The sequence below is a fragment of the Gemmatimonadaceae bacterium genome (genome assembly GCA_035606695.1).
Taxonomy (GTDB): Bacteria; Gemmatimonadota; Gemmatimonadetes; order Gemmatimonadales; family Gemmatimonadaceae; genus JAQBQB01.
Window position 1 is genome coordinate 1 of sequence record DATNEW010000035.1, and the last position, 115,343, is coordinate 115,343.

103 protein-coding genes, 1 tRNA gene and 2 rRNA genes (1 of these 106 running past the window's edge) are annotated in these 115,343 nt (G+C 65.0%); 48 read left to right on the forward strand and 58 right to left on the reverse strand.

Going from position 1 to position 115,343, the window contains the following annotated elements; genetic code table 11:
* Together VN706_18915 and rrf are read left to right on the forward strand one after the other, a co-directional pair.
* A 23S ribosomal RNA gene (locus tag VN706_18915) occupies positions 1 to 335 on the forward strand; the annotation flags it as partial.
* Positions 336 to 472: 137 nt separating this feature from the next.
* Positions 473 to 589, forward strand: a 5S ribosomal RNA gene (gene rrf / locus VN706_18920).
* A gap of 174 nt (positions 590 to 763) precedes the next feature.
* On the opposite strand, the gene VN706_18925 is transcribed toward rrf, so the two are convergent.
* Both VN706_18925 and VN706_18930 read right to left on the reverse strand, forming a co-directional pair.
* On the reverse strand, positions 764 to 2,116 hold the full coding sequence (locus VN706_18925; protein ID HXT17718.1) for a hypothetical protein: 1,353 nt from the start codon (positions 2,114 to 2,116) through the stop codon (positions 764 to 766).
* 150 nt (positions 2,117 to 2,266) lie between these two features.
* Positions 2,267 to 5,368 carry a SusC/RagA family TonB-linked outer membrane protein gene (locus VN706_18930; protein HXT17719.1) on the reverse strand — a complete coding sequence of 1,034 codons (3,102 nt, stop codon included), beginning with the start codon at positions 5,366 to 5,368 and terminating at the stop codon, positions 2,267 to 2,269.
* A gap of 137 nt (positions 5,369 to 5,505) precedes the next feature.
* Between VN706_18930 and era the strand changes: the two genes are divergently transcribed.
* The 39 genes from era to VN706_19125 all read left to right on the forward strand — a co-directional run bounded on the left by era (position 5,506) and on the right by VN706_19125 (position 48,148).
* Entirely contained in the window at positions 5,506 to 6,387 is an 882-nt protein-coding gene (gene era, locus VN706_18935; GenBank protein HXT17720.1) for a GTPase Era, read from the forward strand.
* Positions 6,384 to 6,578, forward strand: a complete 195-nt coding sequence (locus tag VN706_18940) for a Trm112 family protein (GenBank protein HXT17721.1) — start codon at positions 6,384 to 6,386, stop codon at positions 6,576 to 6,578. Before era ends, VN706_18940 begins: the two co-directional genes overlap by 4 nt.
* Before the next feature lies 1 nt (position 6,579).
* Complete coding sequence (locus VN706_18945) at positions 6,580 to 7,557, forward strand: PorV/PorQ family protein (GenBank protein HXT17722.1); 978 nt, start codon at positions 6,580 to 6,582, stop codon at positions 7,555 to 7,557.
* Entirely contained in the window at positions 7,557 to 8,303 is a 747-nt protein-coding gene (locus tag VN706_18950; GenBank protein ID HXT17723.1) for a hypothetical protein, read from the forward strand. The genes VN706_18945 and VN706_18950 overlap by 1 nt, the downstream gene beginning before the upstream one ends.
* 116 nt (positions 8,304 to 8,419) lie before the next feature.
* Complete coding sequence (locus tag VN706_18955) at positions 8,420 to 9,430, forward strand: diguanylate cyclase (protein HXT17724.1); 1,011 nt, start codon at positions 8,420 to 8,422, stop codon at positions 9,428 to 9,430.
* A gap of 494 nt (positions 9,431 to 9,924) precedes the next feature.
* A complete protein-coding gene (locus VN706_18960; protein ID HXT17725.1) occupies positions 9,925 to 10,386 on the forward strand; it encodes a hypothetical protein in 462 nt (153 codons plus the stop codon).
* Between the two features lie 107 nt (positions 10,387 to 10,493).
* Positions 10,494 to 11,616 (forward strand): peptide chain release factor 2 gene (prfB, locus tag VN706_18965; GenBank protein HXT17726.1). Its coding sequence is split into 2 segments (ribosomal slippage): positions 10,494 to 10,550 and positions 10,552 to 11,616, totalling 1,122 coding nucleotides; the frame shifts between segments, so codons are not numbered across the junction.
* Positions 11,613 to 13,172: a lysine--tRNA ligase gene (gene lysS, locus VN706_18970; protein ID HXT17727.1), complete on the forward strand. Its 1,560-nt coding sequence runs from the start codon at positions 11,613 to 11,615 to the stop codon at positions 13,170 to 13,172. Before prfB ends, lysS begins: the two co-directional genes overlap by 4 nt.
* Before the next feature lie 53 nt (positions 13,173 to 13,225).
* The gene (locus tag VN706_18975) at positions 13,226 to 14,482 is read left to right on the forward strand and encodes an FtsX-like permease family protein (protein HXT17728.1); all 1,257 of its coding nucleotides are present in this window, start codon (positions 13,226 to 13,228) and stop codon (positions 14,480 to 14,482) included.
* Between the two features lie 7 nt (positions 14,483 to 14,489).
* A complete protein-coding gene (locus tag VN706_18980) occupies positions 14,490 to 15,188 on the forward strand; it encodes an ABC transporter ATP-binding protein (GenBank protein ID HXT17729.1) in 699 nt (232 codons plus the stop codon).
* 15 nt (positions 15,189 to 15,203) lie between these two features.
* A complete protein-coding gene (locus VN706_18985; GenBank protein ID HXT17730.1) occupies positions 15,204 to 15,728 on the forward strand; it encodes a UvrB/UvrC motif-containing protein in 525 nt (174 codons plus the stop codon).
* Entirely contained in the window at positions 15,725 to 16,810 is a 1,086-nt protein-coding gene (locus VN706_18990; GenBank protein HXT17731.1) for a protein arginine kinase, read from the forward strand. Before VN706_18985 ends, VN706_18990 begins: the two co-directional genes overlap by 4 nt.
* A gap of 26 nt (positions 16,811 to 16,836) precedes the next feature.
* Positions 16,837 to 19,341 (forward strand): ATP-dependent Clp protease ATP-binding subunit, encoded by a 2,505-nt coding sequence (locus VN706_18995; protein ID HXT17732.1) that lies wholly within the window; start codon positions 16,837 to 16,839, stop codon positions 19,339 to 19,341.
* Between the two features lie 221 nt (positions 19,342 to 19,562).
* Positions 19,563 to 21,974: an outer membrane protein assembly factor BamA gene (gene bamA / locus VN706_19000; GenBank protein HXT17733.1), complete on the forward strand. Its 2,412-nt coding sequence runs from the start codon at positions 19,563 to 19,565 to the stop codon at positions 21,972 to 21,974.
* A gap of 20 nt (positions 21,975 to 21,994) precedes the next feature.
* Positions 21,995 to 22,615, forward strand: a complete 621-nt coding sequence (locus VN706_19005) for an OmpH family outer membrane protein (protein ID HXT17734.1) — start codon at positions 21,995 to 21,997, stop codon at positions 22,613 to 22,615.
* Positions 22,612 to 23,703, forward strand: a complete 1,092-nt coding sequence (gene lpxD, locus VN706_19010) for a UDP-3-O-(3-hydroxymyristoyl)glucosamine N-acyltransferase (GenBank protein HXT17735.1) — start codon at positions 22,612 to 22,614, stop codon at positions 23,701 to 23,703. The genes VN706_19005 and lpxD overlap by 4 nt, the downstream gene beginning before the upstream one ends.
* A complete protein-coding gene (gene lpxC, locus VN706_19015) occupies positions 23,700 to 24,968 on the forward strand; it encodes a UDP-3-O-acyl-N-acetylglucosamine deacetylase (GenBank protein HXT17736.1) in 1,269 nt (422 codons plus the stop codon). The genes lpxD and lpxC overlap by 4 nt, the downstream gene beginning before the upstream one ends.
* 67 nt (positions 24,969 to 25,035) lie before the next feature.
* Positions 25,036 to 25,812, forward strand: a complete 777-nt coding sequence (gene lpxA, locus VN706_19020) for an acyl-ACP--UDP-N-acetylglucosamine O-acyltransferase (protein ID HXT17737.1) — start codon at positions 25,036 to 25,038, stop codon at positions 25,810 to 25,812.
* A complete protein-coding gene (locus VN706_19025) occupies positions 25,812 to 26,864 on the forward strand; it encodes a Gfo/Idh/MocA family oxidoreductase (GenBank protein HXT17738.1) in 1,053 nt (350 codons plus the stop codon). The genes lpxA and VN706_19025 overlap by 1 nt, the downstream gene beginning before the upstream one ends.
* Positions 26,857 to 27,990 (forward strand): lipid-A-disaccharide synthase, encoded by a 1,134-nt coding sequence (gene lpxB / locus VN706_19030; protein HXT17739.1) that lies wholly within the window; start codon positions 26,857 to 26,859, stop codon positions 27,988 to 27,990. The genes VN706_19025 and lpxB overlap by 8 nt, the downstream gene beginning before the upstream one ends.
* Complete coding sequence (locus VN706_19035; GenBank protein HXT17740.1) at positions 27,980 to 28,636, forward strand: lysophospholipid acyltransferase family protein; 657 nt, start codon at positions 27,980 to 27,982, stop codon at positions 28,634 to 28,636. Before lpxB ends, VN706_19035 begins: the two co-directional genes overlap by 11 nt.
* A complete protein-coding gene (locus VN706_19040; protein HXT17741.1) occupies positions 28,629 to 29,681 on the forward strand; it encodes a tetraacyldisaccharide 4'-kinase in 1,053 nt (350 codons plus the stop codon). The genes VN706_19035 and VN706_19040 overlap by 8 nt, the downstream gene beginning before the upstream one ends.
* Positions 29,682 to 29,702: 21 nt before the next feature.
* Positions 29,703 to 31,010: a Glu/Leu/Phe/Val dehydrogenase gene (locus VN706_19045; protein ID HXT17742.1), complete on the forward strand. Its 1,308-nt coding sequence runs from the start codon at positions 29,703 to 29,705 to the stop codon at positions 31,008 to 31,010.
* Positions 31,011 to 31,084: 74 nt separating this feature from the next.
* Positions 31,085 to 31,549, forward strand: coding sequence for a 23S rRNA (pseudouridine(1915)-N(3))-methyltransferase RlmH (locus tag VN706_19050; protein ID HXT17743.1), 465 nt, complete (start codon positions 31,085 to 31,087; stop codon positions 31,547 to 31,549).
* A gap of 40 nt (positions 31,550 to 31,589) precedes the next feature.
* Positions 31,590 to 33,170, forward strand: a complete 1,581-nt coding sequence (gene bshC / locus VN706_19055) for a bacillithiol biosynthesis BshC (protein ID HXT17744.1) — start codon at positions 31,590 to 31,592, stop codon at positions 33,168 to 33,170.
* 2 nt (positions 33,171 to 33,172) lie between these two features.
* Complete coding sequence (gene murJ / locus VN706_19060) at positions 33,173 to 34,783, forward strand: murein biosynthesis integral membrane protein MurJ (protein ID HXT17745.1); 1,611 nt, start codon at positions 33,173 to 33,175, stop codon at positions 34,781 to 34,783.
* A gap of 44 nt (positions 34,784 to 34,827) precedes the next feature.
* The gene (gene uvrC / locus VN706_19065) at positions 34,828 to 36,759 is read left to right on the forward strand and encodes an excinuclease ABC subunit UvrC (GenBank protein ID HXT17746.1); all 1,932 of its coding nucleotides are present in this window, start codon (positions 34,828 to 34,830) and stop codon (positions 36,757 to 36,759) included.
* Positions 36,756 to 37,901, forward strand: coding sequence for a threonine synthase (locus VN706_19070; GenBank protein HXT17747.1), 1,146 nt, complete (start codon positions 36,756 to 36,758; stop codon positions 37,899 to 37,901). The genes uvrC and VN706_19070 overlap by 4 nt, the downstream gene beginning before the upstream one ends.
* A 107-nt stretch (positions 37,902 to 38,008) precedes the next feature.
* Entirely contained in the window at positions 38,009 to 39,205 is a 1,197-nt protein-coding gene (gene larC / locus VN706_19075) for a nickel pincer cofactor biosynthesis protein LarC (GenBank protein HXT17748.1), read from the forward strand.
* Between the two features lie 78 nt (positions 39,206 to 39,283).
* A complete protein-coding gene (locus tag VN706_19080; GenBank protein ID HXT17749.1) occupies positions 39,284 to 40,900 on the forward strand; it encodes a hypothetical protein in 1,617 nt (538 codons plus the stop codon).
* Between the two features lie 294 nt (positions 40,901 to 41,194).
* Positions 41,195 to 42,538 carry a DUF512 domain-containing protein gene (locus VN706_19085; GenBank protein HXT17750.1) on the forward strand — a complete coding sequence of 448 codons (1,344 nt, stop codon included), beginning with the start codon at positions 41,195 to 41,197 and terminating at the stop codon, positions 42,536 to 42,538.
* Positions 42,535 to 43,848, forward strand: a complete 1,314-nt coding sequence (der, locus tag VN706_19090; GenBank protein HXT17751.1) for a ribosome biogenesis GTPase Der — start codon at positions 42,535 to 42,537, stop codon at positions 43,846 to 43,848. The genes VN706_19085 and der overlap by 4 nt, the downstream gene beginning before the upstream one ends.
* On the forward strand, positions 43,845 to 44,552 hold the full coding sequence (gene plsY, locus VN706_19095) for a glycerol-3-phosphate 1-O-acyltransferase PlsY (GenBank protein ID HXT17752.1): 708 nt from the start codon (positions 43,845 to 43,847) through the stop codon (positions 44,550 to 44,552). Before der ends, plsY begins: the two co-directional genes overlap by 4 nt.
* Positions 44,549 to 45,541: an NAD(P)H-dependent glycerol-3-phosphate dehydrogenase gene (locus tag VN706_19100; GenBank protein ID HXT17753.1), complete on the forward strand. Its 993-nt coding sequence runs from the start codon at positions 44,549 to 44,551 to the stop codon at positions 45,539 to 45,541. Before plsY ends, VN706_19100 begins: the two co-directional genes overlap by 4 nt.
* Positions 45,538 to 45,915 carry a MerR family transcriptional regulator gene (locus VN706_19105; protein HXT17754.1) on the forward strand — a complete coding sequence of 126 codons (378 nt, stop codon included), beginning with the start codon at positions 45,538 to 45,540 and terminating at the stop codon, positions 45,913 to 45,915. Before VN706_19100 ends, VN706_19105 begins: the two co-directional genes overlap by 4 nt.
* Entirely contained in the window at positions 45,916 to 46,677 is a 762-nt protein-coding gene (gene surE / locus VN706_19110; GenBank protein ID HXT17755.1) for a 5'/3'-nucleotidase SurE, read from the forward strand.
* Positions 46,662 to 47,327 carry a protein-L-isoaspartate(D-aspartate) O-methyltransferase gene (locus VN706_19115; protein ID HXT17756.1) on the forward strand — a complete coding sequence of 222 codons (666 nt, stop codon included), beginning with the start codon at positions 46,662 to 46,664 and terminating at the stop codon, positions 47,325 to 47,327. Before surE ends, VN706_19115 begins: the two co-directional genes overlap by 16 nt.
* Entirely contained in the window at positions 47,327 to 47,596 is a 270-nt protein-coding gene (locus tag VN706_19120; GenBank protein HXT17757.1) for an acylphosphatase, read from the forward strand. The genes VN706_19115 and VN706_19120 overlap by 1 nt, the downstream gene beginning before the upstream one ends.
* A 6-nt stretch (positions 47,597 to 47,602) precedes the next feature.
* Entirely contained in the window at positions 47,603 to 48,148 is a 546-nt protein-coding gene (locus VN706_19125) for an adenine phosphoribosyltransferase (GenBank protein HXT17758.1), read from the forward strand.
* Between the two features lie 51 nt (positions 48,149 to 48,199).
* On the opposite strand, the gene VN706_19130 is transcribed toward VN706_19125, so the two are convergent.
* From VN706_19130 to VN706_19150, 5 genes are all read right to left on the reverse strand, one after another.
* A complete protein-coding gene (locus tag VN706_19130) occupies positions 48,200 to 48,538 on the reverse strand; it encodes a hypothetical protein (protein HXT17759.1) in 339 nt (112 codons plus the stop codon).
* 94 nt (positions 48,539 to 48,632) lie between these two features.
* On the reverse strand, positions 48,633 to 49,754 hold the full coding sequence (locus VN706_19135) for a hypothetical protein (protein HXT17760.1): 1,122 nt from the start codon (positions 49,752 to 49,754) through the stop codon (positions 48,633 to 48,635).
* A complete protein-coding gene (locus VN706_19140; protein HXT17761.1) occupies positions 49,748 to 50,914 on the reverse strand; it encodes a hypothetical protein in 1,167 nt (388 codons plus the stop codon). The genes VN706_19135 and VN706_19140 overlap by 7 nt, the downstream gene beginning before the upstream one ends.
* Positions 50,915 to 51,033: 119 nt before the next feature.
* On the reverse strand, positions 51,034 to 51,831 hold the full coding sequence (locus VN706_19145; protein ID HXT17762.1) for a LytTR family DNA-binding domain-containing protein: 798 nt from the start codon (positions 51,829 to 51,831) through the stop codon (positions 51,034 to 51,036).
* The gene (locus VN706_19150) at positions 51,828 to 52,982 is read right to left on the reverse strand and encodes a histidine kinase (GenBank protein HXT17763.1); all 1,155 of its coding nucleotides are present in this window, start codon (positions 52,980 to 52,982) and stop codon (positions 51,828 to 51,830) included. The genes VN706_19145 and VN706_19150 overlap by 4 nt, the downstream gene beginning before the upstream one ends.
* A 23-nt stretch (positions 52,983 to 53,005) precedes the next feature.
* Here VN706_19150 and VN706_19155 point away from each other — a divergent pair, with 23 nt between their 5' ends.
* The 6 genes from VN706_19155 to VN706_19180 all read left to right on the forward strand — a co-directional run bounded on the left by VN706_19155 (position 53,006) and on the right by VN706_19180 (position 58,997).
* A complete protein-coding gene (locus VN706_19155; GenBank protein HXT17764.1) occupies positions 53,006 to 54,382 on the forward strand; it encodes an efflux RND transporter periplasmic adaptor subunit in 1,377 nt (458 codons plus the stop codon).
* Between the two features lie 13 nt (positions 54,383 to 54,395).
* Entirely contained in the window at positions 54,396 to 55,199 is an 804-nt protein-coding gene (locus VN706_19160) for an ABC transporter ATP-binding protein (protein ID HXT17765.1), read from the forward strand.
* Positions 55,196 to 56,413: an ABC transporter permease gene (locus tag VN706_19165; GenBank protein HXT17766.1), complete on the forward strand. Its 1,218-nt coding sequence runs from the start codon at positions 55,196 to 55,198 to the stop codon at positions 56,411 to 56,413. Before VN706_19160 ends, VN706_19165 begins: the two co-directional genes overlap by 4 nt.
* Positions 56,414 to 56,625: 212 nt before the next feature.
* Positions 56,626 to 57,978, forward strand: a complete 1,353-nt coding sequence (locus VN706_19170) for a TolC family protein (GenBank protein HXT17767.1) — start codon at positions 56,626 to 56,628, stop codon at positions 57,976 to 57,978.
* A gap of 157 nt (positions 57,979 to 58,135) precedes the next feature.
* Positions 58,136 to 58,209, forward strand: a tRNA-Arg gene (locus VN706_19175).
* A gap of 101 nt (positions 58,210 to 58,310) precedes the next feature.
* Positions 58,311 to 58,997: a tetratricopeptide repeat protein gene (locus VN706_19180; protein ID HXT17768.1), complete on the forward strand. Its 687-nt coding sequence runs from the start codon at positions 58,311 to 58,313 to the stop codon at positions 58,995 to 58,997.
* A 239-nt stretch (positions 58,998 to 59,236) separates the two neighbouring features.
* Here the strand turns inward: VN706_19180 and dapF are convergent, their stop codons facing one another.
* The 18 genes from dapF to VN706_19270 form a co-directional block, all read right to left on the reverse strand.
* Positions 59,237 to 60,070 (reverse strand): diaminopimelate epimerase, encoded by an 834-nt coding sequence (gene dapF, locus VN706_19185; GenBank protein HXT17769.1) that lies wholly within the window; start codon positions 60,068 to 60,070, stop codon positions 59,237 to 59,239.
* Positions 60,071 to 60,095: 25 nt separating this feature from the next.
* A complete protein-coding gene (locus VN706_19190; protein HXT17770.1) occupies positions 60,096 to 60,872 on the reverse strand; it encodes a polyprenol monophosphomannose synthase in 777 nt (258 codons plus the stop codon).
* Positions 60,873 to 62,807, reverse strand: a complete 1,935-nt coding sequence (locus VN706_19195; GenBank protein ID HXT17771.1) for an Ig-like domain-containing protein — start codon at positions 62,805 to 62,807, stop codon at positions 60,873 to 60,875.
* Between the two features lie 69 nt (positions 62,808 to 62,876).
* The gene (locus VN706_19200; GenBank protein ID HXT17772.1) at positions 62,877 to 65,360 is read right to left on the reverse strand and encodes a hypothetical protein; all 2,484 of its coding nucleotides are present in this window, start codon (positions 65,358 to 65,360) and stop codon (positions 62,877 to 62,879) included.
* Positions 65,338 to 66,339, reverse strand: coding sequence for a lysylphosphatidylglycerol synthase transmembrane domain-containing protein (locus VN706_19205; GenBank protein HXT17773.1), 1,002 nt, complete (start codon positions 66,337 to 66,339; stop codon positions 65,338 to 65,340). The genes VN706_19200 and VN706_19205 overlap by 23 nt, the downstream gene beginning before the upstream one ends.
* Entirely contained in the window at positions 66,284 to 67,453 is a 1,170-nt protein-coding gene (locus tag VN706_19210) for a glycosyltransferase (protein HXT17774.1), read from the reverse strand. The genes VN706_19205 and VN706_19210 overlap by 56 nt, the downstream gene beginning before the upstream one ends.
* A gap of 2 nt (positions 67,454 to 67,455) precedes the next feature.
* Entirely contained in the window at positions 67,456 to 68,496 is a 1,041-nt protein-coding gene (locus tag VN706_19215; protein ID HXT17775.1) for a glycosyltransferase, read from the reverse strand.
* A gap of 46 nt (positions 68,497 to 68,542) precedes the next feature.
* Positions 68,543 to 70,018: an RNA polymerase factor sigma-54 gene (rpoN, locus tag VN706_19220; GenBank protein HXT17776.1), complete on the reverse strand. Its 1,476-nt coding sequence runs from the start codon at positions 70,016 to 70,018 to the stop codon at positions 68,543 to 68,545.
* Positions 70,015 to 71,211, reverse strand: a complete 1,197-nt coding sequence (gene lptB, locus VN706_19225; protein ID HXT17777.1) for an LPS export ABC transporter ATP-binding protein — start codon at positions 71,209 to 71,211, stop codon at positions 70,015 to 70,017. The genes rpoN and lptB overlap by 4 nt, the downstream gene beginning before the upstream one ends.
* Before the next feature lie 98 nt (positions 71,212 to 71,309).
* Positions 71,310 to 72,725 (reverse strand): hypothetical protein, encoded by a 1,416-nt coding sequence (locus tag VN706_19230; protein HXT17778.1) that lies wholly within the window; start codon positions 72,723 to 72,725, stop codon positions 71,310 to 71,312.
* Positions 72,722 to 73,285: an LPS export ABC transporter periplasmic protein LptC gene (gene lptC, locus VN706_19235; protein HXT17779.1), complete on the reverse strand. Its 564-nt coding sequence runs from the start codon at positions 73,283 to 73,285 to the stop codon at positions 72,722 to 72,724. Before lptC ends, VN706_19230 begins: the two co-directional genes overlap by 4 nt.
* Positions 73,285 to 74,250 carry a KpsF/GutQ family sugar-phosphate isomerase gene (locus VN706_19240; protein ID HXT17780.1) on the reverse strand — a complete coding sequence of 322 codons (966 nt, stop codon included), beginning with the start codon at positions 74,248 to 74,250 and terminating at the stop codon, positions 73,285 to 73,287. The genes lptC and VN706_19240 overlap by 1 nt, the downstream gene beginning before the upstream one ends.
* Entirely contained in the window at positions 74,247 to 74,816 is a 570-nt protein-coding gene (locus VN706_19245; GenBank protein ID HXT17781.1) for an HAD hydrolase family protein, read from the reverse strand. The genes VN706_19240 and VN706_19245 overlap by 4 nt, the downstream gene beginning before the upstream one ends.
* Positions 74,813 to 75,625 (reverse strand): 3-deoxy-8-phosphooctulonate synthase, encoded by an 813-nt coding sequence (kdsA, locus tag VN706_19250; GenBank protein HXT17782.1) that lies wholly within the window; start codon positions 75,623 to 75,625, stop codon positions 74,813 to 74,815. Before kdsA ends, VN706_19245 begins: the two co-directional genes overlap by 4 nt.
* Position 75,626: 1 nt before the next feature.
* Entirely contained in the window at positions 75,627 to 77,285 is a 1,659-nt protein-coding gene (locus VN706_19255) for a CTP synthase (GenBank protein HXT17783.1), read from the reverse strand.
* Between the two features lie 4 nt (positions 77,286 to 77,289).
* Positions 77,290 to 78,042, reverse strand: coding sequence for a 3-deoxy-manno-octulosonate cytidylyltransferase (kdsB, locus tag VN706_19260; GenBank protein ID HXT17784.1), 753 nt, complete (start codon positions 78,040 to 78,042; stop codon positions 77,290 to 77,292).
* 116 nt (positions 78,043 to 78,158) lie between these two features.
* Positions 78,159 to 79,664 carry a hypothetical protein gene (locus VN706_19265; protein ID HXT17785.1) on the reverse strand — a complete coding sequence of 502 codons (1,506 nt, stop codon included), beginning with the start codon at positions 79,662 to 79,664 and terminating at the stop codon, positions 78,159 to 78,161.
* Positions 79,661 to 80,236: an aminodeoxychorismate/anthranilate synthase component II gene (locus VN706_19270; GenBank protein HXT17786.1), complete on the reverse strand. Its 576-nt coding sequence runs from the start codon at positions 80,234 to 80,236 to the stop codon at positions 79,661 to 79,663. The genes VN706_19265 and VN706_19270 overlap by 4 nt, the downstream gene beginning before the upstream one ends.
* A 130-nt stretch (positions 80,237 to 80,366) precedes the next feature.
* Here VN706_19270 and VN706_19275 point away from each other — a divergent pair, with 130 nt between their 5' ends.
* Positions 80,367 to 80,924, forward strand: a complete 558-nt coding sequence (locus VN706_19275) for a Uma2 family endonuclease (GenBank protein ID HXT17787.1) — start codon at positions 80,367 to 80,369, stop codon at positions 80,922 to 80,924.
* A gap of 20 nt (positions 80,925 to 80,944) precedes the next feature.
* Here the strand turns inward: VN706_19275 and xerD are convergent, their stop codons facing one another.
* The 33 genes from xerD to VN706_19440 form a co-directional block, all read right to left on the reverse strand.
* A complete protein-coding gene (gene xerD / locus VN706_19280; protein HXT17788.1) occupies positions 80,945 to 81,853 on the reverse strand; it encodes a site-specific tyrosine recombinase XerD in 909 nt (302 codons plus the stop codon).
* Positions 81,854 to 81,870: 17 nt separating this feature from the next.
* On the reverse strand, positions 81,871 to 82,422 hold the full coding sequence (ispF, locus tag VN706_19285; GenBank protein ID HXT17789.1) for a 2-C-methyl-D-erythritol 2,4-cyclodiphosphate synthase: 552 nt from the start codon (positions 82,420 to 82,422) through the stop codon (positions 81,871 to 81,873).
* A complete protein-coding gene (mqnC, locus tag VN706_19290) occupies positions 82,419 to 83,477 on the reverse strand; it encodes a cyclic dehypoxanthinyl futalosine synthase (protein HXT17790.1) in 1,059 nt (352 codons plus the stop codon). Before mqnC ends, ispF begins: the two co-directional genes overlap by 4 nt.
* A gap of 103 nt (positions 83,478 to 83,580) precedes the next feature.
* Entirely contained in the window at positions 83,581 to 84,444 is an 864-nt protein-coding gene (locus tag VN706_19295; GenBank protein HXT17791.1) for a menaquinone biosynthesis protein, read from the reverse strand.
* The gene (gene mqnE / locus VN706_19300) at positions 84,441 to 85,634 is read right to left on the reverse strand and encodes an aminofutalosine synthase MqnE (GenBank protein ID HXT17792.1); all 1,194 of its coding nucleotides are present in this window, start codon (positions 85,632 to 85,634) and stop codon (positions 84,441 to 84,443) included. The genes VN706_19295 and mqnE overlap by 4 nt, the downstream gene beginning before the upstream one ends.
* A 4-nt stretch (positions 85,635 to 85,638) precedes the next feature.
* Entirely contained in the window at positions 85,639 to 86,883 is a 1,245-nt protein-coding gene (gene fabF, locus VN706_19305; protein ID HXT17793.1) for a beta-ketoacyl-ACP synthase II, read from the reverse strand.
* Between the two features lie 115 nt (positions 86,884 to 86,998).
* Positions 86,999 to 87,244, reverse strand: coding sequence for an acyl carrier protein (locus tag VN706_19310; GenBank protein ID HXT17794.1), 246 nt, complete (start codon positions 87,242 to 87,244; stop codon positions 86,999 to 87,001).
* A gap of 150 nt (positions 87,245 to 87,394) precedes the next feature.
* Entirely contained in the window at positions 87,395 to 88,132 is a 738-nt protein-coding gene (gene fabG / locus VN706_19315) for a 3-oxoacyl-[acyl-carrier-protein] reductase (GenBank protein HXT17795.1), read from the reverse strand.
* Positions 88,133 to 88,137: 5 nt separating this feature from the next.
* Positions 88,138 to 89,088 (reverse strand): ACP S-malonyltransferase, encoded by a 951-nt coding sequence (gene fabD / locus VN706_19320; protein ID HXT17796.1) that lies wholly within the window; start codon positions 89,086 to 89,088, stop codon positions 88,138 to 88,140.
* An 11-nt stretch (positions 89,089 to 89,099) separates the two neighbouring features.
* Positions 89,100 to 90,086 (reverse strand): beta-ketoacyl-ACP synthase III, encoded by a 987-nt coding sequence (locus VN706_19325; GenBank protein HXT17797.1) that lies wholly within the window; start codon positions 90,084 to 90,086, stop codon positions 89,100 to 89,102.
* Positions 90,083 to 91,189, reverse strand: a complete 1,107-nt coding sequence (gene plsX / locus VN706_19330; GenBank protein ID HXT17798.1) for a phosphate acyltransferase PlsX — start codon at positions 91,187 to 91,189, stop codon at positions 90,083 to 90,085. The genes VN706_19325 and plsX overlap by 4 nt, the downstream gene beginning before the upstream one ends.
* On the reverse strand, positions 91,104 to 91,286 hold the full coding sequence (rpmF, locus tag VN706_19335; GenBank protein HXT17799.1) for a 50S ribosomal protein L32: 183 nt from the start codon (positions 91,284 to 91,286) through the stop codon (positions 91,104 to 91,106). Before rpmF ends, plsX begins: the two co-directional genes overlap by 86 nt.
* 48 nt (positions 91,287 to 91,334) lie before the next feature.
* The gene (locus VN706_19340) at positions 91,335 to 91,865 is read right to left on the reverse strand and encodes a DUF177 domain-containing protein (protein ID HXT17800.1); all 531 of its coding nucleotides are present in this window, start codon (positions 91,863 to 91,865) and stop codon (positions 91,335 to 91,337) included.
* 297 nt (positions 91,866 to 92,162) lie between these two features.
* Entirely contained in the window at positions 92,163 to 92,591 is a 429-nt protein-coding gene (gene ndk / locus VN706_19345; GenBank protein HXT17801.1) for a nucleoside-diphosphate kinase, read from the reverse strand.
* Between the two features lie 13 nt (positions 92,592 to 92,604).
* Positions 92,605 to 93,498, reverse strand: coding sequence for a CBS domain-containing protein (locus tag VN706_19350; protein HXT17802.1), 894 nt, complete (start codon positions 93,496 to 93,498; stop codon positions 92,605 to 92,607).
* Between the two features lie 6 nt (positions 93,499 to 93,504).
* Complete coding sequence (locus tag VN706_19355; protein HXT17803.1) at positions 93,505 to 94,740, reverse strand: glycosyltransferase family 87 protein; 1,236 nt, start codon at positions 94,738 to 94,740, stop codon at positions 93,505 to 93,507.
* A 21-nt stretch (positions 94,741 to 94,761) separates the two neighbouring features.
* On the reverse strand, positions 94,762 to 95,634 hold the full coding sequence (gene sucD, locus VN706_19360) for a succinate--CoA ligase subunit alpha (GenBank protein ID HXT17804.1): 873 nt from the start codon (positions 95,632 to 95,634) through the stop codon (positions 94,762 to 94,764).
* Positions 95,631 to 96,776 (reverse strand): ADP-forming succinate--CoA ligase subunit beta, encoded by a 1,146-nt coding sequence (gene sucC / locus VN706_19365; protein HXT17805.1) that lies wholly within the window; start codon positions 96,774 to 96,776, stop codon positions 95,631 to 95,633. Before sucC ends, sucD begins: the two co-directional genes overlap by 4 nt.
* On the reverse strand, positions 96,773 to 97,756 hold the full coding sequence (locus tag VN706_19370; protein ID HXT17806.1) for a carbamate kinase: 984 nt from the start codon (positions 97,754 to 97,756) through the stop codon (positions 96,773 to 96,775). Before VN706_19370 ends, sucC begins: the two co-directional genes overlap by 4 nt.
* The gene (locus VN706_19375; protein ID HXT17807.1) at positions 97,753 to 100,251 is read right to left on the reverse strand and encodes a UPF0182 family protein; all 2,499 of its coding nucleotides are present in this window, start codon (positions 100,249 to 100,251) and stop codon (positions 97,753 to 97,755) included. Before VN706_19375 ends, VN706_19370 begins: the two co-directional genes overlap by 4 nt.
* A gap of 1 nt (position 100,252) precedes the next feature.
* Positions 100,253 to 101,632 carry a phosphomannomutase/phosphoglucomutase gene (locus VN706_19380; GenBank protein HXT17808.1) on the reverse strand — a complete coding sequence of 460 codons (1,380 nt, stop codon included), beginning with the start codon at positions 101,630 to 101,632 and terminating at the stop codon, positions 100,253 to 100,255.
* A gap of 55 nt (positions 101,633 to 101,687) precedes the next feature.
* Positions 101,688 to 103,274 carry an NADH-quinone oxidoreductase subunit N gene (locus VN706_19385; GenBank protein HXT17809.1) on the reverse strand — a complete coding sequence of 529 codons (1,587 nt, stop codon included), beginning with the start codon at positions 103,272 to 103,274 and terminating at the stop codon, positions 101,688 to 101,690.
* Entirely contained in the window at positions 103,271 to 104,908 is a 1,638-nt protein-coding gene (locus tag VN706_19390) for an NADH-quinone oxidoreductase subunit M (GenBank protein ID HXT17810.1), read from the reverse strand. Before VN706_19390 ends, VN706_19385 begins: the two co-directional genes overlap by 4 nt.
* A 70-nt stretch (positions 104,909 to 104,978) precedes the next feature.
* On the reverse strand, positions 104,979 to 107,255 hold the full coding sequence (nuoL, locus tag VN706_19395) for an NADH-quinone oxidoreductase subunit L (protein HXT17811.1): 2,277 nt from the start codon (positions 107,253 to 107,255) through the stop codon (positions 104,979 to 104,981).
* Positions 107,256 to 107,265: 10 nt separating this feature from the next.
* The gene (nuoK, locus tag VN706_19400) at positions 107,266 to 107,559 is read right to left on the reverse strand and encodes an NADH-quinone oxidoreductase subunit NuoK (GenBank protein ID HXT17812.1); all 294 of its coding nucleotides are present in this window, start codon (positions 107,557 to 107,559) and stop codon (positions 107,266 to 107,268) included.
* A complete protein-coding gene (locus VN706_19405) occupies positions 107,549 to 108,196 on the reverse strand; it encodes an NADH-quinone oxidoreductase subunit J (protein HXT17813.1) in 648 nt (215 codons plus the stop codon). Before VN706_19405 ends, nuoK begins: the two co-directional genes overlap by 11 nt.
* Positions 108,196 to 108,696, reverse strand: coding sequence for an NADH-quinone oxidoreductase subunit I (locus VN706_19410; GenBank protein ID HXT17814.1), 501 nt, complete (start codon positions 108,694 to 108,696; stop codon positions 108,196 to 108,198). Before VN706_19410 ends, VN706_19405 begins: the two co-directional genes overlap by 1 nt.
* A gap of 55 nt (positions 108,697 to 108,751) precedes the next feature.
* Positions 108,752 to 110,083, reverse strand: coding sequence for an NADH-quinone oxidoreductase subunit NuoH (gene nuoH / locus VN706_19415; GenBank protein HXT17815.1), 1,332 nt, complete (start codon positions 110,081 to 110,083; stop codon positions 108,752 to 108,754).
* Positions 110,080 to 111,642, reverse strand: coding sequence for a molybdopterin-dependent oxidoreductase (locus VN706_19420; protein ID HXT17816.1), 1,563 nt, complete (start codon positions 111,640 to 111,642; stop codon positions 110,080 to 110,082). Before VN706_19420 ends, nuoH begins: the two co-directional genes overlap by 4 nt.
* On the reverse strand, positions 111,643 to 112,956 hold the full coding sequence (gene nuoF, locus VN706_19425; protein ID HXT17817.1) for an NADH-quinone oxidoreductase subunit NuoF: 1,314 nt from the start codon (positions 112,954 to 112,956) through the stop codon (positions 111,643 to 111,645).
* Positions 112,957 to 113,019: 63 nt separating this feature from the next.
* A complete protein-coding gene (locus tag VN706_19430) occupies positions 113,020 to 113,595 on the reverse strand; it encodes an NAD(P)H-dependent oxidoreductase subunit E (GenBank protein ID HXT17818.1) in 576 nt (191 codons plus the stop codon).
* Complete coding sequence (gene nuoD, locus VN706_19435; GenBank protein HXT17819.1) at positions 113,592 to 114,905, reverse strand: NADH dehydrogenase (quinone) subunit D; 1,314 nt, start codon at positions 114,903 to 114,905, stop codon at positions 113,592 to 113,594. Before nuoD ends, VN706_19430 begins: the two co-directional genes overlap by 4 nt.
* A gap of 3 nt (positions 114,906 to 114,908) precedes the next feature.
* Positions 114,909 to 115,343: the 3' portion of an NADH-quinone oxidoreductase subunit C gene (locus tag VN706_19440; protein HXT17820.1), read on the reverse strand. 270 nt of this gene lie beyond the right edge of the window; 435 of the gene's 705 nt are visible here — the last part of the coding sequence; its start codon lies off the right edge, out of view; its stop codon occupies positions 114,909 to 114,911.

A 115,343-nucleotide genomic window follows, 5' to 3' on the forward strand; every position in this document is an offset into this window, starting at 1 on the left:
TACATGAGCTGGGTTCAGAACGTCGTGAGACAGTTCGGTCTGTATCCGTCGTGGGCGTTGGAGAGTTGAGGGGAGCGGACTCTAGTACGAGAGGACCGAGTCGGACGACCCGCTCGTGTCCCGGTTGTCCTGCCAAGGGCACCGCCGGGTAGCGATGGTCGGCTGTGATAACCGCTGAAAGCATCTAAGTGGGAAGCACGCCCCAAGATGAACTCTCCCAGTCCCTTGAGGACTCTAAAGGGCCGGGGCAGACCACCCCGTCGATAGGCCGCCCGTGGACGTCTCGCAAGAGATTCCAAGCGCAGCGGTCCTAATCGCCCGTGTGGCTTGACTACTCCCAATTGGACTTCCATTGGGAAGTCAACTGCAAGCAACGCTGAATGATCCTCTATACGAATTCTTTGAATTCCGATCTACCAAACACTTCATTGTCGCTTCCTCGCCTCGCGAAGAAGCAAAAATTGACCGAATCGCTGGCGACTAGAGCGTAGGGGCCACACTCGTTCCCATTCCGAACACGATCGTTAAGCCCTACAGCGCCGATGGTACTCCGCTCGCGAGAGCGCGGGAGAGTAGGCCGTCGCCGGCACCTCTAACACAACCGCCCCGAATCCAGTATGGATTCGGGGCGGTTGTGTTTTTTTGGCACGACGACACCGTCCGACCACCTCCGACCAGATCCGAGCACCACAGATCTGGTCAGACGTAGGCAAACCCTCTCGTTGTACACCGGTGCTCGCCGAGACACGACCAGCTGACCAGCTCACGCATTCCGATCAATACACCCCGTAAAGTTCGGATTCGTCTTCTCATTGTCCGTCACCGGAAGATTCACATCCGTCCCATACGGCGGACCACCATTCTTGTGGAACGTCCCCGTCGGAAACACCGTGTCCGCCGTCCGGCCATACTGACGCACCAACCGCCGCTCATCACCCAACCGCAGGCCGCGGCCAAACTGCCAGAACGCCTTCTCCCGGAAAAAGAGATCCGTCGCCGCCGTCGCATTCGCCGGCGTGGGTAACGCCGCCATCACCGGCACCACGAAGTTGCCCAGCGTCTGCGACGCCGTCCTCAGCGCATTCAACTTCGTCATCATCCCTGCGATATCCCCGGCCTTGAGCGCCGCCTCAGCCTCGATCAGTCGGGCGTCGAGCCCACTCACCACCGGAATCGGATCGCTCCGGTTCACCCAGATCTGTTGCGCGACGAGCGGCGTCACACCGTCGATCGACTTCGTGCCCGTGCCGACCGCTGACCCGGTCACCGGCACACGCGGATCCTTCGCCGACGCGAAGGGCAACGCATTTTTGATCCGCCCCGTGAAGTCGAAGCTGTCCCCGACGACGAACCGCGCGCGCGTCGACACCTGGCCGGCCAGATTCCAGATGTTGTTGTCGTTCGTGGTCTGCGAGAACGTGACGGTGTATTGAAAGTTCGTCGGCACGCCCCCCACCGCCGCCGCCGCTTCCGGGAACTTCGCCATGTCGATCAGCGTGCGGCCGCGCGTCACCGCGATCGCATTGCGAATGGAAACGGCAAAGGCATCGCTGCCCGTGGCCAGAGTCGCCGCCGAATCCAGATGCCCGATCGCGCGCGCGAAGACTTCCTGATTCGTCAGCGGGTTGGTGTAGGAGTACACCCCGTCCACCGTCTCACTCATCGGAATGCCGTTGCAGAACAACTCGGCCATGAGCATTTCTGTATAACCCATCGCCCAGAACTGCTCCGCCTGTTCGGCGGGCTTGTCGGCGACGAACTGCTTGAGCGCGTTGATCGCATCGCGGTATGACCCGCGCGCCTGCTGCATGCTGCTGTAGGCGCTCGAGAGCACCGAGTTGTTCGTCTGAATGACGCGCTGGTCGGTCTCGTTGTGCTGCGAGAACGTATCGCCAGACTTCCACACGTCCGTCAACACGTCGCCGAGCATGGCGGCGGTGGACTGATTGCCGTTGCCACCGCCCGGCGTGATCTGCTGCAAACGCCCCAGCGCGCCCACGCGCAGCGCTTCGGCGCCCGCGGCGCCGGCGCTCCCGATGTCGCCCGGGAGAATCGTTCCGGGCTGCTGCGGCGACAACAGATTGTCACGCACGCTGCACGCTGCCAGCGGGAGCATGGCGGCACTCAAGGCCAGCGAGACGCCCCTACGACTCCAGCCGCTCCAACGAGGGCGCTGGAACACTGATGGTTCCTCGCGTCGGCGATCCGCACCTTCGCTCGGAATTCCACACGTCCGGCTATTCCGCATTTGTGGTCGCCTCGTCGGTTAGTAGTGGAGGTTGAGCCGCACGGTGTAGTACCGGCGCGGTGCCGAGCTCGCGAACGTGCTCTGGGTGTCGCCGGTGCTGAAGTTTTCTTCGGGATCGGCGCCCTTGTACTTGGTCCACACCTTGAGATTGCGCGCGCCGAACACGAGCGTCGCGTCACCCGCGCGCGCGAGCTGCACCGCACGCGTCGGGATGCGCCACGTGGCCGACAGCTCACGGAAGCGCCAGAACTGGCCGTTCTCGAGGTAGCCCCACGCGGTGCTCGGATTCTTGGCGGTCGTCGCGATCGCCGCGGCCTGGTCCTCGAGCGAGGCCGTCGGATCGGACCGGCCCGGACAGGCCGGATTTTGCTGGCACTGGAAATTCTTCGTGCTGTTGAAGATCAGGTAGCCGCCCTTGTAGTCGAACAGGCCGTTGATGCGCACCGTGCGATTCAAGAGGTCGATGCCGTTCGTTACCGAAAAGATGTCGCGCGGCACCGCATAGCCGACGTAGCGGAACGTCGGATCGACCGTGACCTCGTTGGCCGTGATCAAGCCGTCGTGGTTCGAGTCCGCGTAGGTGTAGACGCGATAGAACTGTCCGTGCACCGGGAGTCCGACGGAGTCACGCGTCGACCCGGTGCCGTTCGTGGGATTCGGCTTGCCCGCCGCATCGAGGCCGAGCGACAACACCTTGTTGCTGTTGTGCGACGCCGCGATGCTCACGTCCCAACCGAAGCGCCGGAGATCGAGAATCGTCGTGTTGATCGCGGCTTCGATGCCGGTGTTCTGCACCGAACCGAGGTTGCGCAGCACGCTCAGCGCGGACGGCGCGACGGACGGCGCGATGTTCTGGCTGTACAACGCGTCCTTCGTTTTCTTCTGGTAGAGCGTGAGCTCGAGGTTGGCTCGATTGCCCAACACCCGCGCATCGAATCCACCTTCGATCTCGGTCGACGTTTCGGGCTTGAGATCGGCGTTGCCCAGTGAGTTCGCGCGCAATCCCGGCGTGTCCGTGGCGTTGACGCTGACCACGGGCGCGTTGAACGTCACGAATGCCGACGTCGAGCCGGGCTGCACGCCCGACGCGCCATAGGCGACGCGGAGGCGGAACTGATTCAACCACGAGTACTGCGGGAAGAACGGCTCGTCGGACGCGATCCACGACGCGCTCGCCTTGGGATACGTGATCGACTGGAAGTTCGTGCCGAAGGCGCTGTTCTGGTCCTGGCGCATGGCGACGGTGAGGAACAGACGATCGCGCAGCGTCGCTTGCTCCTGCACGTACGCGCCGTACGTCTTGTCGGCGGACGGCAGCGTGCCGCCGCCCTGCGTGACCGCGCCGGCACCGACGGTCTGTGCGCCCGGCGGCAGGTTGGTTGCCGAGGCCGTCGTCGACTCGTTTTCCTGATTCGTGTAGTCGGCGCCGGCGGTCGTCTTGAACACGAGCCACGTCCGGGCTTGCCACGACGCATTCGAGGTGAACTTCGCGGAGAAATTACGATTCTCTAAATGTCCGTCGCCGACGGCGCCAAGGCGCCAGCTGCTGAAATCCGGGCATTCGTTGTAGCGGCAGAGTCCATAACTGTCGCGCGCCGCGAAGTCGACGCCGACCGTGCCGTCGTTCTGCATCCACGACAACGGGCGCCAGCTCGCCTGCATGGTGCCGAGCATGCGCTGCACGTCTTCGCGCGCGAAACGCTGGAAGATGTCGCCGTACGTGAATTGCGTGTTGCCGTACAACTCCTGCCCGCGCGAATCCTTGTCGGTGTAGCCCAAGCCCGGATGCGCGAAGCCCGGCGCCATCATCGCCTGATAGAACACGCTGTTGAAGTTGTTGTCCGTCTGGCCGAGGCGCTGATTCGTCTTCGTGAATCCGGCGGTAACGGTCAGGTCGAACTGCGGCGACAGCGCGGCGCTGAGATTCGTGCGGAGCGAGGTGTTCTGCAGGAATTCGGGACGGAGCCATTCGTCGCGCACCCCGATGTTCTGCGCGTCGAATCGCGCGACGTCGAGGCCCGGCATCTTGAGCGGGCCGGTCTCGTTCTCCATGTCGCCGCTCACGAAGTAGCGAATCACATCGGAGCCGCCGTTGACCTGCAGCCCGTACTGATTGCGGTTGCCGGTGGAAATCGGCGTGTAGCGCGAGTCGGAAATGATGTTGAGGAACGTCACGCTGTCCTTGATGCACGCGCCCGTGGAGAGCGTGCTGTCGAAGCAGCGAATCTGGTTGTTGGGCGACGTCGCCGAATGGCCCCAAATCGCCCACGTGTCGGGGTAGTGCGACTTGTCCTCGAGCTTTCCGCCCTCGCCGAACCAGTTCCACTTGGTGTTGCCGGCTTTGCCCTTCTTCGTGGTGACGACGATGACGCCGTTCGAGGCGTCGGTGCCGTACAACGTCGCGGCCGAGGGGCCTTTCACGATCTCGATGTCCTCGATGTCCTCGGGATTGAGCGCGTTGAGGTACGTCGAGGAAACCATCGAGCCGCCGGCGCCGCGCACGCTGTATGCGCCGGCGTTGAAGCGCACGCCGTCGACGACCCAGATCGGCGCGTTGCTCAGCGACAGCGAGCTCACGCCGCGAATGCGAATCGAGCCGGCGGTGCCCGTCATGTTGCCGGGCAGCACGGAGACGCCCGGTGCTTTCGCGACGAGCAAATCGTACGCGTTGGTGATCGGCGTCTCTTCGACTTTTTTGCCGACGTCCCCGATGGTGGCGACGGTATTTCCGATCTCGACGCGGCGCTGTTGCCCGGTTGCCGTCGTCACGATCTCCTGCAGCTGCACGATCGCCTGCTGCATCGAGAAATCGAGCGTGACCGTGGCGCCCGCGGTCACTGAGACGGACTTCTTCTGCTCCTGGTAACCGACGCGGATCACTCGCACGTTGACGGTGCCGAGGGGAGCGCCGCGAATCGTGTAGCGGCCGTCCGCGGTGGTGCCGACGTTCAACGCCGATCCCACGACGTACACGCGCGCCTCGGACAAGGGTTCGGCCGAGCCTTGCGCGGTGACGCGGCCGGTGATGGTGGCTTGTTGCGCCGCGAGGTGCGGCGGTGCGACGAGGAAGAGTGCGGCCATGAACATCGCGGCCGACACCACGGAACCGTGGGCTTTCATCGATTCATCCTTGCCAGGGTGGGGGGGCACCACCTGCTGACACATCGTCGTGTCTGGTTTGCAGCGACGATACCGCTTCGGGCATCACTGTCAAGGCGAGGCGGCCGTCGTGGTGAGCGTGACGGTTACTTTTCTGGATGCCTCGTGCTGGAATATTGACCGTCGTCGGCAAACCGAATGCAGGAAAGTCGACGCTGCTGAATCGGATCGTCGGCGAGAAGCTGAGCATTGTCAGCCCGAAGCCGCAGTCGACGCGCGATCGCATCGTCGGAATTCACACCGCCGGCGACGTGCAGATCGTCATCCTCGACACACCCGGGTTGCTCAACCCCAGGTACGCCCTCCAGAAAGCCATGCGTGCGACGGCGCTCTCGGCGCTTGGCGATGCCGACGTCATCCTGTATCTGGTGGACGCGACGGAGGGTGACCCGGCGCCGCTGGCCGAAGTTGCGCAGCTCGACGAGTCGCCGCGCGCGCCGGTTATTGTCGGATTCAACAAGACCGACCTCATCGACGCAGCGCGGCAGGAGGCATTGGCGGCGCGTCATCCCGAGGCGGTGTCGATGTCGGCGGCCACAGGCGCGGGAGTCGAGGCGCTGCTCGAGCGGATTGGTGGGATGTTGCCGGCGAGTGAACTGCTCTATCCCGAAGACGACATCAGCACGCAGACGGTGCGGTTCTTCGTGAGTGAGCTCGTTCGCGAGACGGCGCTGGAACAGCTACAGGACGAACTTCCTTATAGCATCGCGTGTGAGATCGAAGAGTTTCGGGAGGCACAGTCGCCCATTTACATTCGAGCGGTGCTGCACGTCGAGCGAGACAGTCAGAAGAGAATTCTGATTGGCGCGGGCGGGCAGCGCGTTCGCGCCATCGGCAAAGCGGCGCGGGCCAAGATCGAAGCGCTCGTCGGAGGTCCGGTGTATCTGGATCTCTGGGTGAAGGTGCTTCACAACTGGCGGCGCAACGCGCACGCGTTGAGTCGCTTTGGTTACAAACTCCCCGAGGAACAGTCCCCATGAGTGGTACCGGAGGTACGGCGAGCACTCCAGTCTCGCCGCAGTTGCTGGCCATCCTCGTTTGTCCCAAGTGCAAGGGGGAGCTCGAGTATCGCGAAGCCGAGTCGGCGCTCCTGTGCCACGCGTGCAAGCTGCGGTATCCCATTCGGGACGGGATTCCGATCATGCTCATCGATGAGGCGACGCCGCTTTAGCGTGCGCCAGTTTCTTCGGCACGTCATCATTGGCGCGGCGTTTTCGCTGGCCGCGGCCGCGACACTCGGCGCGCAAACAGGGACCGAGAATGAGTCGGCATTCGAGTTCATCTTCCCGTACGGTGCGCGTGCGGTCGCCATGGGCATGACCGGCGTCGCCATGGCGTCGCCGTCGGATGCAGTGTGGCTCAATCCCGCCCTTGTTGCCCGGGCGCATCGCGAGGCTTCGCTCCAGGAACAGAGCAAGTTGAGCGCATTGATTTCCACGGACATCGGCGGATCGGTCGTGTGGACCTTCGCGCCGGTGGGAACCGTGGCGCTGAGCGCCCGGTACATGGACGAGGGCACGGACATCGCAACGAATGATTTGAATGAGCAAACTGGTACGTTCGTTCCGAAACACGAGGTCGTGGCCGCGACGTTCGCGACGACCTTCGGCAGTCGGGCGACCGCCGGATTTACTGTCAAACGGCTCGTGCGAACGGCTCCGTGCAGCGGCGAATGCGGCCCAAACCTTCCGGCGAGCAGCTCGGTGAACGCGCTGGACTTCGGTGCCCAGTTCTACGTGTCGCATGATTCGGTGCTGTCGGTCGGCCTTGCGGCGCGCAACATCGGGCCGAAGCTGCAGCAGAAAGATGCGCCGCAGGCCGACGAGCTTCCGACGCGCATCGAGGCAGGGATCGCGATCATGCCCACGCTCAAGGACGCCAAGGACGTTCGGGTCATCGGCGCCGCGGATATCGTCGCGCGGGTCGGCCCGGGAGCGCCCGGTTTCCGGTTCGGTGGAGAGGTCGGATATCAAAATCGCTACTTCGGGCGCGCCGGGTATGTCGTGTATGGCCCCGGTGAAGTCAGCGGTGCGACGTTTGGAGTCGGGGTCCAGACGGGCAAACTCGCGATCGATTTATCACAGATGGCGACCGACCCCGGGACCTCCGGACTTCGCCCGACGCTCGTCTCGCTTCGCTACATATTCTGATGCGCTGGCTGGGACTTGTTGTCGTTGGCGCGGTATGTACCGCAGCTCACGCGAGCATCGGTACCGCGCAGGAGTCGCACGCGTTGAGCTCCGGCGTTGTGCCGCACGTGTCCGTGCCGCACCTCCCGCGGTCGGCGAGCCCGTTGGCGTCGCTGGTGGCGCCTGGCTCCGGGCAGTTCATGCTCGAGCAGCAGCGGTGGGTGGGATACGTGGCCGTCGAAGGCATTCTGTGGTGGGTTTATGGCAAGCAGGTGCGCGAGCGATCGCAGCAGGAGGCGGCGTTTCGCGACATCGCTCGCCGTGTCGCGCGGGCGCACCTGTCGCCGAACGGACCGGACGGGCCCTGGGTCTACTACGAGACGATGCGCGACTGGAACGAGAGCGGCGTGTTCAGCAAGAGCGTTAAGGCCCTGATTCCGGAGACGGATCCCAGCACCTGGAACGGCCACACATGGGCGTTGGCCAAGGGACTCGCCCCTGACAGCGTCTCGGCGCTGTCGTTTTACCGGGCCCACGCGATTCCGTCGAACATGGCCTGGTCGTGGCAGAACGCGGGCTTTCAGCTCGACCAGTTCACCCAGGCAACGAACAAGCGGAACGACGCCAACAATCAGGCGAACACGCAGCTCGTCTTGATTGCGGTGAATCACCTTCTGAGCATGGTGGATGCGTTCGCTACTTTCCGTCTTCAGGTTCGTCCTGTTGGAGATGGACGAACGGCGCTGAGCGCGTCCGTAAGCTGGTGAAGCAATTGTGACCTGAGTCACGCCAAGCCAACAGCGCGCAAGTCGTGTTGCCGTCATAGTTTGACTTCATTCTGACGCCTTCCTATCTTGGCGTCTTACCGCTGATATGGCAGAGCGTGGCAACAACTAGCGCGATCCTTTTTTCGCCCGACGATCAGGGTCCACCCGAAGTCGTGCAGCAATGGTTGACGGAGCTGGGACTTCCGATCGTGCGAATCCGGGATACGGAGACGCTGATGGGAGTTGCGCTGCGCAGCCGGCCGCGCGTCGTCGTGTTCGACACGCGCCGCAACTCCGGGGTGGCGCTCGACGCACTGCGCCACCTCAAGTCCGACTCGTACACCGGCGTGGTGCCTTCGGTCGTGGTATCGAACGATGACTTCGAGTCGTTCGACGCCGGTTTTCGCGCGGGCGCGGACGAGGTCGTGCGCGAGCAGCAGGCCGCCGCGGAGCTTCGCATTCGCCTCGATGCCATGCTGCGCCGCTCCGATCGCGACCTCTACGTCCACCCGTCGACGCGATTGCCCGGCGCGGTCGAGATCGAAGCCGAGATCGGGCGCCGCCTGTCGATCGACGCGCCGTTCGCGACGTGCTATGCAGACCTCGATCACTTCAAGGAATTCAACGATCGCTATTCGTACTACGAGGGCGATCGCGTCATTCGCATTCTCGCGCAGATTCTCCACGACGTGGTGAAGGGCTGCTGTCACGAGGAGGGATTCGTCGGCCACATCGGCGGCGACGATTTCATCTTCGTCATTCCGACCGCGGCGGTTCCCGAGGTCTGCTCGGAGATCGTGTCGATCTTCGATACGTTGATCCCGTTTCAGTATTCGGAGCAGGACCGGCGAGCGGGCTATTTCTTCGGCAAGGATCGCCGAGGCCAGTTGCACCGAGTACCATTGATGACGGTGTCGATCGGCGTCGTCACGAACGAGCGGCGGTTCTTCACGCATGCGGCGCAGGTGAGCGCGCTCGCGACGGAGATGAAGAGCTACGCCAAGACGCTTCCCGGCTCCGTGTTCTCGATCGATCGGCGCACCGACGCGCCGATGATCGACGAGATGGTTGCACCGACGCCGCGCGGGGCGGCGGCCGTGACTGCGGCGGACGGAGGGAGTACGTGAACGTTTCGTGTCCGGAGTGTCGCTCGGTTTTTCGCGTTGACCCGGTGAAGATTCCGGCGTCCGGCGTGCGCGCCCGCTGCTCGGTGTGCGGCGGTGTGATCACGATCGGAGCGGGCAACTCGATCGAGGAGGAGTTCGGGCAGGCGGCCCCGGCTCTGACTGCGGCTCCGGCCGCGACGAACGTTGCTCCGCGGCCTACGATCGCCGCGGCGGCTTCGCCACCGCCGCCAGCCCCCTTGGCCCCCGCGCCCGCCGTGCCCGCGACATCGGCGCCGCCGCAGCCTCGGCGGCCGATGTTCACGCCACCCGTTCCGTCGGCACCTGCCGCACCAGCTCCGCCGGCGGTTCGCTCGCCCATGCCGACCCCGCCCATCGGCGGTCCGGCGATCTCTCCGAGCGTTGCACCCCCGCGGGGACCGAGCTTCGCTTCTCGGCCGATGACGCCTCCCGTGCCACGCATGCCGTCGGCTCCGGTAGCGCCGCCAGCGCCGCCGATGCCACGTCCGGGCGGCATGCCTCCGTCGCCCGCGATGGCACCGGCGGCGCCGACGCCAGCGAGACCGGTGGCGCCGCCAACCCCCTGCGTTGGGCCGCCGCCGGCACCTGCCCCAGCCGTTGCCTCGGCACCGGCCGCGCCGGCCGCGCCGGCAGCGCCGACGGCGCGCCCATCGACCGCGACGCCCGCGCGTGCGCCGATCAATCCGTTTCTCGCGAATGATCCCAACGCGAAGGCGCGCCGCCTCGCGCGGGCGCTCATCTCCGATCTCGTGACGTACTTCCCGCAGCGACGCGATGAAGGGTTGCGCGACGGCACGCTTCGCGAGTTGTTCCGCGAAGAGATCAAGAAGAGCTACGAGGAATATGTCGAGCAGGTGGGGAAGGAGTTCGCCGACTCGACGCCGCACTTTCAAGAAGCGCTGAACGACATCCTCGCGAACGGGCAGAAGCTGTTCTAGCGATGGGCGTTGGGTGATGGGCGGCGGGTGCCTATCTTTCCAATTACAGAGCCGTCTCCCTTCCGGTGACGGCTCTCGTCTTACCTGCACATCGGAGCACACGCACCATGGCGGACAGCGAGCGCGCGAAGCAGCTCAAGCAACAGGCGGACGTGCTCGCCGAGCTGCGGAGGTACCTTTGACCTGGATGCCAAGCGCGAGACGCTGAGGCAGCTCGAGGAGCGCATGTCCGCTCCGGGATTCTGGGACAACCAGCAATCCGCGCAGAGCGTGGTGCAGCAGGTGAAAGCCGTGAAAGTATGGATCGAGCCGTTCGACTCGGTGAGCGCGCGGGTCGAGAGCGCACGTGAGCTCGAGGAGATGCTCCAGGCCGAACCGGACGACGAGCTCGCCGCCGAAGTCCAGCGCGAAGCGACGACGCTCGAGGCCGAGATCGAACAACTGCGGCTCAAGTCACTGCTATCGGGGCCGGATGATTTTCGCGACGTGCAGCTCGAGATCAGCGCCGGCGCGGGCGGGACCGAAGCGCAAGACTGGGCCGCGATGCTCATGCGCATGTACACGCGCTGGGCCGAGCGCAAAGGCTACGCGATCGAGATTCTCGATCTGAGCGAGGGAGAGGAAGCCGGCATCAAGGGCGCGGTGCTCGAGATCAAGGGCGTGTACGCGTACGGGTTCCTCAAAGCGGAAGCGGGCGTGCATCGGCTGGTGCGCATCTCGCCGTTCGACGCGCAGGCGCGGCGGCACACGAGTTTCGCGTCGGTGTTCGCGTATCCGGTGGTCAATGAGGAAATCAACATCGAGATCCGCGACGAGGACATCAAGATGGACGTGTTCCGCGCGTCGGGCGCCGGCGGCCAGCACGTCAACAAGACCAGCTCCGCGGTGCGATTGACGCACATTCCGAGCGGCATCGTCGTGGCGTCGCAGCAGGAACGGTCGCAGCACAAGAACAAGGGTACCGCCATGAAGATGCTGAAGAACCGCCTCTATCAGCTCGAGGCGGACAAGCTCGCGAAGAAAAAAGCCGAGATGGATGCGAACAAATCGGACGTGAGCTTCGGCAACCAGATCCGGAGCTATGTCTTCCAACCGTATACGATGGTGAACGACCACCGCACCGAATTAAAGATTCCTGATGTGCAGAAAGTGATGGACGGCGACATCGATCCGTTCATCGAGGCGTACCTGCAGCAGCTCAACGGGCAGTCCGGGAGCGCCGCCGCGTGAGCGACGATCTCACGGACCGGCAGGACGCGGGCGATCTCAACTTCGTTCAGAAGGCGCGGCGGGAGAAACTAGACGCGCTGATCGAGCGCGGCATGGCGCCGTTCGCGTACAGCTTCGACCGCTCGCACAGGGCGGCCGAGGCGGTCGGATTGCACCCGGCTGGTGCGGAGGACGAGGGTGAACACGTGCGCGTCGCGGGCCGCATCGTCGCATGGCGCGCGCATGGCAAGACGACGTTCGCGCACATCGCCGACGACTCCGGCCGCATTCAGCTCTACTTCAAGAAGGACGCGTTGGGTGAGACGGCCTACGCCGCACTCGATTTGTTCGACATCGGGGACATCATTGGGGTGAGCGGCCCGCTGTTTCGGACGCGCACCGGTGAAGTGACCGTACGCGTCGTGGACGTGGAACTGCTCTCGAAGTCGCTCCGACCATTGCCGTTCGGCAAGGAAGAAGTCGTGAATGGGGTGACGGTGCGCCACTCGGGCTTCTCCGATCCCGAGCAGCGCTACCGGCAGCGCTACGCGGATCTCGCGGTGCATCCCGAAGTGCGCGCGCTGTTTCGCGCGCGGTCGCGCATGACGTCCGAGATTCGCCGCGTCCTCGAGGAGCTCGACTATCTCGAGGTGGAGACGCCGGTGTTGCAGCCGCTGTATGGTGGCGCGGCGGCGCGGCCGTTCGTTACGCACCACAACGCGCTCGACATGCCGTTGTATCTGCGGATCGCCGACGAGCTCTATCTCAAGCGGCTGGTCGTGGGCGGATTCGATCGCGTGTATGAGATCGGGCACGACTTCCGGAACGAAGGGATCGACCGCACGCACAATCCCGAGTTCACGATGCTCGAATTCTACGAGGCGTTCGCGGACTACACGGTGATGATGTCGCGCGTCGAGAACATCCTCGTGCGCGCCGCGGACGCGGTGCGTACGGTGTGGTCGCCGCCGCAGGTGGGCAGTGCGTCGGGCGCGATCGAGCATGGCTCGGACGGCGTGCCGGTGTTCAGGCCGCCGTTCCCGCGCGTCGAGTGGGTGCCGTCACTCAACAAGGCCCTGGGCGCCGACGCCATGACGATGGACGACGCGACGCTCCGGCAAACGGCCGCCCGCGCCGGCGTGCACAAGGTGGAGGCGCTGAGCCGGCCCAAGCTGCTCGACGAGATGTTCCAGGCGCTGGTCGAGTCGAAGCTGCACGATCCGACGTTCGTGATCGATTATCCGGTGGAGTTGTCGCCCCTGGCGAAACCGAAGCGCGGAACCCCGGGGCTCACGGAGCGATTCGAGTTGTTCGCGCGCGGGAAGGAGATGGCGAACGCGTTCAGCGAGTTGAATGATCCGATCGATCAACGGCGGCGGTTCGAGGCGCAGGCGCGCCTGCGTGCCGCGGGCGACGAGGAGGCGAGCGGCGTGGACGAGGATTATTTGCGCGCGATGGAATACGGGATGCCGCCGATGGGCGGGGTGGGGATTGGGATGGACCGGTTGTTCATGTATCTGACCAACACGCCAAATATTCGCGATGTGATACTATTTCCGACGCTGCGGGCAGAGTGAGCGGGCGTATGGGCGTATGGGCGTATGGGCGTATGGGCGAATGAGGAAACGGAATGAGTAAACTCGAATTATCGATCGCCTGGCGCTATCTGCGCAGCCGGCGCGGATCGAAATTCATGTCGCTGATCTCGCTCATCGCCATTCTCGGCCTGACCGTGGCGGTGAGCGCGCTCATCGTCATCATCGGCGTGATGGACGGGCTGCAGAACGATCTGCGTGAGAAGATTCTCATCGGCAGTCCGGACATCCGCGTCATGATGTACGGCGAAGACATGGTGATGGACGACTGGCAGCCGGTGCTGCGCAAGATTCTCCGCCAAAAGGACGTCGTCGCCGCGGATCCGTTCGTCTTCACGCAGGCGGTCGTACAGTCGGCGCGCCACAAGTACATGGAGGGCGCGTTCGTGCTCGGGCTGCTGCCGGACGGCCCCAACGTGCCGCAGGTGACGACGATTCGCGATCGCGCGGTCGCGGGCGACTTCACGTTTCGGAGCTCGGACGGCAAGCGCCACGGCGCGGTCCTCGGAAAGAAGCTGGCCGAGCGGTTGAACGCGACGCCGGGGATCGATTCGGTGACGTTGTTGACGATCAATCCCAACGAGACGGATCCGATCACCGGGCAGCCGAAGGCGACGATCATGACCTTCGAGGTCACGGGCATTTTCGACACCGGCATGTATGAGTATGATAATTCATATGTCATCATCGCGATCCCCGAGGCGCAACAGCTCGCGCACCTGGGCGCGTCGGTGACCGGCATCGAGGTGAAGACGCCGTCGCGGTGGGATGCGCCGAAGATCGCGCAGCAGCTGCTCGACAGCCTGGGCTCGCCCATGCGCGTGGTGGACTGGCATCAGCAGAACAACACGCTCTTCACCGCGCTCAAGCTCGAGAAGCTCGGCATGACCGTGATTCTCCTCCTCATCGTGCTCGTGGCCGCGTTCAACATCATCAGCACGCTGACCATGGTCGTGACGGACAAGACGAAGGAGATCGGGATTCTGCGCGCGATGGGCATGCCGGCGAAATCCATTCGGCGCGTCTTCTTCGCCCAGGGCCTGGTGATCGGCGTCGTCGGCACCGGCGCGGGGACGATCATCGGCGCGAGCGCGGCCTTGTTGATCGACCACAAGCGGCTCATCTCGCTGGATCCGTCGGTATATTACATCGATCACCTGCCGGTCTCGATGCAACCCCTCGACCTGGTGTTCATCGTGGTGGCGAGTCTGGCGGTGGCGGCGCTGGCGACGATCTATCCGTCGACGGCGGCGTCGCGGCTCGTCCCCGTAGAGGCGATTCGTCACGAATGACGCAGTCATGATGGTGCTGGAAACGATCGACCTGGCGAAAGTCTATCGCGGCGGAGATGGCGGGCTCATCACCGTGCTCGACGGCGTGTCGCTGCACGTCGAGCGCGGCCAGATGGTGGCGATCGTCGGCGCGAGCGGCGCCGGCAAGAGCACGCTCCTCCACCTCCTTGGCGCGCTCGACCAGCCGACGCGGGGCGAGGTGCGCATCTCGGGCCATTCGCTGACCGGCCGGGGCGACGACGAGTTGTCGGCGATTCGGAATCGCTCGATCGGCTTCGTGTTCCAGTTTCATCATCTCCTGCGCGAGTTCACGGCGCTCGAGAACGTGATGATGCCGGCGCGCATCGCGGGCTGGGACGACGCGCGAGCGGCGCGCCGCGCGCAGGAGCTGCTGGAGCGCGTCGGGCTCGGCGGGCGGACGATGCACAAACCGTCGGAGCTGTCCGGCGGCGAGCAGCAGCGCACCGCCGTCGCGCGCGCGCTCGCGCTCGATCCGGCCGTGCTCCTGGCCGACGAGCCGTCGGGCAACCTCGATCACGTGAACAGCGAGCGGCTGCACGATCTCTTCGTCGAGCTCTCGCGCGATCTCGAGATCGCGATGGTGATCGCGACGCACAATCGCGCGTTGGCGGCGCGGGCCGATCGCACCCTCGTGCTCGAGGATGGTCATCTCACCGATCTCGACGTGCGCGAGGTCGTGTCCTAATGCGCGAGCGATAACATGCTCTGCGATAATTGCCACGAGCGTGACGCCGTCGTGCATCTCACGCAGATCGAGAACAACGCCGTGCATCAGCTGCATCTGTGCGAGCGATGCGCCGCGGAGCGCGGTGTCGAGACGACCGTCGCGACGCCGAAGCATCCGCTGGGCGAGTTTCTGCAGGCCGTGCATCAGCAGGTCGCGACGTCGACCGGTGCGAGCGACGGCGCGCGCTGCAGCTTCTGCAACACGACGATGGCGGACTTCCGCGCGACGGGACGCTGGGGCTGCGCGCGCTGCTACACGAACTTCGAGGCGGGCATTCGCGAGCTGCTGCGCCGCGTGCAGGGCAATCATCGCCATGTCGGGCGCGTCTATCAGCCGCCGATGTCGGAAACGATGGAGCGCGCCGCGATCCTCGGCGAGCTCAAAGAGCGGTTGCGTCGTGCGATCGACGCGGAGCAGTTCGAGCTCGCGGCGGATTTGCGCGATCGCATTCGCGTCGCGGAGGCCGGGAACCACGAGTCCGTGGGAGAGCGGCGATGAGCGTCGATCTGTCGCTGCTGCCCGACGGCGGCGTCGGCTGGCTCGATGCATCCGGGAAATACTCCGATATCGTCCTCTCGACACGCATTCGGTTGGCGCGGAACGTCGACGGGTATGCATTTACGGGACGCGCGCGCGACGGCGAACGCCTTCGGGTGCTGGCGCAGGTGCGTGAAGCGGTGGGCTCGGTGTCGGCGCTTCGTGACGCGGTGACGTATCGGCTCGACGAGCTGCCGCCGACGTCGCGCGCGCTGCTGCACGAGCGGCATCTCGTGAGCAAGGAGCTGGCGGGGTTGGACGGCCAGCATCCGCTGCGGAGTGGTGCCGCGGTGATCCTGGCCGACGGTCTGGGTGTGATGGTGAATGAGGAAGACCATTTGCGCCTGCAGTCGTTGCGCTCGGGCTTCGCCCTCGGCGAAGCCTATGCGGCCATCGACAAGCTGGATCGCGAGTTAGGTACGCGGCTTCCGTATTCGTATCACCACGAGTTTGGGTTCCTGACCGCGTGCCCGACCAACGTCGGCACGGGGATGCGGGGCTCGGTCCTGATCCATCTCCCGGGGCTCGTGCTCACCAAGGAGATCGGAAAAGTGCTGGCCAGCCTTCAGCAAATGGGGCTGACCTACCGAGGCTTGTATGGAGAGGGCAGTGAGGTGGTCGGGAATTTCTTTCAGATCTCGAACCAGACGACGCTGGGACGATCCGAGGACGAGTTGCTCGACCAGCTGTTGCGCGTGGTCGGCCACGTCGTCGAACGAGAAGCGGAAGCGCGTCGTGTGCTCTTGCGGGACGCGGGTTATATTATCGAAGACAAGTTGTGGCGCGCGTACGGGACGTTGCGATACGCTCGAAGCCTCACGTTCGACGAGGCGATGAACTACTTGAGCGGTGTGCGCTTAGCCGTCGGCCTGAAACTGATTTCCAGCCTTAGTGTATATACCCTCAACAAGCTCCTGATCTTTTCGCAGGCCGCGCACCTGGCGTATGCAGAGGGCAGGGCGTTGACCGAAAGCGAAACCAACCTGGCGCGCGCACGGTATGTGCGTAAGGCGCTGGAAGAGGAAGCGGGCTCGGTCGGTTGACAATCGTCTCAACCGGATGAGAGGGAATGATGAACGGCTATAACTTCACCGAGCGGGTGAGGAAAGTCCTGGCGATGGCTCGCGAGGAAGCCGCACGACTCCACCATGAGTACGTGGGCACTGAGCACATCCTGCTGGGATTGATCCGCGAGGGCGAAGGCGTCGCAGCGACGGTCCTTCAGAACCTCAGCGTTGAGCTGGACGACATCCAGCAAAAAATCGAAGAAACGGTGAAGAAGGGTAAAGCCGGCCAAACAACCGGACCCGATCTTCCCTATACCTCGCGCGCCAAGAAAGTGCTCGAGCTCGCTATGAGCGAAGCGCGCGAGCTGAACCATTCGTACGTTGGCACTGAACACCTCCTGCTGGGCCTTCTCCGCGAAGAAAAGGGGATTGCGGCGCAGGTACTGACCGACGCGGGCGTCAATTTAGACGCCGCCCGCGCCGAGACATTGCGCATCCTCGGAACGGAGATGCCGCAGGGTGGTGCTCAGGGCGGGGTTGCGGGCCAACCGCAGGGCGGTGCGCCCGCGGCCGCGCCCAAGGGTGAGAAGAAATCCAAGACGCCGGCGCTCGATCACTTCTGCCGCGATCTGACGCAGTTGGCGGCCGAGGGGCAGCTCGATCCCACGATCGGGCGCGCGAAAGAGATCCAGCGCGTCATGGAAGTCCTCACCCGTCGCAAAAAGAACAATCCCGTCCTCATCGGCGAACCCGGCGTGGGCAAGACGGCGATCGTCGAAGGATTGGCGCAGCTCATCGCCAACGGGGAGTGCCCGGAGTCGCTGCGCGACCACCGTGTGCTGTCGCTGGACATGGCGGCGGTCATCGCCGGCACCAAATATCGCGGTCAGTTCGAAGAGCGCCTCAAGGCGGTCATGAACGAGATCGCGCAGAACAAGCAGATCATCCTGTTCATCGACGAGCTGCATACGCTCGTGGGTGCGGGGGCAGCCGAAGGTGCCATCGACGCCTCTAACATGCTCAAGCCCGCCCTCGCGCGTGGCGAGCTGCAATGCGTCGGTGCATCTACGCTGAACGAGTATCGCAAGTACATCGAGAAGGACGGGGCGCTCGAGCGCCGCTTCCAGACGGTGATCGTCGATCCGCCGTCGGTGGAAGAGACGGTCGAGATCCTGAAGGGGCTGCGCAAGAAGTATGAGGATCATCACAAGGTGACGATCCCCGATACGACGCTCGCGCTCGCGTCCAAGCTGTCGGAACGCTACATCACCGACCGATTCCTTCCGGACAAGGCGATCGACGTCATCGACGAGGCGGGCGCGCGGGCGCGCCTTGCCGCCCAGGCGCCGCCGCCGGAAGTGGCCGCGCTCAAGGTCGATCTCGAGAAGGTGAACGCCGAGAAGGAAGCGGCGGTCCGCGATCAGAATTTTGAAAAGGCCGCGTCGCTGCGTGACAAGGAACGCGAGATCCAGGGCAACATCAAGCAGAAGCAGCAGGAGTGGGAGGCGCGGCGCCAGTCGCACCGCCCGGTGCTTGGTGAAGAGGAAATCTCGTTCATCGTCAGCCGCTGGACGGGTATTCCGGTGACGCGTCTTCAGGAAGCGGAGACCTCGCGTCTCCTGCGGATGGAAGACGAGATGCACACGACGGTGATCGGCCAGGACGAGGCGATCAAGGCCATCTCCAAGGCGATTCGCCGCAGCCGCGCGGGTCTCAAGGATCCGCGCCGGCCGATCGGATCGTTCGTCTTCTCGGGCCCGACGGGCGTCGGCAAGACGGAGCTCGCGCGGGGCCTCGCGAAGTTCCTGTTCGCGGACGAGTCGGCGCTGATTCGCGTCGACATGAGCGAGTACATGGAGAAGTTCTCGGTGTCGCGCCTGATCGGTGCGCCGCCGGGATACGTCGGCTACGAGGACTCGGGCACGCTCACCAAGGCCGTGCGGCGCAAGCCATACTCGGTGATCCTGCTCGACGAAATCGAAAAGGCGCATCCGGACGTGTTCAACATCCTCCTGCAAGTGCTCGACGAGGGCCACCTCACCGACAACTACGGCCGGGTGATCGACTTCAAGAACACGGTGGTGATCATGACGTCGAACGTTGGCGCGCGTGATCTCATGAAGACCAAGTCGCTGGGCTTCACGTCGGGCGACGAGAAGGCGAATTGGGAGCGGCGCGCGGACAAGGTGCGCGACGAGCTCAAGAATGTCTTCAATCCCGAGTTCCTGAACCGTCTGGACGACGTCATCGTCTTCCACCCGCTCAATCGCGAGCACATCTCGCAGATCGTCAGCATTCTGCTCAAGGACGTGCGGAAGCGGTTGGCCGAAGAGGAGCTGGTCCTCAAGCTCACCGACGGCGCCACGGACTTCCTCGTCAAGAACGGCTACGACGAGCAGTACGGGGCTCGCCCACTCAAGCGGGCGATTCAAAAGTTCATCGAGGATCCGCTCTCCGAGAAGATTCTCATGGGCGACTTCAGCCGCGGAGACGAGATCGAGGTCGACGTGTCGCCGGAAGGGGATAAGCTCGATTTCCGCGTGCCGACGCCGACGACGCAGGCGTAAGTCGTTCGCACGATGCACACAGAGCCCCGCCCATCAGGCGGGGCTCTGTCTGTTTGCGACGGTCGCACCCAGGCGCTGCGGGCCGGTATCGGCACTATTGCACTCGCTCCGCGGCGCCCGGTGGGACGCCGCGCGGCCGCGGTACCCTCTCGACCAAACGCGCCAACTCTTTATGGATCGTATCGTCGACCCGTTGTGTATATTCCAAGACTATGCGACAAATGCGCTTCCTCGTCGCGGCGCTGAGTCTGCTGGTGGCCGGTTCGGTCGCCCAGGCCCAGGAGTCCGTGACCGGTCGGTGTGCCACCCCGGATAGCATTGCCTTCCGGGGCAATCAGCGAATCAAGGACGCCGAGTTACGGGCGGATATCGGGATTGCTCCCAAGAGCACGATCAACACGCGCGTGCTCCGACGAGCCATCTCGGATCTGTACGCGACCAACCAGTTCGAGGCCGACATCAACACGGCCTGCGACACCACCGGCGGCAAGACCACGCTGGTCTTCAACCTGACCGAGCGCCGCATCCTCAGCGACGTCTCCGTCACCGGTGCCGAGAAGGTGTCCACGAGCTCCGTCAAGGATCGCGTCGACCTGCTGATCGGGAAGCCCATCGACCCCGCGCAAGTCGCGCGAGACGTCGCCCGCATCGATTCGCTGTACCAGAGCGAAGGCTATTACCTCGCGCGCGTGAAGGTCGACACGATCAAGAGCGGCGACGCCACGATGCTCGTGTTCAACGTGAACGAGGGACGCCGCCTCGCGATCTCCGGCGTCGAGATTCGCGGCAACAAGGCATTGAGCGCCAAGACGATCGTCAAAGCCATCAGCACCAAGCCCGAAGGGTTCTTCTGGTGGCGGAACGGCGAGTTCGATCAGGAGAAGTATGCCGAGGATCTCGCCAAGACGATCCCCGAGCTGTACGCCTCGCACGGCTACATCGACGCATCGGTCGTGAAGGACTCGCTGATCATCGATCGCGCGAAGGGCAAGGCGCTCGTGCGCCTGACGGTGAACGAAGGGCCGCAATACAAGATCGGTGATTTCTCGTGGAACGGCGCCAAGCTCTTTTCGAGCGAGCAGATCGAAGGGTTGTATCCCTTCAACAACAAGTCGTCCACGAGCGTCAAGCAGGCCGTGAAGGGCCTGGTCGGCAAAGGCGCGCCCGAAGCGAAGGACGTCTTCAACGAAGGCGCGTGGGAAGACGCGACGCACAAGGTGCAGGAAGCCTACGCGAACGAAGGGTACATCTACGCGAGCGTCAATCCGGTCGTCGAGCGGCGGAAGGTCGGGCCGGACTCCGCGCCGCGCGTGGATCTGCGCTGGGAGATCGACGAGAAGACGCCGGCGATCGTGAATCGCGTCGACATCGTCGGCAACGACGTCACCGTCGAAAGCTGCATTCGCGACCAGTTGTTCATTCTGCCGGGCGACGTGTTCAATCAGGACCGCCTGGTGCAGAGCTATCGCAACATCGCCAACCTCGGCTTCTTCGAGCAGGACATGCCGCCCCCGGACACGCGGCCGGCCAACGAGAAGGGCGACATCGACCTGATCTTCCACGTGAAGGAAAAGCGCACCGGCAACGTGAACTTCGGCGCGTCCGTGGGACAGGGGACCGGACTGGGCGGCTTCATCGGCTTCGATCAGCCCAACCTGTTCGGCGAGTGCAAGCGCGGCTCGCTGCAGTGGCAGTTCGGCCAGTACATCAAGGATTTCAGCCTGTCATATTCAGATCCTCGTATTAAAGGATCGAATACATCGGGGACGATCACGGCGTATCACCAGCAGTCGCGCTTCATCATCCGCGACATCGGCCAGTCGACGACCACCGGCGGCCAGATCCAATTCGGGTTCCGGCTTCCCAACTCGCGCCTGACGAGCTTGTACCTGAGCTACGGCGGCGAGCGCGTGAGCTATGGCGGCGAAGGGCTGGTCGGCACCATCAATTGCAACGGGTGCTTCCGAAGCACGGTCGGCTTGACGCTCGATCACGATTCGCGGTTCGGCATGCCGTTCCCGGTGTCGGGCGTTCACGAGAATCTCGCGCTGCAATTGAACGGCGGCCCGCTGGGCGGCACGGCGCAATACACCCGTCTGACGGGCGAGGTACACGGCTACACCCAGCTCGCGACGTTCGGCAAAGGCCTCGGTCCCGAGCCCATGTCGCTCGTCTTCGGGCTCGGCGCCAAGGCCGGCGCGCTGTTCGGCGATCCGGGTCCGTTCTTCGTGTCGCAGGCGTTTTCGCTGGGCGGCGTGCAGTACGGCGACTATCACCTGCGCGGCTACGAGGAGTTCTCGATCACGCCGCTGGGCTACCTGCCGAACGCCGATCAGTTCCAGGCGCAGCGCAGCTCGTTCGGCAATGCCGTGTACGTTTCAACGGCCGAGCTGGGTCTGCGCGTCAATCAACAGTTGTACATCGACGGCTTCTACGACGCCGGCAACCTGTGGCAGCGGCCGCGCGACTTCGACCCCACGCGGCTTTTCCGTGGTGCCGGATTCGGTGCGTCACTCGTCACTCCGTTGGGCCCGTTGGGCATCGATCTCGGCTACGGTCTGGATCGCGTCGATGCGAATGGCGTCAAGGATCCGAAGTGGCAAGTCCACTTCAAGTTCGGTCAGATCTTCTAGTACTCTAAATCGGAGTGTCAATGCGTTCCACGTTCCGCGCGGCTGCGACCGCGCTCGTTCTTTCCCTCATGGCGGGCGCCGTGCATGCCCAGGCCGCGTCGAGCGGCTCGTTGAAGATCGCGTACGTCAACACGGCCGCGATCATGGAAGCCGCGCCTGGCCGCGATTCCGCCACCGCAATCCTGACGCGGGAAGGCAACACCTTCCAGGCGCAGCTGCAGAAGATGCAGGACTCGCTCAACGGTCTCGCACAGAAGTTTCAGAAGAGCGAGGTGACCATGAGCGCCGCGGCGAAGAAGAAGGCACAAGATGAAATGACCGCGCTGAACACGGAGCTCGAGGGCAAGAACCTTCAATTCCAGCAGCAGTTTCAGGCGCGGACGAACGAAATCATGGCGCCGATTCAGGACGTCGTGCGCAAGGTCATCGAGGACCTGCGCGTCGAGGGCGGCTACGCCATGATCCTCGACCACACCCCGGGGCAGACGCCGATCATCGCCGCGGACAAGAACCTCGACATCACCGATGCCGTCGTGTCGCGCCTGCGCGCGACCTCGCGTCCGGCGCTGCCGACCACCGCGAAGCCGGGTGCGGCGCCCGCGCCCGCGGGCGTGACGCCGAAGAAGCCGCCGACGCAGTGAACTCCAGTTCTTCCGGGCACACCAGTGGCGGTGAGGGCGACTTCGTCCTCACCGCTCTCGCTATTGCGGATCTCGTTCGCGGGCGCCTGGCCGGCGAGGGCGACACCCGCGTGTATCGAATCGCCCCACTCGATCGCGCCGGCCCGGGCGATCTCAGCTTTCTCGGCGCGCCGAAGTACGCGGCCTTATTCGCCGAGACGAAGGCCGACGTGGTCCTGGTGTCGCCGGAGCTCGCAGAGGCGCCTGGCAGCGTCGCCGCGCGCATCGTTGTCGAGAAGCCGCAGGAGGCGCTCCTGTCGCTGCTGCCTCGGTTCCATCGGGCCCCGCGCGTCGCGGCGGGCGTCCACGCGACGGCGATCATCGGCGACGGCGCGCGCATCGGAACCGGTGCGGCGATCGGCCCATACGCGATCGTCGGCGAGGGTGTGCGGTTGGGTGAAGGAACGTCGATCGGCGCGCATTGCGTCATCGGCGCCGACGTCGAGATCGGAGCGCAGTGCCAGCTCTATCCCGCGGTCACGGTGTATTCGGGGTCGCGAATCGGCGACCGAGTGACGATCCACGCCGGCGCGCGGATCGGGTCCGACGGCTTCGGCTACGTCCAGCGCGACGACGGCACGGGCGTGCGGCATTTAAAGATTCCTCATGTCGGCCGTTGCCTGATCGAGGACGACGTGGAGATCGGCGCGAACACGACGATCGACCGCGGCTCGATCGACGACACCGTGGTCGGCGCGGGGACGAAGGTCGACAACCTCGTGCAGATCGCGCACAACGTACGGATCGGCCGGGCGTGCCTGATCATGGCGCAGGTGGGCATCGCGGGCTCCGTCCGGGTGGAAGACGGCGCCATGCTCCTGGGACAGGTCGGCGTCTCCGGCCACCACACGGTGGGGAAAGGGGCGCGACTCGCTGCGCAGGCGGGCGTGTTTGGCGATATTCCGGCCGGTGAAACGTGGTCCGGATACCCCGCGCGACCTCACAAAGAGGCGTTGCGGGCCCAGGCCGCGCTCTTCAAGCTCCCCAGCCTTCTCCGCCGCATAGAGCGATTGCTCGACCAGACAGACAAGAAGCCTTCATCCGAATGAATCGTCGCACTATCGCGCGCCCGGTGACACTCGAGGGAATCGGAGTGCACTACGGCGCGTCGTGCCGGTTGTCCTTTCGTCCCGCCGCCAGCGGGACCGGCGTGGTATTTCGGCGCATCGACTTGCCGGGGCAGCCCGTCATCCCGGCGCTCGTCGACGTCGCCGTCCCCGTGGCCGCGCGCACCCAGCTCGGCGCCGATCCGGTGTCGATTCACACGCCGGAGCACGTGCTCGCGGCGGTGTTCGCCTGCGGCATCGACGATCTCGAGATCGAGCTCGACGCGGTCGAGCCGCCGATCATGGACGGCAGCGCCGCCGCGTTCGTCGACGCGCTCCAACGCGCCGGATTCGCCGAGCAGCCGGGCGACGTGAAATACTTCACGCTCACGCGGCCGGTGTCGATCAACTACGACGGCGCGACGTACGAGGCGCTGCCCGCGCCCAACTTCGAGGTCAGCGTCGCCATCGAGTTCGATCATCCGGCCATCGGGCTGCAGCGCGGATGCTATCGCGTGACGGAAGAGTCGTTCGCCGCCGAGTTGGCGCCGGCGCGGACATTCGGGTTTCGAAAGTGGTTGGCGCCGCTCTTGGAGCAGGGTTTGGCGCGCGGGACGTCGCTCGACAACACGATCGTCCTCGAGGACGACGGCGGCGTGAGCGGCGACTTGCGCTGGCCGGACGAGTTCGTGCGCCACAAGGCGCTCGACTGCATCGGCGATTTTGCGCTGGCCGGCGCGCGCATGCGGGCGCGCATCAACGCGGTGCGGCCAAGTCACCGCGGGAACGTCAAATTGGTGCAGGCGATGAAAGAGGCAATCGCGAAGGAGACGAACGTGCTCGAGATAGAAGAGATCATGAAGGTGCTGCCGCACCGGTATCCGTTCCTGCTCGTGGACCGCATCCTCGAGATCGAGGCCGGCAAGCGGATCGTGGGGCTCAAGAACGTGACGATCAACGAGCCGTTCTTTCAGGGTCATTTTCCGGGGCATCCGATCATGCCCGGCGTGCTGATCATCGAGGCGATGGCGCAGGTCGGCGGCATGCTGTTGATGGGCGCCGTGCCCGATCCCGAAAGCAAGGTCGTGTATTTCACGTCCTTGAACAACGTAAAGTGGCGGCAGCCGGTGAAGCCGGGCGATCAGCTGCGCTTCGAGCTCGAGCTGCTGCAGGTGCGCGGCATGATGTGCAAGATGTCCGGCGTCGCGAAGGTGGACGGGAAGGTGGTGGCCGAGGCGGAGATGGGCGCTGTCGTGAGAGATAAATGAGCTATCTCAGCGGAATTCCGAGCGAAGGTGCGAGCGAAGCGACGCGCCGCGGCGGGGAACAATCTCGATGACGTCGAAGATTCATCCCACCGCCCTCATCGACTCGAGCGCGCAGATCGGCGCCGACGTCGAGATCGGGGCGTTCGCGATCGTCGGCGAGAATTGCGTGGTCGGCGACGGCTCGGTCGTCGCCGCCCGGGCGACGCTCGAGCGCAACGTGACGCTGGGCGCCGGCGTGAAGGTCGGCACCGGAACGGTGCTCGGCGGCGATCCACAGGATCTCAAGTACAAGGGCGAGCACACCGTCGTCGAGATCGGCGACGGCACGACGATTCGAGAATACTCAACGATCAACCGGGGAACCACGCAGTCGTTCAAGACGACCGTCGGCAGCAACTGCTTCCTGATGTCGTACGTGCATCTGGCGCACGACTGCCACATCGGTGACGGCGTGATCATCTCGAACGGCACGCAGCTCGCCGGGCACGTGACGATCGACGAGCGCGCGATCCTGAGCGGACTCGTGGCGGTGCATCAGTTCGCGACGATCGGCCGCTATTGCTTCATCGGCGGCTGCTCGCGCGTCGCCAAGGACGTTCCGCCTTACGTCAAAGCGGTGGGCAATCCGATCAAGCTGTACGGCTTGAACAGCGTCGGCCTGGAGCGCAACGGCTTTCCCGAGGATGTTCGGAAAGAGCTCAAGCGCGCGTACAAGCTGTTCTTCAAATCGGAGCTCAATTTGTCGCAGGCGCGCGAGCGCGCGCTGAACGAGCTTCGCGACTTTCCGGAAGTACAGGAATTCCTGGCGTTCTTCGAGCGCAGCAACCGTGGATCGGTGATGTGATGGCAGGGAACGCAGGTGCCAAGGTCGTGAGAGTCGGAGTGATCGGCGCGGGCGCGCTGGGCTACCATCACACGCGCATTCTGCGCGACGTGCCGGGCGCGCAGCTCGTCGGCTTCCACGACGCGAAGCCCGAGCGTGCCGCGCAGGTGAGCTCCGAGCTGGGCGTGCAGTCATTCGAGTCGCTGGATGCGCTGCTCGATCGCGTCGACGCGGTGAGCGTGGTGGTACCGACACCGTTTCACTACACGGTGGCGGCGCCGGCGCTCGAGCGCGGATTGCACGTGTTGATCGAGAAGCCCATCGCCACGACGCTCGACGAAGCCGACGGCTTGCTGGCGATCGCGCGCCGCACGGGCGCGGTGGTGCAGACCGGTCACGTCGAGCGATTCAATCGTGCCGTGCGCGCGGCGGAGCCGCACTTGAAGGCGCCGCGCTTCATCGTGAGCGAGCGTCTGGCCCCGTTCAATCCGCGCGGCTCCGACGTGGCCGTGGTGCTCGACTTGATGATTCACGACATCGATCTCGTGCGCACCTTCGTCGGCGGCGGCGTGAGCTCGGTCTCGGCGGTCGGCGTCCCGGTGCTGACGCCGTCGGTGGACATCGCGAACGCGCGCATCGCGTTCGAGACGGGCGCGGTGGCGAACATCACGGCGAGCCGCGTGTCGCGCGACCGCATGCGCAAGCTTCGTATCTTCCAGGAGCGCGAGTACATGTCGCTCGATCTCGCCGCCGGCACGGGCGAGCTCTATCGCCTGCGCGACGACGTCGACTTCGCCGCGCTCGTGCGCGATGCGCAGGGCGCGCAGCCGCTCGAGGCATTTCTCGAGCGAGTGAGCCTCGAAGCGCCGGAAGGCGAGCCGCTGCGTCTCGAGCTCGAGGCGTTCATCAAGGCGGCGGCCGGCGAGGGACCCATCGCCGTGACGGGCGACGACGGTCGCCAGGCGCTCGCGGTGGCGCTCACGATCGTCGACGAGATCAAGCGCTCGCTGCCAGAGTTGTCGGGCGCCGTCGCCGCGGCCGCTGCGGCGGCCCAGGCCGCGGTCCGTGCGTGAGATCCTGTTCGTCGCCGGAGAAGCCTCCGGCGACTCGCACGCCGCCGGCGTCGCCCGCGAGCTCGCGGCGCGCGGTGTTCCGCTCGCGCTGACCGGCGTCGGCGGCGACCAGATGCGCGCCGCCGGTGTGACGCTGATCGAGCACGCGGGCAAGCTCGCGGTGATGGGCTTCGTCGAAGTGCTCGAGACCATTCCACGACACTGGTCGCTGCTGCAACGCATCAAGGAGCGTTTGCGCGGCGGCAACGTCGCGGCCGTGGTGCTCGTCGATTATCCCGACTTCAACATGTTCGTGGCGTCGGCGGCGAAGGAGGCCGGTGTGCCCGTGTTGTACTACATCACGCCGCAGGTCTGGGCGTGGCGGGCAGGGCGCCTCGACACGTTGGCGCGCACGATCACGCGCGCCGCCGTCATCCTGCCGTTCGAGGAGCCGCTGCTCCGCAAGCACGGGATCGATGCGACGTTCGTCGGCCACCCGTTGATCGATCGCGCCGGCTCGCTGCCCGATCGCGCGACAGCGCGGCAGACACTGGGCCTTGCCGAGGACGACGTCGTGCTCGCGCTGTTTCCCGGCAGCCGTACGCAGGAAATCGAGCAGCATCTCGACGACTTTGTCGCCGTCGCGCGCGAGCTCGAACGGCGGACGTCCGGTCTCGAGGTCGTCGTCGCCGTTGCGCCGCACGTCACGATCGACACCGCGCGCTGCCCGTATCCGATGATCCGCTCCGCCTCGTTCACCGTGTTGCGCGCCGCGGACGCCGCGTTCTGCAAGAGCGGCACGACGACGCTCGAGGCGGCGGTGGCCGGCTGTCCGCTCGTGGTAGCGTACCGCATGAACCCGGTCAACTACGCCATCGCGAAATGGTTTGTAAAGGTTGCTAATATTGGTTTAGTGAATTTGATCGCCGAACGCCGGTTGGTGCCGGAGTTCGTGCAGGACGAGTTGCAGACGGCGGCCGTCGCCGACGCGCTCGCCCCGCTGCTCGATCACACGACGCCCGAGCGTCGCGCGATGGTCGACGGCCTCGCGAAGGTTCGCGCTTCGCTCGGCGAGCCCGGCGCGGCCTCGCGTGTCGCCACGATGATCGTCGAGATGGCCAACCGGCCCGCGAAACGTGCCGGCTGATTCGTCGGACGGCGCGCGCGACCGTCGCGTTTCGCGACTGGCGTCAGCCGGTGTGTGGCTCGTGCGCACGCTCGGATGGACGTGGCGCTTCACGGCGAGAAATGACGAGGTAGTGCGCCGGTTGCGCGCGGCGAAGCAGCCCATTGTGTTCTCGATCTGGCACGGCGAGATGTTGCCGCTCTTGTACTATCACCGCGATCAAGGCGTGTCGGTATTGATCAGCGAGCATGGCGACGGTGAGTTGATCGCGCGCGTCGCGACGAGCCACGGCTATCGCACCGTGCGCGGATCGACCTCGCGCGGCGCGGCGCGCGCGCTGCTCGGCCTCGTCCGCGAGCTCGAGGCAGGGCACGATCTGGCCATCACGCCCGACGGGCCGCGCGGGCCCGCGAAATCCTTCGCGCCCGGCGCGGTCGTCGTCGCGCAGCGCGGTGCCGCACCGATCGTTCCTGTCGTCGTGCACGCGGATCAGGCGTGGCGGCTCAAGAGCTGGGATCGTTTCATGATTCCCAAGCCGTTCGCGTGCGTGACGGTCGCGTACGGCGATCCGGTGCACATCGAGTCGTCGAGCGAGCGCGAGCTGGACGCGCGCGTCGACGAAGTGCGAGCGCGCATGCTGGCGCTCGAGGAGGTGGCTCGTGCGTGACGCCGGCGCCATCGCGCGCGACATCTGGTATGGCACGGACGCGGTTGCCGGTGTCGCGCGCTTCGTGCTCACGCCGTTCGAGCGCGTGTTCGGCGGCATCGTCGGCGCGCGCGACGTGCTCTACGACGCGGGCTGGCTCGCGTCGCATGACACCGCGATTCCCGCCATCAGTGTCGGCAATTTGACGGTGGGGGGAACGGGGAAGACACCCGTCGCCGCGTGGATTGCCGAGGGGTTGGTGGCGCGCGGCGCGAAGCCGGCCATCGTGCTGCGCGGCTACGGTGACGACGAGCCGCTCGTTCATGAAACTCTAAACCCGTCGGTTCCCGTCGTCATCGGGGCCGATCGCGTCGCGGCGATCGAGGACGCCGCGCGCCGCGGTGCCGACATCGCCGTGCTCGACGACGCCTTTCAACACCGCCGGGCGCAACGCGTGGCCGACATCGTGGTGATCAGTGCCGACCAGTGGACGCCGGTCCTTCGCATGCTGCCGGCGGGTCCGTGGCGGGAGCCGCTCCGTGCGGTGCGCCGCGCGACGCTGGTGATCGTGACGCGAAAGGCGGCACCGGACGCGGTCGTCGAAGAGGTGCATCAACGCGTGGCCGCGGTCGCGCCGAGTGTGCCGCGCGTGTCCGTGGTCCTGGCGCCGGGCGAGCTCGTTGGCGCGACGGGTTCGCACGAGGCGCTGTCGCTCGACGTGCTGCGGGGTCGCGTCGTGCGCGCGATCGTCTCGATCGGCGATCCCGCCGCGTTTGTTCGCCAGCTCGAAGCACTCGGCGCTACCGTGCATGCGCGAGTCTTTCCGGATCATCACACGTTCAGCCAGGCGGAGATCGAGGGATTCGCCAGTGGCTCGAACGCCGACGACTTGGTCGTGTGCACGCTCAAGGACGCGGTGAAGCTTCGTCACGGTTGGCCTCGCCTTGCGCCGCCGTTGTACTATGTTTCTCAGCGGGTGATGGTGGAGCGCGGCGTTGGGGGAATCGAGCGGGTCCTCGACGATCTCGTCCGCACACGCTCGATGACGTCTCCAAACGCCGGCTGACGCCGGCCTGCTTCTTATCCCATGGCCACCGATCTCAGACTCCCCACGGATAGAATCGTACGACCTGACAAAGACACGTTTCTGGACGAAGAGAATCCGTTCGAAGCGATGATGTCGCGGTTCGACCGCGCCGCCGAGCTGCTGGACCTCGAGCCCGGTCTGTACAAGGTGCTTCGTAATCCCGAGAAGCAGATCACCATCTCCATTCCGGTGATGATGGACAACGGTGAAGTCGAAGTGTTCACCGGCCATCGCGTGCTGTACAACACGTCGCGCGGTCCGGCCAAGGGCGGCATTCGCTTCGATCTGAACGTATCGCTCGAGGAAGTGAAGGCGCTCGCCGCCTGGATGACGTGGAAGTGCGCCGTCGTGAACTTGCCGTTCGGCGGCGCCAAGGGCGGCGTCGTGTGCGATCCGCTCAAGATGAGCGCCGGCGAGCTCGAACGACTCACCCGCCGGTACACGGCCGGGATCTTCCACACCCTTGGTCCCGACTCCGACGTGCCGGCGCCCGACGTGAACACGAACGAGCGCGTGATGGCGTGGGTGATGGACACGTACTCCATGCGCGTCGGCCACACGGTCACCGCGGTCGTCACCGGCAAGCCCATCGAGATGGGCGGCTCGCTCGGCCGCCGTGAAGCGACGGGTCGCGGCTGCATGATCGTGACGAAAGAAGCGCTCAAGCACCTGGGGATGCAGGTGCAGGGCACGACCGTGGCGGTGCAGGGCTTCGGCAACGTCGGCTCGGTGGCGGCCGATCTGCTGCAGAAAGAAGGCTGCAAGGTCGTGGCGATCAGCGATCGCACGGGCGGCTACTACAACAAGAATGGCGTCGACATCGCCGGCGCGATCACTCACGTGCGCCAGCATCGCTCGCTCGAAGGCTTCACGGGCGGCGAGCAGATCACGAACGAAGATCTGCTGGTGCTCGACGTCGACGTGCTGGTGCCCGCCGCGTTGGAGAACGTCATCACCAGCAAGAACGCGGGAAAGATTCGCGCGAAAATCATCTGCGAGGGCGCGAACGGTCCGACCACGGCCGGCGCCGATTCGATACTCGACGAGAAAGGCGTTTTCGTGATTCCCGACATTCTCGCGAATGCCGGCGGCGTGACCGTGTCCTACTTCGAGTGGGTGCAGGATCGCGGCGGCTATTTCTGGACGGAAGAGTCGGTGAACGACCGCCTGACCGAGATCATGCGCCGGAGCTTCGGCGACGTGCTCAAGTTGTCGACGCAGCACAAGGTGAACATGCGCACGGCGGCGTACATGGTGTCGATCAGCCGCGTGGCAACGGTGCATCGCCTGCGCGGCATCTATGCGTAGCGCGCTGGGCGCTGGGCGCTGGACGGCACGCGCCGGTTCACGCCCATCGCCCATCGCCCAACGCCCAACGCCCAGTGCAGTTCATCGTAGCCGTCGTCGGCAAGCCGCGCGACGCCAGCCTGGCCGGAGCGATACGCGAGTATGAAGGGCGGGCGGGGCGTTACTGGCCCCTGCATATTTCCGAGGTCCGTGAGGAGCCGGCACGTTCCGGATCCGCGGACCTCGTTCGCGAGCGGGAGGCGGAACGCCTGCTCGCGGTCATCCCAACGGGGGCGCACGTCGTCGCATGCGAGCTGTCGGGCAAGGCAATGAGCTCGGAGGAATTCAGCGCGTGGCTCCAGCAGCTACGGGAGCGCGCACGCGATGTTGCGATCGTGATCGGCGGGGCGTTCGGGTTGGGCAAGGCGGTCCGCGAGCGCGCCGCCGCGACGCTTGCCCTGGCGCCATGGACGCTGCCGCACGAGCTGGCGCGGCTGGTCTTGGCGGAGCAGTTGTATCGCGCGGGGACGATCGTGCGCGGAGAGCCGTATCACAAGTAGACGCTGGGCGCTGGGCGTTGGGCGCTGGGCGGAACGCGCCATGAGCGCCGGACCGGTCGTTCGAACGGAAGCCCTCGGCGGATCGCCATTGTCGCGCGCGGCGCAGGCGGGACAGTTGCCGCGTTGGTATCCGCAGATACCGACGAATGCGGCATCATGGAATGATCATTATAGTTCTATAATATCCTCGACTCCTGCGAATTGGCATCAGCGCCTCGCAGCCGCGTTCTCGGCGCAGGGCGCCGCGGCCGAGCGCCTCGCGCGAAGCGCGGGCGGCAAAGGACTCGTCGTCACGACGGGACAGCAACCCGGCCTCTTCGGCGGGCCGCTCATGACGTTCAACAAAGCCCTTACGGCGCGCGCCCTCGCCGACGCGCTCGAGCGGCAGCTGGGCGTTCCCGTGGCACCGGTCTTCTGGGCGGCCACCGACGACGCCGACTTCGACGAGGCGGCGCGCGTGTCGGTCGCCCTCGCGGACGGCGCGCACGAGCTCGTCCTCGAGAGCACGAGCCCCGGCGGCGTGCCGATGGCCCGCGTGCCGATCGGCCGCGACGTTCGCGCGCTGCTCGAAAGCTTCCACGCCGCGTGCGGATCCGCGCCGCACGCGGCATACGTCGAACGGGTCGATCGTGAATACGTCGAAGGCGCAACGGTCGGCGATGCATACGTGAAGGTGCTGCGCGCCGCACTCGAGCCGCTCGGCATCGCGGTGCTCGACGTATCGCACCCGAGCGTCGGCGCTGCGTCGGCCGAGGTGCTCGCGCAGGCGGCGGCACGCAGTGCCGACGTCGCCGAGGCCGTCGCTGCGCGGAGTGCCGAGTTGCGCACGGCGGGATACGATCCGCAGGTCGAAGAGGTGGGGGGGCTCTCGCTCGTGTTTGTGAATGAGCAGGGCACCAAGCGCCGCCTGCCGATCGGCGAAGCGGCGCGCTTCACGGCGTCGAGCGACCGCTGGCTCTCGAGCACGGTGCTCATGCGGCCGGTTCTGGAACGCGCGATTCTTCCCACGGCGGCGTACATCGGCGGGCCGGGAGAGATCGCCTACTTCGCGCAGGTAAGCGCTGTCGCCGAAGCGCTTCAGCTCGCCAAGCCGCTCGTCGTTCCGCGATGGTCGGCCACGATCGTCGAGCCGCGGGTCCAACACGTGCTTGATGCGCTCGGCGTGACGATCGAATCCTTGCAGGACCCGCACGCCGCGGAAACTCGCCTCGCCCGCGCACGCATGCCGCAGCGGGCGGCGGATGCACTCACGTTGCTGCGCGCTGAGCTCGAGGCGCGGCTGTCCGCGCTTTCGCAGAGCGCGGACAGGCTCGTGCCCGATACGACGATCGACGGTGTGCGCCGCACGTTCGACCATCGGCTCGACCGTCTCGAGCGGCGGTTCGTCGCCGGCGTCAAACATCGCGAAACGGAGCTCATGCGTTCGCTCGCGTTCGTGCGCGGCGCATTGTTTCCGCACGGCGCGCGGCAGGAGCGGAAGCTCGCGTACGCGCCGTTCCTTGCGCGATATGGCTCGAGCCTGATCGACGCGATGCTCGCGGAAGCAAGCAAGCACGCGAACGCGCTGGTGTCGCCCAACGCGCTGCCCTCGTCGGCCGCGCAGACACCCGCGCGCGTTTGACGATGAGCGACGAGCCGATACCGGCAGCCGACGAACCAACGCCAGTCCAGAAGCCAATCAAGCGATCGAGCTCCGGAGCATTCTTCGTTGCCGTCGGCATCATGGCGACGAAGCTGTTCGGCATCGTCCGCAATTCTTTCCTGGCGAAGTACCTCGGCGCCAGCATGGTCGCGGACGCCTTCAATGCCGCCATCCGCATTCCCGGCATGTTGCAGAACTTGTTCGGCGACGGCGCGATGTCAGCCGCGTTCATCCCGGTGTATTCGCGTCTCCTCGCCGAGGGTAATGAGGAAGAAGCCGGGCGTGTCGCCGGCGCCGTGTTCGCGATCCTCACGCTGCTCGTCGCGGTGCTCGTGACGCTGGGCGTGCTGTTTACGCCGCAATTGCTGCCAATCCTGGCCGGCGGATTCAAGGGCGAGAAGCGCGAGCTCACGATCACGTTCGTGCGCATCCTTTTCCCGGCGAGCGGCGCGTTCGTGCTCGCGGCGTGGGCGCTGGGCGTTCTGAACAGTCACCGCAAGTTCTTGCTGTCGTATTCCGCCGGCATTGCGTGGAACCTCGCGATCATCGCCGCGCTGTGGTGGTACGGCGGCAAGGAGCCTCTCCCCGAGCTGGCGCGCATCACGGCGTGGGCGTCGCTCGTTGGCGCGGCCCTTCAGTTTCTCGTGCAACTCCCGCACGTCATCCGGCTGGTGCCGCGCTTGCGCATTCGGTTCGACACCAAGCGCGAGCGCGTGCGCCAGATCATGCGCAACTTCGCGCCGGTCTTCGTGAGCCGCGGTGTCGTGCAGCTCAGCAACTTCATCGACATCGCGATCGCGTCGTTCATGCCGAACGGGTTGGTGTCGCTGCTCTCATACGCGACCACCATCTCGTATGTGCCTGTCAGCATGTTCGGCATGGCGATCTCGGCGGCCGAGCTGCCGGAGCTGTCGAGCGTGATGGGCGCGGAGGAGGAGCGGAACCGCCAGCTTCGCGAGCGTGTCAACGCCGGACTGCGGCAGGTGGCCTTCTTTGTCGTTCCGTCCGCGATGGCCATGGTCGTCGCGGGCGATCTGATGGTTGCCGCACTCTTTCAGCGCGGCGAATTCACATCTCAGGATTCGCGCTATGCGTGGAGCATTCTCGCGGGCTCTGCATTCGGTCTGCTCGCGGGCACGATGGGCCGCCTCTACTCGTCGACGTATTACGCGCTGCACGATACGCGGACGCCGCTCAATTTCGCCGTCGTTCGCGTGATCCTCACCTCCATCCTCGGCTACGCGTTCGCGATCAAGCTGCCCCTCTGGCTGCATTTCGACCCGCACTGGGGCGGCGCGGGCTTGACCGTTTCATTCGGCATCGCGGGCTGGGTGGAGTTCGCGTTGCTTCGCCGGAGCATGAATCGGCGCATCGGTGTCACGGGCGCACCGGCCGCGCTGATGACGAAGTTGTGGACGAGCGCCGTCGTTGCCGGTGCCGCGACCTACGGTCTCAAGCTGGCACTCTCGTCGACGCGACACATCGTCGCCGTAGTGCTCGATCTGGGCTTGTTCGCGATCGTCTACGGCGTCGTTTGCCTTGGACTTCGCGTGCCTGAAGCGCACGCACTCGTTCGCCGCCTCAAGCGCTGATTCGACGCAACGTCCCCTCGACGCGCGGGGTATAATTCGGGACTATGCAGCGGTTGTCCGTTCCCGATTCCATTCTCGAGAAAATCCCGCATCTCCCCGAATCGCCCGGCGTGTATCTCTGGCGCGATGCGGACGGTACCGTCCTGTACGTAGGCAAGGCGAAGCGGTTGCGCTCGCGCGTTCGGAACTACGTCTCCGCTGACATCGCCGACAGCGTCAAGACGTACGCACTCATGCAGGCGGCCGCCGCGCTCGAGACGATCGTGGTGCCGAGCGAAGCGCACGCGCTCATCCTCGAAGCGAACCTGATCAAGGAATACAAGCCGAAATACAACATCGCGCTGCGCGACGACAAGTCGTATCCGTACATCAAAGTCACCGTCGCCGAGCCGTTTCCACGCGTCTGGGTCACTCGGCACCTGCAGGACGACGGCAGCCGCTACTTCGGCCCGTACACCGACGTCGGCGCCATGCGGCGCGCGTTGAACGTGGTGAAGCGCATCTTCACCGTGCGCTCGTGCAACTTCGACATGCCGAAGCAAATGCCCGAGCGTCCGTGTCTCGACTACTACATCAAGCGGTGCAAGGCGCCGTGCATCCTCGCGCAGACGCAGCTGGAGTATCGCGCGATGATCGACGAGGTGCTGACGTTTCTCGACGGACGAACCGCCGAAGTCGCGCGCCGCATTCGCCAGCGCATGCAGCTCGCGGCCGACTCGCTGGACTTCGAGCGCGCGGGCGAGTTGCGCGACGCGCTGAATCATCTCGAGCGCATGGAAGAGCCGCTCGCCGTGATGAGCATCGAAGGCGGCGACCGCGACGTCATCGGGTACGCACGCGACGGCGACGACGCGGCGATCGCGCTCATGCGCATTCGCGGCGGCAAGCTCTTGGCGCGCGAGCATCAGTTCCTCGCGAACGTCGAGGACGAGTCCGACGGTGCCATTCTCGAGGCATACCTCGCCGGCAGCTACCGTCCGCTCGAGGATCGGTCAGCCGAGGTGTTCGTGCCCTTCGAGCCCGACGAGCGCGAACTGGTCGAGGTATCGCTCGAGCGCACGAAGATCCACGTTCCGCAGCGCGGCCCGAAGCGCGAGCTCATCGATCTTGCGACGCAGAACGCGCGGCATTTGCTCGAGGAGCTGCGCCTGACCGGTGAAGAGGCCGACGAGCGCGCGGGCGATCCCGTGTACGAGCTGCAACGGCAACTCGGGCTTCAGAAGGTGCCGCGGTCGCTCGTGTGTTTCGACATCTCGCACGCCCAGGGGACCGACACCGTCGCATCGTGCGTGTGGTTTCAGAACGGTCGCCCGTATCGCGCGGAGTATCGCAAGTTCAAGGTGAAGTCGGTCGAAGGCATCGACGACTTTGCATCGATGAACGAAGTCGTCACGCGCTACTTCACGAGGCGCATGGAAGAGCAGAAGCCGCTGCCCGATCTCACCGTCATCGACGGCGGGAAAGGCCAGCTCAACGCCGCGCACGCGGCCCTGTCGACGCTCGGCCTCGCCGAGATGCCGCTGATCAGCCTCGCCAAACGCGAGGAAGAGATCTTCATGATCGGGCGCGCCGAGTCGCTGCGACTGTCGCGGCGATCGCCGGCGCTTCGCGTGCTGCAGCAGGCGCGCGACGAAGCGCATCGCTTCGCGATCACTTTCCAGCGCAAGCGGCGCACGATGCGCACCGTGACGTCCGAGCTGCTGCGCATTCCCGGCGTCGGCGAATCGAAACGCCGCCAGTTGCTCGAGGCGTTCGGCAGCTTGCAAGGCGTGCGCGACGCGTCCGTCGAGCAGATCGCCGCGCTGCCGGGATTCGGGCGAAAAACCGCCGACAAGGTGATCGAAGGCCTGCGCGCAACTTCACCCACGGGCCCCGCGGTATCATCTTCCACGTCGGCGGCAACCGAGACAACCGATATCACGGTCGCGACGATTCCGAGCGCAGACCATTCCACCGAACCCTCCGAGTCTACGTGAGCCTCTGGCATCTTGAATGTTCGGCGTGCGACACCCGCGAGTCGGGTGACGCGCGCGCCACGGTGTGTCCGAAATGCGGGCAGCCGTTTCTCGTTCGCTACGATTCACCCTGGCCCAAGCCCGGCACCGTGACGCCGCGTTGGGACATGTGGCGCTACGCGCCCGTGATGCCGCTCAAGGATGGGGAGTCGCCCGTCTCGCTCGGCGAAGGGCTCACGCCGATGCACGAGCTGCCGAAGCTCGCGAAGGAGATCGGCGTCGCGCGTCTGTGGGTGAAAGACGAAGGGCTGAATCCGACGGCGTCGTTCAAGGCGCGCGGCATGAGCGCCGCCGTCACGCGCGCGCGCGGATTGAACGTGCCCGGTCTCGTCGTGCCGACCGCGGGCAATGCCGGTGCCGCGCTCACGGCGTACGGCGCCGCGGCCGGGATTCCCGTGCGCGTGTACGCGCCCGAGACGACACCCAAGCCGATTCTCGACACCATTCGCGCCCTCGGCGCCGACCTGCAGCTCGTGCCCGGACACATCGGTGACGCAGGGAAGCAGGCGCGCGCGTTCTCCGGGGAGAGTGGCTACTTCGACGTCTCGACGCTGCGTGAGCCATATCGCATCGAAGGGAAAAAGACGATGGGTATCGAGCTGGCCGAGCAGTTGGGGTGGACGCTGCCGACGCACATCATCTATCCGACGGGCGGCGGCACGGGACTGATCGGCATGTGGAAGGTGTTCGCCGAGCTGCGCGACGCGGGCTGGTTGCCGAAGGACGTAGCGATGCCGCACATGGTCGTCGCGCAGGCCGAAGGATGCGCGCCGATGGTGCGCGCGTTTCAGGCGAAGGCGGATCACGCGACGCCGTGGGAAAATCCGACGACGCATGCGAGCGGGCTGCGTGTGCCGGGTCCACTCGGCGATCGCTTGATTCTTCGCGCGTTGTATGAGAGCAAGGGCGACGCGCACGCGGTGAGCGAAGAGGCGATTCGCGCCGGCACATCGCGATTGTCGCGCATGAGCGGTGTCGACGCGGCGCCCGAGGGCGGCTGTGCGCTCGCGGTGACGGAAGAGCTGGTGAAGGCCGGCCGCATCCCGCGCGATGCCGAGGTGCTGGTGTTCAATACGGGGTCGGGGGCGTCGTATCGATTTTAACATTCAACAATCGTCATTCCGAGGAAGCGTAGCGACCGAGGAATCTTTTGTCCTGACCGTGTGTTCGGACTCTCTATCGTGATGCTAGATCCCTCGCTTCGCTCGGGATGACGAAAATCGCCATCCTCGACCCGTTCAGCGGCATCGCCGGCGACATGGCGCTCGGCGCGCTCATTCATGTCGGGCTCGATCCCGACTGGCTGCGCGCATTGCCCGCGACGCTCGGGCTCGACAACATCGGCGTCGAGATTCGCGAAGTCATCCGCGGCGAGATCGTGTGTCAGAAGGTGGACTTCGAAATTCCGCCGCAGCCGCACGGGCGGCACATCACGGAGATCAAGGCGCTCGTCGCGAAGAGCGGCGCGCCGGAGCGCGTGCGCGAGCTGGCCGACCGCACGTTCGTCGCGATCGCCGCGGCCGAAGGTGAGATCCACGGCATGCCGCCCGAGGAAGTGCATCTCCACGAGGTCGGCGCGGTCGACGCCATCCTCGACGTGGTCGGCACGATCTGGGGACTCGAGAAGCTCGGCATCGAGCGCGTGTACTGCGGGCCGATCGCGCTCGGCGACGGGACGGTGCGCGCGGCGCATGGACTGCTGCCCGTGCCCGCTCCGGCGACGCTGAAGCTGCTCGAGGGGCATCCAGTGCGGCCTGGCCCGGAGAGCTCGGGCGAGCTCGTGACGCCGACCGGCGCCGCGCTCGTTCGCGTGCTCTCGTCCGGACCGCCGCCCCGCGAGTACACGCCGCTGTGCAGCGGGTTCGGCGCGGGCACGAAGGACTTCGTCGGTCGGGCGAATGCGCTCCGGATCATCGTCGCGAACGAAAATGTGAATGCGGATTCACATTCTGATTCCGGCGCGCAGGATTTGATCGAGCTGGCCTGCGACATCGACGACATGAGTCCCGAGTATCTCGCGGCCGTGGCCGATCGCGTACGCGAGGCCGGTGCGCTCGACGTGACGCTGCTCGCGGCGACCATGAAGCGCGGGCGCCCGGGCACGCGCGTGGAAGTGTTGTGTGTCCCCGCGGACGCGCGGCGCCTCGAGGACATGTTGCTGGTCGAGAGCTCCACCATCGGCGTGCGGCAGCGTCTGGTGCGCCGGCGGGCACTGCCGCGCGAAGTGATCGAGATCACCGTGCTCGGCCACGTCGTTGCGGCCAAGGTCGTCAGCTTGCCGAACGGCGGTCGTCGGGCGAAGCCTGAATTCTCGGACGTCCAACGCGTTGCACTGGCGACAGGACGGCCTCTACAGGATATTTCACGTTTGGCCGCCATAGAGGCGGAACGCCATTCCAAGGCTTAGTGTAGGGATTCACGGAGCCACACACCCCGGCTCCGTGAATTGATTTGAATTCGAGCAGAGATCCTCAGGAGAGAACCGATGCCCGTATTGGGTAGAACGCTGGCCCCCGCGCTGTTGCTTGCTGGCCTGTCGGCCGCGGCCGGCGCGCAGCAGAAGGCTTGTGAGATCGATGAAAGTGTACCGTCGCAGGTCACGCGGGCCGTCCTCGACATTCAGCTCGCGCAGCAGTCCATGGCGACCAAGCCGGCCGACGCGACGGCCAAGCTTCGCGACGCCGTCAAGGTGATCAACGAAGGCGACCTGACGAAGAACAAGGTCGGCCGTGCCTATGAGCTCGGGCGCACGCTCGTGTTCTTCTCGCAAGTCGATACCACGCTGGCGCGCGGCACGACGCGCGGCGCGCTCGGCTTCGTCGACAATCCGACGGCGCCCTATGACCTCATCACCGGCATCGACTCGGCCTTCTCGATCGTCGAGGCGAGCAATCCGGACTGCGCGACGCAGACGGCGCCGTGGCGCCAGCAGAAATTGTGGGTCGACAACGTGAACGCCGCCGCGAATGCGACGAACGCCGGCAAGTTCGACTCGGCCGCCGTCTTCGCAAAGCGCGCGCTCCAGCTGTCGCACACTTCACCGTACGGCTACGCCGTGCTGGCCGAGGTGGCGAAGTCGAAGAATGATCCGAAAGAGGTGATCAGCGAGTACAAGCAGGCGATCGCCGTCGCGAAGGACACATCGCTCGCGGACAACCGCCGCCAGTGGCTGTACCAGCTCGGTTCCTATGCGGCGGACATGGCGGAGAGCGACGCGGCCAACAAGGCGATGTATCTCCAGGAAGCCAAGTCGGCGCTCGATGCGCTGGCGAAGGATCCGGGGACCAAGTACGCCGACGCGGCGCGCAGCGGTCAGGCGCGCATTGCCATGCTGAGCGGCGACACCCAGTCGATCAAGTCCAGCTACGCCGATCAGCTCGCGAACCCGGGCGCGTTCTCCTACAACTCGCTCATGATGGCGGCGGTGACGGCGGCCAAGGCAAATCAGAATCAGGATGCGCTCAAGCTGTTCGAGGCCGCGCGCGCGGTGAACCCATATCACCGCGACGTGCTGTACAACGTGGCGCGTCTCTATCTGCTCGACAGCGCGTACACGCCGGGGATCAAGGCGGTGCGCGAGCTGATCGCGGTGGATCCGTCGAACCCGGACAACTATCAGCTGATGGCCATCGCGTACGCGAGCCTGCAAAAGGGCTATCAGATGAAGCAGAAGATGTACGATTCGACCGCCAAGGCGCTCGGCAAGCGCGCGAATACGTCGAAGGTCCCGTCGGTCGTGAAGGCCGCGATCGACTCGTCGGCGCGCGTCAACAAGTACATCACGGCGTACGGCGATTCGGCCAAGGTCGCGGTGGATTCGGCGCTCAAGTACAACGAGATGCAGACGAAGCTGCCCGCCCGGGTGAGCTTCAGCGAGTTCACGGCTGGCGACGCGAAAACGACGCTGGGCGGTACGATCCAGAATCAGACCGACGCGGCGAAGTCGTTCACGATGAAGATCGATTTTCTCGACAAGACAGGGAACGTCGTGAACACGCAGACGGTGACCGTCGGACCGATCGAGGCGCACCGGTCGGCGCCGTTCAAGACCGAGGGTGTCGGGGCGGGAATCGTGGCGTTCCGGTACGCGCCGCTGAGCTGAAACGCGAAGCGCGTTGCTCGGTTGTCATCCCGAGCGAGCGTCGGCGAGACGAGGGACCCCCATCCCGGCGGAGGAGATCTCCGTGGTGAAGGGGGTCCCTCGACTCGCTTCGCTCGCTCGGGATGACTGTTTTCGCTCGACGTTCCAACGCTTGGCTCCGCACAAAGCGACGTCATCCAAGTCTCGCAGTTTTCTTGATTTCCGCCCTTTGATCTCCTACATTGCATGAGCTTTGGTCCAGACTTCCGGGGGGAGATCGATCGCCTGATCTTCCCCTATTGCAATGGTGGGTGAATGGTTCGCGTAAAGGGCGTTCAGAACGACAGCATCGCGGAAGAGTTGGGGATCGCGCCCGGGACCGAAATCCTGTCGGTCAACGGCCGTGAGATCGCCGACTTCCTCGACTGGGAGTTTCTGACGGCCGACGACGAGCTCGTCATCGAGGCCAGGCAGCCGGACGGCGAAGCGATCGTCTACGAGATCGAGCGGCCGGAAGGCGAAACACTGGGCGTCGAGCTCGAGCCGCCCACCGTGCGCCGCTGCGCCAACCGCTGCGAGTTCTGCTTCATCGAAGGGCTGCCCAAAGGCCTTCGCAAGCCGCTCTACGTACGCGACGACGACTACCGCTTGTCGTTCGCCTACGGCAACTTCGCGACGCTCTCGAACGTGAAGGAGCGCGACATCGCGCGTATTCTCGAGTATCGTCTGTCGCCGCTCTATATCTCGGTGCACGCGACGCCATGGGAAGCACGCAAGGTGCTGCTCAACAACCCGCGCGTGCCGAACATCGTTGAGCAGCTCACGCGGCTCGCCGAGGGCGGTATCCAGTTCCACGGGCAGATGGTCGTGGTGCCCGGCTTGAACGACGGCGACGTGTTGGAGCAGTCGCTCGCGGACCTGTATTCGTTCGGCGATGCGTGTCTTTCCGTCGCCATCGTGCCGGTCGGCCTCACGCAGTTCTCGCATCTCTACACCGGCAAGTCGATGGACCGCGATACGTCGGAGACCCTCCTCCGCGTCGTGGATCGCTGGCAGGCGCGCGCGCGCGATGAACGGGGCGACGCCTGGGTCTATGGTTCGGACGAGCTGTATCTCCTGGCCGAGCGCCCGCTGCCCGACGCGGAGTTCTACGGCGAATTTCCGCAGATCGAGAACGGCGTCGGCGCGGTCGCCGCGCTGCGCATGCGAGTCGACGAAGGCCTGTCGTCGCTCCCGCGGCTCGACGGCAAACGCATTGGCGTCGTGACCGGTGCGTCGATGCGCCCGCTGATGCCCGAGCTGCTCGAGAAGCTTGCGCGCACGACGGGCGCGCGCTTCGAGCTCATCTCGGTCGACAACTCGCTGTTCGGGCCGACGACGACCACGGCGGGGCTGCTCGTCGGCGCCGACATTCGTCGCGCGCTCGCCGATCGTCACGATCTCGACATGGCGCTCATCCCGGCGGAGTGCATCAACGACTACGGCGTGTTTCTCGACGACGAGCCGTTCATCGCGCTGCGCGAGCTGATGAGCATGCCCGTCTATCCGTCGTACGACTTCATCGACGTCTTATCGTTCGAGGAGTCTATCTCTCTCGGCGGAATTCCGAGCGAAGGTGCGAAGCGCCGCAACGAGGAACAACCGGGAGAAGCCGCGTGAGCAGCTTGCCCGTCGTTGCGCTCATCGGCCGTCCCAACGTCGGCAAGTCGGCGCTCTTCAACCGCATCGTCGGCGACGACAGCGCGATCGTCTCCGAGGAAGCCGGCACGACGCGCGACCGCCATTTCTCGCAGACGGACTGGAACGGGCGCGCGTACTGGCTCGTCGACACCGGTGGTGTGGCGGATGATCCGCACACGCCGATGGACGTCGAGATTCGCCGCCAGGTGGACGAAGCGATCGGCGAAGCCGACTTGATGCTGTTCGTCGTCGATGCGCGCGTCGGCCTTCATCCCAGCGATGCGCACGTCGCCGAGTTGCTGCGCAACTCGGGCAAGCCGTGGATTCTCGTCGCGAACAAGGTCGACGATCCGCGCGACGCCGACTACTACGAGTTCTACTCGCTCGGGGTCGCCGAAGTGTTTCCAGTATCCGCGATCAACGGCAAGGGCTCGGGCGATCTGCTCGACGAGCTGGTGAAGCGGTTGCCCGAAGGCGCACCCGAGCAGGAAGATGCGCTGCGCGTCGCGGTGATCGGCAAGCCGAACGTCGGCAAGTCGTCGTTCGTGAACCGGCTGCTCGGCGAGAACCGACTCGTCGTGTCGGAAATCGCGGGGACGACGCGCGATTCGATCGACACGCCGATGCGGTATCACGGTCGGCTGTTCGTGTTCGTCGATACGGCGGGTTTGCGCCGGCAGAGCAAGATCGACGACGGGATCGAGTTCTATTCGTCGCTGCGCACGCGCCGCGCGATCGAGCGCGCCGACATCTGCATCCTCATGGTCGACGCGACGGAAGGCGAGATCCAGAATCAGGATCTCAAGATCGCGGCGCTCGCGTGGGAAGCAGGCCGCGCGTTGATCATGGTCGTCAACAAATGGGATCTCGCCGAGAAAGATGACAAGGCCACGGCGAAGTACCAGAAAGAGGCGGGCGAAAAGGCACCGTTCCTCAGGTTCGTTCCGTTTCTGTTCACGTCGGCGGTTACCGGGCAACGCGTCAATCGCGTGCTCGAGGTGATCCTCGAGGTGGAAGCCGAACGGGCCAAGCGCATCTCCACGTCCGAGGTGAACGAGAAGCTCCAGGAGCTGCTCGCGCGCCGTCAGCCGCCGCAAGCCGCCGGGCGCGAGATCAAGTTGAATTACGCCACGCAGGTCGAGACGGATCCGCCGACGATCGCCGTGTTCGGCAACGCTCCCGATCTCGTCGAGGAGCATTACGTGCGCTATCTGCACAACGGCTTCCGCTCCTTCTGGCACTTCACCGGCAATCCGTTGCGCATCGTGCTGCGCCGAAAGGCCGGATGATTCCACTCTACGTCGTCGCGATCGTCGCCTCGTACTTGCTGGGGTCGATCCCGGCGGCGTACATCGCGGGTGCGGCGAACGGCGTCGACCTGCGGAAACATGGCTCCGGCAACCTCGGCGCCACGAACGTCATTCGCGTCCTCGGCAGCAAGATCGGGCTCGCGGTCTTCGCGTTCGACATGGCGAAGGGTGCGGCGCCGGTGTTGTTCTTCCCGCGCTGGTTGTCGCCGAGCGAGGTGCCGTTCCAGAACGAAACGATCTTCGCGATCATCTGCGGCGTCGCGGCGATCATCGGTCACGTGCGGCCGATCTATTTGAAATTTGGAAAGGGCGGTAAGGGGGTCGCGACGGCTGCCGGCGTGTTCCTCGCGCTCGCGCCGATCCAAACGCTGTTGACGCTGATCATTTTTGCCGTGGTGCTGCTGTCCAGCGGATTCGTCTCGCTCGGCTCACTTACCAGCGCCGCGATGCTCCCGATTCTGCTCGGGCTCACCGTCGGTGTGCGCTCACCGCTGTTCGCGATCAGCGTTGCCGTGGCGGCGTTCGTGTTCTGGACGCATCGTGCGAACATCGTACGGTTGCGGAATGGGGACGAGCATCGTTTCGGCAAGAAGGGGGTTCCGTCGAAGCGCCCCGCGGCCACGCTCGCCATCAGCCTTGTGATCGTCCTCGCGATCGTCATCGCGGCGAGGTTCAGTCGGTGAAATGCGCCGTCATCGGCGCCGGGGCGTGGGGAACGGCGCTCGCGGATCTGCTCGCGAGCAACGGCCATGACACCATGATCTGGGCATACGAGCCGGACGTGGCGGAGACGATCGACAAGTGTCACGAGAATCGTTTCCTGAGGGGAGCGAGACTCGCGACGACGCTGCGTGCGTCGACCGATCAGCACGAAGTGCTTCGCGATGCCGCAGTCGTGATTTACGCCGCGCCGTCGCCGCATCTGCGACGCATCGCGAACGCCGGGGCGTCGGCGGTGCGATCCGATGCCGTGCTCGCCGTCGCGACGAAGGGGATCGAGCGCGGCAGTCTCGCGCTCATGACGTCGGTGATCGAGTCTGAGATCGCCGGGCGCGCTGTCGTCGCCGTGTCGGGCCCGAGTTTCGCGGCGGAGGTCGTGGAGCGTCAACCGACGGCTGTCGTTGCGGCGTCGACTCGCGAGGATGCCGCGCTGACCGTTCAAGGCGCGTTGAGCAGCGCGTCGTTCCGCGTTTACACGAACGACGACGTCACCGGCGTCGAATTGGGCGGCGCGTTGAAGAACGTCATGGCGGTCGCGACGGGCATCGTCGAAGGCGTGGGGCTCGGCTTCAATTCGCGCGCGGCGCTGATCACGCGCGGCCTGCACGAGATGACGCGTCTTGGTGTCGCGCTCGGCGCGCGGGCCTCGACGTTCGCCGGGCTCGCTGGCGTTGGCGATCTCGTGCTCACGTGCACGGGCGCGCTGAGCCGCAATCGGGCGATTGGCGTCGCGATCGGGAAGGGCGCCACGCTCGACGAGGCGCTCGCCGGCAAGGAGACGGTGGCCGAGGGCGTGTTCACGACGAGCAGTGCGCTCGAGCTGGCCCGGAAGCATGACGTAGATATGCCCATCGTCGAGATGGCGCATCGCATTCTCTTCGACGGCTATTCCGCGCGCGACGCCGTCCCCGAGTTGATGGCGCGCGAACTTCGCTCGGAGCAAGACCTGTGAGTCCCACGCCTTCGTCGTCCGACCCGATTCAGGAATTCTTCTCGATCGGGGAAGTGTGCGAGCTGACGGGCCTCAAGCCGCACGTCCTGCGCTACTGGGAGAGTCAGTTTCGCTTCCTGAGCCCCGCGAAGAATCGTTCCGGCAATCGCGTCTATCAGCGGCGCGAAGTCGAGCTCATCATGCTCGTGAAGCACCTGTTGTACGACGAGAAGTACACGATCGAAGGCGCGCGGCAGAAAGTGGATGAGCATCGCAAGGGCGGCGACCTGAAAGCCGTCGCGCGCGGCGCGCTCACGGTGCAGGCATTGGAATCGCTGGAGAACGATCTGCGGGATCTCGTCGCGTCGCTCGGATCGAATACTCTTGCCGACTAAATGCGCCTTCTGATCACGAACGACGACGGCATTCTGGCGCACGGCATCGAATGCCTGTGCGCCGCGGCGGCGCCGCTCGGCGAAGTCACGGTGGTCGCGCCCGATCGCGAGCAGAGCGCCACCAGCCATTCGCTGACGCTGCATCATCCATTGCGCCCGGTTCGTCGTGGTGATCGAAAATGGCAGGTGGACGGCACGCCCACGGATTGCGTGATGCTCGCGATCGAAGCGCTGATGCCCGAGCGGCCGGACTTCGTGCTCAGTGGCATCAATCACGGCCAGAACATGGGCGAGGACGTGCTGTATTCAGGCACCGTCGCGGCCGCGATGGAGGGACTGGCGCTCGGCGTTCCGTCGATCGCCGTATCGTTCGCCGGTGGCGACTTGAGAACGGACGTGAGCCGGCTCAAGGAACAGGTGAAGGTCCTCACACCGCTTCTCGCGCATCTGACGTCGCTTCCGAACTTCCCGTCGGAAACGCTGTTCAACGTGAATCTTCCGCCCGTTCCCGCCGGCGCCGTGAAAGGGGTACGTCTGACGCGCCTGGGCCGGCGTGTGTACTCTGAGTCCGTGGCTCCGATGAAGGACCCGTGGGGACGACAGATCTATTGGATCGGCGGCGGCGAGATCACCTGGACGGGCGAGTCCGATTCGGATTTCCGCGCCATCGAGGAAGGCTATATCTCGGTCACGCCGTTGCATCTCGACCTGACGCACTTCGACGTGCTCAAAGGAGCGGAGCGGTGGTGGCGCGACTTGTAGACAACGAATTCCGCGGGGCGCGCCAGCGCTTGGTCGAGACGCTGCAATCCAAGGGGATTCGCGATCTCGCCGTGTTGCGCGCCATCGAGATGACGCCGCGCCATGCATTCGTGCCGACCGGGCTCAAGCATCGCGCGTACGAGGATGCGCCGCTGCCGATCGGCAATGGCCAAACGATCTCGCAGCCGTGGGTGCATGCGCGCTATCTCGAGTTGCTCAAGCTCACGGGCAAGGAGCGCGTCCTCGAGATCGGGACCGGCTCGGGCTACCAGACCGTGCTGCTCGCGCACCTCGCCTCGCAGGTCTTTTCGATCGAACGCATTCCCGCGTTGCTGCAGCAAGCGCGCGAGAACATTCAGCGTGCGGGTGTAAGCAACGTGTCGCTGCTGTTGGGCGACGGCACGATTGGATGGCGCGAGTATGGCCCGTACGACGCGATTCTCGTCGGCGCCGGCGCGCCGTCGATCCCACAACCGTTGCTCGATCAACTCGCGGAAGGCGGCCGGCTGCTCATTCCCATCGGCGATCGCGACGAACAGAAGCTCGTCGTGGCCGATCGCAAGGACGGCCAGATCGAGCTGCACGACGTGGCGCCCGTGCGCTTCGTTCCGCTCGTCGGCCATCACGGCTGGGACAAGCCCGCCGGCTGATGCGATTGCACGTCGTCGTGCGCGGCCGCGTGCAGGGCGTTGGATTTCGCTGGTTCGTGCGCGAGCAGGCGCGGTCGCTGGGGCTCGCGGGGTGGGTGACGAACCGCTCCGACGGCGCGGTCGAGGCCGAGGCGGACGGCAGTGAAGCCGCGTTGTCAGAGTTTCATCAAGCGCTCGCCCAGGGCCCACGGAACGCGCGCGTCGACGAAATTGAAGCGCTCGCACCGACGGCTCGGCAGCTCGGTAATTCCTTCACGATCGAGAGGTAAGCGCGCATGCCCGCGGCGATTGTCACCGGTGACCTGCAAGAACGCGTGAAGCGTTTGATTCGCGACATTCCCGATTATCCCAAGCCGGGAATCGTCTTCAAGGACATCACGCCGCTGCTCGCGTCGCCGGCGGATTTCATCGCGTCGACCGACGCCATGGCCCAGCCATTCGCCGGCGCCGGCGTCACCCACGTGGTCGCGATCGAGAGTCGCGGATTCATACTCGGCGCACCTGTCGCGCAGCGACTTGGCGCGGGATTCATTCCCGTGCGCAAGCCCGGCAAGCTGCCGCACACGACGCGGCGGGAGGAGTACCAGTTGGAGTACGGCACCGACGCGCTCGAGATTCACGCCGACGCGTGCGCGCGCGACTCGCGGGTGCTTGTCGTCGATGACGTGCTCGCGACGGGCGGCACGGCCTCCGCCACAAAACGGCTCGTCGAATCGCTCGGCGCGTCGGTGATCGGATTCTCGTTCTTGATGGCGCTCAGGTTCCTGCCCGGCCTCGAGCGGCTCGAGGGAACGCGGGCCGCGCGCTTGATCGAGTACTGATGCCTGGCTCGATACGGTCCACTTTGTCTGCACCGTATCGAGCCGAGGCGATCACACGATGATGTTGCAGTTCGCGTCGAGTCCCTTCGGCGCCAGCGCGCGCGCGGCCGCGTTGACGGGGAAGTAGCCGCAGCCAAACAGCTGTGAGCACCCGCGGCTGAATTGCGCGCCGTGCGCCAACGTCACCAACGGCTGGCCGCAGTTTGCCGCGCCTCCTCCGCCGCCGCCTCCACCACCGCCATTGCCTCCCGGGCCGGCCCCAGGGTTCTTCCCGAACGACGCGCTGGCAATCACCGGACCGCTCGGCGCCGTCGGACCTGCGTCACTACAAGCCACACCAAACAACGCCACTGCTCCGACTCCAATCGCATACCTGATCGGACTACGCATGACGAACCTCGTGCAAGGATGGGTGGTGACTGCTCGTAGGTGATGCGACACGAACCCCTCGACGACTCACGAAGTTCACGACGTGCCCCGCATCTCACGGGAGCTTCTGCGACGCGACAATCCCTAGCGCGACCGCCTCGACGCTGCGTGCTTTGTCGCGCATCGACGTCATCCATCCAAGCACGTCGGCGCTGACGATCACGCGATGCGCTTTCGCATTCGGCCCGCGCGCGTCGACAAGCGTGATCGCTCCCGGCGGCGTGTGCAGCACGACACCGTAGCGCACAGGTCCCTGGTCCGCGTACGCGATCACGCCGCCAAGCCCGAAGCTCTGTATCGACGTCGCGGTATAGCGATGAAACACGAAACCGTATACCTCGACAAGTGTGATCGAACGAAACGAGCCGCTCGAATCACGCACGGGCATGATGCCGGCACTTGGATGCATGAAAATCGTTTGCGCCGTGGGCGGCCCGAGGCGTTGCAGCTTCTCGCCGCAACGACCGGACGCCATCGTTGTTGGCGAAACGATCCATCCGGCGAATCCAAGACGGCACGACGCGCCGAGCCGCTCCCACAACGTCATCGAGTAGCCGCGCTGCACGAACAAATCCCAGCGATGCAGCGCAGTCGCGAAATCCGCGGCCGATGCGCTGAGGAGCGGCGCGGTGACGAAGTCGAGCAACATCCACGCGCTCATCGACGACGCGCACAGCGCGATCGCCGGCATCGGCGCCGCGGGATCGAAGGTCAAGCGCGTCCGAGCAGCGCCCTGCAACACGAACAGCACTTCATTCGGATTCAACGTCGTGATCGGGCGCAAATCGCCGAAATAGGAAACGCGGCTGGTGTCCCGAACCGCGAGCGCCTGGATCAGCACCGTGCGCAACGCGGCCATTCGTGCATGGAGATTTGCGGTGTCCGCCGCATAGCGTCCGCCGCCATCGCCCGACAGGAGCAGCAGCGCGCGCGAACGCGCGTCGAGTGAATCGAACGCGGCCAACGCACCATCCTTCGCGATGATGGCGGTGTAGTCCGCGAGCGACGATCGCCACGTCACACGTTGCAGCGCGTCGACGACGCTCTGCGGTGCGCCGGAGGGGGCGACGGGGCTGCCGCTCGTGCACTGACGGACGAGCTGTGCTCGGACAGGCGGCGTGAACAGTCCGAACGCGATCATGCCCGCGATGGCGTGGAGCGACCGGAGCTTCAGCATCGTCCTGTCGCGCGGGCGACGATCTGCAGCGCATCGAGCAGACGTCCGATCCATTTGGAGTCGACGGCATTCGCGAGCGCCGTCGACGACTGCCCACCGACGAACGCTTTGACCTCGGCGCCGAGCTTGTCGTACGCCGCCGGATCATTCGTGCACCGAAGCGCGGGCAGGGAATCCCAAACCGCCGGCCAATTGAATTTCGTTTTCTCGGCGTCGGTGAACGCCTCCCCGCGAATGAACGTCGCCAATGGCAGCGCGACTTCCGGCGCCATGAGATAATTCGCGAAGCCGTGAACATCCGAGATCGCGGGACTGAACGACTTTGGCGCCGCGATGCCCTTGGTCTGCACGAGGGAATACATGCCGTTCGAGATCGCGTCTTTCCACTGCGCCGACGCGACGCTGGTCTTCGACGGATCGAACGCCCGGCCGAAGAGCAGCCACGGAATTGGATCGAACTCCTGTCGCGCGTTGTACATGTAGCCCGACACAAGCGAACCGTTCATGCCGGGAATGAGCGGCACGTCGTACACCTGCGGCAGCTCGAGCACGAACGGCGCGACGTTGGCCAGCGTGAACCACGCATCGAATCCGCCGCGCTGAATCCAGCCGCTTTGATCGTCGAGATAGCGAAGCGCCCACGTCGTTGCCGCCGTGCCGAGCGAGTGCGAGACGAGAATGTGTCGCACGGGAGCGCCGCCGGCGATCTTTCGCGCCGCCTGGTCCGCACCCGTGATCGCCGCGAGAATCTTCGTGGTGACCCAGTTTCGCGTCTGCGCGGTATCGATCCACCACATCAGGACGTCGAGGCAGTTCGCCCACAGGAAATCGACCGATGCGAGGCGCGTGATGTCCGCGTCGGCCATGACGCTGCCGGCGAGTTTCTTCGTCAGCGCGGCGCGATCGGCACTCGACGCGCGAAACTCGTCGAACACCTGGTAGTAGGAGATCGGAATGAGCCACGTCGAGTCCGGCGATTGCGCCGCTGCCGGCGGCTTCGTCGGATCGTTCACGACGACCGGCGGCGTGAGCTGAAACGTGTTGGCGATCCACTGCATGGCGGCCAGCGGCCCCGCGGACCACGCCGGCTGCGTGGGATTCGGTTGGCCGCTGGCCGTTCCGCACCCGATTCCGTGGACGAGATATACGAGAGTTGGCATTCAAGGAACGGAACGAGGGGCTATCGACAGACGAGGAGGGCGCGGAAGTGTGCTGCGCTCCGACGGCATGTGCAAGTCCCGCGTCGATTCATCAAGAATCGCCCGCCATAATCAGATGATCACACTGCGCCGAGCCACCGCTCCACATCTTCGCGGCGCGAGCGCGCGACCCGAAGCCGCGTTCCGTCCTTGAGCTGCACCTCATAATCGCCGCCGGCGGCCTTGAGCAGTGTGGCGACGCGGTCGCGCTGCACGATCGCCGACCGATGAATGCGCATGAAGTGCGCAGGATCGAGACGATCCTCGAGCGACTGCATCGACTCCCGAATGAGATGGCGGCGATTTCCGGCGACGAGCTCCGCGTACGCCCCACTCGCCGCGACATAGTCGATCTCGACGACCGGCACGAACGTCACCTTTCCGCGCGACTCGACGGCGATGCGATCGGCAAACGGGGACGGCGTCGTGTGACTGTCCGGCGCGAGCGACTGCCCCGGCTGCAGCACCGCCATCAGCCGTTCGTGCAAGCGCTGCGTCTCTTCGAGACTCACCAGCCGACGCGCGCGCGCGAAGGCCTGCTCGAAGCGCTCATCATCGAACGGCTTCACGAGATAATCGAGGGCGGCGAGGTTGAACGCCTGCAACGCGTGCTGATCGTACGCGGTGACGAAGATCGTCGCCGGCATCGCGTCCACGCCGATCGTGCGCACGACGTCCAGACCGGTCATGCCCGGCATTTGCACGTCCAGGAAAACGAGGTGCGGATGCAGCCGTCGAATCGCTTCGACCGCTTCGGAGCCAGTCGCCGCCTCACCGACGACTTCAACGCCGTCTTCGTGCGACAAGAGATCGAGAATGCGGCGCCGGCCCAGCGGTTCGTCGTCCACGACCAACACGCGAATTTGCGCCCCGCTCATGGCGCACTCGCGACGTGGAAGGGCAGGGTGACCTCGGCAATCGCGCCGCCTTCTTTCGCCGGTTGCAACGAAAATCGTTGCCGCGCGCCGTAAAGTTGCTCGAGCCGGGCTACGGTATTGCGCAGGCCAACGCCTCCGTCGCGCGTCGCGCCCGCAGGCCCCGGCCCATTGTCGCGGACCGTCAGCACGACATCGTCGCCACGTCGCTCCGCGCGCACCGCAATGCGTCCGGTGCCGTCCACTTGCGCGACGCCATGCTGGATGGCGTTCTCGACGAGCGGCTGCAAAATGAGATTGGGCACCAGCGTGGCTCTCACTTCGTTCGGCGCATCGATCGTGACGTCCAGCCGATCGGCGAACCGAATGCGCATGATGTCGAGGTATCGCTCGAGCAGATCGAGCTCGCGGGCGAGCGGAATCTCCTGATCCGTCGATGCGTCGAGCGTATGACGCAGCAGCTCGCTCAACCGAGCGATCATGCGCCGCACGCCACGCGGGTCGTGCTCGACGAGACTCGAGATGGCGTTGAGTGTATTGAAAAGAAAATGTGGATTGAGCTGTGCACGCAGCGCCGACAACTGGCTCTCCGCCAATCGCGCGTGCAGCTGCGCCGTCTCGGCCTGCAATCGTCGCGTCTCGGCGAGCCGCGTCTGCGACTGCAGGAAGTAGTTCCGGGCGAATGCGGCGCCGAGCACAGCGCAATACACGATGAGGTCGCCGACGAATTCCCCGCGGAAGATGACGGCGTACCAGCTGAACCGCCCGCCTGGTCCAACGGCGACGCCCGGCGGCCGCGGCAATAAGCGACCTCGAGCGATGAACAGTAACAGGCTGACGGCCACAGCCACGGCGAGTCCGAGCAGGATCAACAGCACGCCGCGTAGCGGGCGCGGCATCTGGCTCACACTCATCCGATTGACGAGCCCGACCAGCGGAAACGTCACCGCGGCCCACACCGAGTACTCGATGAACGCCAGCGAGATCAGTGCGGCGCTGATGTCCGGACGCAGTTCCGGTATGCGCGGATCGAGCAGCCGGCCCGTCGCCGTGAGTGCGGCGAGGAACGCCCAAAACAACACAATCCCGAGAATCTCACCCGGCCTCAGCCGGAAGATTCCACGGCTCAGCTGCTCGTCGCGCTGTTCAAGCATTTCGTGACACGGAAGTGCCGTTGGTGACAAAGCATGGAGCAACGCTCCTCGGCCGGCGTCTCACATACGACAACACGGACAACGACGAGGCCCACATGAACAAGATCAAGTTTACAGCCGCAACCGTAGCCGTCGCGATGCTCGGTGGAACTGCCTGGTTCTACAGTCGCGCTGAAGGCAAAACGCCCGCGGCGTATCGTACCGCCCCCATCACGCGTGCCACGCTCAAGTCAACCGTGTCCGCGACGGGTACCCTGAACGCGGTACAGACGGTTCACGTCGGTACGCAGGTATCGGGGCAGGTGTCCCAGGTATACGTCGACTTCAATGACAAGGTAAAGAAGGGCCAGCTTCTCGCGCGCATCGATCCGACGCTGCAGCAGCAGGCCGTGCAGGACGCGCAGGCGCAGCTCGAGAAGGCGCAGGCGCAGCTGACGCAGGCGCAGGACGACTTTACGCGCGAGAAGCAGCTCTTCGACGCGAAGGTGATCACCGCGCAGGAGTTCAGCACCACGCAGTCGACGTTTTCGGTGCAGCAGGCGGCGGTCAAGTCGGCGCAGATCGCGCTGGATCGCGCGAAACAGAATCTGTCGTACACGGACATCTATGCTCCGATCGACGGCGTCATCGTCGAGCGCGACGTGGACGTTGGCCAGACGGTGGCCGCGAGTCTCTCGGCGCCGCAGCTCTTTCTGATCGCCAACGACCTGTCCGAGATGCAGATCCTCGCGTCGGTCGACGAAAGCGACATCGGCCAGATCAAGGAAGGTCAAGCGGTGAGCTTCACGGTGCAGTCATATCCGAATCAGCAATTTCAGGGAACGGTCAAGCAGGTGCGTTTGCAGTCGACCACGACCGACAACGTGGTGAATTACACCGCGGTCATCAGCGTCGCGAACACGACCGGCAAGCTGTTGCCCGGCATGACTGCGACCGTGCAGTTCGTGACGGGGACGGCCGACAGCGTCCTCACTGTTCCGAGCGCGGCACTGCGCGTGAAGGCGACGCCGGAGATGCTCGCGCAGTCCGGCACGGCTTCCGATTCGACGGCGACCAAGCCCGACTCGGCGCAGCGTGCGCAGTGGCAGCAGCGTGCGAAGCAGAATGGGGGCGCGCGTCCATCGGGTGCGGGTGGTGGTGCCGCGAGAACCGGTACGCGTCCCACCGCGGCGACCATCTGGACGGTCGATGCACAAGGCGCGGCGCATCCGGTTCGGGTTCGCGTCGGAATGACGGACGGTGTGCGGACGCAGGTCACGGGCAAGAGTCTCGCCGAAGGCGAGCAGGTGATTACGGCCATCGGCGAAGCGGGGACGACGACCGCGCCGGCGGCGCCAGCAGCGACGAGCAATCCGTTCCAGCCGAGCCGCCCTTCGATGGGTGGCGGACGCCGGGGCTAAGGAGATGACGATCATGACGAACGACAAGGGCAACGCACCAGTCATTCACATCTCGGGCGTGAAGAAGATCTACACCATGGGCGCGAACAAAGTGTTCGCGCTCCGCGGAGTCGATCTCACCGTGGAGCGGGGCGAGATGGTCGCGATCATGGGCACCTCGGGCTCGGGCAAGTCGACGCTCATGAACATCCTCGGCTGTCTCGACCTGCCGACCGAAGGCAGCTACGCGCTCGACGGCACGCAGGTGGAGGGGTTGAGCAAGAACGCGCTCGCCGACCTTCGCAATCAGAAGCTCGGCTTCGTGTTTCAGGGTTTCAATCTGCTGTCGCGCACGACGGCGCTCGAGAACGTCGAGCTGCCGTTGCTCTACGACCGCAGCGGACGGAAGCTGGACACCAAGCAACTCGCTGCCGATTCGCTGCGCCGGGTGGGGCTCGGCGAACGGCTGGATCACCAGCCGAGCGAGCTGTCGGGCGGCCAGCAGCAGCGCGTGGCGATTGCCCGGGCGCTCGTCACGCGTCCGACGCTGCTCCTGGCGGACGAGCCGACGGGCAACCTCGACAGCCGCATGACCGTCGAAGTGATGGCGCTGTTTCAAGAGTTGAATGAGCAGGGTATTACAATCGTTCTCGTGACGCACGAGCCCGACGTGGCGGCGTATGCCAAACGGATCGTGGAAGTGCGCGACGGGCGAATCATTCGCGATCACGCGGTGGCCAACCGCCGGCGCGCGGCCGACGATCTCGCGGCGCTCGACGCCGCGCCGCTCGGCGACCAAGTCACCGGCCTGGCCGCCGGTCTCGAGGAGGCAGCATGAAACAGGGAACATTGTTGCGCGTCGCGTCCGCCAGCATCCTCAAGAACAAGATGCGGACGCTCCTCACGATGCTCGGCATCGTGATCGGCGTCGGCGCGGTGATCGTGATGGTCGCGATCGGCAACGGCGCGCAGGAACAGATCAAGTCGCAGATCGGCGGGCTCGGAACGAACCTGATCATCGTGATGCCTGGCTCCGGCACGCCGGGCGGCGTGAACCAGGGCGCCGGCTCATTCAACAAGCTCACCGTGGACGACGCGGTGAAGATCAAGCAGAACGCGACGCTCGTGTCGGGTGTGTCGCCGGTCGTGTCGACGAAGGCGCAGGCGATCGCCGGCGGTACGAACTGGCGCACGTCGATCAACGGCGTGTCGACCGACTATACCGCAATTCGCAGCTGGAATGTGTCGGCCGGCGACTTCTTCACCGACGCCGACGTGCAGTCCTCGCGCAAAGTCGCGGTGCTCGGCGCCACGGTGGTGAAGAATCTGTTCGGCGACGGCGCCGATCCGGTGGGCGCGCAGATTCGGATTGGCCAAGTGCCGTTCACGGTGGTGGGCGTGATGGAAGCGAAAGGACAGAACGCGGTGGGGCAGGACCAGGACGACGTGATTCTCATGCCGTACACGACGGCCCAGACGCGGTTGAGCGGCAACGTGCGCATTGGCCAGATCCTCGCCTCGAGCGTGACCGCCGACCAGATGAGCGCCGCCCAGGATGAGATCGCGGGCATCATGCGGGATGCGCATCATCTGAATGGTGCGGACGACGACTTCACCGTGCGCAATCAGACCGAGATCGCGAACGCGATGAGCGGCACGACGCGCGTGATGTCGGCGCTGCTCGCGGCGATCGCATCGATCTCGCTGCTCGTGGGCGGGATCGGCATCATGAACATCATGCTCGTGTCGGTGACGGAGCGGACGCGGGAGATCGGCATTCGCATGGCGATCGGCGCGCGCGGCTCGGACGTGCTGACGCAGTTCCTGGTGGAAAGCATCGTGATGAGCGTGTTGGGCGGCGTGATTGGATTGGCGACGGGTTTCGCCGGTGCGGCGCTCCTGGCGCACTTCACGGGTTGGGCGACGTCCACGCCGCTCTCGGCAGTGGCGGTCGCGGTTGGGTTCTCGGGGGCGGTGGGGGTGTTCTTCGGCTACTACCCGGCGCGAAAGGCGGCCGGTCTCAATCCAATACAGGCGTTGCGCTACGAGTAGAAACGCGGAATTCCACGCATGCATAAGCGCAGAATTCCGAGCGGAGGAGCGGAGCGCCGCAGTAACTATCTCGGCGGAATTCCGAGCGGAGGTGCGAAGCGCCGCAGTAACTATCTCGGCGGAATTCCGAGCGGAGGTGCGAAGCGCCGAAGCGAGGAACAATCTCCGGCACAACAGCACAACGCCTTGCATTCATAAATGAGGACAGTGACATGTCACTATTTCGTAATATCAGTCTGCTGACGCTCGCCGCGGGGTTGGCCGCCCCGCTGGCGGCGCAGCACGCGCCATCCGGGAAATCCATCACGCTCGACGACGCCATGGCGATCGCGCTCAAGCAGAACGTCGCCGTGCAGCAGGCCGAGAATACCGTGGAGCTGAACGACGCGACGGTGCGGCAGCAGAAGATGCAATTGCTGCCCAACCTGAGCCTCAACGTCAGCGGCGCCAACAATCTCGGCCACACGTTCGATCAAGCGACGGGTGACTTGAGCACCCAGACGACGCAGTCGATGAACACCGGCCTCTCGAGCAGCGTCACGCTGTTCGACGGCGGAAAGACGCAGGCGTCGATTCGCGCCGCGCAAGCGAATCAGCAGGCGAGCGCGAGCGACCTCGCGCGCTCGAAGCAGACGGCGGTGTTCACGGTCGCGACGGATTTCGTCGCGCTGGCGAACCAGCAGCAGCAGCTCGCCGTGCAGGATCAGAATCTGACCACGCAGCAGGCGCAGCAGGATCTCATTCAGAAATTCGTGGACGCCGGTTCGCGTCCGCTGTCCGATTTGTATCAACAGCAGGCGGCGGTCGCGAGCGCGAAGCTCGCCGTGGCGCAGGCGCGTCGCGCGGTGGAGTTGGCGAAGATCGACCTCATTCAGGCGCTGCAGCTCGATCCCGCGGGAGCCTACGACTTTGTCGCGCCAAAACTCGGCGCCGTTGATACGACGAAGACGTTCAATCTCGACAGCCTGGTGGCGCGCGCCTACGCGCATCGTTCCGATCTCAAAGCGAATGCGTCGCGCGTCGACGCGGCGGCTCAGGACGCGAAGGCCGCGAAGGCGGGACACTTGCCGACCATCTCGGTGACGGGCGGCTACAACAGCGCGTACAGCAGCGCCGCGGATCTGTCGCTGGCGAGTCAGTTGAACCAGCGGAGCGGCGGCTCGATCGGCGTCGGCATCTCCGTGCCGCTCTTCGATCGAGGCGCGACCGCGATCGCCGAGCAGAAGGCGCAGATCGCCGCGGAAAATGCGAAGTTGTCGCTGGACAGCGAACGCCAGGCGGTGGCGCTCGACGTCAGGAAGGCGTACCTCGATCTGACGTCCGCGCGCGAGCAGCTTGCGGCGGCGCAGGCGCAGGAGACGGCAGCGAGCCAGGCCGCGGACATGACGGAGAAGCGGTACGAGGCCGGCGCGGCAACGCTGGTCGAAGTGACGCAGGCGCGCACCTCGGAAGTGCAGGCGGCGACGGCGGTGACCAATGCGCGGAACAACCTGATCCTGCAGCAGACCGTGTTGTCGTACTACACGGGGGAAATGGATCCGGCGCACGTGACACTGGGTCAGTGAACGGACCAGCGGCCGGTGGTGAGCGGCTGCGAACGGCAGCGATCGTGCAAGCTCAATGGCGTAAGCCGTGGCCAACTCGCATCTTGGCCGCGGCTTCGCTATTTTAACAGGCTGCGAATGGATCGTACTACCGGGGACCAATTCGGCAGTCGTTGTCGCCCCTGTAGCTCAGATGGATAGAGCAGCGGTTTCCTAAACCGTTGGTCGCGTGTTCGACTCACGCCAGGGGCATTCCAGAGCATTCCAGAGCATTCCAGAGCATTGCAGAGCATTGCAGGGGCACATTCAGCGGCAGGCCTTTCAACCGAACCACCATTCTCGTAGCTAGCCACATGACCAGCGTACGCACCGAACCGAACCGGACCGATACCGAACGCGCAACAGCGGCCGACCATGCCCAGACGTTCCTGGACTGGACGCGGATCAACTCGAAGTACCTGACGGCGGGCGCGGTCGTGGTCGTCATCGCGGCGGCCGGTTTCTGGTTCTACCAGCGCCAGGCACAGGTCACCGCCGCCAACGCGGCCAGAGCCCTCATGAACGCCAAGCAGTCGTTGAGCGCGGGGAATCCCCAACTGGCGCAGAGCGACCTGCAAACGGTCTACACGCGCTATGGCTCGACGTCCTCGGGCGTCGAGGCGGCGATGCTGCTGGCCCAGCTGAATTTCGACGGGGGCAAGCCTCAGGACGGCATCTCGACGCTCCAGAAGGTCGAGGGCTCGCGGGCGGCATCGGCGATGGCTGCGACGATCCTGAGCCTCGAGGGCGACGGGTATGCGCAGGAAGGCAAGCTGGCGGATGCGGCCAAGCACTACGAGTCCGCGGCAGATGCGACCGGGTTCGAGACCGAGAAAGCGTTCTACAAGGCCAAGGCGGCGCGGACCTATCAGTCGGCCGGCGACACGACGAAGGCACGCCAGATCTGGTCGGCGCTGGCCGATGATCCGAAGGCGCAGTCGATGTCTGCCGAGGCGCGGGTGCGGCTGGGAGAGCTGACGGTGTCGACGGCGAAGAAGTAGTTCGGGGGTGGTCGGCGGAGCTCGTTGTCGAGTGGTCGGTCGACAAGCGCAGTAGCGAACCATCAAGGCGCCAGCATCAGTTGGCGCCTTTCTGTCGCCAATTGAGATTAGTTCGTATAAGATGTATTATGTAAACTACAACCGGGGAAAGAATGTGGAGAACTCAGTTCTCCACAGCCCCACCAGCCCCACCAAATCAGTCCAGCTCATCGTAAACCACGACGCTACCACGATTTGACCTACACCTCCGCAAGCATTCCCTCAAACACCACACGCCCCTCGCCCGCCAAACTCGGCACCCAACCGCCAAGAGATTCCGTCAACGTCACCCGCAACAGCTTTCCGGATCGTGTCTCGATCTCCACGGGGCGATCCCGGACAGCCTCGCCCCAAACCGTCAACAGAATCGCCGTCGCCACCGCTCCGCTTCCACACGCCAACGTCTCGGCCTCGACCCCGCGCTCGTATGTCCGGTACCGCCAGCGACCGTCTGATTCATGGGATACGAAGTTGACGTTCGCGCCGTGATCCTTCATCGCCGGATGCGACCGCAACGGCCTGCCCCGGCCAACCACGTCCACGGTCGACACGTCGTTGCAGCGAATGACCAGATGCGGAACACCCACCATCGCATACCCGAGCCGGCGCTCGCCGGCCTCCGGTGGGATCTCGCCCGACAGATCCGCCTCGACGTCAGCCACCTTCGGCAAATCAATTTCAGGGAGGCCGTCGTGGATCCGCGCCGCCACCACGCCTGAGTCGGTCTCGATCGACAGTGCCGCCGGGTCGGCCATCCCCAACTCGGTCGCCAACCGCGTCGTACAGAGCGTGGCGTTGCCGCAGAAGTCGGCCGGTGAACCATCGGCATTGAGATACGTGAGCCGGACATCGGCGACCGACGATGGTTCGAGAAAGACGATGCCGTCGGCGCCCACACCCGTGCCGCGGGCACACACGCGCTGAATCACCGACGGCTCCGCGAGCGACCCCCGCGACTCGGCGCGCGCGTCGATCATCACGAAGTCGTTCCCCGAGCCGCTCATCTTGTAGAACGGCCGGCCGGACGGGATCATGCTTTCCCCTCAGTAGTTGAGGTGATCAGAGCTGCTTGGTGATCGCCCACCATCTCAAGCGCCAGACCATGCCGATCGCCTCGTACACGATCGACTTGGACATCTTGCTCTGACCCTCGGTCCGATCCACGAAGACGATCGGAATCTCCACGATCTTGAAGCCTTTCTTCCACGCCCGAAAGCTCATCTCGATCTGGAATGCGTAGCCGTTCGAGACAACCTTATTCAAATCAATCGCTTCCAGCACGGAACGGCGAAAGCACTTGAAGCCGCCGGTGCCGTCCCAGATAGGCAAGCCGGTCACACCGCGCGCATACACGTTCGCGAAGTAACTGAGCAGCAAACGGCTGATCGGCCAGTTCACGATCGTGACCTTGCCCTCCCGGTAGCGCGAGCCGAGCACCAGATCCGCCCCCTCGATGGCCCGCAGAAAACCTGGCAAATGCGCGGGGTCGTGGGAGAAATCGGCGTCCATCTCGAACACGAAGTCGTACCCGTGCGCCAGGGCCCAGCGAAACCCCGCGATATACGCGGTCCCCAGGCCCATCTTCCGCGGCCGCTCGAGAATGTGAACGCGGTCATTCCCCGCCATGATCGCCTCGACGATCCCCGCGGTGCCGTCGGGCGAACCGTCGTCCACCACCAGCAACTCGAGCCGAGTGTCCTGGGAGAGCACCGTCTCGATGAGGCGCGCGATGTTTTCGCGTTCGTTGTACGTCGGAACTATGACGAGGGCGCGCTCCGGAACGAGCGCGCCCTCGCCTGCATGTTCATTTCGTCCGTCGATGGCGGACTCGGACATTTACTTCGAGATCACCAATTGGTTGAGGGCCGCATCGACGATGACCGCCGTAGTGCCGAGCCGCGTGAAGAGGAGCCGCACCGGTTGCTGGGCGCCGAACGCGGTGTTCGGCGGCGGAACCGTCGGCAGCGTGTTGCTCGAGATATCGAGAATGTAAGTGCCCTGCGTCGTCGCGCCGATCGGCTGGTTCTGCGCGACCCAAAGCTGCTTGCCGTCCGGCGTTACCGCGAGCGCGTTGATCGGACCGGAGCTGAAGCCGGTGATCGTCCCGTTCGGCATTCCGCCCGGCGCGAGTTGGAAGACGGTCACCGTGTTCGAGCCGTCGGCGATGAACATCGTCTTCCCGTCTGGTGTCACGGCGAAGTCCACAATACCCGTCGGCGCGCCGCTGTTCGTGAGATTACGCTTGATGGCGTTGGTCTGCGTGGAGATCTCGAACAGGCTGAATCGCGTCGCGATGTACAGCAGCGAGTCGCCCGGTGCCACCTTCATGATCGTGGCGGTACCGCCCACCGGCACCTCGGCGGTCACGGTATGCGTTGACGGATCGACGACCTCGAGCTGGAAGCTGTTCAGATCGACGAACAGCTTCGATCCGGTCGAGGTGATGGCCATCTTCACCGGCGTGGCCGAGAAGAAGACCGTATCGCCGGTCGGCGTGTTCGTCGCCCCGTTGACGAACAGGAGATCGTTCTGGCCGGCGACCGCGATGCCGATGACGTTCCCGGTTGCACTCGCGGCGACGTCCACCGCGCTGCCATTCGATCCCGCGGTGACGTCGATGTTCGAATCGAGCGTCGCCGTCGTGAGATTGACGATGCCTACCTTGCCCACCGACGATCGCGCGACGTAGGCGGTGTTATTGGCGATCGCGACGCCGCCGATGGAGCTCGACATGCTGACGGCGGTTTCTCCGGTCGGACTCGACGGGCCGCCGATCACCGTCACCGTCTGCTGCGCGCTCACGCCGTTCGACGTCACGGTGATGACCGCGGTCCCGCCGCTCACGCCCGTGACGACTCCGGTCGAGCTGACCGTGGCCACCGCGGTGTTGGACGACGTCCACGTGAACGTCGGGTTCGTGATGGCGTTGTTGTTCGCGTCGGCAGCGGTCGCGGTGAGGGTGAACGTCTGGCCGATGGTGAGCGACGGCGCCGTATTCGTGATCTTCACCGACGCGACCGCGCCAAGTGTGCCCGTCGCGGTGAACGTCACGGGCGTCGTGATGCCGGTGACCGTCGCGGTCACCGTGTTCGTTCCGGGCGTCGGTCCCAGCTTCCAGCTGCCCGCGGTCGCGACGCCGTTCGCGTCAGTCGTGGGCGAACCGCCGCTGACGCTGCCGCCACCGGTCGCGACCGCGAACGTGACGGTCACACTGGCCACGGGGTTGCCGTTCTGATCCGTGACCTTCACCGACGGTGGAACGGCGACGTTCGCGCCGGCCACAGCGGTCTGTGGATCGGTCGAGTTCTTCGTGATGTTCTTCGCCGCGCCGGCCGACGCGGTGGCCGTGAATGTGACCGGCGAGAGCGTGCCCGCGGTGGCCGTAACCGTTTGCGTTCCCGTCTTGGGACCCAGCGTCCAGACGGTGACGGCCTTGCCGTTGACGTCGGTGCGAACGCTGGTCGAGCTCAAGGTGCCGCCTCCGCTGGCGACCGCAAACGTGACGACGGTCGTGTCGATCGGCAGTCCCGCCTTGTTCAATACCGTTACCTGGAGCGGCGTGTTCAGTTGCGTGCCCGCAACTCCCGTGAGCGGCGTCGTGACGTTCGACGTGATGGACGCGGGCGTGACGTCCGGCGGCGGCGGTGTCGTCGAAGACGACTGCGCCGGCCCGGTAGAGTCACCGCAGGCGGCAAGCGCGGCGAGCGAAATCAGCGCGGCAAGCGTTGCCGCGCTGCGAATTTGACGACGATTGAACGAAACCTGGAACATCAACCACTCTCCTGACCGAATGTGCTGCACGCGACCTGCCCCGCGCCTGCGCCTGCCATGACGACGTCGTCAAGCCGATGCGCTCGACCGGCGTCGCTCCAGGAGCGCGCCGGCAATCCAGGCACCGACCGCGATCACCAACGCGACCAGTGTGACGACCTTTCCCTTCTCATACGCGGCGTCCGTAAACCGCAGCGAGACCGTCCTGACGCCCTGTGGGAGCGCCACGCCGATCAAGTTGAAATCCGTGAGGCCCAACGGCGCGGGCTTCCCGTCGGCCGTCGCGTGCCAACCCGGAAAGTAATTCTCTGCCACCACCAGCGCCTGTCCCGCGCTGGCCGGCTGATCGAGTGCAAGGTCGATGCTCCCGGGTTCGTACGACGTCACTTTCACGGTGCCGGTCGCCGCGGCGGGCAGCGAGGAAATCTGAATTCCGGCGATGTCGCGCGCGGTCGTATCGACGATCGCGACCGTCGCGGGGTCGAAGCGCGGGTCGAGCACCGTCGCGAGCGCCTGGTTTTGCGGTGCCTTGACGATCGCGGTCGCCGTCCACGCCAGCGGATTGGTGTTTGCGATCTTATATGAGTAAACCATGGAGCCGACGACGTTGCGCACAGGCCCGGCAAGCTTGATCAGCGACACGTGCAGTTGATCGGCGATCTTCATCATCGTCGAATCGTCCGCCGCGCTGTACCAGTACTGCACGTTTTCGTGGCGCCAGAATGCCGGCGAGAGCTCGCGGTTTTCCTCTGGCGGTCCCATGAGCGCGTCGTACATCCCGAGCTCGTTCCCCTGGTACCCGGCGACCAGGCGCAGTCCGTGGATCATCAAATGATCGCCAGAGAACGTGCGATCCGGCTTTCCTCCTTCCGTGACCAAGCCGCTACCGAACGCGGGATTGAGCACTCGTCCCGGACCGGACTTCGCGATATCCGCCTTGATCGCTTCGATGGCGGGATCAGTCGCGTACGTCACGGACGCGGGCGGCATGAAGAGCCAATACAGCCGTTCGATCGACCAAAGATCCGCGGCGACCAAGAAAACAATCGTCACGATGGCCGCCTTCGGTTTGAGACGATCCGTCATGAACGCCCAGATCGCGGTGGCCGCGAGTGCGACGAAAATGAACGACCGCCACACGCCAAGGATCGCGTCGCGCGTGTTGTCCTGGAGCAGCTGGGAATGCATCTCGGACGGCATGTACCCACCGTCGATCGTCGACGCGACGGCGTTCGCGAGCGCCGTATAGCCGCCCACCGACATCAAGACGCCGAAGACGCCCGCCGCGGCAAGCCAGATCGCCGCATACCTCGGCGACACGCGACCAGCGAGCAGCCGCTCGGTGCCAAGCGCCGCCAACACCGCCACACTCAGCGCCGTGATGTAGATGATCGTACTCGGCGCCCGGAGATACTTGGTCATGGGGACGAGCGCCATCGGAATGTGATAGAACGGCGTATAGCCGCCGAATGCCCAGATGAGCGACACGAGTCCCGTGATCCACCAGAAGCGGCGGAACCCTTTGCGGCCGGTGGATCCGAAGGCGAGACCCGCGAGCATCAGCACCACGACGCCGAAATAGTCGCTGTGATAGTGAAACGGCGCGTTGCGTCCCCAGTACTGCTGGAGAATTCCCGTAAACTGCGGCCAATACCAGTTGAGCACTTCCTCGATCGGATATGAAAAACTCGTCGCCGTCGCCCAATCATGGCCCGCGGCGCGCGGCGACCAGGGCTTGTACTCGATCAGTCCCGGCCAGAACTGCACGGCGCCAATGAGAATCCCAACCATCACCGCGGCCAGCGCGAGGCCGATTCGTTTGATCGCGACGTCGCGTGCGAGCTTGCCAAATCCGGGATGGTCGCCGAGCGCGACGTAGAGCGTAAAACAGCCGGCGAGTATGAGGAAATACTGAAACAGCTGCGGATGCGGCGACAGGAACGCGAGCCCGACGACGAACGCGAAGGCGCCCCACGCCCACAGGCGTCCGTCGCGCACGGCGCGGGTGAGGAGCAGCAGCGCCAGCGGCGTCAACGCGCTCACGAACAGCTTGCCGTCGTGTCCGGGTGAGGCGAGACCGGCGAGCGATCCCCCGAGCATGTACGCGAGGCCACCGACCAGCGCCGCGTAGAAGCCCATCCGCCACGCGCGCAGGAACTGGTACGTGAACAGTCCCGCGAGGAACAGGTGGATGGCGAACTCCCACGTCATCGCCTTGTCCGTGGGCAGGATCATGCGGAGCAGGAACGTGGGATAGAAAATGTCGCCGTGCATGGCGGCGATGTACGGCAGGCCGCCGACGAGATAGGGATTCCACTGCGGGAAGCCGCGGCCCGAGCGCAGCCACTGCGCGGCAAAATCGCGGAACGCATAGCCGGCGATGTATTGGTCGTTCCACGGGTTGACGAGGAACTTCCCCGCCAGCGCCGGATACGCGAGCAGCATGGTGCTCACGAAGTAGACGAGCGCCGCCCACGCGGTCGCGAAACGCGGCGCCGGAAGGTCGTCGGGGCCCGGCGCCGCGGTCACATCAGAGTTTCGTGAGAGTGCCATCGCGTGGAGGTCGGAATCGTGTGCCGGTGGCCATGAAAAGCAAACCGGGAAGGACTTCGAGAATCGTCATCATCAGGCGCGAGACAACGGATATCAGTAGGGCCTCTTTACTCGTCGCCAACTTCAACGTGGTGAGCACCGTGATTTGCGCGGCCTCGCGGACGCCGGCTCCGCTCGGCAAGAGAAAGACAAGATAACCCATCACATAGGACAGCGCGTACGCCGCGACGTAGTCGGAGAGTGTTCCCTCGGACCGTCCCAAGACACCGTGTACGAGGAGTTGAAAGGCCCATCCGTATAGCAACCACGCAACGAGGTTTCCGATGACGGCCACATACACCGCGCGCATCGGCAATGTGCCGAGCTGTAGCGAGCGGCCGGTGATTCGTTCGGCGATCGCGGTGAGTTGCGGAAGGATCACCGGCAGCGCGAGCACGCCCGCCAACACGATAAACGTGACAGCGATGCCGAGCGTTCGATGCCCGTTGGACACGTCGTTCATCGCGCGAAACCCGGCGGCAATCCCGACAGCGAATCCGAGCGGGATGGCGACGAGGTTGCTGAGCAACGACGATCCAATCGCCGCGGCCGGCGGCACGGCGACACGCCGAGCCATGTCCCCCATGGCCGCGATCTGAATCAGGTTTCCTGCGGGGAGATACCGTCCGAGATTCGTCACGGCCCAGATGCGTACCGCGTTGACGAAGCCGAGCTCCGCACCCCACGCGCGCACGATACGCCGCCACACGTCCACCAGGAGCGCGTACGTCAGCAGGACGACCGCCGCCGACGCGACCAGATACGACCACGTCAGATGAACGTCGAACGACTCGGCGCGAAAGCTCCGCCAGTTCTTCGTCAGCGCACGTCCGATGTACACCAACACGATCGCGCCGAGCGCGATCTGTGCGGCGCGCCAGCGCTTATTTCGTCGCGCTGGCGATGGCGGTGCGATAGACGTCGGCGTAGCGTCGGGCAACCGACTCGGGGGCGAAGGTGGCGAGGGCATGCAGGCGAGCCGCCGCGCCCAACGCGGCGCCCCGATCGTCCCGCTCCAGCAACGAAGCTAACGCCGCGGCCAGCGCACCGGCATCGACGTCCTTCACCAGCACGCCGGTGCGATCGTGCTGCACGACGTCCGGCAGTCCGCCGGAATCGAACGCGACGACGGGCGTCTCACACAACTGCGCTTCGACCGCGACGAGGCCGAGGCCTTCTCCGACCGACGGAACGACGAGCGCCGTGGCCGTCCGATAGAAATCCGCGAGCTTCGCTTGCGGCAGCGCCCCATGCCACGTCACGCGATCGCCGATTCCAAGGGCGGTCGCGAGATCGACGAGCGTCGCGCGATCTTCGCCGTCGCCGATGACGTCGAGACGCACGTCGGTGTTCGGCAGGCGGCTCATCGCGTGGAGCAGCACCTCGATTCCCTTCTGCTTGTTCAGCCGGCCTACGAACAGGAGCGTGTTCGTTTCGCGAGAGCCGCCGGGCGAGAAGAGGTCCGTCGCGACGGGCATCGGCGCCACGATCGGCGCGGGCGCTGAAACGACTTCCTGCGCTTCGTTCGCCAGCCAGCGCGACACCGCGGTCACCGCGGCGGAGTGATGCATGACGTGACGAAACGCGGGGCGCGAGAACGCGACCGAACGCGCGAGCCGCACATCGCTGCCGTGCAGCGTCGTGACGAGCGGCTTGTTCGCCATGCGGCCGAGCCAGGTGCCGACCAGTCCGTTCGGGAACCACCAGTGCGCGTGCACGATGTCGGGCTCGAACGCTCGGCGTGCCTTGACCGCCGATCGGAACTCGGCGCCCAGGAAGCCGAGCATGGTGACCTTGGCGCTCCAGGACTGCTGGACCTGGGAGGCCATGGTGCCCGTGTAGGCGAGCGTCTCGTAGCGGCGCGGCGCGTAGCGGAACCGTTCGACGTGGACGCGGTCGAAGGACTCTTCGTGCGCCAGGCCGGCGGCGGCAGGGGCGACGACGCTCGTTTCGATGCCCTCGCCGCGAAGCGCGGTGGCCAGGCGGAGAACGAACGACCCGGGGGCATCCCCGGCGCGCCGGGGAAAGCTATGCGTGAGAAATAATACTTTCATTATTATCGATCTTTAACACGCTCGGCGGCGAGCTCGTCGAGCTGTCGCCGGATCTCGCGAAGTTGGGCGCGCTGGCCGGCGATCATCTCGCCCAAGATGCCCGTGGCGAACAGAATGCTGCCCAGGACCAGCGCGGTTTGAATGAGCGTCCACAGGGAGCGGACGCCTTCACGCGTGAACAGCAGGCCAAGACTGGCCACGATGCTCAGCGCGACGATGCCGACGCCGAGCATGCCGAACAACAGCAGCGGCTTCTGGCCGAAGCGCAGCTCGAACCACACCGAGAGCATGTCGAGCACGCCCACGGGAATGCGCGACAGTCCGAACTTGGACCGGCCGGCATGGCGCGGATACAGCGGGACGGGAATTTCGGTTACCGTGAATCCCTGCGCGGCGGCGATCACGATCATGTAGCGGTGCCAGTCGGGCCGCACCGGAAGGATGTCCATGATCTCGCGCCGGTACGCCTTCACGGAATTCAAATCCTTCACCGGCACGTGAAAGAGGAGCCGGCTCAAGCCATTGTAGACCCGCGAGACGAATGCCTTCTCGTACTTCCCTTCCTTGAAGCCGGTGACCATGTCGGCTTCGCCGGCGAGAATCGGCGCGCAGAGGCGCGGGATGTCTTCGGGCTTGAACTGCAGGTCGGCCGGATAGAACACCAGCACGCCGCCGGTCGCACTCAAGTAGCCCGTGCGGAGCGCGTCCGCGATGCCGCGCTTGGCGCGATGCCGCGCCAGCCGCAAAAATGAGTATTTGCTCGTGAGATCCTGCAGCACGGCCCACGTGCGGTCGTTGCTGCCGTCGTCGACGACGATGACCTCGTACGAACACGAGGAGGATGCGAACGCCGCCGCCGCCTGCTCCATGAACAGCGGCAGGTTCTCGGCCTCGTTGTTCGCGGGGACGAGCACCGAGACGTCCGCGGCTGCGTTGGGCGCTGGGCGTTGGGCGTTGCCGCGTTGGGCGTTGGGCGTTGGGCGCTGGGCGCTGGGCGTGAACTCGCTCACGTACGGATGATCGTGTTGTGGAAGAGGACTCATGCGAGGAGCGTCGTGCCCATCGCCCAGCGCCCGTCGCCCAGCGCGCTCATACTCGCTTGCGCATGCGTGCCGACAGCACTCCCAACTGATCGCGGTACTTGGCCACCGTGCGGCGAGCGATCTGCACGCCCGACTCCTTGAGGATGTTCACGATCGCCTGGTCCGTGAGCGGATGCTTTGGATCTTCTTCCGCCACCAGCTTCTCGATCTGCGCCTTGATGCCGCGCGCCGACACGTCTTCGCCCTGCGTGGTCGAAAGACCGGACGAGAAGAAAAACTTGAGCGGCAGCACACCGCGCGGCGTCTGCACGAATTTCTCGTTCGTCACGCGGCTGACCGTAGACTCGTGCATGTTGATCACTTCGGCGACTTCGCGCAGCGTGAGCGGCTTCAGATGCTGCACGCCCTTCTCGAAGAAGTCGCGCTGCCGATCGACGATGTAATTCATGACCTTGAGCATCGTCTGACGCCGCTGCTCGATCGCCTGGATCATCCAGTTGGCCGAGTTGAGCTTGGAGGAGATGAACTCCTTGGATTCACCCTCGAACTTCTTCTTGTCGCGCGCGATCTCCTGATAGGCGCGGGAGAGCTTGAGCCGCGGCAGGTTGGCGTCGTTCAGGAAGACGTGATACTTGCCGTCGATCTTCTCGACGATGAGATCGGGGATGATGTAGTTGTCGCTGGCGTCCGAGTAGACCAGGCCCGGCTTGGGGTCGAGCTTCTTGATCTCGTCCGCCGCGCGCTGCACGTCGCTGGGCGAGATCCCGAACCGCTTGGAGATCTCACTCCAACGGTGGTTGATCAATTCGTCGAAGCAATCCCGGACCAAACGGAACGGCACGGATTGCTCGAGGCCCGCTTCGCGCAGCTGGAGCATGAGGCATTCGCGCAGGTCGCGCGCGCCGACACCCGGCGGATCGAGATTCTGAATGATCCGCAGCATCTCGTCGACTTCGGGCATCGTGTAGAGCGGCAAGTCGTCGATCTCGCGCTCGGCGGCTTCGGCGGCGCGCACGACTTCTTCGTTGACGCTCGTCATCACCTGCTCGACCGGGCAGGCGAGATAGCCGTCTTCGTTGATGTTGCCGATGAACTCATCGGCGAGGAAGGCTTGCCGCGGCGACAGATCGAGCAGCGTGATCTGATCGATCAGATGGTCGGAGAGATTGCGGCTGTCGACGGTGACGGGCTCGTAATACTCGCGCTCTTCGTGCTCTTCGCGGCGGCCGCCGGCGTCGAATCCGTCGAGCAGAATGTCTTCCCAATTGATCTCGTCATTCTGCTTTTCTTCCGCGGGCTCGCTCTGCGCTTCCGCCTCGACGGTCTCGTCCTCGCCCTCGTTTTCCTCTTCGTCTTCCTCCGGCTCGACCATGTCGAGGAACGGATTGTTCAGCAGTTCCTGCTTGAGGTGCTGCTGGAGATCCAGAAGCGGCATGTACAGGAGGTCCATCGCCTGGTAGAGGCGAGGATTGATCTTGAGCTCCTGCTTCAGCTGCGTGTTCTGGGAGAGACCAGCTTTCATGAGGCGTTGAGTTCCCGTTGTCCTTCGGCGAAGCCGTCGTGTTGTCGCGGCGATTCATCCCCGTCTTCCGCGAACCGGGCGCGCAGGCGCGCCGTCAGCGTGGGGCCGAGGTAAATGTCCGCCACCGTATCGTCGAATACCAGTTCCCGAACTGTCCCGGACACCTTCACCTGTCCGTCGAACATGATGTACGCGCGATCGACGATGTCCAAGGTCTGCTCGACGTTGTGATCGGAGATCAACACGCCGATGCCGCGGTGGCGCAGGTTGCCGACGATCTGTTGAATGTCGTGGACCGCGATCGGATCGACGCCCGCGAAGGGCTCGTCCAACATCATGAACTTCGGTTGGGTGACCAGCGCCCGCGTGATCTCGAGACGACGGCGTTCGCCGCCCGACAGCATGAGGGCCTTGCTGTTACGAAGGTGCTTGATGCTCAACTCGTCCAGCAGCGTTTCCAACCGGGCCCGCCGTTCGCTCGCCGACACATCCAGCGTTTCGAGGATCGCCAGGATGTTGTCTTCGACCGACAGTTTGCGAAAGATCGAGGGTTCCTGTGAAAGGTACCCGATCCCCTGACGCGCCCGCTTGTACATCGGCATCGAGGTAATGTCGATGCCGTCCATCACGATCCGCCCGGCCTGCGGTTCGATGAGCCCGACGATCATGTAAAACGTCGTCGTCTTGCCCGCGCCATTCGGGCCCAGCAGTCCGACTATCTCTCCCTGTTGCAATCGAAGGGCCACGTCGTTGACGACCCGGCGCCGCCTGTAAGTCTTGACCAGGCCTTTCGCTTCGAGGACGCTCGCGCCGATCGCCGGTTCGCGGGTCGCGGCCGAGGCCGGCGCCGTTCCATCGCCGGGCGGGATGGCCCCCGGATGCTCGCCGGTGTGCTGCAGCGCCAGCGAAATCGCTTCACGCGACGCGCTGATCTCGCTCCAGATCCGGTCGGCCATCCGAATGCGCGCGCCCGTGTCGATCGGGGTCCCCGGCAATACGATCACGCCCTCGGCTGCCAGACGCGGCAGTACCGATCGCGCCAGATGCTGCCGGACCTCGTCGAGGCTCAGTCGCCCCGCCTCACGCTCGGCGTCGCGTCCAGTGGCCCGCAGCGCGGCCAGATAATCGTCTCGGTAGACGATCACCGCCCGATCGAAATCCGCGACACCGCTCGGGTCGGCAGAGCTGATCAACGCGTGCAGCGCGAGCGCCGTGGAGCGATCGCCGCGCGCGATCTGATCGACGAGCGTGCGAACTCTCGAGGTATCTCTCGAGGTATCTGACGGCCCGGTCACGGATGGAGGGGTGGCTTGGTTGGAACAGGCACCACGGACGGCACGCTCGGTTTCGCGGGAGTGGGAGTCTTGTTGGCCGGCGCGGTGTTGCCGCGCCCTTTTTTCTGCGTCGAGTCGGGGACCGGCTCGATATAGATCCCCGAAACGGAATCGACCGTCGTCACTCTCGCAAGCTTGTGCAGCGTGTCGAAGTTTACGGTGATGATGCGGGCGTTGACGTGATTGATCGCCGGCAGCTTCAGCGAACTGTCGGATGCCGCCAGATGGTAATACGAGCTGGCATTCCCGGAGGCCACGAGCTGCTTGATCGCCGGATTGCGCGAGGTGTCCTTGGGCGTTCGCGTCGAGTCGAAGTGCGCGACGATCGTATCGCCGACGAGCCAGTCGGTGCTGTCGCCCTTCTCGACATGGAATTTCGTCGTGTCCGCCTTGCTCGTGGCGTAGGCTCGCCGCAGCGCGCGCACGAGTTGGATGCGCTGCCCCGGCATGGTCACGTCGAGCGAGTCCGCGAGCAAATTCTGACTCGGTGAGACGACCTGGGCGCGGTTCTTCCCGCCCCACGCATATGCATGGTCGAGCAAGTCGTTTCGAACGCGCAAGTCGATCGTGTCCGAGGCCAGCGTCATCGAATCGCTGATCGCTTTCGCGTTGGCCTGCGAGAGCACGCGATAGAGATGACGATCGCGCGAGAACAGGTCGATCAGATCGCCGCTCAGCGTGAACGGACGGTCCTTCTTTCCCTTCACCATGGGATTGCGCATCAATCGCATGGTTTCCTTCGGTTCGTTGATGAACGCCGAGTCCGCCGTGGCATTGATGTCGGTGCGATTGATGACGACCTGACCGCCGCCGTAAATCAAACTTGCGCTGTCGCCGTCGACGAAGACGTTGTTCGCGGTGACCTTCGTCGAGTCGGGTGGACGGCCCGCCGAATCTTTCTGGATGATCGTGATGGTGGGCCGCGCGATGGCGCTCATCTGCGCACGCGGACGAATCTTCGGCACCGCGCGACGATACTCGGCCTGCGGACCGTCGAGCGTCGAACCGCTCGGCAGCCTGGCGTGCACACGTCCTGCGCCGACGACTTTCTCGTCGTTCGGAAAATAGTTGAGATAATCCGCCGTCACGTGGAACCGCGGCTCGTCGTACACGGCGTGGCCGATCATCTGATAATGATCCGGAAACTGCTCGGCGCTGTCGCCGGTGAGCTTGATGCCGCGGCTCGGACACAACACGGTGACACCGCCGCTCGCGAAGCTCACCTGGCCAATACCGATCAGCGAGTCCGTACGCGCCGGACCGACCGACTCGAAGGTGCATCGCGTCTTTGGTGTCTGGGCACCGGCCGGCGCCGCGAAGAGCGCCAGGCTGACGCCGACGACCGCCGTGGCGAATGCGAGGACGCGACTCATTTCTCGGGCAGCAGAATAGACGTCGAGCCGCCGCACGCCTTCATGCACTGAAAGCGCGAGAACGTCTCGTTCGACGTGAAGCCGATGCCGTGCTGCGAGTCTGCGCCACGATAGATGGTGTAGGTGGTGTCGCTCGAGATCTGGTGCGACATCTGATTGTAGATCACGTGCGGCGACTTGAGCATGCGGCCATCGACGAGCTTGACGACGACGTCGCCCCAGCCCTCGAGCAGCTGCGTGCGCGTGTTGTAGACGCCGCGCTTGGCGTCCATGGTCCCCTGCGGCGCTCCGGTTTCGGTCGTGAACTTCGCGTGCGCGTTGCGCAGGTCGAATCGCGTTTGTTCGTTCATTACGTACGCCGTATCGGCCGTGACTTCACCACGCTGAATACCGCGCGTCGTTAGCGCCGAGTGCATGGTGATGAAGACCTGGTCGGCGCTGTCGGCCGCCGAGGGACCAGCGGCGACGGGCGGCTGACTGCGCTGGCTACATGCGGCGAGCGCGACGACGAGAGTCGTTGCAACACGCGCGACGGTCTTCGTTCCGATTGACGCGCGCATCAGACGACCCTCGCGCGCATCAGATCGTGGAGGTGCACCACACCCACCAAACGCTCGGCGTCATCTACGACGGGAAAGGCCATGAGGCCGTGCTGCTCCATGCGGTACGCCACGGCGCTGGCGAGCTCGCCCGCGTGCGCGATCTTTGGATTCTTGGTCATGACGGTTCGAACTGGTGTCGGCAGGAGATCGCCGCCCCGTTCGATCATGCGGCTGAGATCGCCCGCCGTCAGCACACCTTCCACGTGCCGCTCACCATCGACGACCACGGCAATGCCGCGGCGCTTCGCGATCATCACGATCGCGTCGCGCATCGTCGCCTCTTCAGGCAGCACGGGCAGGTTCTGTCGCAGCATGATCTCCTCGACTCGCACGACGAGTTTTCTGCCGAGTGCGCCGCCCGGATGAATGCGGGCGAAGTCCTCGCGCTGAAAGCCCTTCTCCTGGAGCAGCGCCACGGCGAGCGCGTCACCCATCACGAGCGCAGCGGTGGTGCTGGTCGTCGGTGCCAGGTCGTGCGGGCAGGCCTCTTCCCGCACCCCGGCATCCAGGGTCACGTCGCAGTTGTTCCCGAGCGCCGACGTCGGCGCTCCGGTAATGGCGATGCTTCGTACACCGAACCCCTTCAAATGCGCCAACAGGGCCAGGACCTCGTCCGATTCGCCGCTTTTCGAGATCAAGATCGCGACGTCGTCCGCCCCGACGATCCCCAGATCGCCATGCGCGCTATCCACGGGATGGAGAAACGTCGCCGGCGTACCGGTGGAGGTGAGCGTCGCGGCGATCTTCCGTCCGATCAGCCCGGACTTGCCGACGCCACACACAATGACACGCCCGCGCGATTGCGCGATGAGCTTGACCGCGCGCGCGAACTCGTCGCCCAGGCGCTGCTCGAGCGCGCCGATGGCCTCGCGCTCCAGCTGAATCACGCGGCGTCCGCGGTCGACGATGGCGGCGTCGCTCACGCGCTGTCCTCGGCGGCGCGTGGTTTCGAGCGAGCATCGACGTACGCATTCCAGGCCATGTCCCATTCACCGCGGATCTTCAGAAAATCCTCAGCGAACTCTCGCACGGCGCCGCGTCCGCCGTGGCGCGTGAGCTGATGGGTGCAAATCGCGCGCACTTCAGGAACCGCGTTTCCGACCGCCACCGGCAAGCCGACGATTCGCAGCAGCGAAACGTCAGGAAAATCGTCGCCGACGAACGCGACCTCGGACGGCGTCACGCCGTGCTTGTCCAGAATGCGCTGAAATCCGGCGAGCTTGTGGCCGTCGGGGTCCTGCGCCACATCGTCGACCGAGAGCTCGATTCCCCTAAGCCGCACGCTCTCGGAGACGCGACCGGTGACGATCGCGACTTTCACGTTTGCGAGCTTGAGCATCACGATCCCCAAGCCGTCCTGAATCTCGTAGCGCTTGAACTCGAGGCGGCGTCCGTCGACGTCGCCGAGGTAGATACCGCCGTCGGTCATCACGCCGTCGACGTCGAAGGCGACGAGCTTGATCGATTTGGCCAATGCGGCCTCGATCATCGCGACACCAGGTCCCACACATCGACGGCGCGTTTGACGAGATCGTCGAGCCGGTCGAGCGGCATCATGTTCGGGCCGTCGCTCGGCGCGTTATCCGGGTCCGGATGCGTCTCCATGAACAACCCATTCGCGCCGGCGCCAATCGCCGCCAAGGTCAGCGGTGGAATGAACTCACGCGCGCCGCCGCTCGAGCCGCCCTGCCCTTTACCGGGCTGCTGCACACTATGGGTTGCATCGAAGATGACGGGGGCATCGCCGGCGTCACGCATGCGGTTGAAGGCGCGCATGTCGACGACGAGATCGCCGTAGCCGAAGAACGAGCCGCGTTCCGTGAGAGCGATCTCGCTCGCACCGGCCTTCTTCGTCTTGGTCACGGCGCCCTTCATGCCTTCGGGGTGCATCCACTGGCCTTTCTTGATGTTCACAGCTTTTCCCGTCGCACCGGCGGCAACGAGCAAGTCCGTCTGCCGGCACAGAAACGCGGGAATCTGTAGGACGTCCACGACGCCGGCGGTCGCGGCGCATTGCTCCGGCAAATGCACGTCCGTCAGCAGCGGCAAACCGGTCTTCTCGCGCACGCGCGCGAGCTTCGCGAGACCTTCATCGAGTCCGGGACCGCGATGCGCGCCCGCGGTCGAGCGATTCGCCTTGTCGAAGCTTGCCTTGAAAATGATACCGCCCGGCACGGCGTCGGCCAGCCGGGCGAGATGTTCGGCGACGCGCAGATTCAGCGCGTCATCCTCGAGCACACACGGGCCCGCGATCAGGAAGAGGGCGTCTCGTCGGAAGTGCGGAGCGTGCGAAGCCACGTCAGTCCGCTGCCTCGACCAGCGACGCCGAGCCGTGCGTGCGACGAGTGCGCTTGGCCTTGGTGGCGGCGGCGATGAACCCGGCGAACAACGGATGCGGCCGCGTGGGACGCGACTGGAGCTCCGGATGGAACTGGCAACCCAGGTACCACGGGTGATCCGGCAGCTCCACGATCTCGACGAGCTGGCCGTCGGGCGACAGTCCGCTCAGTCGCATGCCGTGCTGCACGAACAGATCGCGATACTTGTTCGAGACCTCGTACCGATGCCGATGCCGCTCGCTCACCTCGGGCTGCCCGTAGATCTCGGCCGCGCGCGAGCCGCGCGCCAGCCGGCACGGATACGCGCCCAGGCGCATGGTGCCGCCCATGTCGGTGACGTGCTGCTGACTTTCCATAAGTGATATGACAGGATTATCACACTCGGGCGCGAATTCCGACGAATGGCTGTCGTCGAGCCCGCACACGTTGCGCGCGAACTCGATGATCGCCGTCTGCATGCCGAGACAGATGCCGAAGAACGGCAGCCCGGACTCGCGCGCGTGACGCACCGCCTCGACCATGCCCTCCACGCCGCGCACGCCGAAGCCGCCGGGAACGAGCAAGCCGTCGACGCCGCGAAGAATCTCGGCCGAGCGTTCCGGGCTCGAGAAGTTGTCGCTCGACATCCACTGGATGTCGACGCCGACGTCGTTGGCGATGCCGCCGTGAATCAGCGCTTCCTGCACGCTCTTGTAGCTGTCGGCGTAGTCCGTGTACTTGCCGACGATCGCGATGCGCACCCGCTCGTGCGGCACGAGCACGCGCTGCACCAGCTCGCGCCAGTTCGTGAGCGCCGGTGCCGGCACGTCGATCCCGAACTTCTGGCAGACGATACGATCCAGTCCCTGCTCGTGGAAACGAAGCGGAATCTCGTAGATCGTCCGCACGTCGGGGCTCTCGACCACGGCGCCGAATTCCACGTTGCAGAAGAGCGCGATCTTGCGCTTGATCTCGTCGGAGATCGGTCGTTCGGTGCGCAGAATGAGCACGTCGGGTTGAATACCGATCTGCATCAATTCGCGGACGGAGTGCTGCGTCGGCTTGGACTTGAGCTCGCCCGCCGCGGCGATGTACGGCATCAGCGTGAGATGCACGAAGATCGCGTTCTCGCGGCCCACGTCGTGGCGGAATTGACGAATGGCTTCGAGGAACGGCAGCGATTCGATGTCGCCGACCGTGCCGCCCACTTCGACGATCACGACGTCCGTCTCGGGCGCGACGCGCTTGATCGCCGCCTTGATCTCGTCGGTGATGTGCGGAATCACCTGCACCGTGGCGCCAAGGAATTCGCCGCGTCGCTCCTTGGTGATCACGTTCAGGTAGATGCGCCCCGTCGTGATGTTGTTCGACTGCGAGAGCGCGCGATCGATGAACCGTTCATAGTGCCCGAGATCCAGATCCGTCTCGGCGCCATCATCGGTGACGAACACTTCGCCGTGCTGGAACGGCGACATCGTCCCCGGATCGACGTTGAGGTAGGGATCGAACTTGAGCATGGAGACGCGCAGACCGCGCTCGACGAGCAAGCGCCCGAGCGAGGCCGCGGCGATGCCCTTGCCGAGCGAGGAGACCACGCCGCCGGTCACGAAGATGTATTTCGTCGTATGAGGTCGCTGCATCAATTCACCCTGTGCTAAACGCGGTCCATTGCGTGTTGGCGCGTTCGAGATCGTCTTCCGTGTCGATGCCCAACGCCGGCTGTTCGTCGATCAACGCCACACCGATCTCGACGCCCGCCGCCAGCGGCCGAAGCTGCTCGAGACGTTCGATGCTCTCGAGCGGCGTGCGCGGAAGTGAGTCCCAGCCCAGCAGCGTCGGCATGTCGTAGGCGTACACGCCGATGTGCTGGTAGATCTGCGAGCGCTGCAACTCCGCGTCCGCCCGATCGCGCAGAAACGGAATCGGCGCTCGCGAAAAATACATGGCTTGGCCACGCTGAGTCGTGACGACTTTCACGACGTTGGGGTCGCCGAGAATCGCCGGCGCGGCGAGCGCGGCGGCCGTGCCGATTCGAAAGCCCTCGGCGCTCACTTTCTCAGCCGCCCCGGCCAGCGCCCGATGCGACACATAGGGTTCGTCACCCTGCACGTTTACGACGACGTCGTAGTGCGCGTATCGTGGCATGCGTGCAACCGCCGCGATGCGCTCCGTTCCCGAATTGTGATCGCCCGTCATGACGACACTCGCGCCGTGCTCCCGTGCGGCGCGTTCGACGTCGACGCTATCCGTGGCCACCACGACTTCGTCGAACAGCGACAAGCTCGTCACGCGCTGCCACACGCGAACGACCAGTGGCAGGCCAGCGAGAAGACGAAGGGGTTTTCGGGGGAGACGCGTGGAGCCCAGTCGTGCTGGGATGACGGCGAGCGTCCTCATTCGTGGCGCCCCCGCGCAATGGAGTCAGGGAACGCGCTCACGGCCGCAAAAATCACGTTCTGAAATGTAGTTCTGCCGGCGAGACGGCGCAAACAGTCGAGTTCGATCGCGCGCGATCAGCGGCGGATCGACAAGCCGACGGAGAAATGTCCAAGGCGCGTGTCGGGGTCGACCAGGAACTCACCGTATAACGCGCTCAGGCTCAGGCGCAAGCCGACGCCTTGATGCAGGCGCGGCCACTCGTCCACCGTCGCGCCGGCGAGCACCTCGCGGACCGTGACGACGGGCGCGCCGACCATCGGAAGTTGGACGCGATCGATCGGAACGTTGTAGCGCGCGTCCACGTAGACGAGCTCATTGCCGCCCAGCTCCAGCATCTCGAGTGTCGACAACGTGCCTTTGCCGCCGACGTACGCGAAGCGTTGTTCCGGCGTGTGATGAGTGGATACAACGCCGTGGCCCTCGAACCGCAGGCTCTGTGTGCCGAACGTCGGAAACTCGATCGCGCCGTCGAGGGTCGTTTGTGCGAACGTCCCTGTTCTCTCCAAACCGCAGCCGTTGCACTCGTCCCCAAAGTGTCCGATCTCTTCATCCGCGCGGAATCGTGCGACGATGTCGCCCGGCGTCCACGCGAGCGCGAGCCCGGCGAGCGCCGAGCCGCCTGACACGGGCGCGATTTCGGGGTTGGGACGCAGCGCATCATCCGTGTCGTGATGCCCATGAAATGTCCACGGAGCGCTCCCGGCGCCGTCGAGCGGCCTGACGGCGCGCGCCGACTCGTATCGGCCGCCGGCGTAGAACTCGAGCGTGGTCGTTCCGGCCTCAACGCGGTGGCCGATCGTCAGGTCGGCGCGTGTCGCGCGGAAGTAGTTCCGTGCATCGTGGCCCAGCAGCAGGAACTCGGTCGTGTTCACCGGGGCCGACCAGATCCACCCCTCGTTGCTGAAGGTGGCCTGGCCCGCCCAAAGTCGAACCGCCGTGTAGCGATTTAGAGAATCGTCAACCGTGATAGATGGATCGACGCGCCCGAGCTGCGACCGGTACGTGAGCCGCGGCCGCAGGAAGACGGCATGCGCCCCAGGCGAAAAATCCAGTCCCACCGGCAGCGACAGGCCATTGGACCGGTCGTAGGACGGCAGCGCCAGACCGAACAATCCCGCGGCCGCAACCGCCGGGATCACGGGCTCATACGCCGCGCGATAGGAAAGCGCGTATCCGCCAGGCTCGGGTGCGATGTCGTATGTGAATTCTCGAAAGGCCACGTCCCCGCTCTGCGTGGCGAGCGCCGAGAGATAGACGCCCCCGCCGAACGCGATCAGGCGGCCCGTGACCGCGGCGCCGGGATGCATGTACAGATCGCCCCCGATGACGACGACGTCGCCGCGCACTTGGCCCTCGACGACCGCGTCGCGGCCGAAGATGATCACAGAACTCGCATACACGTGGTCGCGGGCGAGAACCGCGCGATCGCTCGCCGGCGGCATGACGATGTGCGGCTTCGCCAGTTCGCGCGCGAGCAGCTCAGGGCCCGGACCGCGCCCGGCATCCGCGACGCGAATCGTTTGTGCGCCGATCGCTCCGCCCCAAAGGCCCAAGGCGAGAGCGGCCGCGCGCCAAATCACTTGGCGAGCTCCAGGAAATTCTTGAGTAGCGCCTTCCCGTCCGGCGTCATCACCGACTCCGGGTGAAACTGCACGCCGTACACCGGATGCTCGCGATGCTTCACCGCGTGCACTTCGGTCGGATCATCCTTCGCGACCGCCACGATCTCGAGCACGTCGGGAATGCTTGCACGCTCGACCACCAGCGAGTGGTAGCGCATCACCTGCATCGGCGACGGCAGCCCCGCGAACACGCCGGTGCCGTCGTGCTCGATCTGCGACGTCTTGCCGTGCATCACGCGGTCGGCCAGCACCACTTCGCCGCCATACGCTTCGCCGATCGCCTGGTGACCGAGACATACGCCGAGGATCGGAATGCTGCTGCCCCAGCGCCGGATGACGTCGACGGTGATCCCCGCCTCTTTCGGCGTGCACGGGCCGGGCGACAAGACAATGGCCGACGGCGCGAGCGCACCGACGTCGTCCACCGAGATGGCGTCGTTGCGGCGCACCACGACGTCCGCGCCCAGCTCGCCCAGATATTGGACGAGGTTGTAGGTGAAGGAATCGTAGTTGTCGATGACGAGGATCATGCGGTCGAAGATAACGGGCGGGCTCGTGATTCGCCGCGAAACGGAACGGTTGCAGGTGCGCCGCATCGAGCGCGCATCATGCCGGCATGTACCCTTGCCCACTCGGCGCCGAGGACCATATCGTATGCACATGCCCAATCTCAAGCGGCAATGGACGGCTGCCGAGCGCGACGAGCTGCCCGACGACGGCAATCGCTACGAGATCATCGATGGCGAGCTGTTCGTGACGCCGGCGCCGGCATTGAGGCATCAGGAAGCGGCGTTGACGCTGTACCGCGCGCTCGCGGAGTATCTCGAGCGCAATCGAGTGGGCCACGCGTTCGCCGCACCGGCTGACATCGTTTTTTCTCCGCGACGCGCGGTTCAGCCCGACCTATTGGTCCTGCCGCTCTTCAACGGCCGCCGGCCCGAGCATTTCGACAACGTGCGGCGCTTGCTGCTTGCCGTCGAAGTCTTGTCGCCGAGCACCGCGCGAGCCGATCGCGTCGCCAAGCGTACGCTGTTCCGCGAGGAAGACGTTCCCGAATACTGGGTCGTCGACCTGGACGCGCGCACGTTCGAGCGGTCGACACCGTTCGAGCCGCGCGCCGAGGTTCTCGTCGAACGGCTGGAGTGGCTGCCGGAGGGTGCGTCTGAGCCGTTCGTGCTGGATCTCGTCAAGTATTTCGAGAAGGTGCTGGACGCCTGATGCCGCGCCTGCGCGGAGTATCACCCGCGCGGATGATACTGTTTGTGCACCTTCCTCAAGTATTCACGATCGACGTGCGTGTAGATCTGCGTCGTCGAGATGTCCGCGTGGCCGAGCATTTCCTGCACGGCGCGGAGGTCGGCGCCGCCCTCGAGCAGATGCGTCGCGAACGAGTGTCGAAGCGTGTGCGGTGACACCGCTTTCGTAATGCCCGCGCGCTCGACGTAGCGCCGCAAGATCTTCCACGCGCCCATGCGCGTCAGCGGCTCGCCGCGCGCATTGAGGAACAACACACCCTTGCCGCCGCCCTTCTCGAGCTTGGGACGCAGCTCGCGCGTGTACGTCGCCACGGCGCCGATGGCCGATCGGCCGATCGGCACCAACCGCTCCTTGCTGCCTTTGCCGAACACGCGCACCAACTTTTCCTCGAGCAGCACGTCGCGTACGCCGAGCGTGATCCACTCGGACACGCGAAGGCCCGCCCCATACGCGAGCTCGAGCATCGCGCGATCGCGAAACGCGAGCGTGTCGTCGAGCGTCGGCGCGGCGAGGAGTCGTTCGATCTCTTCCACGGTCAGCACATCGGGCAGCGTGCGCCAGCGCTTGGGAGTTTCGAGGCGCTCGCTCGGATCGCGCGCGACCGCGCCGTCAGCCAGGAGAAAGCGAAAGTAGGTTCGAACCGCTGAGATGTTTCGGCGGATCGACGCTGGAGATAGGCCGAGGTCCTTCAAGTGATAGATGAACTCGCGGAGCATGCGGCTCGTGACGTCGCCGGGCGTCGTGGCGCCCTTCACGCGCGCGTAGTCCGCGAGGCGCGAAACGTCGCGATGGTACGCCTCGACGGTGCGCGGCGACGTGCCCTGCTCCAGCGTCAGGTAGTCGCCGAAGCGGTCGAGTTGGAAGCGGAGTAACGCACCTCGATCAGACATAGCTTCTCGCTACCGCGCTACGCACCTTCGCTCGACATGCCGCCGAGAGAGTTTTCGCCGGCGCGAACGATGGTCGCCACCGCCATGCACGCGATCCCCTCGGCACGTCCGATCCAGCCCATCCCCTCGTTCGTCTTGCCCTTCACGCTGACGTCTTCGACGCCCACGCCGAGCACAGCCGCCAGGCGCGCCTTCATCGGCTCGCGATGCTCCGCGATCCGCGGCTTCTCGGCCACGATCGTCACGTCCACCTGCTGCACGCGCCAACCGGCTCCGGCGAGTCGCGCGACCGCGGCTGCCAGCATCTCGATCGAATCCTTGCCTTTGTTCGCCGGATCGCGATCGGAGAACATCTCACCGATGTCGCCCATCGCCGCCGCGCCGAGGATCGCGTCGGTGAGCGCGTGCGCGACGGCGTCGCCGTCCGAATGCCCCTCGAGATGCACGTCGCTCGGAATGGGAACGCCGCCGAGGATCAATGGTCCCGGCGGCGCGAAACGATGGGAGTCGTAGCCGATGCCCGTGCGCGATGGGCGATGGGCGATGGCAGTTGGGCGTGAGTCGATCACGCGGCGACAGTGTCTCTTGGTGGGGCAACGCTTTCCGGCAAGATCGTGTAATCCTGGCGGCGGCGCGCGACCTTGAAACCGGCGTCGGTGATCAGCCGCTCGATCTCCGCCGTCGTCGTGCGGTGCGTCGTGTTCGCCGCCGAGACGACGTTCTCCTCGATCATGAGCGAGCCGAAATCGTTGCAGCCGAACCGCAGGGCGGTCTGGCCGACCTTCATGCCCATCGTCACCCAGCTCGCCTGCAGGTTCGGCACGTTGTCGAGCACGATCCGCGAGATCGCGACGGTGCGCAGATACTCGACGGCGTCGGTCTTCTGCATGTGCGACATGGTCGGCGTGTTCTCGGGCTGCAGCGGCCAGCAGATGAACGCGGTGAAGCCGTTGGTGCGCGCCTGCACCTCGCGCACGCGCTCGAGATGCTCGATCCGCTCGGCGAGGGTTTCGCCGATACCGTACATCATCGTGACCGAGGTCTTCATTCCTTCGTTGTGCGCGAGCTCCATGATCTCGAGCCAGCGGTCGGCACCGGCCTTCTTTTTTGCCACCTGGTCGCGCACGCGCTGCACGAGGATCTCGCCGCCGCCGCCGGGGATCGAGTCGAGGCCGGCCTTTACCAGTTCTCTAATGACCTCGACCGCGTCCATCCGGAACGTCTTGGCGAAGAAGTCGACTTCGCTCGGGCTGAAGCCGTGGATGTGAATGGGATGGTACGTCTTGATGTACCGCAGGAGGTCGAGATACCACTCGAACGGGATGTAGGGGTTGTGGCCGCCCTGCATCAATATTTGAATGGCGCCGAGCTGCTTGGCTTCGTCGATCTTGGCGCCGATCTGCTCGTACGAGAGCGTCCAGCCTTCGGCGTGTTTGGGCCGGCGATAGAACGCGCAGAACCCGCAGTCGGCGACGCAGACGTTGGTGTAGTTGATGTTGCGGTCGACGATGTACGTGACCGTGTCGTGCGGATGCTTCTCGCGGCGCACGCGGTCGGCCTCGGCGCCGAGCTCCAGGAGCGACGCGTTGGTGTAGAAGTCGAGGAGGTCTTTGTATTGCAGCATTGTCATTCCGAGCGAAGCGAGGAATCTGGCATCACGATAGAGCGACTGGTTTATCCGACGGGAGAGAAGATTCCTCGTTCGCTTCGCTCTCTCGGAATGACAACTACGCTGCCGGAAGAAACGCCAGCGACCCGTTCGGCACCTTCCCCGCCGCCACGAGCCGCCTGAAGAATTCGGTGAGTCCCGCAAGATGCTGATACGACAGGCCGTAATCCAAACCTGACAGATATTCGAGACACACGGTCTTGTGCACGCCCGTCGCAAGCGCCGCCTGCGCGGCCAGCGTCTCGAGGTGCTGCAAGCCCCAATTGCGCGATTCGATCAAATTCGCGTGCACCGCGAGCGCCTGATCGACCGGCGTCGTGCGCTGCGCGACCCACACCGCGAACACGAACGGCAGCCCGGTCCATCGCTTCCACTCGGCGCCAAGATCGTAGGCGTAACGGTATTGCGTGAGCATCTCGCCTTCGGGGTACAGCTCCGGCTCGCGCAAGCGCGACCAGAGGTGCAGCGCCGCGTCGCCGATGACGAGCCGCGCGTCATGATCGTCGTCGCCGAAGCGCGCGACATCGGTGAGCTCGGCGTCGGCGGGAATGAATGCCGGACGCGCATCCCACACGTGCTCGAACAGGAGCTCGAGCAGCGCGACGCTCGTCATCGAGCTGCGGCTGACCAGCACGCGACGCCCCTGCAATTCCGACGCGGGACGCTTGGCGAACAGCACGACGCTGCGGACCGGCCCGTCGCTGCAGATCGAGAGATCGGGCAGCAGCAGGTATTTAGTAGCATCTCGTGCATATTCCACGGCCGACACGACGCTGACGTCCAGCGCGCCGTCCGCCATCTGGCGGTTGAGCGCCGTGGGCACCCCGTCGATCAGCTCCGCGTGCACGGGCACGATTCCGCGATCGATCGCCCCGTAGACCGGGTAGCAGTTGATGTACGGGATGCGGCCGACGCGGATCATGCGGCCGCGATGGGCGTTGGGCGTTGGGCGATGGGCGTGACCGCATCGTCGAACGTCCGGATGATGTTGTAGAACGAGTCGCGTTCGGCGGGTACGCGGCGCGCGCCGCGAATCAGCTTGAGGATGGCGTCGAGCGTCATCGCCTGCGCGGTGTGTGCGCCCGCCTCGTGATAGATCTTTTCACGCACGACCGTGCCCTCGAGATCGTTCACGCCGAACGACAATCCGACTTGCGACATCGCCGTCGTCACCATGATCCAGTGCGACTTGATGTGCTGGAAGTTGTCGAGGAACAGGCGGCCGACGGCGAGATTCTTGAGATCGTCGAAGCCCGTCGTGGCGGTACCCGTGCGATGCAGTGTCTCGCCCAACTCGTTGTTGTCGGGATGATACGCGAGCGGGATGTACGCCAGGTAGCCACCCGTTTCATCTTGCAGATCGCGCAGCATCTGCAAGTGATTCATGCGGTCGCTGTAGGTCTCGACGTGGCCGTACAGCATCGTGCAGTTCGTGCGAATACCCAGCTGGTGGGCGTCGCGATGCACGTTGATGTACTCCTCGCCAGATAATTTCTTGTCTGCGATCGTCGCGCGCACGCCCGGGCTGAACACCTCGGCGCCGCCGCCCGGCATCGTATCGAGCCCGGCTTCGCGCAGCGCGATGAGCGTATCGCGCACGCTCATCTTCTGGATGCGCGCGATGTGCGCGACTTCGACGGCGGTGAGCGCCTTGATGTGTACGTGCGGGAACCGCTCCTTCAACCCGCGGAACATTTCCTGGTAGTAGGCCAGCCCGGCCTTCATATCCAGCCCGCCGACGATGTGGAACTCGCGCGTCAGCGTGCTGTTCGAGGTCGCCGCTTCTTCCCACACCTGGTCCATCGTGTAGCGGTAGGCGCCTTCTTCCTTCGGCAATCGCGCGTAGGAACAGAACACGCACGTCTTGCGGAGGATGCAGACGTTCGTGGGATTGATGTGATGATTCGCCGCGAACGTGACGAGATAGCCGTTCTGCGCGCGGTTCACCGCGTCAGCCATGTGGCCCAAGCCGACAATGTCGCCGCTCTCGAACAGCGCGACGCCATCGGCTTGCGACAGGCGTTCCCCACGCTCGACTTTGTCCGCAATGGGGCCGAGCGCCGGATCGCTGATCAGCGCACGGTCGAGCGGCACGGCAGCCAGAGGAGACACGGTCCTACTCCTGAAAGCGTTTTATCGCGAGCGTCACGTTGTGGCCGCCGAACCCGAAGCTGTTGCTCAGGACGGCGCGCACTTCGCGCTGCTTGGCGGTGTTGGGCGTGTAGTCGAGATCGAGCTCGGGATCCGGCGTCTCGTAGTTGATCGTCGGCGGTACGACGCAGTCGCGCGTGGCGAGCGAGCCGATGATGAACTCCACGGCGCCCGCGGCGCCCAGCATGTGGCCGGTCATCGACTTGGTCGAACTGACCGCCACGCGCTTCGCGTACTCGCCGAAGACGGCCTTGATCGCCTTCGTCTCGTTCGAGTCGTTGGCGGGCGTCGACGTGCCGTGGGCGTTGATGTAGTCGATGTCGGCGGGCGTCCAGCCGGCATCCTTCATGGCGATGCGCATCGCGCGCTGAGCGCCTTCTCCCTCCGGCGCCGGCGCCGTGAGATGATACGCGTCGCCCGTGGCGCCGTATCCGACGATCTCGGCGTAGATGCGCGCGCCGCGCTTCCGCGCGTGCTCGAGCTCCTCGAGAATGACGATGCCGCCGCCCTCGCCCATCACGAAGCCGTCGCGCGTGGCGTCGAACGGACGCGATGCGGTGGCCGGCGATTCGTTCCGCTCGGAGAGCGCTTTCATGTTCGCGAAGCCGCCGATCGCCATCGGCGTCACGGTCGCCTCGGACCCGCCGGTGATGACCGCGTCCGCGTCGCCGTACTGAATCGTGCGGAATGCGTCGCCGATCGCATGTGCCGACGTCGCGCACGCCGAAATCGTCGCGTAGTTCGGTCCCTTGGCGTTGAAGCGCATGGACACCAGGCCCGCCGCGATATCCGAGATGAACATCGGAATGAAGAACGCGCTGATCTTGCTCTGGCCGCGCTCGCGGTAGACGTCGTGCTGTTCCTCGAACGTCTTGAGACCGCCGATGCCTGAGCCGATGATCACGCCCAGGCGTTCGGGATCGAACTGCGACGGGTCGTCGAAGCCCGCATCGGTCATCGCCTGTGCGGATGCGGCAATCGCGTACTGCGCGAAGAGGTCGGCGCGCTTGGCTTCCTTCCGCTCGAGATACATGAGCGGATCGAAGCCCTTCACCTCACAGGCGAAGTGCACCGGAAACGTGCTGTGATCGAATTTCGTGATGTCGGCGCCGCCCGATACGCCGGCCTTGATCGCAGCCCAGGTCGTCGCCACGTCGTTGCCGACTGGCGTAATCGCCCCCATTCCGGTGACGACGACCCTTCTTTTCATCCGTGGTTCCTCACTTCGGCGCTTCGCACCTGCGCTCGGAATTCCGCCGGTCGGGTCATGTGGTTCCTCACTTCGGCGCTTCGCACCTGCGCTCGGAATTCCGCCGGTCGCGTGATCACGCGTTGCTCCCAACCTTGGTATTGAGATACCCGATCGCGTCGCCGACCGTGCGGAGCTTTTCGGCATCCTCGTCGGGGATGTCGATGTTGAACTCCTTCTCGAACTCCATGACCAGCTCGACGATGTCGAGGCTGTCCGCGCCGAGGTCCTCGATGAAGCTGGCCTCGTCGGTAAGCTTCTCGCGCTCCACCCCGAGTTCTTTCTCGATGATGTCGCGGACCTTCTGAGCGTTGTCGGCCATTGGAATTGGTCCTCTCTTCTGATGGGTTGTTAGCTGCGTAAATCTAGCGAGTGGGCGTCGGGGCGTCGGGGCGTCGAGGCGTCTGGGCGGCGCTGAGTGAGAGAGCGCTCTTTCGCCCCGACGCCCATACGCCCCGACGCCCATGCGCCCTCACATCACCATCCCGCCATCCACGACAAAGACCTGCCCCGTGATATAGCTCGCCTCGTCGGACGCCAGGAACGCCACCAGCGACGCGATGTCGCTCGGTTTCCCCAACCGTTCGAGCGGGATTTGCGTGAACAGCGTCTTCTTCGCGTCCTCCGTCATCGCCGCGGTCATGTCGGTCTCGATGAACCCCGGAGCGACCACGTTCGCGAGAATGTTGCGCGAGGCGAGCTCCTTGGCCACCGACTTGGTGAGACCGATCAGTCCCGCCTTGCTCGCCGCATAGTTCGCCTGCCCCTTGTTGCCGACGACGCCGACCACGCTCGCGATATTGATGATCCGTCCCCACCGCTTCTTCATCATGCCTCGCGACACCGAGCGCATCGCGACGAAGGCGCCGCGCAGGTTGGCGTCGATCACCGCGTCCCAGTCGTCGTCCTTCATGCGCATCATGAGATTGTCGCGCGTGAGACCGGCGTTGTTCACCAGAATGTCGACGCCGCCCATCGCCTTATCGACCGCGTCGACCAACGCGGTGACCGACGCGATGTCGCCCACGTCGCACGCGAACCCGCGCGCCTCGGGCGAAATCGCGCCCGCCGCTTCCCTGGCGCGCGCCTCGTCGCGACCGACCACGGCCACACGCGCGCCGGCGCGCGCCAGTGTTTCGGCGATCGCTCGTCCAATGCCGCGCGTGCTGCCGGTCACGAGCGCCGTGCGCCCGCTCAAGTCGATCTTCATGTCGATCAGTGGGTTGGCGCCGCGACGAGCTCGCGGATCTGCTGCACTTCCGCTGCCGTCCCGCAGGTGGCCGTCTTCACCGACGGCGCAATTTTTTTCACGAGTCCCGTGAGCACGCTGCCGGGGCCCATCTCGACATAGAGGGCGTCGGGATGACGGGCTGCCAGGGCGCGCACCTCATCCGTCCAACGCACGGGCTTGGACAGTTGCTCGAGCAGCAGCTGCTTGCCGCGCGACGCCGTTGTTACAGCTTCGGCATTCACGTTCGCATATACGGCGAAGTGCGGATCGTCGAACGACGCTTCATCGAGGGCGCTCGCGAGACCCGGGGCGGCTGATTCCATCAACGGCGAATGAAACGCGCCGCTCACGTTCAGGCGGATCGCGCGCTTCGCCCCGGCTTCCTTCGCCAGCGCCATCGCGCGTTCGACGCCGGATTCCTCGCCGCTGATCACGAGCTGCCCGGGACAGTTGTAATTCGCGGGAACGACGAGCCCGGCATCGCGCGACGCGTCCGCGCAGATCTCTTCGATCGGGCGATTCGTGTCGCCGAGGAGCGCGGCCATGGCGCCCGGGCGTTTGACGCCGCTCTCGTACATCAGCTCGCCGCGGCGGCGAACGACGCGCACCGCATCCTCGAGGCCGAGTGATTCCGCCGCATGATACGCCGTGAATTCGCCAAGCGAGTGACCCGCCGCGGCGACGACGTTTGCGCCGATCACGTCACGCGTCGCCGCCCACGCCGCGGCGCCGTGCGCGAGGAGCGCAGGCTGGGCGTTGTGCGTGAGCGTCAACTCGTCAGCTGGTCCCTCGAAGCAGAGCGTGCTGAGTGAAACGCCCAAGGCATCGTCGGCGCGCTGAAAGACGTCGCGCGCCGCGAAGAACGCTTCCGCCAGGTCCTTGCCCATGCCTGGTTTCTGCGATCCCTGGCCCGGGAAGAGCAGCACGATATCCATGCTCGCTCCGCTCACAGCCGAACCACCATCGAGCCCCACGTGAAGCCCGCACCGAACGCGACGAGCAGCACGGTCGATCCTTCCTTGATCACACCCTTTTCGATGGCCTCGTCGAGCGCGATCGGCACCGACGCCGCCGACGTGTTGCCGTAGCGGTCCACGTTCACGTAGACCTTGTCCATCGAGATGTTGGCGTGCTTCGCGGTTGCCTCGATGATGCGGATGTTCGCCTGATGCGGAATCATCAAGTCGATGTCGGCGCTCGTGAGCTTGGCGGCATCGAGCGCACGCGTTGCCGCCTCCGACATCGAGCGAACGGCGTTCTTGAACGTTTCGCGGCCGTTCATCTTGATGTACATCGACCGCTCGTCGAGCACCTGCTGCGAGAACGGATGCCGCGCGCCGCCGGACGGCCGGCACAAGAGATCGCCCAGGCTGCCGTCGCTGCGCACGAACGTCGAGAGGATGCCGCGCTGCTGCTTCGATCGCTTGAGCACGGCGGCACCCGCCCCGTCGCCAAAAAGCACGCACGTCGAGCGGTCGGTCCAATCGGTGATGGCGCTCAACTTCTCGACGCCGATGATGAGCGCGGTGTCCGCGTTCCCCGTCGCCATCATGCCCTCGGCGACGGTCGCGGCGTAGATGAACCCCGAGCACGCCGCGCCGATGTCGAACGCCGCCGCGCGGCTGGCGCCGAGCGCGGCTTGCAGGTCCACGGCGGCGGACGGCAGCAGCCGGTCGGGCGACGCCGTGCCGAGCACGATGATGTCGAGCTCTCCGGGATGCACGCCGGCCTTGTCCATCGCGGCGCGGGCCGCCATCGCCGCGAGGTCGGTCGCCGACTCCGTCTTCGCGATGTGCCGCTGCTTGATCCCCGTGCGCTCGATGATCCACTCGTCCGTGGTCTCGATGCCGATCGACGCGAAATCACTATTCTTGAATACCGTGCTGGGAACGCCCCGCCCGGTTCCGGCGAAATACGCGATGGGCCGCTTCATGCCTGGCCGACTCCGTCCTGCAGGCGACGGCCGATGTGCTCGTCCATCTTCGAGTCGAGCGCCCGGACCGCCACCTTGATGGCGTTCTTGATCGCGCGCGGACTGGATTTGCCGTGCGAGATGATACTCACGCCGTTCACGCCGAGCAGCGGCGCGCCGCCATGCTCGGAGTAGTCGAGGTCCTTGAGCGCGCCCATCATCGTTTGCTGATCGAGGCCCGCTTTCGCGAGCAGCCCGATGATCATCGGGCCGATGCCTTCGTAGAACTTGAGCACGACGTTGCCGACGAATCCGTCGCACACGACGACGTCGATCGGGCCGTGATCGCACGCGCCTTTGGGCAAGTCGCGCCCCTCGACGTTGCCGAGGAAGTTGAGACCCGCCAACTGGAGGAGCTGATGCGCTTCTTTCGTGGCGGCGTTCCCTTTCTCGGGCTCTTCACCGATGCTCAGTAACCCAACCGTTGGGTTCTGTCGTCCCAGGATGTCCTCGGCGTAGACGACACCGAGGCGCGCGAACTGGACCAACTCGTCGGCGCCGCAGTCGACGTTGGCGCCGGAGTCGAGGACGACGACGGGCACGCGCGCCGTCGGAAAGACGGTGGCGATGGCGGGCCGCTTGAGTCCCGCGTGAAGTCTGAGCACGACCATCGACGCCGCCATCTGCGCGCCGGTCGAGCCGGCGGAGACGAACGCGTCGGATTTGCCGTCGGCCTGCAGCTTGAGGCCGACGATCATGGAGCTGTTGGGCTTTCCGCGCATCGCCGCGCTCGGGCGGTCCGTCATCTCGATGACGTCGGGTGCTTCGATGATTTCAATGCGGTCGCGCTGCCCGCGCACCGCGTGGTGCTCGGGCGTCGCGAGCAGGGTCTCGAGCTGTTGGCTGACGACCGCGGTGCGTCCGACGAGCTGGATCGAGTGCGCTGGATCCAGCTCACTCAGAGCGAGCAACGCACCGGCAACGGTCGCCTGGGGTGCGAAATCGCCCCCCATGGCGTCCAACGCGATGCGCGCCAACCTAGGCTTCCTTGGCTTCGACCCGCTGTTTGCCGGCGTAGAACCCGCAATCCGCGCACACGCGATGCGGACGCTTCGGGGCACCACACTTCGGACACTTCTGAATGACGACGGCGGGCGCCTTCTTGTGCGTGTTGCGCGCGCGCTTCTTACGCTTGGAGGTGCGTCGCTTCGGGACGGCCATGGCGGGAGATGGTAGATGCTAAATGTTGGATGCGAACGCGTTCGCGTGCTAGGAATTCTCGGTCTTCAACTGCTTCAACTGCTTCAGCTGCTTCAGCGCGTCCCAGCGGGGATCGACCGACTTGTCCTCGCAGTCGCACGGACCTTCGTTCAGGTCCTTGCCACAGCGCGGGCAGAGCCCCTTGCAGGCTTCGTTACAGAGCGCGAACGACGGCGCGGCGAGCAGCCACTCTTCACGAAGCGCCGGGCGAAGGTCGATCTCTTCGGCGTTCGGGTCGAGCTCGTACACGTCCGGGTCGTCCGTTTCCTCCGCTCCCGTTTCGGCGAAGATGAGGTGCGCTTCGTCGCTCACGTCCGCGCGCGCTTCGGCGAGACAGCGGCTGCATTCGTGAACGACGCTCCCCTCGATGCGCCCGTGCCAGTAGTACCGCCCCGGTCCCGCCGCCGACAACCGGCCGGTGACGTGCACCGCGGTCTCGGGCTTCGGGTCGCTCTCTTCCCAGATCGGATCGCTGGCCGGCAATTCGGCGTCAACGACGGCGGCCTGGGTTTCGAGCGAACGGATGTCGAAGGACAACATCCATCAAAAATACTCGGATGCGGGGGTGCTTACAAGTCCGTGAGTGTCATGGAGTTGGGCGTCGGGGCGTCGGGGCGTCGGGGCGTCGGGGCGTCAGGGCGTATGGGCGTATGGGCGTATGGGCGACGACCAAACGTCGAGGCGGTCGTCATCCCGAGCGAAGCGAGGGATCTTTCGTGGATGCCAGAGGGCTGGCCACTCTACCGAGACGCCAGATCCCTCGTTCGCTGCACTCGCTCGGGATGACGGGTGGCTCGAAGCGTCGACGCCCATCGCCCATCGCCCAGCGCCCACCGCCTACCGCGCCGCCAACAACTCCGTCTCGGCGAAGAAAAACCGTGATTCGCGAGTCGCGTTGTCATCCGAATCCGAGGCGTGAATGGCATTCCGGCCCTTCGACTCCGCATACAGCTTCCGGACCGTCCCCTCGGCGGCTTCGGCCGGATCAGTCGCACCGATCGCCGTGCGCAGCGACGCAACCGCATCGCCCTTCTCCAGCACCATCGGCATGCATGGTCCCGACGTCATGAAGTCCACGAGCTCGCCATAGAACGGGCGGCCCTTGTGGACAGCGTAGAACTCGCCGGCCTGGTCCTTGGACATGTGCATCACCCGCGCGGCCAGGACCTTGAAGCCTTGGCCCTCGAGGTGCGCGATGATCGTTCCCGCCTTCCCCGCGCCAAACGCGTCGGGCTTGATGATCGTGAGTGTGTAGTTGCCGGCCATGAGAGTTTCCTGATCAGGGTCCTATGAGTTTGCGAACGATGTCGCCGCGCGTGAGAAAGCCCACCAACCGGCCTTCCCGCACCACCGGCAGTCGCTCGACGTCCTTGTTGCTCATCAACGCCGCCACTTCGGCGACGGGTTGCTCGGGCGCCACGCACAACACCTGCCGTGTCATGGCCTCCCGAACCGTCATATCGTTTGCGCGGGCGACGGCGGGCGACTGGTGCCGCGATCCGCCGAACGACACGCCCTCCGTCGCCAGCAGGTGGCGCATCAGCTCGCGCTCGCTGAGCATGCCGAGCAGCTGTTCGTGCTCGTCGACCACCGGCAGGGCGCCGAGCCCCGAGCGAATGAGCTCGCGCGCCGCGTGCCGCAGCGGGACGTCACCGCCGATCGTGCGCGGACGCTCGGTCATGAGGTCGCGGACGAGCAGCTGTTCGGCGATTTCGTAGTCAGCGAACACGGGTAAACTAACCAGCGCCTCGGCGCTGGGCGCGGCGAGGAGCGCGTCGATCACCTCGCGATTGGAGAGGAGGCGTCCGAACGCACGAACGACTTGCAGCTGGCGCGCGGCGGATCGCGGTGGGCCGACCACCATGGTGACGAGCGGCGCGCGCTGCTCGACGCCGTCGTCCAGCGCACGGACGATCCCGGTCGGACAGACGCCCACCGCGACCTGGAGCGCCAGCGCGGTATCCGTGCGGTAATGCAGCAGGAACGCCTGGTCGGCGATCGCGACCATGTCTTCCCCGCGCTCTTCACTCACGCGCCCTTGCAGCCGCTCGAGGTCGCCGATCGCACCCGAGGACTCGAGCCGCGCGAGCAGCGACGTGCGCGCCGCGTCGAGCGTATCGCAATCCAGCGGAATCAACACGCGCGAGGGCGCGAGAAAATCGACGAGCTTCACGGAGTGTTACGAGGGCGACGAAGAGAGGCGGTTCGACAGACGAAGTCCGCGTGCGAGCACAACGGTCGTGACGACGAGCAAGAGATTGCGCAGCACGAGCCCGACCACGGCGTCCGGTGCTTCGGTGCGTACGAGCGCCATGTAGCGCAGTGGAAAAATGTAGTAGGTCACCACACCCGTCAGCGCGAAGAGCGTCCACAGGAGCGCCCGGTTTCTGACGGCGATCAGCGGCACCAGCGGCATGACCCAGATCAGGTATTGCGGCGAGAGGACCTTGCTCGTGACGAGCCCCGCGAAAAGTACCAGCGCGCTCCAGGCGGCGAGGTCGACGGGTTCGTCGCGGCGTGTTCGACGATACATCATCGCATACACGACGACGACCGCCGCGAGCATCAGCACGGTCGACAGGGGTTTCACGACCGCCGCCGCGTGGCCGGACATGTTCCATGATGAGAAGTTGTACTCGATCGCGGCCGCCACGAGATGCAGCTTGCTCGCCGCCACCAACAGGCTTCCGTACGTGCTTTCTGCATGCACGCCGCGAGCGGCGTGGTAGTCCAGAAACCCGAGCATGTTGCGTGGAGCGACGAGCAAGAGCGGTGACGCCAGCACCACCATGGTTGCGGTGCCGACGATCGCGCAGCGCACGAGCAGGCCATAGGCGCGCGCGCGAACGTGCTGCATGGCGAATACCGGGACCAGGAGCAATGGATACAGCTTCGTCAGAATGCCGACAGCCAGCATGATCGACGCGCCGAACCACTCGCTCCGCCCGGCGAACCAGAGGGCGCACACGACGGTCGCCGCGGGAAAAATGTCGAAGTCCTGGCCGATGATCGGTCCCACGGTAAGCACGAACACGGTATAGGCGCCGAGGACCGCGACGCGATTCAGCCCACGGCGTCGCGCGATGGCGTTCAACGCGACGAGGATCAGGAGGTCGGCGATCACGACCTCGACGCGGAACGCCACGTAATACTGCGTGAGCGTGGTCGCGACGAGCCGCGGCAGTCCGAAGAAGATGAGCGCTGCCGGCGGATACTCCACCGCGAAGTCGCGGTATGGTACGGCACCGGCGAGTGCGCGGGAGGCGTACCGGTAGTAGATCGGCACGTCCGAGAAGTTCGACCTGTAGACCGACCAGAAGACGACGACGAGAATGACGACGTGCGCGAGGGCGGCGTAGACCAGAAGCAGCGGACGCGCTGCGTCGTCGACATCGCCCTCGCGCTCGCGCGCCATGAGTGTTCTCTGAACGGTCGCCTACTGCACGCGAGCCTTGATCAGCTCGACGAAATCCATCGGGCGTTTGGCGACGCCCATCCCCGCGGCCTCGAACGCCGCGATCTTTTCGGCCGCCGTTCCCGAGGAACCGCTGATGATCGCTCCCGCGTGACCCATGCGGCGTCCCGGCGGCGCCGTCTGTCCGGCGATGAACCCGACGACCGGCTTCTTCATGTGCTTCTTGATGAACTCGGCCGCTTCCTGTTCGTCGGTGCCGCCGATCTCGCCCATCATCGCCACGGCCTTGGTGTCCGGATCCTTCTCGAACGCCGCGAGACAGTCGATGAAATTGGTGCCGTTGATTGGATCGCCGCCGATGCCGACGCACGTGGACTGCCCGAGCCCCGCGCGCGTGAGCTGATAGACGACCTCGTACGTCAGCGTGCCCGACCGGCTGACGACGCCGATGTTGCCAGGCGTGCAGATGCGTCCGGGAATGATGCCGACTTTCGACTTGCCTGGCGTGATCAGCCCCGGACAGTTCGGTCCGATCAACCGCGCGCCGCGTTCCTTCACGAACGGATACACGCGCGTCATGTCGAGCACCGGCACGCCTTCCGTGATCGCGACGACGAGCTTGACGCCCGCGTCCACCGCCTCGAGAATCGCGTCGGCCGCGTACATCGGCGGCACGTAGATCACACTCGTATTCGCGTTCGTCGCCGCGACCGCATCCGCGACGGTATTGAAGATCGGCACCTTGTCTTCGAACTTCTGACCGCCTTTGCCGGGCGTCACGCCCGCGACGACCTTGGTGCCGTACTCCATCATCTGCTTCGTGTGGAACGAGCCGTCTCGGCCCGTGATCCCCTGCACGATCAGCGTCGTGTCGTTGTCGATGAAGATGCTCACGCCGCCTTTCCTCCTTTCGCCAGCGCGACGGCCTTCTTCACCGCTTCGTCCATGTCCGACGATGCCGAGAAGCCGTTCTCCTGAAGAATCTTCATCGCGATCTCTTCGTTGGTTCCGGTGAGCCGAATGACGATCGGCACCTTGAGCGGATTCTGCTTCGTGGCGGTCACGATGCCGTTCGCGACGTCATCGGTCCGGGTAATCCCGCCAAAAATATTGAACAGGATGGCTTTCACGTTCGGATCGGCGGTAATGATCTTGAGCGCGTTCACGACCTTTTCCGGATTCGACGAGCCGCCGATGTCCAGGAAGTTCGCGGGCTCGCCGCCGTAGTACTTCACCAGGTCCATCGTGGCCATCGCGAGACCGGCGCCGTTGACGACGCACCCGACGTCGCCGTCCAATTTGATGAAAGTCAAATTAGCGTTTCTGGCCTGAACCTCACTCGGCGCTTCGGCGCTTTCGTCGCGGAGCGCGGCGATGTCGGCGTGGCGATCGAGCTCGTTGTCGTCGATCACCATCTTGGCGTCGAGCGCCACGACGTCGCCCGCCGGAGTCACGACGAGCGGATTGATCTCGGCCAGCGAGCAGCCGTTCTTCATGAACGCGCTATACAGCTGCCCCATGATCTTCGCGGCCTGCTTCACCTTCTTCGGATCGTCGAACAGAAAGTAGCCCAGGCGGCTGGCCTGGTACGGCTGCAGCCCGTAGCGCGTATCGACCGGCAGCTTGAGGATTTTCTCGGGCGTCGTCGCCGCGACTTCCTCGATGTCGATGCCGCCCGCCGGGCTCACCATGAACACCGGCTTCTTCGACGCGCGGTCGAGGATGATGCCGACGTACGCCTCGCTGGCGATGTCGGCGGCGGGTGTCACGAGCACTTTTTGCACGGGGAGATCCTTGATCTTCAACTGCAGGATCTTCGTGGCGAGCTCCTTCGCCTCGGCGGGAGTCTTCGCGAGCTTGACGCCGCCCGCCTTGCCGCGGCCGCCGGCGTGCACCTGCGCTTTCACCACGACGGTGCCGCCATACTGCGTCGCGATCTTCTCCGCCTCTTCGGGCGTCGTCGCGACGTCGCCCGGCGGAATCGGTACGCCTTCCTTGCGGAGCAGTTCCTTTGCCTGATACTCGTGAATGTTCACGGATTCTCCAGTGAATCTGTTTCGAGATTTGTAATTGTAGTTCCCGCATCGCCGCGCACGGCCGCCTGCCCCAGCGCGAGCGACGTGATGATCGCGCGCCCTCCCGTGCGGCGCACGAAGTCGATCGCCGCGCGGATCTTGGGTGCCATGCTGCCTTCGCCGAACGCGTTCGCTTCGTCCATCCGCGCCGCTTCCGCGGCGGTCAACCGGCGGAGCGGCCGCTGCTCCGGCGTGCCCCAGTCGGCGTACACCGCATCCACGTCCGTCAGGATGATCAGCAGCTTCGCGCCGAGATCGCGCGCCAGCACCGCCGCCGCGAGATCCTTGTCGACCACCGCATCCACCCCTTCCCATCCCAATGTCGGGTGCTCGTAGACCGGCGCACCACCGCCACCCGCGGCGACCACGAGCATCCCCGCCTCGACCAGCGTCTTGATCACCGGCAATTCGCGAATCGCTCGCGGCACGGGACTGCCCACCACACGCCGCAGATTGCCGTGGCCATCCGGTTTGATCACATGTCCTTCGGCCTTGGCCTGACGCGCGCGATCGCGCGACAACTTGCGGCCGATGAACTTCGTCGGATTCCGCAGCGCCGGATCGGTGGGATCGACTTCAACCTGCGTGATCACCGTTGCCACGCTGCGCGGAGAGCCGGCTCGTTGAAGCGCGTTCTCCAGCGACTGCTGAATCATATAACCGATCCACCCCGCTGTCGCGGCCACGAGCACGCCCAAGGGCAGCGGACTCGCCTGTTCGCGCGCGACCTCGTTGCGTACGAGCTCGTCCCCGACCTGCGGGCCGTTCCCGTGCACGACGCAGACGCTCCAACCGGCGAGCGCCAGATCCACGATCGGGCCCACACTCTCGCGCGTGTGCCGGAATTGATCGTAGATCGTCGACTGCTCGCCCGACGGCGCAAGCGCATTGCCGCCCAGCGCGACGACCGCCGTCTGCACATGCCGATGCGGGTCGGTCACGGTGTACGCCCTCCCGACTTCTTCTCGTTCAGCACGCGCCCGAGTGCATCGAACGCGCGGCCGAACGCGACCCAGTCGCCGCGGCGCATGGCATCGCGCATGGCAGCGTAAAGCGCCGCGGCGGAGCGACTCGCCGGCATCGCGCCGGACCCCGCAGGCGTTGGCGTCGTACCCGGATGGGCGACCGACGCAATCGGTGGCGCGATCGCCCGAATGCTGTCACCTGCCAGAAGCGCGACGCGATTCACCGTCGGCACCGTTTGGGGCCGCCAACGATAGCTGGGCTGCACGAATGCGATGGCGCCGTTCACGGGAATCGCGCGCGCGCGTCCATGCGCGAGCGGTCCCTCGCGCGCGGCGCTGCCCGCGCTGTCGACCGACCGCAGCCGGTCGAGAATGGCGCCCCACCGCGGCCCAGGCACCGCGAGCGGATACCAGCTGGTCGTACGCGACGCACCGCCGGTTCCGACCAACACACCGCGCAATCGTTCCGTATCGTCGACCAACGGCAGCGTCATCATCGTGGCGGGCTCGGTCCCCGCTTGCGCGGGCGCGGCGAGCGGCACGCGTTCGCCGACCAGCGCGTCGTCGGCTCCTTCGAGCGTCGGCACGTGCCGCGGCGCGGTGCTCTCGCCGCGACTGCCGTACCGTCCAAACGCATACGCCTGCGCGTAGAGCGCATCGATCGCCGGCGGAAGCGATGTCCGTACGCGCGGCGGCAACGTGTTCCAGGTATTGAACAGCGATGGCAGTGCTCGCACCCACGTCGTCGCCACCGGGTCGAGCGCCGAGTCGGGCACGACCACGATCTCACCGGTGGAAGCCTGCACGACAGCAGTCGCGGCATGCTTGAGATAACTCTGATCCTCGCCGGCGAGGAAGGCGTGCCGGCTGAGCGGATACATGTCCGACGCCGAGTAGAGGTCGACGGCCCAGTACAGCGAGTCGCCGAGCAGGATGGGCTCGACGTGGCCGCCCTGGGCAAAGAAGGGCATGTATCGATCGAGACGATCGCGAATGTCGCGGTGCACGATCGCGGTGGGATGTGGTTGTTGCAGATCGTTCGACAGGAGCGAGAAATTTTGCGACGACCACGCGACGGCCAGGCGCGCGAGTCCGCCCTCGAGCGACGTCCCTGCGGCGCGCCGCAGCGAATCGGCCACGACGAGCATCTCCGAGGCGCCGGGATACACGAGCGGCGCGTCGACCGGGTTGTCATCGATGGCGCTCGGGTCGGAAGCGTCGGCGCGCAGCGGCGCACCACGTTCATCGACGTCGGACGCCACGACCACCGCCGCCGTCCACGGAGCGCGCGATGACGCGCCGGCGACCGGTGCGTTCACGACTTGCGCGAGCAAGCCGTCGCTCGTGGCGCGCCAGCCGATCGGCGTCGCGCGATCCTCCGACGTTCCGGCACGCGACGCGTCGACTGCCCGCGCGAGAGCCGGCGCATCCCACAGTGATACCGCTGGAAGCGCGGCGGCGGCGGACGAAAACTGCACGCTCGTCGTCGCGAGCGGCATGACGTCCACACCGAACGCGCGTCGGGTATAGGCGGCGCGCGTCGCGATATAAGATTGCTCACGCAGCGCGCGATGCGCGTCGGTGCCGATGTGCGCGGCGACCGCCGGCGCGATCTCGCGGCCAAGCAGCGAGAGCACGATCGTGGAGAGCACCGCGATGCCGGCGAGCCGCATGCGGCCCGCGAGACCGGTCCAGAGCACGATCAACGCCGCGCCCAGCGTCGCCACCGACAACACCAGATCGCTCGGCACACCGACGTGGTGATCGACCCAGCCAAACACGCCGTCAGGTCCGCTGCCGTCCACGAGCAGCGAATACATGTCGAGACGAAAGCTCCACGCGAGCATCAACAACAGGAGTCCGACGAGCACCGTGAAGTGGCGCCGCACATACGTCGACGCATAGAAGCCGCCGCGCTGCCACTTGAGACTCGGCGTCAACGCATAGAGCAGAATCACCGCCACCGAGACGACGATCACGACCAGGAACGCCCACATCCACAGCAGATTCTCGAACGGAAGCCAGTACGTGAAAAACCCGAGGTCGTTGCCGAAGTACGGTTCGCTCTCGTCGAACGGCTTGCCGGAGCTGGCGAGGACGAACGACGTCCAATTATCGGACGACATGGCGAGCGAAACACCGAGTACGACCGCGAGCCCGATCGCCGCCCAGAGCAGATACCGGCCCGGCACTTCCTCGCCGATCTCGAGATTTCCAAGACGCCGCGGGAACACGAGTGAGACAACGGACCGGCGCACCGCGTACAGATTCGCGAACGCGAATAGCGTGGCGATGGCCATCGACCCGCCGCGCACCACGAGGACGGCCTGCGTACGCATGCGCCACAGCGCCAGCGCGCCGAGCGATTCGTACCAGAGATAATCGGCGTACGCGCCGGCCACGGCGCGGCCGGCGATCAACAGGATCGCGGCGGCCGCCAGCGCGAAGACGAGCCACCGCCGCCTCGTCATCTCACGCGGTTCCGACGCTGACGCCTTGCGAGCGCAGCCATCCCTCCATCTCGCCGCGGATCGCGGCCAGGCGCTCCGGTGTCTGCGCCTCATAGCGCGCCACGATGACCGGCTGCGTGTTCGACGCGCGGATCAGCCCCCAGCCGTCGCCGAACAACACGCGCACGCCGTCGACGTCGATGACATCGTACTTCGAGCGGAAGTGCTTCACCGCGCTGTCGACGAGACCGAACTTGAGCTCCTCGGGCACTTCGATGCGCAGCTCCGGCGTTGACACGAAATCGGGCACGTCGGCGAGCAGCTGCGCGACCGTGCGGCCGGAATCACTCAGGATGCGCAGCAGCCGGGCCGCGCCATACATCGCGTCGTCGTGGCCGTAGAATCCTTCGCTGAAGAACATGTGGCCGGACATCTCTCCGGCGACCGGCGCGTGCATCTCCTTCATCTTGTCCTTGATGAGCGAGTGGCCGGTCTTCCACATCACGGGATTCCCGCCGGCATTCTGCACCGCGGTCGGCAGCGCCTGCGAACATTTCACGTCGAAGATGATCGACTGTCCGCGGCCCGTCCGCTCGAGCACATCGCGCGCGTACAGAATCAGCACGCGATCGCCCCAGATGATGTTGCCATCGCCATCCACCACGCCGATGCGATCCGCATCGCCGTCGAACGCGATTCCGATCTCCGCCTTGTCCTGCTTCACCGCCGCGATGATGTCCTCGAGATTCTCAGGGACCGTCGGATCGGGATGATGATTCGGAAACGTCCCGTCGCTCTCGCAGAACAACCCGCGCCCTTCGACGCCGAGTTTCTTGAAGAGCTGCGGCGCGACGAGCGCGCCCGCACCATTCCCGCAGTCGTACACGATCTTGATCTTTCGCTTGAGCGGTCCGGTGCGCGCCGCCACGTCATCGACGTACCGATCGATGACTTCCTCGTGCGAGACCGTGCCCTTGTTCTTCGCGGCCGCGGCGGGCGTCTGCGTCAAGGCGTAGAGATGTTGAATCTCTTCGCCGTGCATCGACGCCTTGGAGAGCGAGAGCTTGAACCCGTTGTATTCCGGCGGATTGTGCGAACCCGTGATTTGAATGCCGCCGATCACCGGCAGATGATGCAGCGCCCAGTAGTTGAGCGGCGTCGGGATCACGCCGATGTCGATCACGTCCACGCCCGCGCCCGTGAGCCCATCCACCAGCGCGTCGCGCAGCATCGGTCCGCTCGGCCGATTGTCGCAGCTCACGGCGATCGCGCCCGTGATGCCCCGCTCCGCCATGTTTGCCGCGTACGCCACGCCGACGGCGCGCGCCGCCTCGACCGTCAGGTCCTTGCCGACGATGCCGCGAATGTCGTATTGGCGAAAGATGCCTGATGCAATGGCCATCGTGGATCTCTAATTCAAGAAAGTGAACGGGGCCCCCACCCGGCGGCCCCGTAATCTAGCGGTTCGGCTCGGCCGCGCGGTCGGCGACGTGTCGTGGCATCGGCGGCGGCAAGTCGATGGCCGCGGTGCTCGGCGGCAGACTCGTGGTCGTGGGCGTCACCTCGTAGCGCGGCCGCCCATTTCGCGCGATCCGCACGAGATATTCCGGCGCGAATCCCAGAATCAACAGCAACGCAACGCTCACGCCGAGCACCATGCGCGTGAGACCGCCGGAGCGCTCGGGCGCGGGAATGCCGTCGATGCGGGGCCTCATGAACATCAGCACCAGCACGTACAGGTAGTAGCCCGCCGAGATGACGGTGGTGAGCACGAGCGTGACCGCGAGCGTCGTTTGCGGTATCGGCGCCTGCAACGCCGCTTGCAGCACGTACCACTTCGCGTAGAAGCCGGCGCCGCCGAAGATCGGGAAGCCCATCAGCGCCAGCATGAGAACGCCCATCGTGACCGCCAGCCACGGACTCACGCTCCACAGGCCCGCGAGCTCGTCGAGCATGACGGTGCCGCGACCCTCGCGCTGGAGCGCGATCACGACCGCGAACGCCCCGAACGTGGCCAGCGTGTAAATGAACAGATAGAACAGCATCGCCGACGATCCCTGCGCGGTGCCGGCGGCGACGGCAACGAGCAGGTAGCCCGCGTGACCGATGCTCGAGTACGCGAGCATGCGTTTCAGATTCTTCTGAACGAGGCCGATAGCGTTCCCCATCACCATCGTCGCGATCGCCAGGATCACCATCGCGCCGTGCCACGATTGGAACGTGAAGTTGAACGCCTCGAGCCACACGCGAATGAACGCGGCGAATGCCGCCGCCTTCACCGTCGCGGCCATGTACGCCGTGATCGCCGACGGCGCGCCGTCGTACACGTCCGGCGCCCACATGTGAAACGGCACCGTCGCGACCTTGAAACCAAACCCGATCAACAGCAGCGCGATGCCCGTGATCAGCAGTGGACTCGACGTGAGGCCATAGATCGAAATGCGTCCGGCGATGATCGTGAGGTTCGTGCTGCCGGTCGCGCCGTACACGAGCGCGATGCCGTACAGCAAAAACGCGGTCGAGAACGCGCCGAGCAAAAAGTACTTGAGCGCCCCCTCGGCCGACCGCTCGCTCCGGCGGTTGAGCCCCGCGAGCGCGTACACCGAGATCGACATCAGCTCGATGCCAAGGAACACGATCATGAGATCGCGTGCGGCGGCCAGCAGCATCATACCCGACGACGCGAGCAGGATCAACACATGCGACTCGGCGAACGCGATGCCGGTGCGCATGTTGTCGTCCATGCTCAGCGCGATCGTGAAGATCGTACCGAGGAGGACGACGACGTCGATGAGCCAGCGAAAGTTGTCGAGCGCGATTGGCCCCGGACCGGCTGAATAGCGGCCCGCCCAATTGAGCGCGAGGAGAATCGTGATGCCGCAGAGCACGATGCTCGCGATGCCGATGTTGCGCTGGTGCTGCTGGCTGTCCGGCCGCAGCGACGCCCACAGCAACAGGACCATCGCCCCGCCCATCAACACGAGATCCGGCACGAGTGCCAGCGAGAGCTGCAGCGGCACGGTGATGTCGAGTGTCGTGATCATGGCTGTGCCCCTCCGGTCGGCGGGACATTCACCACCGCGGGCGACTCCGGCGCCGGTCCGATCGCTTCGATCGCGGCACGCCGCTGCTCGACGACGGTGACGAAGCGCGCCGATGCACCTTCCATTCGGCGCAGCACCGGCGCGGGATATACCCCGAGCCACACGATGCACGCGATCAGCGGAAGCATGACGGCGAGCTCACGCCGGTTCAGATCCGGAATGTGCTCGTTTTCGGTCTTGTCCAGGGAATTGAAGAGAATGCGCTGGATGGCCCAGAGCAGGTAGGCCGCCGAGATGATCACCGCGGTCGCGGCGACGACGGCGTAGATCGGCTCCGTGCGGAACGAGCCGATGAGCACCAGGAATTCACCGACGAACCCGTTCGTGCCCGGCACGCCAATACTGCTGAACGTCACGATGGTGAGCAGCGCCGCGAACATCGGCACCACGCGCGCAATGCCGCCGTACGCTTCGATCAAGCGCGTATGACGGCGCTCGTAGATCATGCCAATGAGAAAGAACAGCGCGCCAGTCGAGATCCCGTGGTTGATCATCACCATCAGCGCACCCTGCACGCTCTGCACGGTCAACGCGAAGATGCCGAGCATCACGAAGCCAAGGTGGCTCACCGAGGAGTAGGCGACGAGCTTCTTGAAGTCCGGCTGCACGAGAGACACGAGCGCGCCGTACACGATGCCGATCACGGCCAGCACGAGAATCGTCGCGCGAATGCCCGGGCTCAACGCCGCCGTCGGGAACAGCGGCAGCGCCAGGCGGATGAAGCCGAACGTGCCGAGCTTCAGCATGATGCTCGCCAGCACCACCGACCCGGCCGTCGGCGCTTCGACGTGCGCGTCCGGCAGCCAGGTGTGGAACGGGAACATCGGCACTTTCACGGCGAACGCCAGGAAGAACGCGCCGAAGAGCCATTTCGCGGTCGTCGAGCCGATCGCGACGTTCTGAATGATGTAGTCGTAATTGAAGTTCGGCAGGTTCGTCACGGGACTGCGCGCGGCGAGGCCGAGATAGATGATGGCGGCGAGCATGAGCATCGAGCCGACCATCGTGTAGATGAAGAACTTGACGCTGGCGTAGATGCGCCGCTCGCCGCCCCAGATGCCCACGATGAAGTACATCGGCACGAGCATCACTTCCCACATCACATAGAACAGGAACAGATCGAGCGCGAGGAACACGCCGAGCATGCCGGTGGTGAGCACGAGCAGCAGCGCGTAGTAGGCGCGCGTGCGCGTCCGGATGCTGGTCCAGCTGCCGCCGACGGCGAGCAGCATGATGAACGTCGTGAGCAGCACCATCATCAACGAGATGCCGTCGATGCCGAGCGTGAAGCGCACGCCCCACGACGGAATCCAGGGGAAGTCGACGACCGACTGCCAGCTGTCCACGGCCGGCACGAAGCTCCACCAGAGCCCGAGCGAGACGATGAACTCGACGGCGAACGTCAACAGCGCGATGACGCGCGGGGCACCCGCGGCGCCGCTCGCGACTTCGTCCTCACCCGGCGCCGCCTTGGCGCCGAACGCCCAGATGAGCGCGGCCCCGGCGAGCGGGATCACGAGGAGGGCGGGCAGCACCCACTGCTGGTAGCCGATGGAACTCAGGAAAGCGTTCATGAAATCTGGAAGCCGGAATTCCGAGCGGAGGTGCGAAGCGCCGAAGTGAGGAACGATGTCACAAAAATAATTAGCGAATGCTAAATGCCGCGAGAATCACCACCACGCCGACCGCCAGCACCCACGCGTACGTGCCCAATTGCCCCGACTGGAAGAGCGAGCCAATCCGCCCGACCGCCTGCGCCACGAGCGCACTGCCCCGCACCGCCACCGTATCGATCAACCCCACGTCGACCCCGCGCCACAATAACCCGCGCGACGTGCCAACCACCGGCTGCACGATCGCCGAATCGTAGATCTCGTCGACGTAGTACTTCTCGTTGAGCACTTTCTCAAATCCGACTTCCGGCGCCGACTCGGCCTTCGGCGCGAGCGATTCCGGCTTGAGCCGCGCGAACGCGAGCGCGATACCGCCGATCGCGATCAGCACCGCCAAGCCCACCAGGCTGTACTCGAGCGACGACGCCATCTCCGGCGCGCCGGCCAGCGTGCGCTCCGTCGATTCCTTCACCACCGGCGCCAGCCAATGCTCGAGGCCACCAACCGGACCCAGGAAGCTCGCGAACTGCGGCAGGTTGAGCCATCCGCCGACGACCGTCAGAATCCCAAGCACCACCAGCGGCCCGGTCATGATCCACGGCGCCTCGGTGAGATGCTTCCGCTCTTCGTCGCCCGAGCGATTCGGACCGTGGAACGTGTAGATCATCATGCGCGTCATGTACGTCGCCGTCATGAACGCGGCCGCTACTCCGAGCACGTAGGCCAAGTAGAGCCAATACGTCCCGGGAATGCCGAAGAGATGCGCCTGCGCGATCGTCGAGCCCTCGTGCGCGCGCGCAAACACGCCGCCCAGGATCTCATCCTTCGAGAAGAAGCCGGCAAACGGCGGAATCCCGGAAATCGCCAGCGTCGCAATCCACATCGACACGCACGTCACGGGCATGTATGCCTTGAGCCCGCCCATGTTGCGCATGTCCTGCGCATCGTCGTGGTTGTTCGTGTGATGATACGCCGCGTGCATCGCGAAGATCACCGAGCCGGACCCCAGGAACAACAGCGCCTTGAAGAAGGCGTGTGTCACGAGGTGGAACACGCCGCTCGCATACGCGCCGCAGCCGACACCGACGAACATGTAGCCCAGCTGCGAGACCGTGGAGTACGCGAGGACCTTCTTGATGTCCCATTGCTTGAGCCCGATCGACGCCGCGAAGATCGCCGTCAACGCACCGACCAGCACCACGACGATCTGCGCGACCGGCGCGAGCGCGAACAACACGTTGCTGCGCGCGATCAGGTACACGCCCGCGGTCACCATCGTCGCCGCGTGGATCAGCGCGGAGACCGGTGTCGGGCCGGCCATGGCGTCGGGCAGCCAGACGTACAATGGGATCTGCGCGCTCTTTCCCGCGCATCCCAGAAACAGGAACAAGCAAATCGCCGTCGCCACGACGCCGCCGACGGGCAGCGAGTTGGCCGCTTCACGCACGCCGACGAAATCGAGCGTGCCCAGGTTGGCGAAGATGATGAACATCGCGACGAGGAAGCCGAAGTCGCCGATGCGATTGACGATGAACGCCTTCTTCCCCGCGTCCGCGTTCGCCTTGTCGCTGAACCAGAAGCCGATCAGCAAATACGAACAGAGCCCCACGCCTTCCCACCCGATGAACAGGATCGGATAGTTCGCGCCGAGCACCAGCAGGAGCATGAAGAACACGAACAGATTCAGGTACGCGAAAAAGCGCGGGTAGCCTGGATCGTCCTGCATGTAGCCGACGCTGAAAATGTGGATCAGCGTGCCGACACCCGTGACGACGAGCGTCATCATCATCGACAACTGATCGAGCTGGAACGCCGCGTCGATGTGCAGGTCGCCGACGGGCATCCACGAGAAGTACCGTTGGATGAACGGTGCGGCCATGTCGCCGCCGCCGGCCGCGCGCATGGCGAGCCAGATCGCCGCCGTGAGCACGAACGACAGCAGCAGCACGCCCGGGCCGACGATGGTCGCCAGCGCCGCGAAGCGATGCCGTTGCACCACATGGTGATCGTCGCCGTGGGCGCCGCCGGTTTCCGCGTCATGACCATGCTCGTGCGCATGCTCGTGCGCATGCTCGTGCACGTGGGCATCGCCGTGTCCGTGCGCGTCGTGCGCGTTGTGCGTAGCGCTCGGATCCGCCGGCCCCGCGTGAAACGCGGGAAACAGCGACGCCGCACCGTTGATGAGAAATCCCAGAAACGGCAGCAACGGCACGGCCCACAACCACTCGGCAGCCGTTCCATTCAACGGATGCGCGCCGGTCGATGCCTGTGCCGCGGCGGCCGCGGCTTCTTGCAGAAGAGGAAACATCAGGACCCGGTCAGCCTTTCAGCAGGTTGATGTTCTGAAGATTCACCGTCGGACGATGACGGAAGAGTGCGATGATGATCGCGAGCCCGACCGCCGCTTCCGCCGCGGCGACCGTCATCACGAAGAACACGAAGACCTGGCCCGCGACGCCGTACGCCTGCGCGAACGCCACGAAGCTCAGATTCACCGCGTTGAGCATGAGCTCCACGCACATGAACACGATGATCGCGTTGCGGCGAATCAGTACGCCGAAGACGCCGATCACGAACAGGACCGCCGAAAAGAACAGCGCTTCAGCGAGCATTCTCTTCTCCGCGTTGCTTGCCCAGCAGCACCGCGCCGACGACGGCGGCGAGCAGCAGGACGCTCGTCACCTCGAAGGCCAGCAGGTATTCATTGAACAACGGACCCGCGAACGGCGCGATCGCGCCGCTTTGCGCGATCTGCTCCGCCGCGAAACCCTGCGGCAGCGTCAGGCTCACCGGCGTCTTCGCCTTGGTCAGCGCGAAGATCTCGGCGAGAATCGCGATGCCGACGGCGCCGCCCACCACCTTCCAGCCGACGGCGCGCATATCGCCGATCTCACCGCTGCCCAGGTTGAGCAGCATGATGACGAACAGGAACACGACCATGATCGCGCCGGCGTATACCAGAACTTGAATGGCCCCGATGAACTGCGCGTCGAGCATCACATAGAGCGCCGCGAGGCTGAACATCGTGCTGACGAGCCACAGCGCCGCCGCGACGGGGCTCTTGCGCGTCACGAAGAGCACCGCCGACACGATCGCGAAAAGGCCGAAGAGATAGAAATGAAACGTGTACCAGAGCGAGAGCGTGCCGTGAGGCATGCTCAGCGTCGGCGCCGTTCCGGTGCCGACGGCCGGCACCGCTCGCGGTCCCTGGACGCCAGCCTGCAGCAGCGCGTGTATGAGATCCGGCATTACTCGCCCTTGGGGTCGGCGGGATCCCACATCTCGCAGACCGGATGCGTCTGCGCCATCAAGCGCTCGAGGTCGTACACGAAGCCCTCGCGGCTGTATTCAGAGTTCTCAAAATGCCGGCCGAGGTGAATCGCCTCTTCCGGACATACTTCCTGGCAGTAGCCGCAGAAGATGCACCGGAACTCGTCGATCTCGAACACGAGCGGATACCGATTGCCGTTTTCGTCTTCGCCCGGCACGAGCTTGATGCAGTTCGACGGACACACCGTCGGACACAACCCGCACGCCACGCATTTCGCCTTGCCGTCTTCCGTCGTCAGCATGCGATGCGTGCCGCGCCACCGCGGCGAGACCGCCCACTTCTCGTCCGGATACTGCACCGTCACCTTCTCGGACATCGGTTGGAGCAGATGCTTGAGCGTGAGCGCCATGCCCTTCACCGTGGCGCGCACGTAGCTCGTCTGCTCGATCGGGCGCTCCAGGACTTTCACACTGATCATTGTTCGTCCCTGCGGCGCTTCGCACCGACGGTGGGAATTCGGCCATGCATGGTCATCAGTCTGCTCCTCCCTCGTTCCGAACCGGCTCGAAGCGCACGCGATCATACCGGGCGCGACGAAGCTTTTCGATATTGCGTTTGTCGAGGCGCGAGTACGCGGGACTGATCAAGCGCCCGCGATCCACCACGCCCAGCAGAATGCCGAGCAGCACGATGTTCACGCCGAGCATGACGAGCGCGAAGTACGGCGACTGCGGATGAATGCCGCTGTAGTCCAATCCAAACGTGACCGCCGCGACGATGACGATATACGAAAGCGCCACCGGCAGCATGAACTTCCAGCCGAGCGCCATGAGCTGATCGTAGCGGAAACGCGGCAGCGTCCAGCGCACCCAGATGAACACGAACACGAAGAACAGGATCTTCGCCCAGAAGAATCCGAACGTGAGCAGCGTCTTGAGCAGCGTGTGCGGCGCGACGTTGTCCCACACCGTGAACGGAATGTCCCAGCCGCCGAAGAACAGCGTCGCCATCAGCGCGCTCGCCGTCATCACGTTCGCATACTCGGCGATGAAGAACATCGAGAACTTCATCGCGCTGTATTCGGCGTGGTAGCCGGCGACGAGCTCCGATTCCGCCTCCGGCAGGTCGAACGGCACGCGGTTCGTCTCGGCGAACGCCGCGACGATGAACACGAAGAACGCGATCGTGAGATTGATGACGTTCCAGTGCAAACCGCGCCCGGCCTGCTGCGCGACGATCTGATTCAGCGAGACGTTGCCGGCGAGGATCAGCACCGGAATCGTCGCCATGCCCATCGAGATCTCGTACGAGATCATCTGCGCGCTCGACCGCAAGCCGCCGAGCAACGCGTATTTGTTGTTCGACGACCAGCCGGCGAGCACGATGCCATACACGCCGAGCGAAGAGATCGCGAGCATGAAGAGGTAGCCGATCGGCAGCGGCGCGAGTGCCATGTCGATCGTGCCCCACTTGGAATCCCACGGCGCGCCGTACGGAATGACCGACCAGGTGAGCAGCGCGGGAATGAACGACATCACGGGCGCGAGGATGAAGAGGGGCATGTACGCCGCCTTCGGGTACGTCTCCTCTTTCATGATGTTCTTGACGCCGTCGGCGACCGACTGCAGCAAGCCGTGCGGTCCAACGCGATTCGGCCCGCGCCGATCCTGGATGAACGCGCAAATGCGCCGCTCGGCCCAGATCACCATCATCACGCCGACCATATAGATCGTGAAGAGAACGAGCATCTTCACGACCGTCATCAGGAACCAGAAGCCGGTGCTTGCCGGCGGCACGAGATGCTCGACGCCGTTGCTCGAGGTCGTCGTTTGCGCGACCGCTTGCATGAGGGTCGTGATGATCATGCGCTCGCTCCCGCCGTCGCGCCGGCGACGCTGCGGCCCTTGAGCCCCAGCGTGTCGTACGACATGCCGGCGAACTCGGATCGCGCACCCGCCAACGCCTTGAAGACGTCGGACGCGAGCGAGTAGTTCGTCTTCACGCCCGCTTCCGCGAGCAGGTCGGAGAGCACATACCAGCTCGGCCGTGCGAAGCCCGGCGCCTGTTTCGCTTGCATGAAGCGCTGCACGTGCCCGCGCAGGTTCGTGAACGTGCCTTCTTCTTCGGTGAAGTTCGCGATCGGCAGCACGACGTTCGCCGCGTGCTTGGCCCACGGCGGCAGCGTCGTGCCGATGACGATGATCGCCCCGGCCTTCGCGACGTCGGCCGCGTCGAGCCCGACGAGCTCCTCGTCGGCGACGACGAGCACGTCACCGGCGCCGAGCTTCGCGAGCGGATTGTCACTGCGCGCGAAGCCGAACAATTCGGCGCCGCGCACATTGGCCGCGCGATCGCGGCGCAATGAGAGATCTTCAACGCCGGGCAGCGGCGCTTCGTCGCCTTGCTCCACGCGAAACGCGCCGGTGCCGCTCGTCTTTTTCACGAGCTCGCCAAGCAGGTAGAGCGCCTCGTTCGACAGCATGGGCGATGCGAGGACGTATGCCTTCTTGCCGTTGAGCAATCGCGCCGCTTCCTGCAGCGCCAACTCCCAATCGATACCGTGCAGCCTGGTGCCGTGGCGGATCATCGGCGTGTCGACGCGATCCTGCCGGTTCATCCAGCGATAGTTCAAGCGGCCGTAGTCGCACATGAAATACTTGTTGACCTGATCGTTCGGACGCGGGCGAAGCTTCACCACCGTGTTGTCGCGCGTCTCGACGATGATGTTGCAGCCCTGCGAACAATTCGGGCACACCGAAGCCGTGCGGTCGAGCTCCCAGGCACGCGCCTTGTTGAGCGAATCCTTCGAGAGCAGCGCGCCCACGGGGCACAGATCGATGACGTTCCCCGCCCACGCATGCGTCAGGTCCTTGCCCTCGAACTTGCCGATGAGCGCGCGATCGCCCCGCTCGCTCACGTTGAGGACGGAATCCTTCGCCACGTCATCCATGAATCGCACGCAGCGCGTGCAGAGGATGCAGCGGTTGGCGGTGTACATCACGTCGCCGCCGAAGTCCTCCACCGGATTGAAGCGCTTGGGATCGCGATAGCGTCCCTCGCTGCGCCCTTCCTTATACGTGTAGTCCTGGAGCTCGCACTCGCCCGCCTGATCGCAGATCGGACAATCGAGTGGATGGTTGATGAGCAGCATCTCGAGCACGCCTTTGCGCGCCTCGAGCGCCTTCTCGGAGTGCACGTGAACGACTTGTCCTTCGGACGCCACGGTCGCGCACGAGGGCGCGAGCTTCGGCATCTTCTCGACTTCGACGAGGCACATCCGGCACACACCGGCGACGGGAAGTCCCGGGTGGTAGCAGTAGTGCGGGATCAGGATGCCCGCGTACTTCGCCGCTTCGAGAATCGACGTGCCCGGCGGCACGCTGACCTGGCGTCCTTCTATGGTCAGATTGATCATATCGCCCATTTAAGCCACCGCCGGGACGAGGAAATGCTTCTTCTTCTTGATCAGCGCCTCGAAGTCGCCGCGGAACTTCTCGATGCCCGACTTCACCGGCGTCGCGCACGAGTCGCTCAAGACGCAGATCGTCTTGGCCGTCATGTTCTCGCCGATTTCCAATAAGGTGTCCAGGTCCTCGGGCGTCCCGTCCCCCGCGACGATGCGTTCGAGAATCTTCGTCGTCCACGCCGTGCCTTCGCGGCACTGCGTACACTGCGCGCAGCTCTCGTGCGCGAAGAAGCGCGCGGCGCGCGCGATCTGCTTCACGAGATTCTGCGCGTCGTCGATGACGATCACACCGCCCGAGCCGAGCATCGTTCCCTGCGCCACGAAGCCTTCATAGTCCATCACGCTCGCTTCGGCTTCTTCCAGCGTCTGGATGGGCACCGAGATGCCGCCCGGGATGATCGCCTTGAACTTGCGCCCCGGCAGCGGGCCGCCGCACAGGTCGTATAAGAAATCTCTAAAAGGAAAGCCCATCGGCACTTCGTAGTTGCCGGGCTTCTGAATGTTGCCGCAGACGGAATACAGCTTCGTGCCGGTGCTCTTTGGGTTGTCCGCGCGCATCCACTGTTTGTACCAGTCGGCGCCATTGTTCAGAATGTGCGGCACCGCGGCCAGCGTCTCGACGTTGTTGATCGTCGTCGGCGACGCGAAGACGCCCGACACCGCCGGGAACGGCGGCTTGATGCGCGGGTTCCCCCGGCGGCCCTCGATCGAGTTCATCAAGGCCGTCTCTTCACCGCAGATGTACGCGCCCGCGCCGCGGTGCACGTAGATGTTCACCGTCTTGCCGGTACCCATCGCGTTCTTGCCGAGAATGCCGGCCGCGTAGCACTCCTTGAGGCCCGCTTCGACGCGCGCAATCGGCTCCGTGAACTCACCGCGAATGTAGATGTAGCACGTCTCGGCGCCGATGGCGTATGAGCCGATCGCGCAGCCCTCGATCAGGGCATGCGGCGTCCACCGCATGATTTCGCGATCTTTGAACGTCCCCGGCTCGGACTCGTCGGCGTTGCAACAGAGATAGTGCGGCTTGCCGTCGCCCGGCTTCATGAACGACCACTTCACGCCGGTCGGAAAGCCCGCGCCGCCGCGGCCGCGCAGGCCGGAGTTCTTCACGACGTCGACGATCTCCGCCGGCTGCATGCCGAGCGCTTTCTCGAACGCGGTGTAGCCGCCGCGCTTCTTCCACCCATCGAGCGTCTGCGCCTCTTTGTCCCCGAAATACTTGGAGAGGACGGGCGTTTCGCGCGCGTGCGGCGTATGTGGATAGCCCATGTTAAAACTTGAATGTCCGAACTTCGACCGGAGGTGCGAAGCGCCGAAGGAAGAAGCAATGACTCATTTCAGTTCGCCGAGAATCTCGGGCACGCGATCGGGCGTGACCGATTCAATGAAGTCTTCGTTGATCATGACCGGCGTCGCGAAGCCGCATGCGCCAAGGCATTCGACTTCGATCACCGTGTACTTGCCGTCGCTCGACGTCTGGCCGAGCTCCTCGCAGCCGGTCGCCTTGAGGAACGCTTCCACCACGCCTTCGGCGCCGCAGACGTTGCACGGCGACGTCGTGCACACCTGAATGAAATGGCGGCCGACCGGATGCTGGTGGTACATCGTGTAGAACGTCACCACGCCTTTCACGTACGCCGGCGTGAGCTCGAGCACCTCGGCGACTTCGGCCATGCCGTCGTCGCTCACCCAGCCGTGTTCGTGCTGCACCATCCAGAGCGCGGGCAGGAGCGCCGCCATCTTCGTCGGATAGCGCGAGATGACCTGGTCGAGCTCCTTGCGGCGCGCGCTGCCGGCGGTGAACACCGGCGAGTACGGCGCGTGCTCGTGATCGGCGTGCGACGCGTCCGCCGGCGCGCGGAGGTCGTTCACTTCGCGATGCACGCGGAAGTAGGCGGCGTCGGTCATCGATCGATCTCCCCCATCACGATGTCGATCGAGGCATTGATCGCGATGACGTCGGAGAGCAAGTGCCCTTCGACCATGCGCGGAATCGCCGACAGGTTCACGAACGACGGCGGCCGAATGCGCCAGCGCACCGGCTTCGACGAGCCGTCGGACACCATGTAGTACCCCTTCTCACCTTTGGGGCTTTCGACCGGAACGTAGCACTCGCCGATCGGCGGACGCGGACCTTCCATCACCTGCTTGAAGTGGTGGATCATCGATTCCATGTCGCTCGTCGCCTTGCTCTTGGGCGGCAGAATGACGCGGTGGTCGTCGACGTTCACCGGCCCGTCGGGCAACCGCTTCATCGCCTGCGCGATGATGCGCACCGACTGCCGCAGCTCTTCCATGCGCACGAGGTAGCGATCGTAGACGTCGCCGTTCGTGCCCACCGGCACCTCGAAATCGTACGTCTCGTAATCGAGATACGGGAAATCCTTGCGGACGTCGTACGCGACGCCGGACGCGCGAATCATCGGACCCGAGAGTCCGTAGTTCACCGCTTCCTCGGGCGACATCACGCCCAAGCCGACCGTGCGGCCGACCCAGATGCCGTTCTTCGTGACGACGCGATCGATCTCGTCGACCACCTTCGGGAACGTGTTGACGAAGGCGCCCAGCATCTCGAGCCAGCCGTCCGGAATGTCGGCGGCCATGCCGCCCACGCGCGTGATCGTCGTCGTGAGGCGCGCGCCGACCCAGGACTCGAGCAGCTCGTACACCTTCTCACGCTGCTGGAACGCCCACAGGAACGGCGTATAGGCGCCGATGTCGATGCACGTCGTGCCCGTCCACACGAGATGGGAGATGATGCGCGACAGCTCGCACACGATCACGCGCAGCACCTTGCACCGCTCGGTGATCTCCAGCCCGAACAACCGTTCGGCGCCAAGAGAGAAGGCGACGTTATTGCCCGGCGAGTTTAGATAATCCTCACGATCGGTGTATGGGATGATCTGATTGTACTGCCGGTATTCGCCCGTCTTCTCGAAGCCGCAGTGCAGATAGCCGATGTGCGGGATGCACCGCACCACGGTCTCGCCATCGAGCTCGAGCACCAGGCGCAACACGCCGTGCGTCGCCGGATGCTGCGGCCCGATGTTGATGAGCATGTGCTCGCTCGAGAGATCCGGTTCCGGCTCCCACGGCAGCTCCTGCGTGATGACGTTGCCGCCGTCGTCCACGCCGAGCGCGCGCCGAACGGGACGGCCTTCCGAATCCAGCGCGTTCGTCGACAGTTCGACTTCGACTGTGCGTTTTGTCGTCGCCATCGGCTACTCTCCCACCTTTTCGCCGGACGTCAGGCGACGCCGCATGTCGGCGGGCAGATCCTCGAACGCGTCGGCGATCGAGAGCTCATCCTTGGAGTAGCGCGCTTCCGGATTTGCGGCGAGCGCCTGGCGCAGCTGCTCGGAGCGGCTGAAGCGGCCGCGCAGCGGGAAGTCCTTGCGCAGCGGAAAGCCCTCCTTGTACTGCTCCCACATGAGCAGCCGGCGCAAATCCGGATGGCCCGAGAACGTGATGCCGAACATGTCGTAGCACTCGCGTTCCATCCAGTCGGCGGCTTTGTAGATGTCCCACACGCTGGGCACGTCGAGCGCGGCGCCCTTCTCAATTAGTACCTTTATGCGAATAAATCGCCGCCAGGGCAACGAGCGCAGATGCCACACGACCTCGAGGGGCTGTTCGAGATCTCTAAACTCGACCGC

What these genes read in the sequence shown, in the direction of transcription:
- VN706_18925 (HXT17718.1), bottom strand. Translation starts at nt 2,116, where the DNA reads ATGCTCCCGCTGGCAGCGTGCAGCGTGCGTGACAATCTGTTGTCGCCG.
- VN706_18930 (HXT17719.1), bottom strand. Translation starts at nt 5,368, where the DNA reads ATGAAAGCCCACGGTTCCGTGGTGTCGGCCGCGATGTTCATGGCCGCA.
- era (HXT17720.1), top strand. Translation starts at nt 5,506, where the DNA reads ATGCCTCGTGCTGGAATATTGACCGTCGTCGGCAAACCGAATGCAGGA.
- VN706_18940 (HXT17721.1), top strand. Translation starts at nt 6,384, where the DNA reads ATGAGTGGTACCGGAGGTACGGCGAGCACTCCAGTCTCGCCGCAGTTG.
- VN706_18950 (HXT17723.1), top strand. Translation starts at nt 7,557, where the DNA reads ATGCGCTGGCTGGGACTTGTTGTCGTTGGCGCGGTATGTACCGCAGCT.
- VN706_18960 (HXT17725.1), top strand. Translation starts at nt 9,925, where the DNA reads ATGCCACGTCCGGGCGGCATGCCTCCGTCGCCCGCGATGGCACCGGCG.
- VN706_18975 (HXT17728.1), top strand. Translation starts at nt 13,226, where the DNA reads ATGAGTAAACTCGAATTATCGATCGCCTGGCGCTATCTGCGCAGCCGG.
- VN706_18980 (HXT17729.1), top strand. Translation starts at nt 14,490, where the DNA reads ATGATGGTGCTGGAAACGATCGACCTGGCGAAAGTCTATCGCGGCGGA.
- VN706_18985 (HXT17730.1), top strand. Translation starts at nt 15,204, where the DNA reads ATGCTCTGCGATAATTGCCACGAGCGTGACGCCGTCGTGCATCTCACG.
- VN706_18990 (HXT17731.1), top strand. Translation starts at nt 15,725, where the DNA reads ATGAGCGTCGATCTGTCGCTGCTGCCCGACGGCGGCGTCGGCTGGCTC.
- VN706_18995 (HXT17732.1), top strand. Translation starts at nt 16,837, where the DNA reads ATGATGAACGGCTATAACTTCACCGAGCGGGTGAGGAAAGTCCTGGCG.
- bamA (HXT17733.1), top strand. Translation starts at nt 19,563, where the DNA reads ATGCGCTTCCTCGTCGCGGCGCTGAGTCTGCTGGTGGCCGGTTCGGTC.
- VN706_19005 (HXT17734.1), top strand. Translation starts at nt 21,995, where the DNA reads ATGCGTTCCACGTTCCGCGCGGCTGCGACCGCGCTCGTTCTTTCCCTC.
- lpxC (HXT17736.1), top strand. Translation starts at nt 23,700, where the DNA reads ATGAATCGTCGCACTATCGCGCGCCCGGTGACACTCGAGGGAATCGGA.
- lpxA (HXT17737.1), top strand. Translation starts at nt 25,036, where the DNA reads ATGACGTCGAAGATTCATCCCACCGCCCTCATCGACTCGAGCGCGCAG.
- VN706_19025 (HXT17738.1), top strand. Translation starts at nt 25,812, where the DNA reads ATGGCAGGGAACGCAGGTGCCAAGGTCGTGAGAGTCGGAGTGATCGGC.
- VN706_19045 (HXT17742.1), top strand. Translation starts at nt 29,703, where the DNA reads ATGGCCACCGATCTCAGACTCCCCACGGATAGAATCGTACGACCTGAC.
- bshC (HXT17744.1), top strand. Translation starts at nt 31,590, where the DNA reads ATGAGCGCCGGACCGGTCGTTCGAACGGAAGCCCTCGGCGGATCGCCA.
- murJ (HXT17745.1), top strand. Translation starts at nt 33,173, where the DNA reads ATGAGCGACGAGCCGATACCGGCAGCCGACGAACCAACGCCAGTCCAG.
- uvrC (HXT17746.1), top strand. Translation starts at nt 34,828, where the DNA reads ATGCAGCGGTTGTCCGTTCCCGATTCCATTCTCGAGAAAATCCCGCAT.
- larC (HXT17748.1), top strand. Translation starts at nt 38,009, where the DNA reads ATGACGAAAATCGCCATCCTCGACCCGTTCAGCGGCATCGCCGGCGAC.
- VN706_19080 (HXT17749.1), top strand. Translation starts at nt 39,284, where the DNA reads ATGCCCGTATTGGGTAGAACGCTGGCCCCCGCGCTGTTGCTTGCTGGC.
- VN706_19085 (HXT17750.1), top strand. Translation starts at nt 41,195, where the DNA reads ATGGTTCGCGTAAAGGGCGTTCAGAACGACAGCATCGCGGAAGAGTTG.
- plsY (HXT17752.1), top strand. Translation starts at nt 43,845, where the DNA reads ATGATTCCACTCTACGTCGTCGCGATCGTCGCCTCGTACTTGCTGGGG.
- surE (HXT17755.1), top strand. Translation starts at nt 45,916, where the DNA reads ATGCGCCTTCTGATCACGAACGACGACGGCATTCTGGCGCACGGCATC.
- VN706_19120 (HXT17757.1), top strand. Translation starts at nt 47,327, where the DNA reads ATGCGATTGCACGTCGTCGTGCGCGGCCGCGTGCAGGGCGTTGGATTT.
- VN706_19125 (HXT17758.1), top strand. Translation starts at nt 47,603, where the DNA reads ATGCCCGCGGCGATTGTCACCGGTGACCTGCAAGAACGCGTGAAGCGT.
- VN706_19130 (HXT17759.1), bottom strand. Translation starts at nt 48,538, where the DNA reads ATGCGTAGTCCGATCAGGTATGCGATTGGAGTCGGAGCAGTGGCGTTG.
- VN706_19135 (HXT17760.1), bottom strand. Translation starts at nt 49,754, where the DNA reads ATGCTGAAGCTCCGGTCGCTCCACGCCATCGCGGGCATGATCGCGTTC.
- VN706_19140 (HXT17761.1), bottom strand. Translation starts at nt 50,914, where the DNA reads ATGCCAACTCTCGTATATCTCGTCCACGGAATCGGGTGCGGAACGGCC.
- VN706_19145 (HXT17762.1), bottom strand. Translation starts at nt 51,831, where the DNA reads ATGAGCGGGGCGCAAATTCGCGTGTTGGTCGTGGACGACGAACCGCTG.
- VN706_19150 (HXT17763.1), bottom strand. Translation starts at nt 52,982, where the DNA reads ATGCTTGAACAGCGCGACGAGCAGCTGAGCCGTGGAATCTTCCGGCTG.
- VN706_19160 (HXT17765.1), top strand. Translation starts at nt 54,396, where the DNA reads ATGACGAACGACAAGGGCAACGCACCAGTCATTCACATCTCGGGCGTG.
- VN706_19165 (HXT17766.1), top strand. Translation starts at nt 55,196, where the DNA reads ATGAAACAGGGAACATTGTTGCGCGTCGCGTCCGCCAGCATCCTCAAG.
- VN706_19170 (HXT17767.1), top strand. Translation starts at nt 56,626, where the DNA reads ATGTCACTATTTCGTAATATCAGTCTGCTGACGCTCGCCGCGGGGTTG.
- VN706_19180 (HXT17768.1), top strand. Translation starts at nt 58,311, where the DNA reads ATGACCAGCGTACGCACCGAACCGAACCGGACCGATACCGAACGCGCA.
- dapF (HXT17769.1), bottom strand. Translation starts at nt 60,070, where the DNA reads ATGATCCCGTCCGGCCGGCCGTTCTACAAGATGAGCGGCTCGGGGAAC.
- VN706_19190 (HXT17770.1), bottom strand. Translation starts at nt 60,872, where the DNA reads ATGTCCGAGTCCGCCATCGACGGACGAAATGAACATGCAGGCGAGGGC.
- VN706_19195 (HXT17771.1), bottom strand. Translation starts at nt 62,807, where the DNA reads ATGTTCCAGGTTTCGTTCAATCGTCGTCAAATTCGCAGCGCGGCAACG.
- VN706_19200 (HXT17772.1), bottom strand. Translation starts at nt 65,360, where the DNA reads ATGGCACTCTCACGAAACTCTGATGTGACCGCGGCGCCGGGCCCCGAC.
- VN706_19210 (HXT17774.1), bottom strand. Translation starts at nt 67,453, where the DNA reads ATGAAAGTATTATTTCTCACGCATAGCTTTCCCCGGCGCGCCGGGGAT.
- VN706_19215 (HXT17775.1), bottom strand. Translation starts at nt 68,496, where the DNA reads ATGAGTCCTCTTCCACAACACGATCATCCGTACGTGAGCGAGTTCACG.
- rpoN (HXT17776.1), bottom strand. Translation starts at nt 70,018, where the DNA reads ATGAAAGCTGGTCTCTCCCAGAACACGCAGCTGAAGCAGGAGCTCAAG.
- VN706_19230 (HXT17778.1), bottom strand. Translation starts at nt 72,725, where the DNA reads ATGAGTCGCGTCCTCGCATTCGCCACGGCGGTCGTCGGCGTCAGCCTG.
- lptC (HXT17779.1), bottom strand. Translation starts at nt 73,285, where the DNA reads ATGCGCGCGTCAATCGGAACGAAGACCGTCGCGCGTGTTGCAACGACT.
- VN706_19245 (HXT17781.1), bottom strand. Translation starts at nt 74,816, where the DNA reads ATGATCGAGGCCGCATTGGCCAAATCGATCAAGCTCGTCGCCTTCGAC.
- VN706_19255 (HXT17783.1), bottom strand. Translation starts at nt 77,285, where the DNA reads ATGCAGCGACCTCATACGACGAAATACATCTTCGTGACCGGCGGCGTG.
- kdsB (HXT17784.1), bottom strand. Translation starts at nt 78,042, where the DNA reads ATGAGGACGCTCGCCGTCATCCCAGCACGACTGGGCTCCACGCGTCTC.
- VN706_19270 (HXT17786.1), bottom strand. Translation starts at nt 80,236, where the DNA reads ATGATCCTCGTCATCGACAACTACGATTCCTTCACCTACAACCTCGTC.
- VN706_19275 (HXT17787.1), top strand. Translation starts at nt 80,367, where the DNA reads ATGCCCAATCTCAAGCGGCAATGGACGGCTGCCGAGCGCGACGAGCTG.
- xerD (HXT17788.1), bottom strand. Translation starts at nt 81,853, where the DNA reads ATGTCTGATCGAGGTGCGTTACTCCGCTTCCAACTCGACCGCTTCGGC.
- mqnC (HXT17790.1), bottom strand. Translation starts at nt 83,477, where the DNA reads ATGCTGCAATACAAAGACCTCCTCGACTTCTACACCAACGCGTCGCTC.
- VN706_19295 (HXT17791.1), bottom strand. Translation starts at nt 84,444, where the DNA reads ATGATCCGCGTCGGCCGCATCCCGTACATCAACTGCTACCCGGTCTAC.
- fabF (HXT17793.1), bottom strand. Translation starts at nt 86,883, where the DNA reads ATGAAAAGAAGGGTCGTCGTCACCGGAATGGGGGCGATTACGCCAGTC.
- VN706_19310 (HXT17794.1), bottom strand. Translation starts at nt 87,244, where the DNA reads ATGGCCGACAACGCTCAGAAGGTCCGCGACATCATCGAGAAAGAACTC.
- fabG (HXT17795.1), bottom strand. Translation starts at nt 88,132, where the DNA reads ATGAAGATCGACTTGAGCGGGCGCACGGCGCTCGTGACCGGCAGCACG.
- fabD (HXT17796.1), bottom strand. Translation starts at nt 89,088, where the DNA reads ATGGATATCGTGCTGCTCTTCCCGGGCCAGGGATCGCAGAAACCAGGC.
- VN706_19325 (HXT17797.1), bottom strand. Translation starts at nt 90,086, where the DNA reads ATGAAGCGGCCCATCGCGTATTTCGCCGGAACCGGGCGGGGCGTTCCC.
- rpmF (HXT17799.1), bottom strand. Translation starts at nt 91,286, where the DNA reads ATGGCCGTCCCGAAGCGACGCACCTCCAAGCGTAAGAAGCGCGCGCGC.
- VN706_19340 (HXT17800.1), bottom strand. Translation starts at nt 91,865, where the DNA reads ATGTTGTCCTTCGACATCCGTTCGCTCGAAACCCAGGCCGCCGTCGTT.
- ndk (HXT17801.1), bottom strand. Translation starts at nt 92,591, where the DNA reads ATGGCCGGCAACTACACACTCACGATCATCAAGCCCGACGCGTTTGGC.
- VN706_19355 (HXT17803.1), bottom strand. Translation starts at nt 94,740, where the DNA reads ATGGCGCGCGAGCGCGAGGGCGATGTCGACGACGCAGCGCGTCCGCTG.
- VN706_19375 (HXT17807.1), bottom strand. Translation starts at nt 100,251, where the DNA reads ATGACGAGGCGGCGGTGGCTCGTCTTCGCGCTGGCGGCCGCCGCGATC.
- VN706_19380 (HXT17808.1), bottom strand. Translation starts at nt 101,632, where the DNA reads ATGGCCATTGCATCAGGCATCTTTCGCCAATACGACATTCGCGGCATC.
- VN706_19385 (HXT17809.1), bottom strand. Translation starts at nt 103,274, where the DNA reads ATGATCACGACACTCGACATCACCGTGCCGCTGCAGCTCTCGCTGGCA.
- VN706_19390 (HXT17810.1), bottom strand. Translation starts at nt 104,908, where the DNA reads ATGAACGCTTTCCTGAGTTCCATCGGCTACCAGCAGTGGGTGCTGCCC.
- nuoL (HXT17811.1), bottom strand. Translation starts at nt 107,255, where the DNA reads ATGTTTCCTCTTCTGCAAGAAGCCGCGGCCGCCGCGGCACAGGCATCG.
- nuoK (HXT17812.1), bottom strand. Translation starts at nt 107,559, where the DNA reads ATGCTCGCTGAAGCGCTGTTCTTTTCGGCGGTCCTGTTCGTGATCGGC.
- VN706_19405 (HXT17813.1), bottom strand. Translation starts at nt 108,196, where the DNA reads ATGCCGGATCTCATACACGCGCTGCTGCAGGCTGGCGTCCAGGGACCG.
- VN706_19410 (HXT17814.1), bottom strand. Translation starts at nt 108,696, where the DNA reads ATGATCAGTGTGAAAGTCCTGGAGCGCCCGATCGAGCAGACGAGCTAC.
- nuoH (HXT17815.1), bottom strand. Translation starts at nt 110,083, where the DNA reads ATGATCATCACGACCCTCATGCAAGCGGTCGCGCAAACGACGACCTCG.
- VN706_19420 (HXT17816.1), bottom strand. Translation starts at nt 111,642, where the DNA reads ATGGGCGATATGATCAATCTGACCATAGAAGGACGCCAGGTCAGCGTG.
- nuoF (HXT17817.1), bottom strand. Translation starts at nt 112,956, where the DNA reads ATGGGCTATCCACATACGCCGCACGCGCGCGAAACGCCCGTCCTCTCC.
- VN706_19430 (HXT17818.1), bottom strand. Translation starts at nt 113,595, where the DNA reads ATGACCGACGCCGCCTACTTCCGCGTGCATCGCGAAGTGAACGACCTC.
- nuoD (HXT17819.1), bottom strand. Translation starts at nt 114,905, where the DNA reads ATGGCGACGACAAAACGCACAGTCGAAGTCGAACTGTCGACGAACGCG.